Source organism: Flavobacterium sp. Root420, from assembly GCF_001427905.1.
In the GTDB taxonomy this organism is placed as follows: Bacteria; Bacteroidota; Bacteroidia; order Flavobacteriales; family Flavobacteriaceae; genus Flavobacterium.
This window is the reverse complement of record NZ_LMEF01000023.1, coordinates 441,408-556,750: the sequence shown is the minus strand read 5'-3', so window position 1 is coordinate 556,750 and position 115,343 is coordinate 441,408. Positions and strand designations below refer to the sequence as shown.

93 protein-coding genes and 2 pseudogenes (2 of these 95 cut by a window edge) are annotated in these 115,343 nt (G+C 34.2%); 62 read left to right on the top strand and 33 right to left on the bottom strand.

The window, feature by feature from the left end:
- From ASC72_RS14415 to ASC72_RS14380, 8 genes are all read left to right on the top strand, one after another.
- Positions 1-3,451: the 3' portion of a hypothetical protein gene (locus ASC72_RS14415; RefSeq protein WP_056191886.1), read on the top strand. 206 nt of this gene lie to the left of the window's left edge; only the last 3,451 of its 3,657 coding nucleotides appear in the window; its start codon lies beyond the left edge, outside the window; the stop codon is at positions 3,449-3,451.
- Positions 3,452-3,758: 307 nt separating this feature from the next.
- Positions 3,759-4,631 carry an inositol oxygenase family protein gene (locus ASC72_RS14410; protein ID WP_056191883.1) on the top strand — a complete coding sequence of 291 codons (873 nt, stop codon included), beginning with the start codon at positions 3,759-3,761 and terminating at the stop codon, positions 4,629-4,631.
- A 61-nt stretch (positions 4,632-4,692) separates the two neighbouring features.
- The gene (locus ASC72_RS14405; protein ID WP_056191881.1) at positions 4,693-7,830 is read left to right on the top strand and encodes a glycoside hydrolase family 2 TIM barrel-domain containing protein; all 3,138 of its coding nucleotides are present in this window, start codon (positions 4,693-4,695) and stop codon (positions 7,828-7,830) included.
- Between the two features lie 132 nt (positions 7,831-7,962).
- Positions 7,963-9,105 carry an acyltransferase family protein gene (locus ASC72_RS14400; RefSeq protein ID WP_056191878.1) on the top strand — a complete coding sequence of 381 codons (1,143 nt, stop codon included), beginning with the start codon at positions 7,963-7,965 and terminating at the stop codon, positions 9,103-9,105.
- A gap of 154 nt (positions 9,106-9,259) precedes the next feature.
- Positions 9,260-10,897 (top strand): sodium/sugar symporter, encoded by a 1,638-nt coding sequence (locus ASC72_RS14395; protein ID WP_056191876.1) that lies wholly within the window; start codon positions 9,260-9,262, stop codon positions 10,895-10,897.
- A 58-nt stretch (positions 10,898-10,955) separates the two neighbouring features.
- Entirely contained in the window at positions 10,956-12,395 is a 1,440-nt protein-coding gene (locus ASC72_RS14390; protein ID WP_056191874.1) for a glycoside hydrolase family 28 protein, read from the top strand.
- A gap of 9 nt (positions 12,396-12,404) precedes the next feature.
- Positions 12,405-14,384, top strand: a complete 1,980-nt coding sequence (locus tag ASC72_RS14385; RefSeq protein ID WP_056191872.1) for an alpha-L-arabinofuranosidase C-terminal domain-containing protein — start codon at positions 12,405-12,407, stop codon at positions 14,382-14,384.
- 56 nt (positions 14,385-14,440) lie between these two features.
- On the top strand, positions 14,441-16,897 hold the full coding sequence (locus tag ASC72_RS14380) for a glycoside hydrolase N-terminal domain-containing protein (RefSeq protein WP_056191990.1): 2,457 nt from the start codon (positions 14,441-14,443) through the stop codon (positions 16,895-16,897).
- Between the two features lie 61 nt (positions 16,898-16,958).
- On the opposite strand, the gene ASC72_RS14375 is transcribed toward ASC72_RS14380, so the two are convergent.
- Positions 16,959-17,654, bottom strand: a complete 696-nt coding sequence (locus ASC72_RS14375) for a LytTR family DNA-binding domain-containing protein (RefSeq protein WP_056191869.1) — start codon at positions 17,652-17,654, stop codon at positions 16,959-16,961.
- Positions 17,651-19,297 (bottom strand): histidine kinase, encoded by a 1,647-nt coding sequence (locus ASC72_RS14370; protein ID WP_241775707.1) that lies wholly within the window; start codon positions 19,295-19,297, stop codon positions 17,651-17,653. Before ASC72_RS14370 ends, ASC72_RS14375 begins: the two co-directional genes overlap by 4 nt.
- Before the next feature lie 124 nt (positions 19,298-19,421).
- On the opposite strand from ASC72_RS14370, the gene ASC72_RS14365 reads away from it, so the two are divergent.
- On the top strand, positions 19,422-21,794 hold the full coding sequence (locus ASC72_RS14365) for an outer membrane beta-barrel family protein (RefSeq protein ID WP_056191867.1): 2,373 nt from the start codon (positions 19,422-19,424) through the stop codon (positions 21,792-21,794).
- A gap of 10 nt (positions 21,795-21,804) precedes the next feature.
- Here ASC72_RS14365 and ASC72_RS14360 read toward each other — a convergent pair whose 3' ends face one another.
- Entirely contained in the window at positions 21,805-22,287 is a 483-nt protein-coding gene (locus ASC72_RS14360; protein ID WP_131725819.1) for a hypothetical protein, read from the bottom strand.
- Positions 22,288-22,467: 180 nt separating this feature from the next.
- Here ASC72_RS14360 and ASC72_RS14355 point away from each other — a divergent pair, with 180 nt between their 5' ends.
- The 4 genes from ASC72_RS14355 (at position 22,468) to ASC72_RS14340 (ending at position 27,097) form a co-directional block, all read left to right on the top strand.
- Positions 22,468-22,815 carry a hypothetical protein gene (locus ASC72_RS14355; protein ID WP_056191862.1) on the top strand — a complete coding sequence of 116 codons (348 nt, stop codon included), beginning with the start codon at positions 22,468-22,470 and terminating at the stop codon, positions 22,813-22,815.
- 172 nt (positions 22,816-22,987) lie between these two features.
- Positions 22,988-23,479 carry a peptide-methionine (S)-S-oxide reductase MsrA gene (msrA, locus tag ASC72_RS14350; protein ID WP_056191860.1) on the top strand — a complete coding sequence of 164 codons (492 nt, stop codon included), beginning with the start codon at positions 22,988-22,990 and terminating at the stop codon, positions 23,477-23,479.
- A 185-nt stretch (positions 23,480-23,664) separates the two neighbouring features.
- Entirely contained in the window at positions 23,665-24,624 is a 960-nt protein-coding gene (locus ASC72_RS14345; protein ID WP_056191858.1) for a YheT family hydrolase, read from the top strand.
- Between the two features lie 274 nt (positions 24,625-24,898).
- Complete coding sequence (locus ASC72_RS14340; protein WP_056191857.1) at positions 24,899-27,097, top strand: DNA/RNA non-specific endonuclease; 2,199 nt, start codon at positions 24,899-24,901, stop codon at positions 27,095-27,097.
- Positions 27,098-27,117: 20 nt separating this feature from the next.
- Here the strand turns inward: ASC72_RS14340 and ASC72_RS24535 are convergent.
- A pseudogene (locus ASC72_RS24535) lies at positions 27,118-27,210 on the bottom strand (AraC family transcriptional regulator); the annotation flags it as partial.
- Positions 27,211-27,238: 28 nt separating this feature from the next.
- Between ASC72_RS24535 and ASC72_RS14335 the strand changes: the two are divergent.
- The 6 genes from ASC72_RS14335 (at position 27,239) to ASC72_RS14310 (ending at position 35,647) form a co-directional block, all read left to right on the top strand.
- A complete protein-coding gene (locus tag ASC72_RS14335; protein ID WP_056191854.1) occupies positions 27,239-28,219 on the top strand; it encodes an aldo/keto reductase in 981 nt (326 codons plus the stop codon).
- A gap of 279 nt (positions 28,220-28,498) precedes the next feature.
- Positions 28,499-29,116, top strand: coding sequence for a TetR/AcrR family transcriptional regulator (locus ASC72_RS14330; RefSeq protein ID WP_056191852.1), 618 nt, complete (start codon positions 28,499-28,501; stop codon positions 29,114-29,116).
- Positions 29,117-29,170: 54 nt separating this feature from the next.
- The gene (locus ASC72_RS14325; RefSeq protein WP_056191987.1) at positions 29,171-30,502 is read left to right on the top strand and encodes a TolC family protein; all 1,332 of its coding nucleotides are present in this window, start codon (positions 29,171-29,173) and stop codon (positions 30,500-30,502) included.
- 12 nt (positions 30,503-30,514) lie between these two features.
- Positions 30,515-31,606, top strand: coding sequence for an efflux RND transporter periplasmic adaptor subunit (locus ASC72_RS14320; RefSeq protein ID WP_056191850.1), 1,092 nt, complete (start codon positions 30,515-30,517; stop codon positions 31,604-31,606).
- 10 nt (positions 31,607-31,616) lie between these two features.
- The gene (locus ASC72_RS14315) at positions 31,617-34,676 is read left to right on the top strand and encodes an efflux RND transporter permease subunit (RefSeq protein ID WP_056191849.1); all 3,060 of its coding nucleotides are present in this window, start codon (positions 31,617-31,619) and stop codon (positions 34,674-34,676) included.
- A 224-nt stretch (positions 34,677-34,900) separates the two neighbouring features.
- Positions 34,901-35,647 (top strand): ThiF family adenylyltransferase, encoded by a 747-nt coding sequence (locus tag ASC72_RS14310; RefSeq protein WP_056191847.1) that lies wholly within the window; start codon positions 34,901-34,903, stop codon positions 35,645-35,647.
- Positions 35,648-35,830: 183 nt separating this feature from the next.
- On the opposite strand, the gene ASC72_RS14305 is transcribed toward ASC72_RS14310, so the two are convergent.
- Positions 35,831-36,595 (bottom strand): response regulator transcription factor, encoded by a 765-nt coding sequence (locus tag ASC72_RS14305; RefSeq protein WP_056191845.1) that lies wholly within the window; start codon positions 36,593-36,595, stop codon positions 35,831-35,833.
- 327 nt (positions 36,596-36,922) lie between these two features.
- Between ASC72_RS14305 and ASC72_RS14300 the strand changes: the two genes are divergently transcribed.
- The 3 genes from ASC72_RS14300 (at position 36,923) to ASC72_RS14290 (ending at position 39,417) form a co-directional block, all read left to right on the top strand.
- A complete protein-coding gene (locus ASC72_RS14300) occupies positions 36,923-37,588 on the top strand; it encodes a hypothetical protein (RefSeq protein ID WP_056191843.1) in 666 nt (221 codons plus the stop codon).
- Between the two features lie 202 nt (positions 37,589-37,790).
- A complete protein-coding gene (locus ASC72_RS14295) occupies positions 37,791-38,129 on the top strand; it encodes a hypothetical protein (RefSeq protein WP_056191841.1) in 339 nt (112 codons plus the stop codon).
- A gap of 151 nt (positions 38,130-38,280) precedes the next feature.
- Positions 38,281-39,417: a hypothetical protein gene (locus ASC72_RS14290; protein WP_056191839.1), complete on the top strand. Its 1,137-nt coding sequence runs from the start codon at positions 38,281-38,283 to the stop codon at positions 39,415-39,417.
- Positions 39,418-39,641: 224 nt separating this feature from the next.
- Here ASC72_RS14290 and ASC72_RS14285 read toward each other — a convergent pair whose 3' ends face one another.
- The 6 genes from ASC72_RS14285 to ASC72_RS24530 all read right to left on the bottom strand — a co-directional run bounded on the left by ASC72_RS14285 (position 39,642) and on the right by ASC72_RS24530 (position 44,397).
- Entirely contained in the window at positions 39,642-40,379 is a 738-nt protein-coding gene (locus ASC72_RS14285; RefSeq protein ID WP_056191838.1) for an SDR family oxidoreductase, read from the bottom strand.
- Between the two features lie 10 nt (positions 40,380-40,389).
- Positions 40,390-41,067 (bottom strand): type 1 glutamine amidotransferase domain-containing protein, encoded by a 678-nt coding sequence (locus tag ASC72_RS14280; RefSeq protein ID WP_056191836.1) that lies wholly within the window; start codon positions 41,065-41,067, stop codon positions 40,390-40,392.
- Between the two features lie 2 nt (positions 41,068-41,069).
- Positions 41,070-41,327: a hypothetical protein gene (locus ASC72_RS14275; protein ID WP_056191834.1), complete on the bottom strand. Its 258-nt coding sequence runs from the start codon at positions 41,325-41,327 to the stop codon at positions 41,070-41,072.
- Between the two features lie 143 nt (positions 41,328-41,470).
- Positions 41,471-42,496, bottom strand: coding sequence for an amidohydrolase family protein (locus ASC72_RS14270; protein ID WP_082564308.1), 1,026 nt, complete (start codon positions 42,494-42,496; stop codon positions 41,471-41,473).
- Between the two features lie 39 nt (positions 42,497-42,535).
- On the bottom strand, positions 42,536-43,375 hold the full coding sequence (locus ASC72_RS14265) for an AraC family transcriptional regulator (protein WP_056191832.1): 840 nt from the start codon (positions 43,373-43,375) through the stop codon (positions 42,536-42,538).
- Positions 43,376-43,395: 20 nt separating this feature from the next.
- Complete coding sequence (locus tag ASC72_RS24530) at positions 43,396-44,397, bottom strand: carboxymuconolactone decarboxylase family protein (protein ID WP_241775706.1); 1,002 nt, start codon at positions 44,395-44,397, stop codon at positions 43,396-43,398.
- A 269-nt stretch (positions 44,398-44,666) separates the two neighbouring features.
- On the opposite strand from ASC72_RS24530, the gene ASC72_RS14255 reads away from it, so the two are divergent.
- The 3 genes from ASC72_RS14255 (at position 44,667) to ASC72_RS14245 (ending at position 49,690) form a co-directional block, all read left to right on the top strand.
- Positions 44,667-45,563: an AraC family transcriptional regulator gene (locus ASC72_RS14255; protein WP_056191830.1), complete on the top strand. Its 897-nt coding sequence runs from the start codon at positions 44,667-44,669 to the stop codon at positions 45,561-45,563.
- A gap of 439 nt (positions 45,564-46,002) precedes the next feature.
- Positions 46,003-48,180, top strand: a complete 2,178-nt coding sequence (locus ASC72_RS14250) for an HAD-IIB family hydrolase (protein WP_056191827.1) — start codon at positions 46,003-46,005, stop codon at positions 48,178-48,180.
- A 1-nt stretch (position 48,181) separates the two neighbouring features.
- On the top strand, positions 48,182-49,690 hold the full coding sequence (locus ASC72_RS14245; RefSeq protein ID WP_056191825.1) for a glycosyl hydrolase family 32: 1,509 nt from the start codon (positions 48,182-48,184) through the stop codon (positions 49,688-49,690).
- Between the two features lie 90 nt (positions 49,691-49,780).
- On the opposite strand, the gene arsB is transcribed toward ASC72_RS14245, so the two are convergent.
- The 4 genes from arsB to ASC72_RS14225 all read right to left on the bottom strand — a co-directional run bounded on the left by arsB (position 49,781) and on the right by ASC72_RS14225 (position 52,476).
- Entirely contained in the window at positions 49,781-50,860 is a 1,080-nt protein-coding gene (gene arsB / locus ASC72_RS14240; protein ID WP_056191823.1) for an ACR3 family arsenite efflux transporter, read from the bottom strand.
- A gap of 2 nt (positions 50,861-50,862) precedes the next feature.
- On the bottom strand, positions 50,863-51,477 hold the full coding sequence (locus ASC72_RS14235) for a low molecular weight phosphatase family protein (protein ID WP_056191821.1): 615 nt from the start codon (positions 51,475-51,477) through the stop codon (positions 50,863-50,865).
- A gap of 47 nt (positions 51,478-51,524) precedes the next feature.
- Positions 51,525-51,998, bottom strand: a complete 474-nt coding sequence (locus ASC72_RS14230) for a DUF6428 family protein (RefSeq protein ID WP_056191819.1) — start codon at positions 51,996-51,998, stop codon at positions 51,525-51,527.
- 145 nt (positions 51,999-52,143) lie between these two features.
- Positions 52,144-52,476, bottom strand: coding sequence for a helix-turn-helix transcriptional regulator (locus ASC72_RS14225; protein ID WP_056191817.1), 333 nt, complete (start codon positions 52,474-52,476; stop codon positions 52,144-52,146).
- A 392-nt stretch (positions 52,477-52,868) separates the two neighbouring features.
- Here ASC72_RS14225 and ASC72_RS24255 point away from each other — a divergent pair, with 392 nt between their 5' ends.
- The 3 genes from ASC72_RS24255 to ASC72_RS14215 all read left to right on the top strand — a co-directional run bounded on the left by ASC72_RS24255 (position 52,869) and on the right by ASC72_RS14215 (position 55,111).
- Positions 52,869-53,024 carry a hypothetical protein gene (locus tag ASC72_RS24255; RefSeq protein ID WP_198528500.1) on the top strand — a complete coding sequence of 52 codons (156 nt, stop codon included), beginning with the start codon at positions 52,869-52,871 and terminating at the stop codon, positions 53,022-53,024.
- Between the two features lie 129 nt (positions 53,025-53,153).
- A complete protein-coding gene (locus ASC72_RS14220; protein WP_056191815.1) occupies positions 53,154-53,663 on the top strand; it encodes a PRC-barrel domain-containing protein in 510 nt (169 codons plus the stop codon).
- A gap of 500 nt (positions 53,664-54,163) precedes the next feature.
- Positions 54,164-55,111, top strand: a complete 948-nt coding sequence (locus tag ASC72_RS14215) for a hypothetical protein (RefSeq protein WP_056191813.1) — start codon at positions 54,164-54,166, stop codon at positions 55,109-55,111.
- A gap of 158 nt (positions 55,112-55,269) precedes the next feature.
- Here ASC72_RS14215 and ASC72_RS14210 read toward each other — a convergent pair whose 3' ends face one another.
- Together ASC72_RS14210 and ASC72_RS14205 are read right to left on the bottom strand one after the other, a co-directional pair.
- A complete protein-coding gene (locus ASC72_RS14210) occupies positions 55,270-56,139 on the bottom strand; it encodes an SDR family oxidoreductase (protein WP_056191811.1) in 870 nt (289 codons plus the stop codon).
- A 59-nt stretch (positions 56,140-56,198) separates the two neighbouring features.
- Positions 56,199-56,627 carry a MarR family winged helix-turn-helix transcriptional regulator gene (locus tag ASC72_RS14205; RefSeq protein ID WP_056191808.1) on the bottom strand — a complete coding sequence of 143 codons (429 nt, stop codon included), beginning with the start codon at positions 56,625-56,627 and terminating at the stop codon, positions 56,199-56,201.
- A 327-nt stretch (positions 56,628-56,954) separates the two neighbouring features.
- Here ASC72_RS14205 and ASC72_RS14200 point away from each other — a divergent pair, with 327 nt between their 5' ends.
- Together ASC72_RS14200 and ASC72_RS14195 are read left to right on the top strand one after the other, a co-directional pair.
- The gene (locus ASC72_RS14200) at positions 56,955-57,977 is read left to right on the top strand and encodes an LLM class flavin-dependent oxidoreductase (RefSeq protein ID WP_056191805.1); all 1,023 of its coding nucleotides are present in this window, start codon (positions 56,955-56,957) and stop codon (positions 57,975-57,977) included.
- 400 nt (positions 57,978-58,377) lie between these two features.
- Positions 58,378-59,076, top strand: coding sequence for a hypothetical protein (locus tag ASC72_RS14195; RefSeq protein WP_056191803.1), 699 nt, complete (start codon positions 58,378-58,380; stop codon positions 59,074-59,076).
- Between the two features lie 273 nt (positions 59,077-59,349).
- Here ASC72_RS14195 and ASC72_RS14190 read toward each other — a convergent pair whose 3' ends face one another.
- Complete coding sequence (locus ASC72_RS14190) at positions 59,350-60,261, bottom strand: SDR family oxidoreductase (protein WP_056191801.1); 912 nt, start codon at positions 60,259-60,261, stop codon at positions 59,350-59,352.
- A 400-nt stretch (positions 60,262-60,661) separates the two neighbouring features.
- On the opposite strand from ASC72_RS14190, the gene ASC72_RS14185 reads away from it, so the two are divergent.
- The 5 genes from ASC72_RS14185 (at position 60,662) to ASC72_RS14165 (ending at position 64,530) form a co-directional block, all read left to right on the top strand.
- Positions 60,662-61,450 (top strand): SDR family oxidoreductase, encoded by a 789-nt coding sequence (locus tag ASC72_RS14185; RefSeq protein ID WP_056191799.1) that lies wholly within the window; start codon positions 60,662-60,664, stop codon positions 61,448-61,450.
- Between the two features lie 227 nt (positions 61,451-61,677).
- Positions 61,678-62,484, top strand: coding sequence for a phytanoyl-CoA dioxygenase family protein (locus ASC72_RS14180; protein WP_056191797.1), 807 nt, complete (start codon positions 61,678-61,680; stop codon positions 62,482-62,484).
- Between the two features lie 153 nt (positions 62,485-62,637).
- Positions 62,638-63,324 (top strand): CDP-alcohol phosphatidyltransferase family protein, encoded by a 687-nt coding sequence (locus tag ASC72_RS14175; RefSeq protein WP_056191794.1) that lies wholly within the window; start codon positions 62,638-62,640, stop codon positions 63,322-63,324.
- A gap of 1 nt (position 63,325) precedes the next feature.
- Complete coding sequence (locus tag ASC72_RS14170; protein WP_056191792.1) at positions 63,326-63,757, top strand: GtrA family protein; 432 nt, start codon at positions 63,326-63,328, stop codon at positions 63,755-63,757.
- 194 nt (positions 63,758-63,951) lie between these two features.
- Entirely contained in the window at positions 63,952-64,530 is a 579-nt protein-coding gene (locus ASC72_RS14165; RefSeq protein WP_056191790.1) for a DUF4833 domain-containing protein, read from the top strand.
- Positions 64,531-64,559: 29 nt separating this feature from the next.
- Here ASC72_RS14165 and ASC72_RS14160 read toward each other — a convergent pair whose 3' ends face one another.
- Positions 64,560-65,114 (bottom strand): hypothetical protein, encoded by a 555-nt coding sequence (locus ASC72_RS14160; protein WP_056191788.1) that lies wholly within the window; start codon positions 65,112-65,114, stop codon positions 64,560-64,562.
- A gap of 72 nt (positions 65,115-65,186) precedes the next feature.
- Between ASC72_RS14160 and ASC72_RS23675 the strand changes: the two are divergent.
- Positions 65,187-65,333: pseudogene (locus ASC72_RS23675) on the top strand (DUF4833 domain-containing protein); the annotation flags it as partial.
- Between the two features lie 25 nt (positions 65,334-65,358).
- Here ASC72_RS23675 and ASC72_RS14155 read toward each other — a convergent pair.
- Positions 65,359-65,838, bottom strand: coding sequence for a hypothetical protein (locus ASC72_RS14155; protein WP_056191785.1), 480 nt, complete (start codon positions 65,836-65,838; stop codon positions 65,359-65,361).
- Between the two features lie 399 nt (positions 65,839-66,237).
- Here ASC72_RS14155 and ASC72_RS14150 point away from each other — a divergent pair, with 399 nt between their 5' ends.
- From ASC72_RS14150 to avs2, 5 genes are all read left to right on the top strand, one after another.
- Entirely contained in the window at positions 66,238-67,662 is a 1,425-nt protein-coding gene (locus ASC72_RS14150) for a hypothetical protein (protein WP_056191783.1), read from the top strand.
- An 8-nt stretch (positions 67,663-67,670) separates the two neighbouring features.
- Positions 67,671-67,913: a hypothetical protein gene (locus ASC72_RS14145; protein WP_056191781.1), complete on the top strand. Its 243-nt coding sequence runs from the start codon at positions 67,671-67,673 to the stop codon at positions 67,911-67,913.
- A gap of 364 nt (positions 67,914-68,277) precedes the next feature.
- Positions 68,278-68,724: a hypothetical protein gene (locus tag ASC72_RS14140; protein WP_056191779.1), complete on the top strand. Its 447-nt coding sequence runs from the start codon at positions 68,278-68,280 to the stop codon at positions 68,722-68,724.
- Positions 68,725-69,044: 320 nt separating this feature from the next.
- Entirely contained in the window at positions 69,045-70,097 is a 1,053-nt protein-coding gene (locus tag ASC72_RS14130; protein WP_056191775.1) for a TlpA disulfide reductase family protein, read from the top strand.
- A gap of 540 nt (positions 70,098-70,637) precedes the next feature.
- Positions 70,638-74,885, top strand: coding sequence for an AVAST type 2 anti-phage system protein Avs2 (gene avs2 / locus ASC72_RS14125; protein ID WP_056191773.1), 4,248 nt, complete (start codon positions 70,638-70,640; stop codon positions 74,883-74,885).
- Positions 74,886-75,142: 257 nt separating this feature from the next.
- Here the strand turns inward: avs2 and ASC72_RS14120 are convergent, their stop codons facing one another.
- Entirely contained in the window at positions 75,143-75,499 is a 357-nt protein-coding gene (locus ASC72_RS14120) for a helix-turn-helix domain-containing protein (RefSeq protein WP_056191771.1), read from the bottom strand.
- 319 nt (positions 75,500-75,818) lie between these two features.
- On the opposite strand from ASC72_RS14120, the gene ASC72_RS14115 reads away from it, so the two are divergent.
- The 3 genes from ASC72_RS14115 (at position 75,819) to ASC72_RS14105 (ending at position 77,773) form a co-directional block, all read left to right on the top strand.
- Positions 75,819-76,289: an RNA polymerase sigma factor gene (locus ASC72_RS14115; RefSeq protein ID WP_056191769.1), complete on the top strand. Its 471-nt coding sequence runs from the start codon at positions 75,819-75,821 to the stop codon at positions 76,287-76,289.
- Between the two features lie 2 nt (positions 76,290-76,291).
- Positions 76,292-76,837, top strand: a complete 546-nt coding sequence (locus tag ASC72_RS14110) for a hypothetical protein (RefSeq protein WP_056191767.1) — start codon at positions 76,292-76,294, stop codon at positions 76,835-76,837.
- A 336-nt stretch (positions 76,838-77,173) separates the two neighbouring features.
- Positions 77,174-77,773: a murein L,D-transpeptidase catalytic domain-containing protein gene (locus ASC72_RS14105; protein WP_056191765.1), complete on the top strand. Its 600-nt coding sequence runs from the start codon at positions 77,174-77,176 to the stop codon at positions 77,771-77,773.
- A gap of 160 nt (positions 77,774-77,933) precedes the next feature.
- Here the strand turns inward: ASC72_RS14105 and ASC72_RS14100 are convergent, their stop codons facing one another.
- Positions 77,934-78,122: a hypothetical protein gene (locus ASC72_RS14100; RefSeq protein WP_056191762.1), complete on the bottom strand. Its 189-nt coding sequence runs from the start codon at positions 78,120-78,122 to the stop codon at positions 77,934-77,936.
- Between the two features lie 418 nt (positions 78,123-78,540).
- Between ASC72_RS14100 and ASC72_RS14095 the strand changes: the two genes are divergently transcribed.
- The 5 genes from ASC72_RS14095 to ASC72_RS14075 all read left to right on the top strand — a co-directional run bounded on the left by ASC72_RS14095 (position 78,541) and on the right by ASC72_RS14075 (position 84,253).
- On the top strand, positions 78,541-80,403 hold the full coding sequence (locus ASC72_RS14095; RefSeq protein WP_056191759.1) for a hypothetical protein: 1,863 nt from the start codon (positions 78,541-78,543) through the stop codon (positions 80,401-80,403).
- A gap of 516 nt (positions 80,404-80,919) precedes the next feature.
- The gene (locus ASC72_RS14090) at positions 80,920-81,780 is read left to right on the top strand and encodes an AraC family transcriptional regulator (RefSeq protein ID WP_056191758.1); all 861 of its coding nucleotides are present in this window, start codon (positions 80,920-80,922) and stop codon (positions 81,778-81,780) included.
- Positions 81,781-82,093: 313 nt separating this feature from the next.
- A complete protein-coding gene (locus ASC72_RS14085; RefSeq protein WP_056191755.1) occupies positions 82,094-82,642 on the top strand; it encodes a nuclear transport factor 2 family protein in 549 nt (182 codons plus the stop codon).
- 5 nt (positions 82,643-82,647) lie between these two features.
- A complete protein-coding gene (locus ASC72_RS14080; RefSeq protein ID WP_056191753.1) occupies positions 82,648-83,034 on the top strand; it encodes a nuclear transport factor 2 family protein in 387 nt (128 codons plus the stop codon).
- 82 nt (positions 83,035-83,116) lie between these two features.
- A complete protein-coding gene (locus ASC72_RS14075) occupies positions 83,117-84,253 on the top strand; it encodes an NADH-dependent flavin oxidoreductase (RefSeq protein WP_056191751.1) in 1,137 nt (378 codons plus the stop codon).
- 421 nt (positions 84,254-84,674) lie between these two features.
- Here the strand turns inward: ASC72_RS14075 and ASC72_RS14065 are convergent, their stop codons facing one another.
- From ASC72_RS14065 to ASC72_RS14055, 3 genes are all read right to left on the bottom strand, one after another.
- On the bottom strand, positions 84,675-85,067 hold the full coding sequence (locus ASC72_RS14065) for a VOC family protein (protein WP_056191747.1): 393 nt from the start codon (positions 85,065-85,067) through the stop codon (positions 84,675-84,677).
- Positions 85,068-85,099: 32 nt separating this feature from the next.
- Positions 85,100-85,849 (bottom strand): DUF6597 domain-containing transcriptional factor, encoded by a 750-nt coding sequence (locus ASC72_RS14060; RefSeq protein ID WP_056191745.1) that lies wholly within the window; start codon positions 85,847-85,849, stop codon positions 85,100-85,102.
- A gap of 358 nt (positions 85,850-86,207) precedes the next feature.
- Positions 86,208-87,716, bottom strand: a complete 1,509-nt coding sequence (locus ASC72_RS14055) for an ATP-binding protein (RefSeq protein ID WP_082564306.1) — start codon at positions 87,714-87,716, stop codon at positions 86,208-86,210.
- 239 nt (positions 87,717-87,955) lie between these two features.
- On the opposite strand from ASC72_RS14055, the gene ASC72_RS14050 reads away from it, so the two are divergent.
- Entirely contained in the window at positions 87,956-88,441 is a 486-nt protein-coding gene (locus ASC72_RS14050) for a response regulator (RefSeq protein WP_157849280.1), read from the top strand.
- Between the two features lie 222 nt (positions 88,442-88,663).
- Complete coding sequence (locus ASC72_RS14045; RefSeq protein ID WP_056191739.1) at positions 88,664-88,855, top strand: cold-shock protein; 192 nt, start codon at positions 88,664-88,666, stop codon at positions 88,853-88,855.
- Positions 88,856-89,342: 487 nt separating this feature from the next.
- Here the strand turns inward: ASC72_RS14045 and ASC72_RS14040 are convergent, their stop codons facing one another.
- Positions 89,343-89,525 carry a hypothetical protein gene (locus ASC72_RS14040; RefSeq protein ID WP_056191737.1) on the bottom strand — a complete coding sequence of 61 codons (183 nt, stop codon included), beginning with the start codon at positions 89,523-89,525 and terminating at the stop codon, positions 89,343-89,345.
- A gap of 362 nt (positions 89,526-89,887) precedes the next feature.
- Complete coding sequence (locus ASC72_RS24705; RefSeq protein ID WP_256380477.1) at positions 89,888-90,013, bottom strand: hypothetical protein; 126 nt, start codon at positions 90,011-90,013, stop codon at positions 89,888-89,890.
- A 469-nt stretch (positions 90,014-90,482) separates the two neighbouring features.
- On the opposite strand from ASC72_RS24705, the gene ASC72_RS14035 reads away from it, so the two are divergent.
- The 3 genes from ASC72_RS14035 (at position 90,483) to ASC72_RS14020 (ending at position 96,147) form a co-directional block, all read left to right on the top strand.
- Entirely contained in the window at positions 90,483-93,599 is a 3,117-nt protein-coding gene (locus ASC72_RS14035; protein WP_082564305.1) for a TonB-dependent receptor, read from the top strand.
- A gap of 624 nt (positions 93,600-94,223) precedes the next feature.
- A complete protein-coding gene (locus ASC72_RS14030; RefSeq protein WP_056191735.1) occupies positions 94,224-94,970 on the top strand; it encodes a YoaK family protein in 747 nt (248 codons plus the stop codon).
- Between the two features lie 841 nt (positions 94,971-95,811).
- On the top strand, positions 95,812-96,147 hold the full coding sequence (locus ASC72_RS14020; protein WP_056191732.1) for an SMI1/KNR4 family protein: 336 nt from the start codon (positions 95,812-95,814) through the stop codon (positions 96,145-96,147).
- 942 nt (positions 96,148-97,089) lie between these two features.
- Here ASC72_RS14020 and ASC72_RS14015 read toward each other — a convergent pair.
- From ASC72_RS14015 to ASC72_RS13985, 6 genes are all read right to left on the bottom strand, one after another.
- Positions 97,090-98,700 (bottom strand): serine hydrolase, encoded by a 1,611-nt coding sequence (locus tag ASC72_RS14015; RefSeq protein WP_056191729.1) that lies wholly within the window; start codon positions 98,698-98,700, stop codon positions 97,090-97,092.
- A gap of 1,082 nt (positions 98,701-99,782) precedes the next feature.
- Positions 99,783-100,322, bottom strand: a complete 540-nt coding sequence (locus tag ASC72_RS14005) for a hypothetical protein (protein WP_131725818.1) — start codon at positions 100,320-100,322, stop codon at positions 99,783-99,785.
- 122 nt (positions 100,323-100,444) lie between these two features.
- Positions 100,445-101,206 (bottom strand): hypothetical protein, encoded by a 762-nt coding sequence (locus ASC72_RS14000; RefSeq protein WP_056191723.1) that lies wholly within the window; start codon positions 101,204-101,206, stop codon positions 100,445-100,447.
- Positions 101,207-101,274: 68 nt separating this feature from the next.
- Positions 101,275-101,607 carry an import component protein gene (locus ASC72_RS13995; protein WP_056191721.1) on the bottom strand — a complete coding sequence of 111 codons (333 nt, stop codon included), beginning with the start codon at positions 101,605-101,607 and terminating at the stop codon, positions 101,275-101,277.
- 136 nt (positions 101,608-101,743) lie between these two features.
- Positions 101,744-103,663, bottom strand: a complete 1,920-nt coding sequence (locus tag ASC72_RS13990) for a hypothetical protein (protein ID WP_056191719.1) — start codon at positions 103,661-103,663, stop codon at positions 101,744-101,746.
- Between the two features lie 776 nt (positions 103,664-104,439).
- Positions 104,440-104,790: a helix-turn-helix domain-containing protein gene (locus ASC72_RS13985; RefSeq protein WP_056191717.1), complete on the bottom strand. Its 351-nt coding sequence runs from the start codon at positions 104,788-104,790 to the stop codon at positions 104,440-104,442.
- A gap of 97 nt (positions 104,791-104,887) precedes the next feature.
- On the opposite strand from ASC72_RS13985, the gene ASC72_RS13980 reads away from it, so the two are divergent.
- The 8 genes from ASC72_RS13980 to ASC72_RS13945 all read left to right on the top strand — a co-directional run.
- Complete coding sequence (locus ASC72_RS13980; protein WP_056191715.1) at positions 104,888-106,216, top strand: NtaA/DmoA family FMN-dependent monooxygenase; 1,329 nt, start codon at positions 104,888-104,890, stop codon at positions 106,214-106,216.
- Between the two features lie 33 nt (positions 106,217-106,249).
- On the top strand, positions 106,250-107,002 hold the full coding sequence (locus ASC72_RS13975; protein WP_056191713.1) for an NADPH-dependent F420 reductase: 753 nt from the start codon (positions 106,250-106,252) through the stop codon (positions 107,000-107,002).
- A gap of 167 nt (positions 107,003-107,169) precedes the next feature.
- Positions 107,170-107,988: an SDR family NAD(P)-dependent oxidoreductase gene (locus ASC72_RS13970; protein WP_056191711.1), complete on the top strand. Its 819-nt coding sequence runs from the start codon at positions 107,170-107,172 to the stop codon at positions 107,986-107,988.
- 59 nt (positions 107,989-108,047) lie between these two features.
- Entirely contained in the window at positions 108,048-108,944 is an 897-nt protein-coding gene (locus ASC72_RS13965) for an AraC family transcriptional regulator (RefSeq protein WP_056191709.1), read from the top strand.
- A 126-nt stretch (positions 108,945-109,070) separates the two neighbouring features.
- Positions 109,071-109,715 (top strand): NADPH-dependent F420 reductase, encoded by a 645-nt coding sequence (locus ASC72_RS13960; RefSeq protein WP_056191707.1) that lies wholly within the window; start codon positions 109,071-109,073, stop codon positions 109,713-109,715.
- A gap of 242 nt (positions 109,716-109,957) precedes the next feature.
- Positions 109,958-110,752, top strand: coding sequence for an NADPH-dependent F420 reductase (locus ASC72_RS13955; RefSeq protein ID WP_371258460.1), 795 nt, complete (start codon positions 109,958-109,960; stop codon positions 110,750-110,752).
- Between the two features lie 807 nt (positions 110,753-111,559).
- A complete protein-coding gene (locus tag ASC72_RS13950) occupies positions 111,560-113,089 on the top strand; it encodes a glycoside hydrolase family 43 protein (RefSeq protein WP_056191703.1) in 1,530 nt (509 codons plus the stop codon).
- A gap of 100 nt (positions 113,090-113,189) precedes the next feature.
- A protein-coding gene (locus tag ASC72_RS13945) for an alpha-L-arabinofuranosidase C-terminal domain-containing protein (RefSeq protein ID WP_241775704.1) crosses the window boundary here: on the top strand, positions 113,190-115,343 show its 5' portion. The gene runs 378 nt beyond the window's last position; the window shows 2,154 of its 2,532 coding nt (coding positions 1-2,154); its start codon is at positions 113,190-113,192; its stop codon lies off the right edge, out of view.

Sequence of the window (115,343 nt, the reverse complement as noted above, 5' to 3'; positions counted from 1 at the left end):
TGATGCCATTGAAATAGTTCCGGAACAAAAGCAAGATGTTTCTCCTGCAATCATTCCTGTTGTCCCGAATAGTATTGAAGATTCTTCTCAAAGTGAAACAAATACAATTAGTGAAGAGTCTCTTGAAAAAATTGCTTTGAGTTTCGACAAACCTGCTATTGCTGTAACTGATAAAAAAGAAAGCATTATAGCAATAAAAACACCTGAGCCCTTAGAAAACCTTGAAATAAAACAAACGAGTGAAGTAGAAGCACAGCCGGAACCTCAAACTCACGAAGAAGAAATTTATGTAGAAAGTACTTTTTCTATTCTAATAAAAAAACTGGAACAGCAATTTGCCGAAAACTGGACGGGGATTTTGGGAACGGCCATTATGGTATTGGGAATTGGTTATTTAAGCATTTATACCGCAATGAAAGTTTCGCCAATGTTCCGAATTTTAATTCTTTGGCTTTATGCCGGAATTTTAGCCGGTTCCTATTTTTTCCTGAGGAAAAAAGAAAAATGGCTTAAAACGGGGCTTTGGCTTCGTAGTGCCGGAGCAAGTTTGTTTTTGTTTGGCTGTTTTGGTGCTTCACAAATTCCAGCGCTCACTTTTATACATAATATTCCCCTCGCTTATTCCCTCATCGGAATTGGAATTGCAATCAATTTGTATATTGGTTATATAATAAAACAGCAGACTTTTTTATCGTTGCATGTAATATTGAGTATCCTGATTTTATGTGTAATTCCTGAAAAACTCTTGATTACTTTTTTATTGGCGTCGTTAACGGCAACAGCAGGAATCGTTTTATCCTATAAAGAAAAATGGGAATATCATCTATTGATTGTTATTTCGGCTTTTATAGTATTTGATATTTGGTTTATGCAGGGAACAAACATTTTAACTCCGTCTCAAAATATCTTTGCTATAATTGGTATTGTTTTGGTTTCGGTAAGTTGCATGTATATGCAATACCGCAGCATTTATGCAAATACTCGTTTTGACAGAATTGCTTTTGCAACCCATTTAATCAATTGGATTTTATTTGCTTTAGGATTAATTTTACATTCAACAGGAAGTAAAATCAAAATCTTCGTTTTATTTACCGCGGCAATTCTTTGCCTTTTTGCAGCTATTTTTGCCAGAAAGAAAAAGATTTTTTGGCTGTATCATCTGGACGGGATGGTATCATTTATACTCTTTGCTTTAAGCATCATTATACTCAATGATTGGAAAGTAGGTTTTGATAGCATTGCATGCGGATTGTACCTTTTAGTGATCACTTGTTTGTTTGTCGTTTATAAAAACAAAGAAATTCTCCTGCATAAAATATTTTTAGGTATCAATCATGTTTTGTGTTTACTTGTTTTCCTCTTTTTTGTTGTAAACATAAATCCGTCTTACGATCAAATCTACATTACCAACACTTTTGCGACATTGATTGTTATGCTATTAATGACATTATTAGTTCCGGTTTTTTGTGTTGTAAAAAAAGAATTTTTAGAAATTGATTCTTTTATAATAAAAAAAGATTTGAGTTTAAACGGAGTTTTCTCCATACTGTTTTCAATATTGTTTTTTGTAAGTTGGTATCATACCATCGTTATTTCATTTTATTTTCCGCTTTTATTTATCGCTTTATTGTGGTGTTCTTTACGATTTAAATTCAAAACAAACACTTTTGATTTCGGAAGATTCACATTTTTCATCATCACCACTGCTACAGGATTACTGTTAATTCTCACAGATCCAAAATCTAACTTAGATCTTGCTTTAGCTTTAGGAATCATAACTGTAATAACCTTTAACTGGTTTGTGAAATTATTTTATAATGATGATTCCATAATCAAAACCTTTGGAATCATCGGTATAAACGCTTTATTGATTTCGCTTACTTATAAATACTTAGCTCCTTATGATATTGTCCAAATTTTCGCATGGTTTGGTATTGCTTTACTAAATCATGAATTTTTATGGATTCAATTTAAACGGAAAACACTTACTACCGAAAATCAAATCTTGCTTTACGGTTTTTGCCTTGCTTTTTCTTTATTTGGAAGCGGCTTATTTGCATACAATACCCGATTTTTGAATACTGCCGAAATTGGATTAATCGCCATTGGACTTTCTATAATCGAAACTTATATTTTATTTGCAGATAAAATCAGAAATAAATCAAATGATGTTATTTCCGGTTGGGGAAAATTCAACATATTAAATTCTGAATTCATTCTTTTTAACGCGCTTGTTTTTGGTTTTTCTTGTATCCAAATAAACTATATTCCTGTTTATTTAGGAAGTTTAGCATTAATTACTTTTTTCATTTTCCAAAAAATAGAAAAAATCAAACGCTACAATTTGTACTCTTTCGCAATATTAATGGGGTCTATACTTCTAAGTATTTATTTAGCTATTTACGAAGCAGATACAGCAAATCAATATGTACTTTATGGCACACAAGCTGTATGTGTTTTATTATCTGTTGCGTATAGTTATTTGCAAATGAAAAGTACAAAAGAAGCGGGTAAAATGTTTATTTCAGTTTTGCCTGTTAATCAAAACTTATGGATAATCGCTTTATTGTTTATCCAGGTAAAATTGGTTTACTTAGCCCCGCTGTTTATGCTTTTGGCAATCCTGAATTTTGCTCTTATTTTATGCAAAAAAATACAACTAGCTCCGGAATCGATATTAGTTATTGGACTTTTATCTATTCTGACATCTGTTTTTTACAGTATCAAAGAGCTTAATAGTTTTACTTTGTCAGCCTGGGTTTTACAACTTTTCAGTATTGTTTTATTGATTGTTTTAGCCCTTCTGATAAACAAAAAAGAATTCATAAAAGCATTAAAAATAGATTATCAAATTTTCATAAATATTTGGCTTTCTATCATTATGTTTTCTCAATTAGAACACAAATGGCTTCCCGTATTCTGGGCTGTAACAGCGATCGTAAACCTATGTCTTTATTATAAAAAGATTGGGAATAAAAAGGAAATCAGTATTGTGTATTATTTACTGGCTAATTTTCATTTAGCTTTTATTAGTTTCACCTATTACGAATCTAAATTTGAATTTGTTTATCTCATCATATTTGCATTATTGGCATTGTATATTTTTATTATTTATAAATATATTGAAGATTTCAAATCCAGAAACAGTATCATTATTTACCCTGCCACTTTTAGCATCGGATTGTTTTTGTATCTCTCGTTCGATAAAGGAATCTTAACATTCTTCTGGATTTTAGAGTCTCTGGGATTGCTAATACTCGGAATTATCCTGAAAGAAAAATACTTCCGTTACGTTTCGCTTTCTTTAGTGGGTATTTGCGTAATCCGACTCATGTTTTTCGATTTATCAAATGCAGATTTCCTCATTAGAGCGCTGGTTCTATTGGGCGTTGGAGTAGTACTTTTAGTAATGAATACGTTATTCAAAAAATACAAAGAGCGATTCGATTAAAAAAGAATATTGGGGTTTGCATATTGAAATTCGTTATGGAATTTATTTTTTATGATTTCCTTCACGGTGCATCGTAGAGGCGCACAGCAGTGCGTCTCCGTAAAGTGAGATCAATCAAATTTAAAAATTCCAAATTCCAATTGCATACCACATTGGAATTTGGAATTTTTTTATTGGAATTTTTTTTGACAATTATTTATTGTAAAAATCACATTAATTTAAAATCTATCCATGTTTTTGATGTATTAGTCCATTCTGTTTCCTGAAGGTAATTTTATTTTTGTATGAAACAATAAAATTAAATCTTATGAAAAAGCCAATTGACACTGACAATCCGCTGAACAATCTGGATGAATGGGAAGACGATTTGTTAATACGATATCCGGACCCGTCTGAGCCTGTAAAAGAAAAAGATGAGTTTAGAAATTATGTCGATTCAGAAAGAGTAGAAACTGTTAAGGAGTTTTATAGAATAAATCATACCTATCAAACGTATGATTTTGTTTGCAGTAAAGAAGATGAATTTTTACAGTTCAATAAAAAAGAAATGTCAATTTGGGAAGCCGTTGATTTCTTAAATACGCTTGTAGACGATAGTGATCCGGATATTGATTTGGACCAGACCCAACATCTTTTACAAACTTCAGAAGCAATAAGGGCAGACGGTCACCCGGACTGGTTTGTATTAACGGGTTTTATACATGATCTGGGTAAAATTTTATGCTTGTTTGGCGAACCGCAATGGGCCGTTGTTGGAGACACTTTTCCGGTAGGATGTGCCTATTCTGATAAGATTGTTTATCCTGATTTCTTCAAAGAAAATCCGGATTATACAGATGAAAGATTCAATACGAAATTAGGCGTTTATACTCAAAACTGTGGACTGGATAAAGTAAAAATGAGCTGGGGACATGATGAATATTTATATCAGATCATGAAAGATTATCTTCCGGATCCTGCTTTGTATATGATTCGATACCATTCTTTCTATTCGCAGCATAAGGAAAATGCTTATGCGCATTTGATGAATGAAAAAGATATAGAAATGTTTGACTGGGTACGAAAATTTAATCCGTATGACTTATATACAAAAGCACCGGTTAAACCAGATGTAAAAGCCTTGTTACCTTATTACAAGGAATTAGTTGCTAAGTATTTGCCGGAGAAAATGAAGTTTTAAGCAAACTTCATTATTTCAACTTTTTCTTCTTCAGAATTTGAAGATTTAAACTACTAACTAAATGCAGAAAATCAAAACCACAATACTTTTACTAACTCTTTTTGTAATTACAACTGTTTTAGGGCAGGAAAATAAAGACAGAAACGATTGGGAAAATCCCGAAGTATTTCAAATTAACAGAGAGCCGGCACGAGCAGCCTTTCTTCCATATGCAGATGAAACTTCTGCCATAAGAGATAAATATGAAAGCTCGCCCTGGTATTTTTCTTTAAATGGTAAATGGAAATTTTCCTGGTCACCAACGCCGGATCAACGTCCGAAAGATTTTTACAAACAGGATTTCAGTACTTTGCATTGGAAAGAATTACAAGTGCCTTCTAACTGGGAATTAAATGGTTACGGTATTCCAATTTATACCAATATTACGTATCCTTTTGAGAGAAATCCCCCCTTTATTAACCATTGGGATAATCCGGTTGGTTCTTATAAAAAAGATTTTGTTCTGCCCGAAAACTGGGATAATCGCCATGTATTTCTTCATTTTGAAGCAGGAACATCGGCTATGTACATTTGGGTAAATGGAGAAAAAGTAGGATATACAGAAAACACAAAAAGTCCGGCGGAATTTGATATTACGAAATATTTAAAAGCCGGAAATAATACTTTAGCAGTTGAAGTATACCGATGGAGTGATGGCTCATATCTTGAAGATCAGGATATGTGGAGACTTTCAGGAATTGACAGAAATGTTTATTTGTATAGTATTAATGACATTCGTATTGCCGATTTTTTTGCAAAACCTGATTTGGATTCCAATTACAAAAACGGAAGTTTAAATGTAGATATTACTTTAAAAAATCTGAGTTCAGCAGCAATAAACAATCAAAAAGTAGAAGCTAAATTGGTTGATGCTTCGGGAAAAAATATTTTCACAAAAATAATCCGGGTAAATTCTGAAGCCAATAAAACCCAGACGGTCAGTTTTTCTCAAAATGTATCCAATCCAAAATTATGGAGCAGCGAAACGCCCAATTTGTATTCACTGGTACTTTCGTTAAAAAATGAAAAAGGCAGTATAATTGAAACAGTAGCGACACAAATCGGATTCAGAAAAGTAGAACTCAAAGGAGGACAGCTACTGGTAAACGGAGTCAGATTAATGGTTCACGGCGTTAACATTCATGAGCATAATCCGGTAACGGGACATTTTCAGGATGAAGCCACCATGATGAAAGATATTAAGATGATGAAACAGCTGAATATAAATTCAGTTCGCTGCAGTCATTATCCCAACAATATTTTATGGGTAAAACTTTGCAATAAATACGGTTTGTTTTTAGTGGATGAAGCGAATATCGAAAGTCACGGAATGGGAGTAGAGGGACAGCCTCTAATTTGGATGAATCCAAAAACTAATCCGGGCCATCTTCCGGAATGGAGAGAAGCACATTTAGACCGAATTTACAGCTTGGTAGAAAGAGATAAAAATATGCCATCGGTAATTCTTTGGTCATTAGGTAATGAAAGTGCCAACGGACCTGTTTTTCACGAAGCTTATAAATGGATTAAAAAGAGAGATAATACCCGATTAGTCCAATTTGAGCAGGCTAAAGAAAACGAAAACACAGATATTGTCTGCCCCATGTATCCTACAATTGCTTATATGAAAGAATATGCGGCACGTAAAGAAGTTGCCCGCCCGTATATTATGTGTGAGTATTCGCATGCCATGGGAAACAGCAGCGGTAATTTTCAGGAATATTGGGACATCATTCGCGGAAGCAAAAATATGCAGGGTGGTTTTATTTGGGACTGGGTAGATCAGGGTTTTGAAGCGAAAGATGAAGCTGGACGCAAATATTGGGCTTACGGAGGAGATTTGGGAAGTCAGAATTATCTAAATGATGAAAACTTTTGTCACAATGGATTAGTTTATGCCGACAGAACACCACATCCGGGTGCTTTTGAAGTGAAAAAAGTATATCAGGATATTTTATTTGAAGCGGTTGATGTAAAAAATGGAGTTATTGAAATTATAAACGATTTTGGGTTTACCAATTTAAGTCAGTACAATTTCAAATATCAAGTTTTAGAAAATGGAAAAATTATAAAAGAAGGAATAATAGATGTTGCTTTAAATCCAAAATCAAAAAAACAGTTTAAACTTGATTTGCCAAAATTACAATCAAAAGAAGGGACAGAATATTTGTTGAATGTTTTTGCTTACACAAAAACAGGATCAGAGTTATTGCCTCAGAATTTTGAAATTGCAAAAGAACAGTTTGTAATTAATGATGGAGCTTATTTTACACAATCAAAAAAAGCAAATGCGGCTAAAATTCAGGATGAAAAAGAGCAGTTTGTATTGACTTCGGACAATGTTGTTGTGAAAATAAGTAAGTCAACAGGGTTAATTTCCTATTACAGTTCAAAAGGCGAGGAGTACTTTAAACAATATCCGGAACTCAATTTTTGGAGAGCACCTACAGATAATGATATTGGGAATAAAATGCAGATCAGAACGAATGTATGGAGAACAGCAGGTAAGAATACCACTTTAGAAAGCATTCAGGAAACGGAGAAAGACGGAAAAAAATATGTGATTGTCAAATTAAAGCTGAATGATGTTGCTTCTGATTATACAATCCAATATTCGTTAGGAAATGATGATGCTTTAGAAATACAGGCTTCTTATAAAAAAGGGAATAATTCGGTACCGGAAATGCCTCGTTTCGGAATGATTTTCGTCTTAAAAGACAGCTATGAAAATCTGGATTATTACGGAAGAGGACCATTAGAAAATTATCCGGATAGAAATACAGCATCATTTAAGGGAATTTATGAAAGTAAAGTTGCAGATCAATATGTTCCATACACACGCCCGCAGGAAAACGGATATAAAACAGATGTTCGCTGGTTTAAACTTTCAAACAATAACGGAAATGGCTTGGAAATAAAAGGGTCACAGTCTTTAGGAATAAGTACTTTGAATAATTATCCGAGTGATTTTGATGGTGGAATTTCTAAAAAAAATATTCATTCCAGTGATATTACACCTCGAAATGAAGTTGTGGTTTGTGTTGATTTAACACAGCGCGGAGTAGGTGGAGACAACAGCTGGGGATTACCTCCGCACGAGCAATATATATTGAAACAAAGTGAATACAGCTACGGATTTGTCATTAAACCAATAAAATAGAGTTTACAGTATTCAGTCTCAGTCTCAGTGTTCAGTTTGAAGTAAATACTAAACACTATGACTGTAAACTGAAACTGAATACTGCGACTGGCACTAAAAAACAACTATCAACTAAAAAATAACCACAAAAAAATGAATAACACTACAAATGGAAGATTAGTTTCTTTGGATGTGCTTCGCGGATTTGTTATGTTTTGGATTATGAGCGGCGAACATATTATACATGCTCTGGCAAAGGCCGCGCCAATTCCTGTTTTTATCTGGATGTCGTCTCAATTGCATCATGCAGAGTGGAACGGTATTACGTTTTATGATATGATATTTCCTGTATTTCTGTTTGTTGCCGGAATTTCAATGCCGTTTTCTTTTGAAAAGAAAATGAGCCTTGCAGGTGTAAAAACACCAAGTGAATTACCATCAAAAGAAAAACAGAAAATATACTTATCAATGTTACGACGAACGTGCATTTTGGTGTTTCTGGGTTTTATTGTAAACGGATTATTAAGGTTTGATGGTTTCGATCAAACACGCTTTGCCAGTGTTCTTGGTCGCATTGGGCTTGCCTGGTTTTTTGCAGGTCTAATTTATTTAAATTTTAATTTAAAGCAGCAGCTTATTTGGTTTGCGGCTATTTTAGCAGGTTATTATTTAGCAATGAAATTAATTCCGGTTCCAAATTTTGGAGCAGGTGTTTTAACTAAAGCAGGGTCATTAGAAGCATACATAGATCGTACGTTTTTACCGGGAAGGTTACACAGCAAAGTTTATGATCCGGAAGGATTGTTTTCAACAATACCAGCCATTGCCACAGCTTTGCTCGGTGTGTTTTTAGGAACTTTTTTACGAGCAAAAAAACACTTTTCATCAGGCAAAAAACTGGCAGTATTAGTTCTTTCAGCACTTGTTTTAATTGGTATAGGGATTCTTTGGGATTATGATTTTCCTATTAACAAGCATTTGTGGACAAGCTCGTTTGTATGTTTTGTAGGCGGATTTAGCATTTTGTTTTTTACTTTCTTTTATCTGATTATTGATCTTTTAGGATTTCAAAATTGGGCCTTTCCATTACTATTAATCGGTTCAAATTCTATTTTGATTTATATGGCAGCTGAAGGGCTGGTAGATTTTAAACATACAGCCGAATATGTTTTTGGAGGAATTATAAAGTTCCTGCCGCTCATCTGGCAGCCTGTTTTCACCACTTTATCAGTAACGATAGTACAGCTTATGCTACTTTATTTTCTCTATAAGAAAAAATGGTTTTTGAAAGTCTAAAAAAACTTTGTAAAATATCCAATAATCAAAAACAAGCCCGTGAAAGAAAATAATCAATTTTAAGTTTTAAAAAACCTTAAAAACTTGTTTAGATAAAGATTACCATCAGTTCTAAACATTTTAAACTGACTAACTAAAAAATAACCACACCATTATGAATGTATTACAAACCGCAGATTATATTGTCTTTCTTATTTATTTTGTAATCGTTTCATCCTATGGAATGTATATTTACAGAAGTAAAAAAAATGCCTCTACCAGTTCCAACGAATATTTTTTAGCCGAAGGATCTCTCACCTGGTGGGCTATCGGAGCTTCATTGATCGCTTCTAATATTTCGGCAGAACATTTTATCGGGATGAGTGGTTCCGGTTTTGCCATTGGGTTGGCGATTGCTTCTTACGAATGGATGTCAGCCGCAACATTAATTGTAGTGGCGATGTTCATCTTACCAGTCTATCTTAAAAACAAGATATTTACAATGCCACAATTTTTGGCAAAAAGATATAATGGTACAGTAAGTACTATAATGGCAATAATCTGGCTATTGATTTATGTATTTGTAAATCTTACTTCTATTATTTATTTAGGAGCTTTGGCAATTTCATCAATAGCACCTGTTAGTTTTCAATTTTGCGTTATCGGATTGAGTTTGTTCTCTATTATCGTAACTTTAGGAGGAATGAAAGTAATAGGATATACTGATATGTTTCAGGTTATCGTATTGATTTTGGGAGGTTTGGTAACCACTTATTTGTCCCTAACATTATTATCAGAACAATTTGGATTCGGAAAAGATATTCTGAAAGGACTTTTGGTTTTAAAACAGGAAGCACCGGATCATTTGCATATGATATTGGATAAATCAAGTCCGCATTATGCTGAATTGCCTGGAATCTCAGTACTCGTAGGTGGTATGCTGATCAATAATCTGGCCTATTGGGGTTGTAATCAATATATTGTACAAAGAGCTTTAGGGGCCGATTTAAAAACAGCCCGAAAAGGAATTTTGTTTGCTGCATTTTTAAAATTATTAGTTCCAATTATTGCGGTTTTACCCGGTATTGCGATGTATGTAATGCACCAAAACGGAATGTTTCAAAAAGAAATGATTGATGCAGTCGGAGTTTTAAAACCAGATCAGGCATATCCAACCTTAATGAATTTATTGCCTGCGGGATTAAAAGGAGTAGCGCTGGCTGCTTTAACGGCAGCAATTGTAGCTTCTCTTGCTGGTAAAGCCAATAGTATCTCGACAATTTTTTCTTTAGATATTTATAAAAAATATTTTAATAAGGAAGCATCTGAAAGAAAACTGGTACTTACCGGAAGATGGGTTGTAGTAGCTGCCATGTTTATTGCTGCACTTGTTGCCCCGGCTTTAAAATCATTAGATCAGGCGTATCAGTTTATACAGGAATATGTTGGTTTCTTTTCACCGGGAGTTTTGGCTATTTTTTTATTGGGAATGTTCTGGAAGAAAACAACGGCTTCGGCCGGACTTGCAGGCGCATTGCTTACCGTACCTATTGCGGCAGTTTTAAAATTTTTACCGGTATGGACAAATGGTGCTTTTCCCGATTATCCTTTTTTAGACAGAATGACCATTGCTTTCTTTTTAATTGTAATCATGATGGTGCTAATTAGTCTTTTAAAACCTGAACCGAAACTGGAGCATGAGATGCATAAAATAGAAGTAGATACAGCAATGTTCAAAGTATCTTCAGAGTTTATTATTGGATCCTTTATAATCTGCGGAATCTTAGTAGCTTTATATACCGTATTTTGGTAAGCTTCCTCTATTAAATTTACAACTTAATAAGATTTAAGTATCTTTAAAAATAGAACTAATGATAAAGAAATCGATGACCTTTATAATTGCTTTTTGTTTTTCGCTGGCAATGACAGCACAAAAAGTATATGATGTTAAAAAATACGGCGCCAAAGGAGATGGTAAAACAAATGATGCAGCAGCGATTCAAAAAGCAATAGACGCCTGCAGCAAAACGGGTGGACGTGTTTTACTGCCTGCACCGTTTACCTTTTTGGCAGGACCGTTTGATGTAAAATCGGGAATTGATTTACATGTTGAGGCTGGAGCAAAACTATTGGCAAGTCCGGATGAAAAATTATATACTAAAAGTGCTTTTCGTACGAATCCCGGAGAAGGCACTATCTGGATTGGTGGTGAAAATGTAGAAAATTTCAGCATTAGTGGAAGCGGAAAAATAGATGGAAACGGCATTTCTTTTATGGGAGAAGAACTGGAAGACTCTTATGTTTTAAAACCGTTTAATGTACTTGATCCGCGGCCACATGTTCTGACTATTATTGGCGGAAAAAACATCAGAATAAGAGATATTCATATAGGAAACTCGGCTTATTGGACTATACATCTTGTAGGTTGTAATGATGTTGTAATTAGTGGTATAACATTGCTGAACAGCTTAAAAGTTCGTAACAGCGACGGCATTGATTTAGATCATTCAAAAAATGTACGCATTAGTGATTGCTATATAGAAAGCGGAGATGATTGTATTTGTTTAAAAAACAGAAGAGAATTTGAGGAATTTGGTGCCTGTGAAAACATAACGGTTACCAATTGTACCATGACGAGCAGCAGCTGCGCCATCAAAATTGGTTCAGAAAACATGGATGCTATCAGACAGGTAGTGTTCAATAATTGCATTATTAAAAATAGCAATCGCGCCCTTGGCATTCAAAATCGGGATGAAGGAACGGTAAGCGATGTTATCTTTTCTAACATTATTATTGAAGCCAAACTCACTACTGATACCTGGTGGGGAAAAGCAGAACCTATTTATGTAACGGCTTTCAGAAGAGCAAAAGGAAATCATAAGGATGCCAACTGGCGTTTTCCAAAAGGTGCAGTCGAAGGGAAAGTAGGCGCTATTAAAAACATCTATTTCAGCAATATTCAGTGTACAGGAGAAAATGGAGTTTACGTAAGTGCTGAATCAAAAGATAAAATAAATAATGTTGTTTTTGATAATGTTAGTATTTTTATAGATAAAACAACCTCGCATCAGGGTGGTATTTATGATCGTCGTCCTGCAGATATGGAAGGTTTTGTAAAAGGAAGTACATCAGGCTTTTATTTTGATTCGGCAGAAAAAATCAAAATACAAAACTGCTCAGTAGAATGGGGAAAAAACAGACCCGACTATTTTGCTTATGCAGTCGAAAGTAAAAATGTAGATTCGCTTATTATTAATAATTTAGAAGGCGAATCGGCTTTTCCGGATAAATTAAAAGCGGTCAAAAAATAATTAATTAGAATGAAAAAGAACAGAAGTACAAAATTTATCATTTGCAGTCTTTTGCTTGCGAGTTTTTTAGCAAATTCCCAAAGTATCAATTTAGATGTGGATGCTTCCAAAGCTATCACGAAAATTCAGCCAACCATGTTCGGACTCTTTTTTGAGGACATTAATTTTGCGGCTGATGGAGGATTGTATGCCGAAATGATTAAAAACAGATCTTTTGAATTTGATAAACCTTTAATGGGATGGGAGCAACCTAATACAAAAAGGTCTTCCTTGAACAAAGAATCGGGTAGTGCCACGCCAATCGAAATAGCAGCAAATAATACTAATTTTTGCAGGGTTGAAATCAATAATGCTGCAGGCTATGCCTTAATAAATGAAGGATTCAGAGGAATGGGCGTTAAAAAAGACGCCAGATATAACCTTTCGCTAAAAGCATTAAATCAAGAGGGAAACATCAAAAAAATAATCATTCAGCTGATTGATAAAGATCAAAAAGTTATTGGAGAAACGGTTATCGCGCCAACCTCTAAAGAATGGAAAACGTATACGTCACAATTTACAGCGACTCAAACCGACGCAAAAGCAAAATTAAAAATAACTTTTGAAGGAACCGGAACGATAGATTTAGATATGATTTCGCTTTTTCCGGAAGATACCTGGAAGAACAGAAAAAACGGCTTGCGCAAAGATCTTGTACAGCTTTTGTATGATATGAAACCGGGATTTTTACGCTTTCCGGGCGGCTGTATTGTGGAAGGAAGAACTTTGGCAGATCGTTACCAATGGAAAAAATCAGTTGGAAATGTGGAAGACAGAAAAACGATGATGAACCGTTGGAATGTAGAATTTGGCCACAAACAAACTCCCGATTATTTTCAAAGTTTTGGACTGGGATTTTATGAATACTTTCAGCTTTCAGAAGATATTGGAGCTACTCCGTTACCTATTTTAAGCTGTGGAATGGCGTGCCAATACAATACAGGGCAATTGGCTCCGCTTGAAGAATTAGATCCTTATGTGCAGGATGCTTTGGACTTAATTGAATTTGCCAATGGTTCAGAAGATACGCCATGGGGCAAACTCCGTTCCGATATGGGACATCCAAAACCTTTTGGACTACAATATATTGGCGTTGGAAATGAGCAATGGGGACCGGATTATATCGACAGGTACAAGGTTTTTGAAAAAGCAATCAAAGCAAAATATCCAAATATCATTATAGTTTCCGGAAGTGGCCCATCGCCAGATGGTGAACATTTTGATTATGCCATGCAGGAACTGAAAAAATTAGATGCTCAGGTTATAGACGAGCATTATTATAAAAGTCCGCAATGGTTTAGAGAAAATGCGGCTCGTTATGATAAATATGACAGAAAAGGCCCAAAAATATTTGCGGGAGAATATGCCGCCCAAAGTGTTTCAGGAGCAAATCCGAATAACAGAAACAATTGGGAATGTGCTTTTTCTGAAGCCGCTTTCATGACAGGATTAGAACGTAATGCCGATGTCGTAAATTTAACTTCTTATGCACCGCTAATGGCACATGAGGATGCGTGGCAATGGACACCGGATATGATTTGGTTCAATAATTTAGAAGCTTATGGTTCTGCCAATTATTATGTGCAAAAATTATTTTCGACGAATAAAGGAACCGATTTGTTGACAATTAGTAAAAACGGAGAACCACTTACCGGACAAAATAATTTGTTTGCATCTGCAGTTAAAGATGTTAATACTAAAGAAATAATTATAAAATTGGTTAATACATCTTCTGCAACACAGGATGTTTCGATTAATTTTAAAGGAACAAAATTAATACCGGATGGAACTATAATAACGCTTACCAGCCCTGAATTAAAAGATGAAAATACTTTTGCTGATCCTAAAAAAATAAGTCCGAAGGAAACAAAATTTAAATACGAAAAAGAGAAAGCTAAATTGAAATTAGGGGCCTATTCGGTTAATGTTTTAAAATTAAAAATGAAATAGTTTTAAAATACAGCTTTTGCATTCATCATTTTATGCTCAAATTAAATATCAAAAACATGATCAAAATTCGCTTGTTTTTTTTGCTGTCATTATTTGTTTCTATAGCCTATTCGCAAGAGGATTTAAAGATTCATTATGACAAACCTGCAACTTTTTGGACTGAAGCGCTTCCGATAGGCAATGGTAGACTTGGAGCAATGGTCTTCGGAAAAGTTAATGAAGAACTCATACAACTTAACGAGGCAACGCTTTGGAGTGGCGGACCCGTATCTAAAAACGTAAATCCAACTGCATTTGAGAATTTAGCTCCTGTAAGACAAGCTTTAATCGCTGGCGATTATGAAAAAGGATATGAACTTACAAAAAAGATGCAGGGCGTTTACAGCCAGAGTTATATGCCTCTGGGAGATTTAGTGTTGAAACAAAATTTAAGTGATAATCCAGTATCAGCTTATTATCGCGATCTTAATATGGAAGATGCGATTGCAACTACAATTTTTACTGTTGATGGGGTAACTTACAAAAGAGAAATTTTTGCCTCAGCTCCCGGTCAATGCATTATTTTAAAACTGACGGCCAGTGAACCTAAAAAACTTTCTATTAATTTAAGTGCTAAAAGTCAGCTCCATTTCAAAACAGCGATAAAAGAAACTTCTTTGTTTTTAAACGGAAAAGCGCCTTCAAATGTTGATCCCAATTATATAGATTATAATAAAGAGCCAGTAGTTTATGATGAAAACGGTTGTAAAGGGATGCGTTTTGAATTAATTGTAAAGCCAATAATTAAAGACGGAACAATTAGTGAAAAGGATAATAATCTGGAGATTAAGGATGCTACAGAAATTGTGATTCTAGTATCGGCGGCAACAAGTTTTAATGGTTTTGACAAATGCCCTGATAGTGAAGGCAAAGATGAAAAAAAACTGGCAGAGGGCTATCTGGCTAATGCGGTTTCAAAAAACTATGATCGTTTACTTAAAGATCATCTCGAAAATTTTCATTACTTTTTTAATCGTGTTTCTTTAAATCTGAACGAAAGTGAAACAAAGAAAACAGCAATAGCGACAGATAAGCGATTGGAAGATTATTTTAAGGGAGCCAAAGATTCGAATCTTGAAATGTTATTTTTTCAGTACGGAAGATATTTATTGATATCATCCTCTCGCACGAAAGAGGTTCCGGCCAATTTACAAGGAATATGGAATAAGGAATTACGACCACCATGGAGCAGTAATTATACGACGAATATTAATCTACAAATGAATTATTGGCCGGTAGAAACAGCCAATTTATCAGAGTTATTTTATCCGCTTGACGGCTTTATAAAAAATCTGACAGTGACAGGAGCTGAGACTGCAAAAGATTATTATCACGCCAGAGGCTGGGTGGTACATCATAATTCAGATATATGGGCGCTAACCAATCCTGTGGGCGATTTGGGCAAAGGGGATCCCATGTGGGCGAACTGGTATATGGGTGCCAATTGGTTAAGCAGGCATTTATGGGAACATTACCAGTTTACCGGTGATAAAAAATACTTAAAAGAAGTTTACCCTATTTTAAAAGGAGCAGCTGAATTTACATTAGACTGGCTGCAGGAAGATAAGGATGGTTATCTGGTAACAATGCCTTCAACTTCGCCTGAAAACCGGTATTATTATGATGGAAAAAAGAAAGGCTCCGTAACAGTTGCTACTACCATGGATATGGGGATTATTAAAGATCTATTTGGTAATATTACAGAGGCTTCGGATATTCTAAATACAGACCAGGATTTTATAAATACGATAAAAAAAGCCGATCAGAAATTATTTCCGTTCAGAATTGGCAGTAAAAAACAATTATTAGAATGGTATAAGGATTTTGAGGAAGAAGACCCTCACCACAGGCATACTTCGCATCTATATGCGTTGCATCCTGCAAACTTAATATCGCCTTTATCTACCCCAGAATTAGCGAATGCGGCCAAAACAACTTTAGAATTGCGTGGCGATGATGGAACCGGATGGAGTCTTGGGTGGAAAGTAAATATGTGGGCGAGACTTTTAGACGGAAACCATGCTTATAAATTATTTAGGAATCAGCTTCGACTTACTAAAGAAGGAGACCGTAATTTTAATAAGGGCGGGGGAGTGTATGCTAATCTTTTTGATGCTCATCCTCCATTTCAAATCGATGGTAACTTTGCTGCTACTGCGGGAGTAATAGAAATGCTTATGCAAAGCCAAAATCACGAGATACATTTATTACCTGCCTTACCAGACGCATGGGAGGAAGGAGCAATAAAAGGCATCGTTGCAAGAGGCAACTTTATAGTAGATATCAGCTGGAAAAAAGGTAAGCTTAGTTCATCAAAAATTACGGTTAAAGAAGGAGGAAACTGTGTTATACGATATATGGAACCTTTTAAAGTGGAGACCCTTAATCTTAAAAGTGAAAAAACAACGATGGGATATATAATTAAGTTTAAAGCAAAAAAAGGAAAGTCGTACGTAATAAAACCAGCTTTATAGCTATTGTCGCATCTAAATGAATAAGATTTTTAAAAAGTAATATCCTTTTGTTTGTTAAAGGTTAAATCAGTTTATGCCTGATTTCTTTATATTTTGAACGGCCGACTGGCAATAATTCACCATTTTTAAGTAACATATTGTATCTGCCGCCGGCTTCTACAACAAGTTTATCAGCCTCGTTCCAGCAAAGGATATAGGATTTATGTATTCGCTCAAATTGGGGCGGAAGCAATTTTTCTAATGATTCTAAAGATTTATCATGCAGTTCCATACGCCCATCTGACAAATGCAGTTCCGTATAAATTCCGGCACCTTTAATATATTTGATATCCTTAATCGTTATAAGTTTAATGCTTTTCCCTTTTTTTACTGCCAAAAACTGAATATTTCCGTTTGATTGTTTTTCTGGTGTTGTAAAGCGCGTAAAAGCTTGTCTCAACCTGCTTTCATCAAATGGTTTAGGTACGAAATCCAGTACTCCATAGTTAAATGCACTAATTGCTTTATCAGTATAAGCTGAAATAATAATGGTTTGAAAAGATTTAACCACAACACTTTGAAGAATTTCAAAACCATCTTCTCCGTTTAAATTCAAATCCAGCAATAATAAATCGATCGGGTGCTGTTCAATAGCATGCAGCCCATTTTCAAGTGAATCACAAAGTAAAATCTGTACCTCTTTGTCAAAGAAATTTCTTGTCATTCTTTCTATACGTTTGGCAATTCGGGCCTCGTCTTCAATAATCAGAATCTTCATTTTTTATCAAAAATTTTAATAGTTGTCAGCCAGCCTTTTTCCACTTGATGGGAATCAAAAAGCCAATTGTCACCGAAACTTTCATTCAATCTCGCTTTGATGTATTTAAAACCGGTACCGTTACTGCCTTCTTTCTTTCTGTTTCGGTTTTGTGCGATAGTTAAGAGCGAATATTCCTTATGGTTTTTCTCTTTGGTAAAACTCAGGCAGAAAGTAATACAACCTTCTTCTGGCGGTAAACTGTGCGTAATTCCGTTTTCTATAATAGTATGAAAAATAGCGGGTGGAATTTCTTCATTCTCATCAATGTTTTTTTCTTGCCATTCATAACAAACTTCTTTACGAAAAGCCATTACCTGCAAATGCTTTTGACATAATTCTATCTCTTGTCGGATAGGAATGAGTGTATCTTCGGCAATAGAATTCATGATATCAAACTCGTCTGCCAATGCACGAATAAACACAACTCCTTGTTGTGGTGATTCTTCGACCCAATCTATCAATGAAGTAAGTGTATTGCGAAGAAAATGGGGTTGTATGTTTTTCTTTATCAGCTCCAGTTGTAATCTTGATGATAACAGCAAAGATGCGTTATGAGCCTCTTCTATAGATTTGGTTCGAATGGCATGTAAATAAAGCATGGAAAGGACAATAATAGTAAAGGTGATAAATAATCCAAAATCATACACCAGAAAATAATTAACTATTGCACTGATAAGTAAACCTACCATTACAATAAGTCCTCCTTTAACTTTTCGAAATACTGCGTTGATTGCTATCAGCATAGAGGCAAGCCACATGATATAACTAACACGCATAGCGGTAATATCATAATGTCGGTAATTTAAAATATAGATCGCGATGAGAGTTAGAAGTAAAAGCACTAAAAACAGCCGTTTTTTTTCAAAACCAAATTGCAGCATAAAATACCATGGAACCAATAGCGCAATTGCAAAGGTAAGCCAGCCAATAATCTCGAGCCGGAGATAAAAACTGGTATATGGAATAGGGATATAAAACTTCACATATTCTATAATCAGAAGGCTGAAGAAAAACAGGCAGATTATGCCAAAAAGTAAAACCGTTATTTGTTTATGGCTGTTATTGATGTACAGAAAAAAATAATAAATAGCTGCAGTGAGAAAAGCTCCCGCCATAAGATTCATAAAAGACATAATGATAAGAGGTGCACGAAGAAGCTGCAGATAGCTTTCTAATTTCACATCAATACCGCGCTGTTCATCCCCAAGATGAGATTGTGTTCCTTTTATGGTGACAATATGCTTGCCTGTATTGGACCATTTTTCGGGTATTTGATAGTAGGTTGTTTCTGTTCCCAGTACTTCAGCACGACCTGATTTCGCCATTACTCCATTACTACCCAGTAAAATGCCATCCCAATAAACATCGAAAGCGCCAAAAGCATTAACTTGTAAACCTAGTGGCTCAGACTTGTTTTCGCGTTTCAGCAATGCTACTTTTATTTGAACTTTAAAAATTGAATCTCCGGATTCTCCCCGAAAATTTTGTGGCGGTCCATTACCTATCCAATAAATTGGATCTGATTCCACGTAATCAACATCCTGTTTACAAGATGTAAATAAAAGCAGCAAAAAAACGATAAAAAAGGTTAGGCGATACATAAGATAAAGGTATAATAAATATCAAATAAAGAAATGCATTTCAAAAGGTCTTAGAGCCATTGGAATGTTTTAAAGAGCGTGATTTTGTTTTATGAGGTAATCTTGTACTATAAAACCATATAATATGAAAGCCTTAACAACCAGTATTTTAATTTTATTTATTTCTCTTTTTGCTAACGCACAGCAAACTACTGTTTCCGGTAAAGTGCAGGATAAAACTAGCAAAGAAAAATTGCCTTATGTAACCGTAACGGTAAAGGACAATGCCTTAAAAACAATATTGGTTGGCGTTACTGATGATCTTGGGGTTTTTAATTTAGAAGCACTACCTTCTGGTAAAATGACGATTTCTTTTAGTTTTATTGGATATCAAAATTATAGTCAGCCATTAGAAATTATTTCCGGTAAACCAAAAATAGAATTGGGCATTATTAATTTATCTACAGATGCCGTACAATTAAACGCCGTGGAGATTACGGGTCAAAAACCAAGCATTAGCTTAAAACTCGACAAAAAGGTTTTTGAGGTTGGTAAAGATGTACTTTCGCAGAATGGTTCTGCTCATGATGTTCTAAATGGCGTTCCTTCTGTAGCGGTAAGCCCAACTGGAGCAATAAGTCTTCGTGGCAATAGCAGTGTTTTGGTTCTTATCAACGGACGTCAATCGGGTTTAACCCAAAGCAATGCGCTAGATCAAATTGCCGCCGACCAAATTGAACGTATCGAAGTAATTACAAATCCTTCATCGCGATATGACGCTTCGGGTTCGGCGGGAATCATCAATATCATCTTAAAGAAAAACAAAAAAAGTGGTTTTAGCGGTCAGGTACGATTGGTAGCGGGTTCACCAAATGATAGCCGCCTTAATCCAAGCATCAATTTTAAATCAGATAAAATTAACATCTTTTCAAATTTTAGTATCCGTTCTTCTGATTATGTTGGCTTATACACCACGAATCAGTCAACAGTTAATAATGGTACACCAACTTTTCTGAATCATGTTCAGAACGAAGACCGCCACGACGATGGTAAATTGATTTACCTTGGCGCTGATTATTTTATTGATGAACATCGCACGGTTACTACCGCTTTTTTAAAGAATGCAACACGTGATGATGACAAAACCCGTTTGTTGTACGATTATAGTTCCAACAATTCAAAAGACAGCACTCTAACAAGAAAAGGAAAATCATTAGAAAAACGAGATTACAATCAATTTGAATTTAATTATACACAAACCTTTAAAAACCCAACAAAAAAATGGACCATTGATGTTCAGTATGATTGGTGGAACAGCGATAAAAACTGGAATCTTTCAACACAGCGTTTATATCCGGATCAGTCGGTTTATCCCGGTATTAGAACAAGCTCAATTGGCAATAGCAGGGATTTGCTTTTACAAACTGATTTTATTCAGCCCATTGATACTGTTTCGGTATTTGAATTCGGAGTTAAAACGGAAATTCGTAAAGTCTCCAGTGCATTTTTGGCAGAACAGGAACAAGATAATATCTGGACTATTTACCAAAATATCGACAACGACTTAAATTATAAAGAAACCATTGCGAGCGCCTACGTACAATACAGCAACAAAGCGGGAAAATTTAATTATATGATGGGACTTCGTACAGAGTTTACCCGAATTTCTATTGAAGACATTCAAAACACGTACAACGACGAGAAAAAATATGACAAACTATTTCCGACCGTTAATCTGAGTTATAAGTTTGAAGCTTCGACTTTACAGTTAAATTATAGTAAACGTATTAATCGTCCTTCGTTATATGCTTTATATCCTTTTAATGAATTGACAGATTTGAATTCGCAATACATTGGCAATCCAGATCTTAATCCTTCCTATACAGATGTTTTTGAACTGGGTTTTCTTAAAACATGGAAAAAACTTACCTTAAATCCTTCTGTTTATTATCAATGGGAAAGTGGTTACATTCAGGATTTTACTTACCGTGGAAATGATATATTTTATACAACACCAATTAATATTCAGCATGAAATACGAAGTGGTGTTGAACTTTCGACTCTATACAATTCGCTAAAATGGCTACAGGTAAATATGGAAATGAATTTTTATCATTTTTCGCAAAAAGGAAATTATCAGGACGAAAACCTTGATTACGAAGGGAAAACTTTTACAGGACGTTTAAGCACACAAATTAAACTGCCGGCAAAATTTAGTTTTCAGGGGCGTTATAACTTTCGTGGCTCACAGCAAAATGCACAAACGAGAAACAATGCCTTGCAATCATTGGATTTTGGCCTGAGTAAGATCTTATTAAAAGAAAAGGCTACAATTGTATTTGATGTTACTAATGCTTTCAACTTACGCCAAAATAAAAGTACTACAACCGGTACAGATTATTATTTTGCTGAAAACAGTATTCCCAACGCTGCCCGCTACAGATTAAGTTTCGTTTATCGTTTTAACCTCACGGATCCGAAAGGAATCAGACAAGCCAATAGTGCTAATCGTAAGTAATATCTGGGAATTATTCTGTTTTATTCTCAAGTTCTACGGTAAATTTACCAAAATAAGGCTCGTCGGCCATTAGCGAATGTCCAATTACTATAATATGATTTCCTTTTTGTTTGAGGTCGATATTTAAGTCCGTTCCAAATGGACCATCTGAGGATTTATCGGGAAAAATAATTTGGTTAAAACGGATGTTTCCTTTGCCAGTGGTCGGAACAATCTTTCCTTTTAACTCGCCTAAATTTTCATTTTTGAATTTGAGATACACTTTCGAATGAATAGAATCTAAAGAACCTTCAGCTATAAATAAACCTTTTTCATTCTTGAAATTCATAAGGATAGTGTCGCCAATTTGTTTGTTCTCTTCCTTCTGTTTTATCTCTACTTTATTTTCCTTTGTAAGAATTGGATCTGGAGATTGAACAGGAGTTGTGTGATTTTCTTTTTGTTGACATGAAAAAAAGAAGATTGATAGCAAAAGCATTAAAGAATTTTTCATAATGATATTTTTTGTAAACAGATCAAATTTAGTTGTTTTATGAACATGCTTTGTTATATAATAACATTGAGATTTTGCAGGATCCAAATCCGGAGATTTATAAAACATAATGAGAATTGTATAAAATTTTACACCATCATAATTTTAAATTTGAAGCATTAGGAACTAAAAAATATTATTATGAAAGCGTTATTTAAATTAAAAATTGTCCTGATTATTATAATAGCAGGATTTTTATTTTCATGTAAGAATAATAAAGATGGGTATAGTGATGAAATTGATACCAGTAAAACTCCTGTCGACACAGTTTCAGCAGATACCACAAATATAAATAATGGTCCAAATACAACGGGTACATCAGCCCCGGGAAAACCTAACGCTTCGGGTACTAGCACCACGGGCACAGGAACAGGTCCCGGACCAAGTGCAAAAGACGGTTCAGCTTATGATATTTCATCACAAACTAAAAAAGATACCACTAAATTAGGAGCTAAGGCTTTAAAAAAAGAAAAAAGAAGCAAAGAATAGTTTTCGATGCTTCTTTTTGTTATTTGGTTTTTATATTCTGTTATAAGTGTTAATTAACTGCTGCTCCCATTAAAAAAAACAAATAATAAACTAGTATCTTTGATAGTAAACTAGTAATAAATTACAATTGCGCACAAGGACAGGCAAGTCCGTATTTTTTAAATAATAAATTATGGAAAATTTGAAGAAAGCTTATATCGCCGGAGGATGTTTTTGGGGTATGGAAGATCTTTTTCGTGTACGCCTGGGAGTAAGGGACACAGAAGTTGGCTACATTGGAGGTCAAAATGATAATCCAACTTACGAGAATCATCCGGGACATGCTGAAGGCATCGAAATTACATATGACAGTAATGAAACTTCTTATAAAGAATTATTGGATTATTTTTTCAGAATGCATGACCCGACAACTGTAGACAAGCAGGGAAATGATAGAGGATCAAGTTACAGATCAGCTATATTTATTCAAAATGAAGAGGAAAAACAAATTGCTGATGAAGTGATTAACATCGTCGACCAGTCAGGCAAATGGCCGGGTAAAATTGTTACTACTCTGGAGCCTTTTACTAAATTTTGGACAGCAGAAGAATATCATCAGGACTATCTTATTAAACATCCAAATGGATACACCTGCCATTTTGAAAGGTTTGGCACTTTCTTATAAATTTTCATATTGAATGAATGTTTTGCCAAAGCACCCACAATTAAAATCCTCAATCAATAATTTGATGGAGGATTTTTAGTTTAGGAAAAAAATGGTTTTGGAGTTGAAATAAAAAAAGACAGTTTTAAATTACATATTGATTGATTTCTTAGCTTTGTATAACGCCACCAAAAACTTTTCGGATCATGCCAGTAATTGAACAATCAGAATATAATTTTCCTTCGATTATGCATCGCAACAGGCATATTTCTACTATTTATGCTGCTTTGTTTAAAAAGTTTGACGTTCCGGGATATACAAGAGAAAAGCATGAGTTGAGTGACGGAGATTTCATCAATATTGATTTTATTATAGATGATCCTAAAAAAGCAGTGATTTTATGTCATGGTTTAGAAGGAGATTCCCGCAGAACTTACAATAATAGCTGTGCGGCTTATTTTCAGCAGAAAGGTTTTTCGGTTTTCGCATGGAACAATCGTACCTGCGGAGGAGAAATGAACCGTCTTCCAAGACTTTATCATCATGGTGCAGTTGATGATCTGGATGAAGTGGTTCAGTTTGTTTTGAAAAAAGGATTCGAAGATGTCTATTTAATCGGATATTCAATGGGCGGTGTGCAGCTCCTGAATTATTTTGGCTGGACAAAAATAGATGAGCGCATAAAAGCAGGAGTTTCCATTTCGGTTCCAACTCATATTGCAACAAGTGCTGCCATACTTAAACAAGGCTTTAACAGAGTCTATTTAAAGAATTTTACAATTGATATTAAAAAAAAGCTGAAATACAAAGCGGCGCAATTTCCTGATTTTATAAACCGTGATCAAATTGACAAAATTTCTTCTTTTGATGAAGTTGATCATTATTTTACAGCGCCATTGCATGGTTTTGCCAGCCGGGATGATTATTATCAGCGTGTTTCTCCGGAATTTTCCCTTAAAAATATTACCACTCCGGTTTTAATCATTAATTCTCTGGATGATCCTTTTTTAGGTGAAAGATGTTACCCCAGAGCTATAGCTCACGACAGTGCATACGTTTACCTTGAAACTCCTAAATACGGGGGACATTGTGCTTTTCCTTTGCGTAATTCAATGTATTCCTATGTAGAGAAAAGGGCGTACGAGTTTTTCAAATCCTACATATAGCCTTTAATAAGCTTTTCTTCACCATTTCCAGGCTCATAAGTTTTTAAGTTTAATTAAATAAATTAGGTATAACTACTTGATTATTATTTAATTAAACTAATTATATTTGGTGGGATAATAAAATTAAAATAGATGAAGACATCATTACGTAGAGTTTTTAAGCTTTAATATTATAAGTAAAGACTGAGAATTCTTTATTACTTATGAGCTTAAGAAAGACTCAATGACAGTATAAAATTTAAGCGTGCATACTTACCTAAAAACAATCTCTGTTATGCTAAAAGTATCTAAAAATCAATTACAAAAAGAAACCAATCAGGATGTTACGGACACGTTGGGCTTGTCTACAGCACCTGATGAAAGTTTAGAAATTGCTACAGCAACCGGTAGTAGTGAAAACTCTGGTATAAGCAACTCAATACCTTCAGTTACTCCTGAGGAAAATCAAAAAAGAAAAGAAAACAGGAAGGATATGATTGCTTCTAAAGCAGCTGAACCTGTAGATTTTGCTTATGAAAGAGCCATAGGAAATAATGATTCTTTGTATAGTAATTTTATTGAACTAATTGCACTTACTAAAAGAAAGGTAGCCCGGATAGTGATTAAGGAAAACGATAAAAAAGTAGGTTTTGCTACTGGTTTTATGGTGTCTAAAGAACTTATGCTTACCAATTGGCATGTTTTTCAAAAGAAGGATATGGCAACAAGCAGCGAGGCACATTTTTTTTATGAATATGATAATTTAGGACATCCTATTGATCCGGTTATATTTAAAATGGATGATTCTAAATTTTATAATAACAAAGAACTCGATTATTGTTTTGTAGGATTAGCTCCTAAGGATGCAAACAATGAATATTCCTTAGAAGATATTGGTTATTTATATCTGGACAGGCTTATAGGTAAAATTGGAGAAGTGGGTGTTGAGAAACTTAATATTATCCACCATCCTTTGGGAGATTACAAGCAGTTGTCTATCAGAGAAAATTTGTTTGTAGGTATTGATGATATCAAAATTTACTATGAAACAGATACAGCGCAAGGGAGTAGTGGAAGTCCCGTATTTAATGACCAATGGCAAGTAGTAGGGCTGCACCATAAAAGTATAGCCAAAATGACTGAAGATGGTAAGTATTATCTGGATAGGGACGGTAATATAATCCCCGAATATGATGGCAAAATTGACATTACTAAAGTGGTTTGGCTTAAAAATGAAGGGATAAGAATAAGTACGATTTTAAAGCATGTGAAAGAAGAAAATCCAAATGACCCTATAATTACAGCGATTGAACAATTACCCCAAAAGGAAACTCTAACATTCTCAACAAATGGTAAATTGTTAAATGACACACCATTAAAAAATCTGGAAAAACAAAACATCATGGAAACCAATACGAGCAAGAATATAATAATAAGCGTCCCTGTTGATGCTCTAAACAGCGAAAATAGTATAGATATCAGTCTGTCAACTAAAAAAATAGCTACTACTGTAGCTATAGAACCACAAAAAGGAAATAGTTCCAGTAATGAATTACTTTTGGAAGCAGCTAAAATAAGTAAAGAAGATGCTATTGATTTTAGTTCCTGCCGTGGTTATGTTTCTGATTTTCTGGGAAAAGACAAAGATGTTCCCTTGCCAATGCCACAATCTGGAAGTGATATTGAGAAAGAAATAGCCTTGCTTAAAGATAAATCAATGGTACTAAAGTATTTTAATTACAGTCTTATTTTTAATGCTGTGAGAAGAATGCCTTTGATCAGCGCAGTGAATGTTTCGGGGGATCCGGCGCTGCGTATAGATGATAGCGACCGCAGCGATGACTGGTTGCGTGATGCGAGAATTGATAAAATGTGTCAGCTGGATGATAAATTTTATGTTCATTCTAATTTTGACAGAGGACATATGAGTCGCTATCAGGATGCCAAGTGGAATATCCCTGCCTCAAAAGATAATGAGTTACGCAACGGTATCTATACCTGTTTTTATTCCAATGCCTGTCCACAGGTGCCAGGACTAAATCGTGCACCCGGAATTTGGGGAAAACTCGAAAAAGCCGTGTTGGAAAAAGGAGTTAAAAAACAAACGGATAGTGACGAAATTAAAATGAGTGTTTTTAACGGACCAATTTTTAATAAAAAAACCGACAGAATATTTAGAGGAGTAAGAACGCCTATGGAATTTTTTAAAATAATTGTATGGTTGGATGATGATGATAATTTAAAAGCAACAGCCTTTAAATTATCACAAAAACTACTGCTTGGAGATATCGATTTTGATGAAAGTTTACTATTGGATATAGAAGCACTCGACATAGACAAGGTAGTAGAATTTAAAAATTACCAATGTAGTGTTAAAAGTATAAGTGAAGCCACCGAGATTGATTTTAAAGGACTTGAAAAGTATGATACTTTTGTATCTGAAGACGGTTTAGATCATCTGCTATTAAGCGATAAAGAATCTATAGTTGTTTAAAATTTCAATTGAATGTGTTACTGTGCTGTTTTGCCAGTTTCTTTTTTAATTAAATCACCAAAATAATTTGGAGAAAGATGTAAATGATCCGCAAAATACCCAACAGATGGAAGATAGAAATTTAAATAAAAAATTGAAATCATGGAAAAGAGAATATTAGGAGCACAAGGATTAGAAGTTTCTGCATTAGGATTAGGCTGCATGGGACTAAGCTACGCTTATGGTACTGTGATTGAGAAGCAGCAAGCGATAAAGATAATCAGAGAAGCGTATGAACAAGGAATCACCTTTTTTGATACTGCCGAAGCATATGGAATTGAGAATGAAGAGTTGGTAGGAGAGGCTTTAAGTCCATTTAGAAAAGAAGTTGTTATTGCTACAAAATTTGGTTTTAAAGGAGGAAACGCTTTTAACGGACAAGATAGCAGACCAGAAAATATCAGGGCAGTTGCCGAGGAATCTTTAAGAAGATTAAAAACAGATGTTATTGATTTATTCTATCAACACAGAGCAGATGAAAATGTACCTATGGAAGATGTGGCAGGAACGGTTAAGGATCTTATACAGGAGGGAAAAGTAAAATATTTTGGACTTTCAGAAGCGGGTGTTGAATCTATTCGCAAAGCACATTCGGTTCAGCCTGTAACAGCTTTGCAAAGTGAATATTCAATTTGGTGGAGAGAACCTGAATTAGAAATTTTACCAACACTCGAAGAATTAGGAATTGGTTTTGTACCTTTTAGTCCATTAGGGAGAGGTTTTTTAACGGGAGCAATTACTGAAAATACAAGTTTTGAAAGTACTGATTTCAGAAATAATTTACCTCGTTTTAGTGAAGATAACAGAAAGGCAAATCAAAAATTAATTGACTTGCTATCCGCAATTGCTACTCAAAAAAATGCCACTCCCGCACAAATTGCATTAGGTTGGCTTTTAGCGCAAAAACCATGGATAGCACCAATTCCGGGAACTACAAAATCAAACCGATTAACAGAAAATATTGAAGCAGCATCAATTCACCTAACTGTGGATGATGTTAAAAAAATTGACGATGCTTTTTCTCAAACCACAATACAAGGAGATCGTTATCCCGCTCATCTTCAAAAAGCGGTAGGGAAATAAAAATAAAATCAGGAGCAACAAATAAGTTATTATAGTTATTGTAGTTATTGTTGATGCCGGATCTATTGGTCCGGCAATTGCTTGAAGAGTTGATTCCGGAAAATAGATTTTTCCGGCTGATCTTCATAAGGAAAAATTAGTGATGCAGCTGTAAAAGTTCTATTTAATGCAGGTTCTGAAGTGAGTACTGAAGGCTTATTTTGTCTAAATTTATATTATTGTATAAAAAATGAACGTTGTTCAATAAAATGTTGTATGTTTGCAAAATAAATTTAAGATATGAGTACAGGAGAAAGAAAGGCACGTGAAAAAGAAGCTTTGAAAGCGCTGATTTTAAAAGGAGCCAAAAAGCTATTTCTTGAAAAAGGTATAGAACAAACTACTATTCGAAACATAGCTGATGAAATTGATTATAGTGTAGGTACTGTATATGTTTATTTTAAAGATAAAAACGCCATTTTGCATGATCTGCATTCTATTGGTTTTGATGAATTAGGAGGGTATTTTAAAGACTTGTTCACCTTAGAAGATCCAATGGAAAGAATCCGAAAAATGGGATTTATGTACATAAAATTTGCTTTGGAAAATCCGGAGATGTACGATTTGATGTTTAATGTAAAAGCACCAATGGAATTTTTGGAAAAATCTGAAAATGAAAATTGGGATGAAGGTGCCAATACTTTTAATTACCTTAAAAAAACAATTGAAGAATGTATCAATAAAGGGCATTTTAAAGGGCATAATGTTGAACCACTTTCGTTTATGATTTGGAGTTTAGTACACGGTATGTGCTGTCTGGAAATTCGTCAGAGAACCAAGGGAGTGAAATTTACTAATCCTGATACTATTTTGTTTGACGGATATAATGAATATTTAAAAATAATAGAAAAACTTTAATTTTTTTGGCTAAAAAAATGAACAACGTTCAATTTAAAAACAATGTATAATAAAATGAAAATAATAGTAAATTTTGCAATAATCTGTTTTGGATATCTGGGATATTCACAAAGCAGGCTGGACAGTTACATACAAACTGGACTAAAAAATAACGAAGTAATTAAGCAACATAACTTTGATATTAATAAAAGTATGTATGCCTTAAAAGAAGCGAGATCCTTGTTTTATCCAACGGTTTCCTTAAACGGAAGTTATACTAAGGCAGAAGGCGGAAGGACGATTGATATTCCGATAGGTGATATGCTGAATCCGGTGTACAATACCCTGAATCAAATCACAAATTCTAATGCATTTCCAGCTTTAGAGAATCAGTCTGTTTTAATTAATCCGGATAACTTTTATGATGCTAAAATTCATACCACAATGCCACTGCTGAATTATGAAATTATCTACAACAAAAGAATTAAAAATCAGCAGACTTCATTACAAAAAATAGAACTGGAAATTTATCAGAGGGAGTTAGTCAAGGAAATAAAAATAGCCTACTACAAATACCTCCAGTCGGTTGAAGGTATTAAAATTTATCAGGATGCTTTGGCATTGGTCAAGGAAAACCAAAGGGTTAATCAAGCGTTATTTAAAAATGATAAAATAAACCGTACCGCTGTTTTAAGAAGTGATAATGAGGTAATACGAATACAGGCAAACTTAGAAACGGCAAAACAAACCAGCAATAATGCCAAATCTTATTTTAATTTTTTATTGAATGAAAAATTGGATACAGCAATAGAAACAGATCAAAGTGAAGCCTTGCCAATTGAAGCTCTTTCAGAAAACACCCAAAACAGAGAAGAACTCCAAAAACTTACTCAGGTAAAAGAAATAAACGATAATGTGAGCAAACTTACGCAGTCGTATTGGTTTCCTAAAGTGAACGGTTTTGCAGATTTTGGAATTCAGGATTTTGATTTTGAAGTAAACAAACAGTCCCGTTATTATTTTGCCGGAGTGGGTTTAGAATGGAATATTTTTTCAGGAAACAAGAATAAATTCAAACTCAAACAAGTAGAAGAAGACAATAAAAAAATCAGTTCGCAGATCGATAATGTAAAACAGCAGTTACTTCTTCAGTTTCAGGTTTCCCAAAATAATTTAAAATCAACATTGGAACAATTCTATGCAGATAGAAACCAAAAAGAGTCAGCCAAAAAATACAACGACGATATAACAAAATTATACAAAGAAGGTCAGGCCATATACATAGAACTTCTGGATGCGCAAAACCAGTGGGTAAATGCTCAGTTAAATACCAATATAGCCTTGTATAATTCCTGGATTGCCTTTGCAGAATTAGAAAGGGCCAATGCAACTTTTACTTTTAACTAAATAGAAAAAATCATGAAATTAAAGATTAACGAATACCTAAAAAATAATTTTACACTTGTGAGTAAAAAAACAATACTAATAAGTTTTTTTGTACTTCCTCTTTTTTACGCGTGTAAAGAAGAAAAAAAAGAGCATACACCATTCGAAACTGCTGATATTATTCCGGTTAAAACAGCAACAGTCCAATCTTTGGCACTCACAAATAATATAAGTGCATCTGGTTTAATAACTACAGAAAATCAGGCCAATTATGGTTTTAAAATAGGCGGTGTTGTAAAGCGTATTTATGTAGAAGAAGGGCAGTTTTTCAAGAAAGGTCAGCTATTGGCGTCTTTAGATGAAACCGAAATTAATGCGGGTTTAAACCAAACAGATTTGAACGTAAAAAAGTACGAACGCGATTACAACCGCGCCAATAATCTGTATAAAGACAGCGTATACACTTTGGAACAACTTCAAAATACGAAAACAGGGCTTGATATTGCTAAAAAGCAGAAAGATGCCGTTGCCTTTAATGCTCGTTATGCTAAGATTTATGCGGTTGCCGATGGTTTTGTAACTACTAAAATAGCGAACGAAGGCGAAGTAGTGGGAGCAGGATCTCCAATTTTAGCTATCAATGAAACCATCCAAAACAATAATTATTTATTAAAAATTGGTTTAACAGACAAAGAATGGGCATCAACTAAAATAGGTCAGAAAGCAGTTGTTACCCTCGATGGTTATCCAGACGAACGTTTTGATGCTTCTATTTTTAGAAAGTCTCAGGCGTCAGATGCTGCATTAGGCTCTTTTCAGGTAGAATTGAAACTGAATATGAAAAAAAGTAAACCAGCAGTAGGTATGTTTGGCAAAGCAGAAATTAAAGCCGAAACGGCCGAAGATTTTATTATCATTCCATATAACTCGCTTATTGAAGCCGATGGAGATAAAGCCTTTGTGTTTTTAGTAGAAAATAATAAAGTAAAACGTCAGCCTGTTACGATCAGTAAATTTGAAAATAACAAAGTATTTATAAAAGATGGTCTTCAGAAAACGGATCAGATTGTGGTATCTAACAGCGCTTATCTAAACGAACAATCAACGATCAAGATCATTAAATAATCGAAACATCATGAAGATTACAAACTTTGCCGTTAAAAATTATCAGTTTACACTGATCATATTTCTGCTAGTGTCAGTAGTAGGATATCTTACCCTATTTTCGATGCCCCGCGCAGAAGATCCTTCGACTCATCCGCCGCAATATTTAATTACGGTTATTTATCCCGGAACGAGTCCAAAAGATATGGAGGAACAAGTCGTAAAACCAATCGAGAATAAAATTTACGGACTTGAAAACATAGATAAAATATTAACTACTGTAGAGGATGGAGTAGCCGCTTTTCAGGTTAAATTTAAATATGGAGTAGATGTTGATAATAAATATCAGGAGATTTCTACTGAAATGAATGCGCTTAAAAGCAGTGAACTCCCAAAAGACATTTATCAGATTAAAACAGAGAAAATAGCCTCTTCGGATGTGAAAATTCTTCAGGTTGCCTTAGTGTCAGAAAATGCTTCTGACAAAAAACTGCGTGATGAAGCAGATAAACTTAAGACAAAATTAGAAAAAATTACCAATCTTAAAGATGTAAAATATTCGGGGATCCCAGAGCAGGAAATTCGTATTGATCTGCAATTGGATAAATTGGCACAATTAAAAATTCCTTTAAATGTTGTAATGGGGAGTTTGCAAAGTGAGGCTGCTGACATTCCCGGGGGAAGTATTGACCTGGACAGCAAAGTCTTTAATGTAAAAACAAGCGGTAAATTTAAAAACGCCGAAGATGTTGCCAATACGGTTATTTATAATGCAAACGGAAAAATTGTCTACATGAAAGATGTTGCCGACGTTGGCTATAAATCTCAGGTTGTAGATCATATTACCCGTGTAAACGGACATCGATGTGTACTGGTGACTGCCGGAATGAAAGATAATGTAAACATTACTGATGTTCAGAAAGAGTTTTTACCAATAGTAGAAGAATTCTCAAAAGACCTGCCTCAAAATATCAAGCTGGTTAAAAATTTCGACCAGGCAAATATGGTATCACAACGTTTAGGGCATTTAGGTTTTGATTTTGCACTTGCCATCGTTTTGGTAATCATTACTTTATTGCCATTAGGATTTAGAGCCTCCGGAATCGTGATGATATCGATACCATTGTCTCTGGCACTGGGTCTTATTGCCATGAATGCATTTGGCTTTTCTTTAAATCAGTTAAGTATTGTAGGTCTAGTAGTTGCTTTGGGGCTTCTGGTCGATGATAGTATTGTGGTGGTAGAAAACATCGAGCGATGGCTTAGGGAAGGACATTCTAAAATGGATGCCGTTTTAAAAGGAACAAAACAAATAGGACTTGCTGTTGTAGGATGTACTGCGACACTTGTGATTGCTTTTTTACCACTGGTTTTTCTTCCTGATGTTTCGGGTGAATTTATCAGAAGTCTGCCAATGGCAGTTATTACAAGTGTATTGGCTTCTATGATTGTAGCCTTGACATTAGTACCATTTTTAGGAAGCCGATTTTTAAAAACACATGAGCATGCTGGTGGTAACATTTTTCTTCAATATCTGCAAAAATTTCTAACCAGATCGTATAGAGATATAATGCCAAAAGCATTAAAATATCCAAGAACAACTATTGCCATCTCTATAGTATTAAGTATTACTGCTTTTGGATTGTTTAAAGCCACTGGTTTTAAGTTATTCCCAACTTCAGAAAAACCAATGTTTTTAATTAATATAAAACTGCCTCTTCAGGCTAATATATCAGAGAGTGACAGGGTTACAAAAATTATCGAAGCAGAGTTGAAAAATCATAAAGAAATTGTGTTTTATACCGCCAATGTTGGTAAAGGAAATCCGCAGATTTATTACAATGTGCATCCTCAGGATAGAAAATCTGATTTTGCCCAGATATTTGTTCAATTGGAGGATGAAGCGAAACCTTCGGATAAAACAGCTTTGATTGAAAAATTGAGAGATAAATTTAAAACAATGCCTTACGCCAAAGTAGAGGTAAAAGACTTTGAACAAGGAACGCCTTTGGAAGCAAATATTGTAGTGCGTTTATTTGGCGAAGACCAAAAAGTTTTGCGTCAGCTTTCGTCTGAGGTAGAAAATATTTTGCGAAACCAGGAAGGAACTGTCTATATCAATAATGAACTAAATACCTATAAAACTGATGTCAAAGTAAAAATTAATAAAGAAAAAGCAAGAACACTCGGTGTGTTGACAAGCGAAGCTGACAAAGTAATTCGCCTTGCTGTTGCCGGATTAACTGTTGGTGATTATATAGACGATCGTGGCGATGCAAGAAATGTAACACTCACATTGCCAAGAAATAAATTCTCAAATCTTGATGCACTGAAAAATTTATATGTAAATAATATTCAGGGCACCCCCGTATCACTTAATCAGATTGCAACAATTTCTTTTGAAACTTCGCCCACAGCGATTAATCATTTTAATAAATCACGTTTTTCAAAAGTAACGGCGTTGTCAGCAAAAGGATATTATGCTAATGACCTTTTGGTTGAAATTATCCCTAAACTGGATCAATTAAAAATGCCAAAAGGATATTATTACAAGCTTTCAGGAGAAAAAGAATCTGAAGGAGATGCTCTTGGAGGCAATTTTCTGGCAGTTATTATTTTGAGTACATTCCTTTTCATTGGTGTATTGCTACTACAGTTCAAAACTTTCAAAGGAATTATAATTGTACTTTCCATTATTCCGTTAGGGATTTTAGGAGGTGTAGTATTATTGCTTATTAACGGAAGTCCTATGTCACTTGTAGCGATAATTGGTTTTATTGGTCTCTCGGGAATTCAGGTAAAAAATTCACTGCTTTTGGTAGATTTTACCAATCAATTGCGTCAAGAAGGACATTCAATTGATGAAGCAATTGCTATTGCAGGAGAAACTCGTTTTCTGCCCGTAGTACTAACTTCTATAACAGCAATCTGCGGACTTATTCCTCTTGCGCTGAACTCTAATCCACTAATTGCACCATTGGCAATTGTATTAATTGGAGGCCTTATAAGTTCTACCATTCTTTCCAGAATTGTAACACCAGTAATGTATAAATTAATGCCTCCAAGCATCGAAAATGAGAATGCAAATTAAATAACTAATCATTATCTTATATAAAAACAAATTAAGTTCATATTGTTATTAGAAATGCAAACCTCCAAAGTCATTGATTTTGGAGGTTTCTCATATTTGATGAGGTTTTTGCTATTTTTGTACGTGTCTAAATGTACGTATGCAGGCTACGTGAACAAGAGCAGATCGTAAGAAAGTTTTGATTTCAACAGTTATTAAAATAGAATTAGTATAAAAATAGAAATATGGATCAAAGGAATATTAGAAATAGAATTTATATTACCCCTCAACAACAAGAAATAATCAAAAACACACCCATACTATTAGGCGGAGCAGGTATCGGGAGTGTAATTGCAGAATGTTTACTGAGATTGGGTTTTGAAACCCTTACCATAATTGATGGCGATGTTGTCGAATTATCCAATTTAAACAGACAAAACTATACTGAAAAAGATATCTCTAAACCTAAAGTAGAAGCACTTAAGGAAAGATTGCTTTCTATTAATAATGAGGCAAAAATCACGACTTATAATTGTTTTTTAACTCCGGAAAATGTTGAAGAATACATAAAAGATCATAAAATTGCGATCAACGCTTTGGACTTTACTTCAGATGTGCCGCTTTTGTTCGATTCTATATGTCAAAGTAGAAAGATTCCGGTACTACATCCGTATAATTTAGGATGGGGCGCATTGGTACTGGTAATTTCAGAAGAAGAAGGATTAGATGCCCTAAAGAAATCAGGTGAAAAATTTACCGAAATCAATGTTGTCAATTATGTTTTAGAATATATGCAATATTGGGAAAATCCTCAGGAATGGCTGGAAAAAGTCTTGGACGAATATATAAAAGAAGACAAAAATCTTTCTCCTCCGCAGCTTTCTATTGCATCTTGGCTAGTTGCTGGTTTGTGTACCAATATTGCATTTGATATCGCGGTTAATAACCGTATAAAAGTATTTCCGGAATTTTATTTGACTAGTATCAAATAGACCATTTGAGAGATCTGCCTATTTAGATTTGTGATTCTTTATAAAATAATTTCTTTAAAAGCTGCATTCAAAATTTGATTTTGAATGCAGCTTTTTTGTTATAGCAGAAAAAATGAAGGAATATACACCTTTACAAAAGATACAATTGCCTTAAAATTTTTTACAAAAAAATGCCAGACAGCATTAAATCAGTTTATTACTAGTAGCAAAAGCAATGGCTTCTGAAATATTGGTTACGTCTAATTTCTCAAAAAGTTTTCGCCTGTGAAATTTTACAGTATCTGGCGAAATAAATATTTCTTCGGCAATTTCATTTATAGTAAAACCGCGTGTTGAAAGCTGTAAAATTTCTTTTTCTCTTTTAGACAAAGCTATTTTCTTGGAGTCTTCCCATCGGTCAAGCTTGAGATTATAATTATGAACCATATTTTCTCCGTTTTTATGTATTTTAATATTACCGGCTTTGCGTTCAGACGATAATGAAATAATACATATTGCTTTCCATATTTTTCCGGTACTGGTTAAAAAAACAGGAGTAAGTTTTTGATTGATTAAAATCAATTTTCCTTCCTGGTTTTTTAAATGAAAATCATACGAGATGGTGTACAGAATTCGATCCTCTATTGGTGTTTTATCGTAAAAATCAAACCCCACTGAATTAATTTTAAGCAATAATTCTATATCAGATTGAGGAACATGCTTAAAATAAAAAGCATAACCCATTTCTAAAACTTGCTGAGGCGTATTACCACACAGAAATAAAGGGTTATCTGAAACATATTCAAATCCCTGTTCCAAATAATTTATAACATATAAGCTGGTATAAGTTGCTCTTGCAAATGCCTTAATTGGCTCTATATAATCGAATTTATATATTCTTTCTTCATCTGTCAAGCTAAAAATCGTATTCCTTGAATCAAAAAATGAATTCAAATCCTGGTCTTTCATCTGCTTAATTTTTATCAAATTTACCCATTTTTTTTTATGTATGAAAAAAGTACATCAATCTTGTATAATAACAGTAATACTTATTGATTATCAAATCCTTATAAATGGTTTTTAATTTAAAAACAATGTAAGATTTTCTCGGGCTATTAAATTCAGGTTTTTTTTCATCGGATTTATTTCTCTTAATCTATTTTTTTATTGTCAAAAAGCAGTTCCTGTTTTTTTAGTGTAGTTTATTGAATTTTAGGTAAATACTACTATTTAGTGTAGTAAAATAAAGTAATATGAAAATTAGATTTGTTACGAACCAAAATGAAATAAACCCCAATGACAATTACTCAAAATTACTTAGAAAGATTAGAATTAAACCAACTTACAGAATTAGCCAAATTTGTAGTAGAGGAAAACTTCAATCATCATTGTGAAAATGTAAGTGCAAAAGAAATCATTTCAGACACTCAGGAAGTGTATGATGAAGAATTAAATTATTTCAAAGATTCTGAAATTTTTGTAGCCAAAGATTTTTCAGGAAACATTCAGGGATCAATCAGGGTGATTAAATGGGATTATAAAACAAAATTACCACTTCAGAAAATTTTTAATATCGATCCATTAAGTTATAATTATTCACAAAAGGCTTCGCCTGTATGGCATATTGGCCGATTTGCTACCAAAAAAGATGTAAAAGATAAAACACTTTTTAGAAAATTAATGGTGTGCGCAATTGCTCCCATATGCGAACAAAAAGATGGTGTCGTATTTGCAGAATGCGACAGCAAGCTTTTAAGAATAATGAACCTCCTTGGTATAAAAGCAGAAGTCATAGGAGCTTCTATAAATTACCTGGGTTCTGAGACCATACCGATAGCCATGAATTACGCTGGCTTAGAGGAGTTTTATTATAACAATAAGTCACTGGTGACATCTCAGTCTATCAATAAAATGTCCAATCAAACATTTCAAAACAAACAGTATGAATATCATGTATGTTAATACCGGCTTTAGTATAACAGGTAATTTCTAAAACAAGGTTGTGTGGAGTACTAAATTTAACCATTAATTCCACTACAAATGATAAATGAGATGATAAGAAGTACTACACTAGATTGGTCTTCTCCTGATATTTTAATCAGATAGCGATATAGACAGCATGATTTTAGCACAGATCAAAATAAAAATTTAAATCGTAAAAAAGATGATTTTAACAGAAGAACAAAAAAAAGGGCAAAATGTGTTTTTTAGCATAATTGCAGAGGCTTGGGAAAATGATGATTTTAAAAAATCATTGATAAAAAATCCCGAAAAAACATTAGAGATTTTTTTTGGAAGAAGCCTGCCAACAAGGAAAAAGATAAAGGTTACAGACCAGTCTGATCCGGAGTTTCTGTATATCAATATTCCTATAAAAATGGAGCCAGAAGATCAGGAGCCGGAGGAAAAAAAAATAGACAATTTTAGCTGTGGCACCTCAACAGGATCTGCGGTTACAGACTTTGAAAGTTTGTATGATTCGTTGCGGGGTATTTATAGGTAATATTTTTAAAATATTGAAAACAAGAAGTTTATCGTGCTGAAACATTTTCGGGTGGACAAAAAAGAAATTGTTGAATTAGGTACTTATTAAGAATTAATGCAGCAGGAGGGCTTATTTACACAACTGGCTAAACGCCAAATTTCGTAAAATCATGAACAATTTAATTACTTTAGAACTAGTCGATCACGAGGTGTCGATTGGTTTATCCCCTGAACTTAAGGCCTATCTTTTTAATAAGTTTATTTTAGATGATGTTTATGCAGTTTCGACTACTGATGATACTGGCATTCAATTCTGGGAAGATTTACTGAATGCTTCTGAAAAAAAAGACATTTTTACGCTGTTAAAAGAATGCTATCCACAATTGAATTTTCTAATCGAAAAAGAAATAGATAAAATTGAATTGTACAAAAATGTTGTTTTAAAAGGAAAAACCGATACTATCAAATTAACAGCTTATCTAAAATTAGAAGATGCAAAAAACATTAGTTTAGAACTTCACCAAAGTGTTGCAGGTAGAATTCCGGTATTAATCGTTCCCAATAAAGAAGATTTTTTAAAAATTCTACAGTCTTTACTACATAAAAATAATCCGGTATCCATTCCGCCTTCAATAGGGGCGGTGTTGTTAACAGACCTTAATAACCGGAAAAGATTAAATAATATCAAAAAAAACTGGTTGCAAAATAATCCTTTGGGCGATTGGAATACTAAGTTTTCAGATAATATTATGTCTAATAGATCTTTATACAAAGACAAATTCATCATTTTAAGCACAAAACCGTACAGTAACGTTACAGCAAGTCAATTGGGACTGACAGAAGATGTCTGGACTTATTATTCCGTTTCGATTCGGAAAGAACATGAGTTTACCCATTTATATACGCTCAAAAAATACGGACACGCTGCTAATAATCTGCATGATGATTTAATAGCCGATTATATAGGAATTACTAAAACAATCTGGAGCTATAATAAAGCCTGGATGCTGACCTTTATGGGATTAGAAAATTATCCTCATTATAGAGAAGGCGCGAGGTTAGAAAACTATGCAAAAGAAAGCAAGTTGTCTGAAGCTGATTTTAGACAATTAATTATAATTGTAAAAAATGCTATAGAAAACATTGCCATTTTTGATAAAAATCTGGGTAAACTAAAATCAATTAAGGATCAAACGTGTAGAATCGATGCACTTTGTGAAATAGGATTAATCGATTTGTCATCATCTAATGGAGCCGACTTATTGATTGAAATTTATTATGAAAATTTTTATCAGACACTATTCTAATATTTACAAGAAGAATTATGGGGTTAAGCACTGATATAACAAAAGCTCATTCCGCTAGAAATGAGCTTTTGTTATATTTTAAAAGCAGCAAACTTTTATAGTTGGAAATTGATCCATTTAACGATAAGATTATGAAAGAATATTTGCCAACCAATTCTGCAAATTTTCTTGTGTTGCCTGGACCTGAAAAATAAATAAGGGTTGTTTTTTTCCTTTTCGGTTATTTAATATTCCTGACGGGTAGGTCTAAATAGAATTTCATTAATATCAACTTCCTCAGGTTGACTGATAGCAAATTCCACTACGCGCGCGAAAGAATCTGCCGGAATAGCCACTGCTTGATAAAATTGTTTGGTTAATTCATCCGGAACACCACTTGCGTTTGGCAATTCAGTGTCTATAACTCCCGGGGAAATAATAGTAGTTCTGATATTGTAATCTTTGGCTTCCATTCTCAAACCTTCTGAAATTGCTCTTACAGCGGTTTTAGCAGCAGAATAAATTCCTGATCCTTTGCCAATTTTGTGCGCGGCAACCGAAGACACATTAATAATATGTCCTGATTTTTGTTCCTTAAAATAGGGTAGTACCGCGGCAATACCATTCAAAACGCCATTAATGTTCACATTAATAACCTGATTCCATGCTGGGACATCACAATCCATCATTGGAGTAGAAGGCATAATTCCGGCATTATTAAGAAGCACATCTATTTTCCCAAATTTATTTACGGCTTCTTCCATCAACGTTTTCAACTGCGTAAAATCGGTCACATCGGTTTGTACCGCAAGTGCTTTTTTTCCGTTTTTAGAAAACTCTTCTACAAGTGCATCAATGCGCTCTAAACGTCTTGCCGCTAATACAAGAATTGCTCCTTTTGCAGATAGTGCTTTTGCAGAAGCTTCACCTAATCCGCTGCTTGCGCCTGTAATTACGATTACTTTACCTTCGATATTATTCATTTTAAACGGTTTATTTGTTCAATAATAATTTAGACAATGCTTTACCAACACTCGCAGCAGACTGCGGGTTTTGACCTGTAATTAAACGTCCGTCTACAATAGTATTATCGCTCCAGTTTGGTGCCGGCTGATGAAACGCTCCATTGATTTTTAAGGCATCGGCTAATAAAAAAGGAACTACATGCGTAGATTGTACTTCTTCCTCTTCGTCGTTTGTAAATGCAGCCACTTTTTTTCCGCCAATTAAATACGAACCATCGCTTAATGTAGCATTTACAAGTGCTGCCGGACCGTGACATACTGCTGATACAATCTTGCCATCTTCATATATTTCGCGAATCGCGTTTATAACAGCTGGTGTATCTGGAAAATCCCACATTGTTCCGTGCCCGCCCGCAAAAAATATCGCATCGTATTGTTTTACATTTACGCCTTCTAATTTCAGGGTGTTTTCAATTTTGTTTCTAAAATTAGTATCGGCCCAATATTTTGCAATAACCGGATCATTGAAGTCTTCTAATCCGTCAAGCGGTGCTGCTCCTCCTTTTATGGAGGCAATATCTACATGAATACCGTCATTTTCCAAAACCTCTAACGGATGTGTAACTTCGGCTAAATTAAATCCGGTTGGAAGCTTTGTTTCACCTTTCTCGTCACAACTTGTAACTACAAATAATACTTTTTTCATGATTAAAATTGTTGGTTTAACAGTGTGTATTCTATTTTTTTAAAATGTTTGTAAAGCGGTAATTGGGTCAGCAGTTTTTGTACTTTGTCCTGATTAGTTTCATTAAAAACGAGAACAGCACCTCCCATAGCTTCTTTTATAAAAATGTGTGCTAAAACTCCTTCTTCTTTCCAAGTTGCAACAACAGCAAATTCTTGAGGTAAAATCTCTTCAATGTTTTCGACTTTGCCTAAAACAGTGTTTACTAATATTCTATTCATTTTCTTTTATTATTTAGTTATATAGCAAAATTATAATGTACTACAGGTAATTTGTTAAGAATATTTATACCGATATTTATGAATTTCAAACCATTTTTGTTCTCAAAATAGAAGTATTTCAAACTAGAATAGTTAATGTAGTATTAGAGATGAAAAAGGCTTTCTGCGTTTTTGTAGCCAATTTTTTCTTTATCTTCATTTGATATAGAGGCATTTTCAAGAAAGCTTCTTGTATTTTTATCTATCAAAAATGGATAATCGCCAGAATAAAGAATCCGGTCGGATCCGAGTTCTGAAATGGCAAATTGTAACTGTGCTTCAGAAAAAAGCCCGCTTGGGGTGATGTAAATACTGTTTTTATAATATTCAGAAATTTTTCGATCTAATTTTAAAGTTTTACCAAGCTGATCATCTAAGCGATTTAAGTAAAACGGAACCATCTCACCCCAATGGCCAGATATAAGCTTAAGCGCAGGGAGCTTGTCGAAGATGCCTGAAATAATTAGTCTTATAATTCCAATACCGGAATCTAAATGCCATCCATAACCTGCACCGGCAAACATTGCCCCAGCAATAGCCGGCCACTGATCACTTTGATAATAGGAACTTGCAATATTTTCTGATATGGGGGCAGGATGCATGTAAAGAGGTATATTAAGCTCTTGTGCTTTATAAAAAACAGGTAGAAATTCAGGATGATCAAAAAAACGTCCATTATACGTTCCGGAGAGCATAGCACCTTTTAGACCTAATAAGTTTACTGACCTTTCCAGTTCTTCGCTTGCTGCTATAGGATCTGCCATGGGTAAGACTGCTAATCCGGAAAATCTGGTTGGGTATATTTTGATCAATCGTGCTAATTCATTGTTGGCCTGCTTACACAAATCTAAAGCTAAAATTTTATCTGTAATATTCTGCGGACTCCCTGGCCCATATGAAAGTATCTGCATGTCTATACCGCTGTCATCCATAAATTTAATTCGGAGTGCTGCTACATCTTCTATTATATCGGTAGTAGGCAGGGCAATTGACATTAGTTCTTTTTGTACCTGGCTAGATGATGCGTTAAAAGTACTTTTTGAGGTATTAAACTTCATTACTTGTTGTGAAATTTCCTTAAGAGCAAAATGCTCTTCTGTAGTTATAATTTTAAAAGTTGAGTGAGACATTTGTTTAGGTATAAATTGTTTTTAATTCAGTATTAAATATTAGTTTGTTTTGCGAAATGATTTTGGACTCAAACCAGTTGTTCTTTTAAAAACATTATCAAAATAAGAGGTATATTCAAAACCCAAAGTGCAGGCTATTTCTGTAATGCTCCAATCCGTATGAAGCAATAAAATTTTAGCCTCTGTTACAATTCTTTCATTTATAATTTTTAAAATTGTTTTTCCGGTTTCTTTCTTTACCAAACGGTTTAGGTAATTGGGATGAATACTCAATTGGCGCGCAAAATCGGTAGCTGTTTTGTAGGACAGAATGCGATTTTTATCCTCTATGGGAAATTGTTCATTCAGCAGATTTAAGAATTTGGAAGAGATTCTTTCTGAGGCTTTTTTGCTGTTGAAATTTCCAGGGTTGTTTTCGTCAATATTTAGCTTTAGTGCTTCATGAATTAATATGCTTATAAAATTGCGAACCATATCTTTTCTTTTTATATACTGCCCGTTGCTTTCTTCCAGGATTCTTTCGAAAATAAACTGAATATTAGCTTTTTCCTTATCTTCAATGACTTCATATACAGGAACTTTTTCTATGTTAAAAACAGAAAGCAGTTCTGTGTTATCAAAATATCCGGCGACCTTCAGGAAATTTTCAGTAAAAAGACAGCTGTAGCCATTTTGTTCTGATTCTGCCTCCCATGAATATGGAGTGTTTATATTACCAAAAAACAGATACATCCCGTTAATGGTAATACTTTTATCTCTAAAATGTACCGTACTTTTCCCATCGACTAAACATATCCGATAAAGATCTTTTCTGCCAAAAGAGGGAGTGTAAGTATCCAGATTTTCAATCTTAAATGCTTTAAAATCATTTGAATCCATTGGCTTGCTTCTTATTAGAATTACTTTCCTGTTTTTTCAAAAATAAGTTGCATCATTTCAGGATCTAAGGCAGTCATATCTACTAGTTTTAATGATTTTACCATTTTTAAAGTTGTGGTTTTATAATGCTGAAAATGGGGTGTTTGCAAATGAGATTTATAGGCTTTTTGATTAGTGTATATCTCTATTATCCTAATCTGCGCAGGGTTTTCTTTTTGTGACATAGGATAAATCGCAATGACTCCTGCTTCAAGTTTTACTGATTCTGAAGATTCTTTTTGAAGTATCGTTTTGTATTCTTCTAAATATTCCGGAATAATTTCGATTTCAGAAATTCTCACGAGCATATCAGGTTCAATAATTGGTGTAACAGGCTGACCAATGGCATTTCTTAAAACATTGGCTTGTGTTTTTCCTGCTGTCTTTTCGATAATAGCAGTAAGTTCCAAAAGTTGGGCATCTGTTATTCCGGTATTTTTACCCATAAACAGATGTGCTTGCAGCTGGGGCTCGACTCCTGGCATTGCAGCTAGTGCTGAGATGGTAACAAACTCTCTTTTACGGAAATTCAGCACATCACGATTAAAAATATCTGCAAACAAATGTTCTTTTAAAAAAGTATCTATTACAGGAGCAAAAGCGGCGGCACCTGTTTTTGGACCAGTTTCTTCTTTAGTTGTTAATTTTTGAAGATTCTCTTTTCCTGATTTGTATTTGTCAGTCACTGGTGTTTCAGAAGCATCTTTGCCTACAGTATCTTTTATACCCTGAGATTTTCTTTCTTCCAGAACCGCCATTAGTGTGTTGATAGCATTCAAGCTCCGTGGAAATCCGCAATAGGCATAAAGCTGTATCAGAGCTTCTTTTATTTCATTTATGGTAAGTCCAGCGTCAAGACCAGTATTTATGGATGGTTTCAATTGTTCTAAATTGCCCGTAGCCGTAAGTGCGGCAATGGCAGACATACTTTGCTGATGTGTATTTAAGGTTTGATCTTTTTTATCGTTGTTTTGTGCAGTCATTGTATTGAAAATTAAGCAGAAAGTGAATATATGTAGAGAGAGTCGAAATTTCTTTTTTATCATAGCAATGTTGATTTAAAAATTAAACAGTTTGAGAACTTTACTTAAAGAACCATTATCAATCCTCTATTTTTAACTATTACAAATTTCGGGATTGTAAAGGACCTGATTTTATACAAAATACAGATGTATTTACCATTTTTACTGATTTTGAATACGGATTGTTAATTGCACTAGTCTGTTTACTAAATTTGTATAAACATTTGGTTATGGAACGAATTGATAGAATTGAAACCATTAAGCAATACAATGATTCAGTAGGAGCAGAGACTTTGCATCCTCTTGTTAGTGTTGTCAATTTTGATGAAATACCGACGTACCAGTATTTTAAAAGATATATGGGCGTTTATTGTGTTTTTTTGAAATATATAAAATGTGGCGATATGCGTTATGGATGCCAGTCTTATGATTATGAGGATGGTACGCTGGTTTTTATTTCACCGGGTCAGATTTATGGAATTGATGGCAGGAATGAAATTATTAAGCCGTGGGGCAAAGCGCTTGTTTTTCACCCTGATTTGCTTGCCGGAACAAGTCTTGCGAAACAAATCAAGGACTATTCTTTTTTCTCTTATGAAGTAAATGAAGCATTGCATTTATCTAAAAAAGAAAGAAAAGCTATCAATGATTGTTTTGAAAAAATCCTGACTGAAATTGACCAAAATATTGACAAGCATAGTAAAACACTTATTGTTTCTAATATAGAGCTTTTATTAAATTATTGTATGCGCTATTATGACAGGCAGTTTATAACCAGAAATCATGTAAATAAAGATATACTGATTCGTTTTGAAAATCTGCTGAAGGATTATTTTACTTCGGGTAAGTCTAAGACTTTAGGGCTTCCTTCAGTAACCTATTGTGCTGAGCAATTGTTTCTCTCCGCTAATTATTTCGGAGACCTTATAAAAAAAGAAACCGGAAGTACAGCTTTAGATTACATTCAGTCAAAATTAATTGAAGAAGCAAAAGCAATATTATTTGATCACGAAAAATCTGTGAGCGATATTGCTTATGAATTAGGTTTTAAATATCAGCAGCATTTTACAAGATTATTTAAACAAAAGACAGGACTTACTCCGTTGCAATATCGCGTCAATGCATAGTTAAAAATGGTAGTTTTCACTAAATGTTTGTTGAATCTACTACAATAGCTATAAATTAAAAACAACCTTACCAATTGCACCTTCCTTTATAAATTTTTCATATGCCTCTTTATATTCAAAATACTGATTTAACTTTCTTTAAATGTAAAAATAGATCTTTGTTTATAGTTTTCTTAAAAATCCAGTAAGCTCCTCTTTCCGTAAAGTCCTGTTAAAAGTATCACTTTATATATTCGAACCTAAACCCTGTAACCCTTACAAATACTGAGTTAAAAATTTTTAAAGAGCTCTTGCATCATGATTTTGTTACAAAACTTAAAGTAGTAACTTTTTCGCATTTTTTCATTTTTGGGCAGCTTGTAAATACGTTTTTTTTATTTTTAGGCTGATTTGCTTTATTTTTTTGTACCTTAAAAATTATAATGAATAAAGAAAAAAGATGACAAAATTACGAATTTCATTAATCAACATTCATGGACTTTTGAAAGGTTCAGGACTTGAGATTGGTCGGGATGCGGATAATGGAGGACAGACTAAATATGTTTTTGAACTTGCTGAATTTTTATCTCAGCATGATGCGGTAGAACACGTTGATTTATTTACAAGACTAATTGATGATCCCAATCTTTCTCCAGAATATGCAGTGCCGGTTGAAGCTGTCAATGAAAAATTAGATATAAGAAGAATCCCTTTTTTAGGTAGAAAATACAAACCTAAAGAACAATTATGGGAAGGTCTGGACACTTTTGTAACAGGAGTAGTGCAGCACATTAAGTTTCATGATATATTTCCCAATTGGATTCATTCTCACTACGGTGATGCAGGATATGTGGCCAGTGAATTATCGACCATTTTAAATATTCCGTTTGCCCATACCGGACATTCCTTAGGGTTTCATAAAAGGAAAAAACTGCTGGAAAGCGGTATTCCGGAAGAAGAGCTGGAGAAGAAATTTAAGTTTACAGCCAGAATTGCCGCTGAAGAAAAAACACTTGAATTATCAGAGTTTATTATTACTTCGACAGAGCAGGAAATTGAAACTTATAAACCGTATAAAAATTTTGGTTTAGGGAAATACCACGCCATTTCGCCTGGTATTGACACCCGAAAATTTGTTCCTTACTATCATCTTGAACAGGACCCAGTGAAACAGATGGAAGAGGAACAAAGGAAATATTGGGTAGCCGAAACTATTTCTAAATTTTTAACCAATCCGCATAAGCCTTTTATATTGGCGCTTTCGAGGCCTGACCGTCATAAAAATCTGCATACGCTTATTGATGTTTATGGGAAAGACAAAGAGCTGCAAAGCATGGCTAATCTGGTTATTTTTGCAGGCATCCGAAAAGACATTACAAGAATGCCGGAATCTGAAAAAGAGGTACTGACAGATTTGCTTTTGTCTATGGATAAGTATGATTTGTACGGAAAAATGGCAATTCCCAAAAAGCACGACGTCGAAAATGAGGTTTCGATTATTTATCGTTACGCAGCTGAGAAAAGAGGTGTTTTTGTGAATTTAACCCTGCATGAAAATTTCGGTTTAACCGTTATAGAATCTGCCAGTTCAGGTTTACCGGTTGTGGTAACCAAAAATGGGGGACCATCAGAGATTATTCCAACCTGCCAGAACGGAATTTTAGTTGATCCACTGGATGTCAATGAAATCAAAAAGGCTTTACGAACTATATTAACTGATGAAAATCAGTGGAAATATTTTTCGAATAATGGCGCTATCAATATTCAAAAACATTACAGTTGGTTAAGTCATGTCAACCAGTATGTCGATCTGATTAACGAGAATTTGTCGCTTTCTTCCGGAGCAGGAATCAAAAACCAGCATTATCCCAACATTAATATTTCGCGATTAAAAAGAAAAGTTGAAAATTTACTGGTTTCAGATATTGACGGAACCTTGATAGAACCTAAATTAAACAATCCGGGATTAAAAGAGTTAAAAACACATTTAATCAATCGTACCGAAAAAATGGCTTTTGCCATGGCATCAGGAAGAAATCTGAGACTGGTAAAGAAGGTTATTGACGAAGAGCAGTTTCCTGTGCCTGATTTTATTATTTGCTCGGTCGGAACCGAAATTTATTACACAAACGGCAAAGATTATATTTTAGACAAAGGATGGTCTGTATTTTTGTCAGGACGATGGAAAAGAGAGGATGTAGAAAGCCGCTTAAAAGCGATTCCGTGGATAAGATTACAGGAAGACGAAGCTCAAAATCCTTTTAAAATCTCGTATTATTATGATCAGGAAAAATATAATTATGATGAGTTGGTTGCCGTTTTAGGCAAAGGATGGTATAAAATCAATATTATTCCAAGTCACGGACAATTTCTGGATTTTATTCCCAAAAGGGCTTCAAAAGGAAATGCTATTAAATTTTTATGCCGCAAATGGTCGATTCCATTATCCAATGTAATTGCAGCGGGCGATTCAGGCAATGATATTGATATGTTCAGAGGTGCTATTAAGGGCATTATCGTAGGAAACCGAAGCGTAGAATTAAATCATTATCAAACAGGTAAAAGTATTTTTGTGGCAAAAAGCGCCGCTTCTTCGGGTATTTTAGAAGGATTAAAACATTATAAAATAATTAAATAATATGTATTCAGGATCAGGTTTTAGCAGTTGGGAAATAGGCGATGTTGATGTTTTTATTGATGAAAACGGAGTACATCATTTATTTCATTTAATTATTCCCAATCACGATTATATTGCACACGCAGTCTCACGGGACGGTCTTTCCTGGAGAAGAGTAAAAAATGCTTTGTTTGTAGGAGATCCCGGCCAATGGGATGATGATATGTTATGGACCATGCATGTTAGTAAAAACTCTGAAGGAGAAGGGTACGAGATGTATTATACCGGCCTCAAACGCAGGGACAAAGGAATAATGCAAAAAGTAGGAAGGGCGGTTTCGCCAGACCTGATTCATTGGACAAAAGAAAATGATTACGGCCTTCCTTTAAAAAGTCAGGCGCCCTATTATGAAAGTTCTGCCAATAACCCCCGTGAATGGATTAGTTTCAGGGACCCGTATAAATACCATTTTGAAGGAGAAGATTATTTATTGATTTGTGCCCGAAGCGCCGTTGGTCCCATTTATAGAAGAGGCTGTATTGGAGTTGCCAAAAGAGGTGAAAATGGTTTTGTACTTCAAAAACCTTTGCACGTGCCTTACGTATATGACGATGTTGAATGTCCGTGTGTGGTCGAAATAAAAGGAATGCATTATTTGCTGGGTTCCATTAGGGAAGATATCAAAGTGAGATATTGGTTTTCTCCTGATTTTAAGGGCGAATACCACGCTTTTCATAATAATGTTTTGATGCCTCAGGGAAATTATGCTGCCAGAATAGTAAAAGAGGGTGATTATTACCTGATTTACAATTTTTATTTTGTGGGCGGAAATGTGAATACACATCGTGTTATTCCGCCTCCAAAACAGCTTGATGTCGATACTAGTGGCAGGCTTTTATTAAAGACCTATCATCGTTGGGAAAGCATTTATCAGCGAACTATTCTTCAGAAAAATTTACCAATTCCGTTACCTATTTTATGTAATCCTTCGGCAAATTTTGTTTTAGAGCATGAAAGTAAATGGCGCTTTGGATGCAGAAGTGGTTATGAAGTTTTTTGTTTTGAAAAACCTTCTAATGATTTTGTCTGGGAAGGAACTCTGGCTGTTGAAGGAATGGGAAAAACAGGATTTGTAATTGAATGTGATGAGGAAGGAACGGCCTATTATATATCAATTGATTTTGTGAATGGATATGTTCAATTCCGGGCTTGGGGATTTAATGAAAAAGATGTCAAGAACAATTTCATTTTTGAAAATATTCAAGCCAATCAGTTTGAAATTGTAGACACTAAGGAGATCTATTTTAAAATAATTCGTCATGGCAATTATTATGAGCTTTCTATAAACGAAGTGGTAAAATTAACCTTATTGGATTTCAAATACAGTGACGGAAAAATTGGCGTATATGTGTGTTCTGCCATTGTATCTTTACAGGATTCAAAAATTCACGTAATTCCGGAACCAGAAAATGAATATGCAACATCAGATCCTGATAAAGCATTTGATGAATATCTTAGAAAAGCACACTAAACAGGGATTTTGATAAATTGATTATATTTCAATATTTGATTGCTGAAGTTAAATTTTTTTAAGTATGCACATTATAAAATATCGAAAGTTTTATTCTTGCACAGTTTGAGAACCGTAATATTTTTTTCGAAACCAAAAAGCAACATTAACTAATGCAATAAGCGCTGGCACTTCTACCAAAGGGCCTATAACTCCTGCAAATGCCTGACCACTGTTTATGCCAAAGACACTAATCGCTACAGCAATTGCAAGTTCGAAATTGTTTCCTGTAGCCGTAAAAGCTATTGCTGTTGTTTTTGAATAGTCAGCTCCGAAGTATTTTCCAACAAAAAAGCTGATGATAAACATTATAGTAAAGTAAATTACAAGTGGTATTGCTATGCGTACAACATCCATAGGAATTTGAACAATCAGTTTTCCCTTAAGACTAAACATCACAATGATGGTAAAAAGCAATGATATTAGTGTAATAGGAGAAATAAAAGGTACATATTTAGTTTCAAACCATTCTGAGCCTTTCAATGCAATAAGAGCATAACGGCTTATGATTCCAAGTGCGAAAGGAATTCCTAAATATATCCCGACACTCTCGGCAATCTGACCAATACTGATATTTACTTCAAAACCATTATAGCCAAAATAGGGTGGAAGAATAGTAATAAAAATATAAGCATATACGCTGTAAAGTAATACCTGAAAAATACTATTAAGGGCAATAAGACCAGCAGCATATTCCCTGTTTCCATCTGCCAAATCATTCCAAACTACAACCATGGCGATACAGCGCGCTAAACCTATTAGGATCACGCCGATCATATATTCAGGATAGCCATTTAAAAAAAGCAAAGCCAGAGAAAACATTAATATAGGACCGACAATCCAATTTAGAAATAGTGAAGCTCCTAGAATTTTAGTGTTTCTAAAAACTTGCGCCATCTGTTCGTATTTCACTTTTGCCAAAGGTGGGTACATCATAAGTATCAGTCCTATAGCCAAAGGGATATTGGTTGTTCCACTTGAAAAGGAGTTAATAAAATTACCGCTGGAGGGTATGAAATAACCAATTGCTACACCAAGAGCCATAGCCAGGAAGATCCAAAGCGTTAAAAATTGATCCGGGAATCCTAGTTTCTTGCGTCCTATGGCAGGCGCACAGTTATTTGCTGACATTTTTATTGTTTGATTTGTGAGAATACATAAAACATTTCAGTTCCAATTTGAAGACTTCGCTCCAGATATACGTTTTTTTGCTCTGATGTACCATCTGAAACTTTTGGATCTTCAAAGGTTATTGGAATACGTTTTTCCGCACCTGCAATAAAAGGACAGCCAACGTCAGCCTGTGAGCAGGTCATTATAGCAGCAAATTCACTCTCAGGATTAAAATCATCATCATAGGCTTTAGAAAAGCCGATAACCGGGAGTTCATTTGATGCAAATTTTATAGAATAAACCGGGTTTTGGCCTTCTGAAATAGCTTTAACTTTAAATCCGGAATGCTGCAGCGTTTTGGCTACCATCGGAAATAGGGCAGTAGCCTCTGTGCCTCCTGAATAGCAGGAAACATTTTGTATGTTATAATTGGCAGCGGCAGTCTGTGCCCAAACCTGTGACAAGTGACTTCTTCTGGAATTGTGTGTGCAGATTAAATTTAGTCTTATGCTCTGTTTATTATCAACTTTGTTTTGAATATAATCAACCAATGGCTGTAGTATAGTTTTGCGTTCTTGCGAGACCTGATTATAATCAAATGAATTAATGGTGTTTTTAATGTCAGTAAATAACATAGTTTTTGTCTGGTATTTATAATAGATTTTTAATGGTCATTTAGAAATTAGCAACAGCCTGAGCCAGGTGCGCATGAATTTGAGCTATCAGCATTTAACTGTGATAATTTTACCTTAGATTTATCTGACGGTATTCCGCATTGTTTCTGAGCAAGACAAGCAGTCTGTTTATTAAGCAGAATGAAGTTTTTACCGTTAAACCCTAAGTCATATTTACCAATTGTAGTATCTTGATATTCAACTTCAATTTCATAATCTTCAATACCCAGAACCTTTTCTGAAAGTTCAATAATATGAATCAGTTTTTGTGGCTTAAGTCTATGCTCATAATCATTAGCATCCCAAAGCTGAAAGTTAACAACGGTTTCTTTTCTTACAGTTCCTCCGCAGTCAATAAAGTTTTTTGTGATTAAACCAACTTCTGTTACATGGAAATATTCTGGAACAAAATTTCCGTTTGGCAATTCAAAATTTACAGCTTCTACTGTTTTTAGTACTTCTTTAATTTCTGAAAGTTTCATAATGTATGTGTTTTAAAAGTTTTTACAATACAGTAATAAATATTTATTGAGTTATTTTTACCATAATCTTTTGTAATTAATTAATACTTAATTGATAAGTGATCAATCTGTATCTAATAGTTTTCTGATTTCTATATTGATTAATTTAACAGCATTCGTTTCTCTTTTTTTGTAAATGAGCAGTGATATGTTCGAAAAAGCCTTTTATTTTTTCTAATCCCGGTTCATTAATACAATAACAAATAGAGTTACCATCAATACTTCCTTTTATTAAACCGGCATTTTTAAGTTCCTTAAGATGCTGTGATACTGTCGGCTGCGATAGCGGTAATTCATTGACTATATCTCCGCAGATACAGGTATCTACTTTTAGCAGGTGTTCCATAATAGCGATTCGGGCCGGATGGCCTAAAGCCTTAGCTAAAACCGCAAGCTCGTTTTGACTGCCTGTAAAGTGATCTGTTTTTGTAGCTCCCATTGTTTTATTTTTATATTGCAATATTACGATATAGTTTTGAGATATAAAACTATTTTGATAAAAAATACTTAGGTGGTTAAAATGTTAAAAAGTACTACTTCAAATAAATAGCCTTCAAAAAACTTGATTGTAGATGCTTTCGCTTTTTCAAAATTATGGCAATTTTAGCTAGTCACTTTGTGGAAAATTTTCTTCTTGTGATTTAACCCCCAATCTTTCATAGCATAGATAATTGGTGTTAAGATATCTGCATAGGGTTCCACGCAATCTTCTATACCTATCTACTGGGAATTGTGTAACATCCTGCCGAAATTAAATACTTCTTAGTCTCTTCTCATTTGTATCTTTAATAGTGTTTTAAAACTATTTTATAATCAAAAAAAAAAATAATTATGGCAGAAATTAAAATTGAGAAAAAGAAACCTATATGGCCATGGATTGTAGCAGTACTAATAATCGGAGCACTTGTATACTACATCTTTGTAAAAGATCATGAAGCTAACAGTGAAAACAGCGTAGAAATCGAAAACACTACAAGTGCACAATAGAAAATAACCGAAAAATAGTGGGACAATATTGTTCTTTCACGTATTAAGGAAAATTTAGTTTCCTGAAGTACCCGAAAGAAAAACAGTATATAATATTATTTATAAAAATTATGGAAAACTATAAAAATTATGGAAAACAAAGACAAAAACTTATACAGACTGGACGAATTATCTGATTATAAAATTGCTTCAAATTATTCTGATGTAAGAGGATGGAAGATCGTAGACGCTGATAACCATACAATTGGCAAAATTGATAATCTCTGGGTTAATAAAGATATGAAGCGTGTGGTCTACCTGGATGTGAAATTAGATAAAGGATTACTAGATGACCGCAATGAAGTGCATGATGTTATAGCAAACGACAATGGAAAGGAGTTTGTCTATAAAGAAGGAGACAGCCATATTATCATACCAATTGGATCTGTAAACATAAATAAGGATACGAAAATTGTTATGGCTAACAGTATTGGATATGATACATTTAGAAACACAAGCCGATATAACAGGCAGCATAATTTTGACAGGGATTATGAAAGAAGAGTAATGAAGTCCTATTATCCTGAAAATGATCCTGGCTCTGGCTTTGATAGTGATGATGACGCTTTTTACAACCGCAGGGAATTTGACGGTCACTAAGTATTTACAGATAGCAACTATTATAGATAAAAGCTGGTTAAATAGTAAAAACCCAAATAAAAAGCTCTAAATTATTGATTTGGAGCTTTTTATTTGTGACCCTTACGGGATATTTACAAATCATTTTATGCAGAATCTAAAGAAATTGACCTATTTTCAAGTTGCGGTTTGTATTTCCGGTGACGTTAAAAATGCAGAACATCCTTATTATAATTGTTTACTTTTCAATTTGTATCTTAATTGTACCTTATGCATTTTGATTTAGTTAAAAATGGAAATTTAATTCTCTTTATTTTATTAGCACCTAAAAGAAGTCTCATAAAAAAATAATGCTAATGATCATAATTACAGTATTTTAACGAATTAATTGTCACTTAAACGGGTTTGTTTTTTTTAGTAGAAATTACACTATAGCTTTGGATTGAAACCCCATTTTTGCTATTTACTCTTCTACAATTTTTATGGTATTTTTTAATTAATTCAATTAAATATATATCAAAATGAAAAAAGTAATTTTACTAGTAGCGATTGTGGTTTTTTCCACATTTGGTTGCAGCGATGAGCTTATAACTGTGAATCCGGATGCTTCGATGTCTTCTGCATCTAGTGCCAAATCTCCTGCTTCTACAAGCCAGTGGGGCGATTATAACATTTCTGTTACTGTTAGTCCAGATGGAACAGTTTGGACGTATACAATAACACGCGTTAAAGCAAATGCAAAGGATTTAAGCCATTTTATCATCGACCTAAATAACTGTGGCGATCAAAGTGCAACTTTTGGAGATATTATTTGGGCAACTGTAAATGGAAGCCCAGCCAATTTAACACCGACAGAAGGATCAGGTACAACTTGCGACCCACAATCTATTACAACTAATTTTGTTAAGTTTGATGATCTTCAGGCTGCAACTTCCTGGGTATTGGTTTTGAAATTTGATAAGGGTTACAGTATTGATGAAACTACCATCGCATGGATTAAGGCAGGTACTTCATGTAATCAGGGAACTATTTCAGGACCTGGATGCCCTAATGAAGCATACTGTTCATTCTCACAAGGATTTTTCTTTGCTAATGGAGCAGTAAATAATGGGGCAAGCCAGTTTTGGGTAAACGGTCTTACTATTGGAGGAGTAACTTATACACAAGCACAGGGTAATAATGCATGGTTTATTGATCGGGGTCCTGGCGGAGATCAGACGATGAATGGTTTCTTCCAACTTGGAGCAGTACGTTTAAGTGGTGTTGAAAGTGAAGTTGCTGCAGATGCTGCAATTATAGAAGCCTATTTTACAGGTATAAATATCTTTACAACGCTTGTCACAACCACCGGAAAACATCCTTACACTTATTTTAATCTCCCTGCTACATCTAATGGTATTACTAAAAGTCAGGTCATTGCAGCCGGAGGCAGAATAGGTACATTTATTGATGCCAATCATTGTCCATAAAACTAATTCCTTCCACTATTCTTAAAGCTTTTTCCAATACTTTGGAAAAAGCTTTTTAATTAAATAAAAATCTTAACACGTTGGTATTAAAGCTGGAATAACTTCCAGTAAACCCATAAAAACATTGCTAGGAGGAATTTGTATTTGTGGTTCGTATTTTACTTAAACATTTGTTTATAGTCCAGCGCAAATTGTTCGACTGTTATAGGTTTTTTATTCAGTATTTCTTCCACAACAGTATTTACAAAATCTGCTTTTCCATTGCGTTGTCCTTCCGCAATGGCAAGAAAAGTTTGAATCATCATTGTCGGCATTCCTTTTTCTGTCATTCGTTGTCTGGCTTCCTCGCTTGTCATTTGTATATAGTCAACTTTTTCTCCGATTACTTTACTGATGGCTTCTGCAACCTTACCATAGCTTATTGCAACACCACCGGTTAGTAAATAGGTTTTGTTTAGATGTTCAATTGGATTTGTTAAAAGTGTATAAGCAACTTCGGCAATATCTCTAGTGTCAATAAATGGCTTTTTCCCATCACCTGTTGCTTCAAATATTTTCCTTTCTTTTTGAATAGTTTCTGAAAAATGACCAAACCAATTTTGCATAAAAGAGTTCGGTTGAATGATTGTAAAACCAATACCAGACAATTTCAGAAGGTCTTCTACTTCGCCATTAGGCTTTGCGATAAAGTTTTGAGAATCTTTGTCAGCTCCGGGTGATGACACTTTTACAATATGTTTTACATTACACTTCTTTGCAACTTCAATTGCATTATTTTGTTCTTGCACAAATTTTTGATTAACATTTGTTGCCAGAAATACAGCTTTGCTATCAATCATTGTCTGGGTGAGTGTTTCTGGATTATTCATATCTGCTTCCATCCATTCTATATTTGGAAGAACTTTAATCTTGCTTTTGTCTCTTGTTACAGCAATGGTTGGAATATTTGCTTTTGAAAGAAAAGCCAATAATTCTTTACCAATTTTGCCCGTTGCACCAAATACGGTAATTTTATTTTTAGTTTCCATTTTATTTTTATTTAATAGTTTATATTGTTTAGTCGACTAACTATTTAGTCAAAAAAAAGTTAACTCAAATTCTTAAGAACAATTTGCAAAAGCCCATTTAAAGTCTTTTGTTGATTTGTGTCTAATCCTTTAATTACTGTGGTTTCCATTATCTTCCATATTTCGGCAATTTGCTTGTATGCTTGCTGACCTTGTTCTGTAATAAATACTCTTGAAGTTCGCTTATCAATATTATCTTTTACTTTTTTTATCATACCACTTGCCTGCATACGATCTATCATAGTTGAAATTGTGGCATGTTGAATGCACATTTTTTCTACAAGTGCCGAAACAGTCTGACCATCTTCAATACTTAAATAATAAAGAAGAATATCCTGTCCGCCATGAATACCTGCATCTGACAATAAAATATTGCTTTTGTTTCTTCGCAGTTTACAGATTTGTACAAGTAAATTACTGATTGAATTTTGTCCTTTTTTTGATTTCATACCAACAAAGATAATGAAATTTAGTTAGTCAGCTAACTAAATAAGAATATTTTATATAACAGAATTTTTTATGTCATTCCGCATTTTTCTTTTTGTCTCTCTAGTTTAAAATGGCTAATATAAATATGAGGCTTTAGATTTTATTCCTCAGAACTCAACACTAATTTGGAGGCTCTTTCATTCGTCAAGAAAATTAAGCTTCGTCGGTGATCGACATAAAACTAAGAAGCCTTCATGGCAAATGATAAATACTTTCTACACAAAGGTTATAGACTCGCTCGATAATGATGCGTATATTTGGAATTGTAAATAATAATAATGCTATCTATGAAGAAAATAGGATTTTTATCGTTTGGGCATTGGGCCAATCATCCTTCCTATCAAACTCGCACAGCATCCGATACACTGCTTCAGTCCATTGATTTGGCCGTTGCTGCAGAGGAAATAGGTTTGGATGGTGCTTATTTCCGAGTCCATCATTTTGCAACGCAGTTGGCATCGCCTTTTCCTTTACTTTCAGCTATCGGTGCTAAAACGAGCCGAATAGAGATTGGGACAGGAGTGATCGATATGCGGTATGAGAACCCACTGTATATGGTAGAAGATGCCGGTGCTGCGGACTTAATTTCAGGGGGACGTTTACAATTAGGAATCAGCAGAGGATCACCGGAACAGGTCATTGACGGCTGGCGCTCTTTTGGTTATGAACCTACGGAGGGTGAAACAGATGCCGATATGGGACGCAGAAAAGCTTTGGAATTTTTGGATAGGCTTAACGGTGTGGGATTTGCGGAGCCAAACCCATATCCCATGTTCCCAAATCCACCAGGCTTATTGCGTCTGGAACCACATTCAGAAGGTTTGAGAGACAGGATCTGGTGGGGAGCTGCCTCTAATGCTACTGCTGTTTGGGCGGCCGAAAACGGGATGTACTTGCAAAGTTCTACTTTGAAGTATGACGAAAATGGCAAACCTTTCCATATTCAACAGGCGGAACAGATCAGGTTGTATAAAGAAGCATGGAAAAAAGCAGGTCATCAGCGCGAACCACGGGTTTCAGTAAGCCGTTCAATTTTTGCACTGGTTAATGATCAGGACAGATACTATTTTGGAAATCAGGGCAAAGGGTCAGATAGTTTTGGTAATATAGAAAGTGATAAACGGGCAATTTTCGGAAAGAGTTATGCAGCTGAACCAGATAAACTCATCTCAGAGTTGGCCCAGGATGAAGCTATTCAGGAAGCCGATACACTGCTGCTGACTATACCCAACACATTGGGCGTTGACTACAATGTACATATACTGTCGGCTATACTAAAATATATTGCCCCAGAATTGGGCTGGCGTTAGATATTGTCTTAAAATAGTAAAAAAAGACACAAAAAAAATCCCATTTCGTTAGGAATGGGATTTTAGTTTTGTGACCTCTACGGGACAAATTTCTAAAAAATTTATGAAAGATTTGAAGATATTGGTGTACTATATGTAGCCCCCCTGTCTTTGAATAGCTTCAACAATTTGGTTTGGATGTCCTGTTGGGGATTGATGTGAAAAAAATATTTAGTTTTAAAATGATTTTGCAAATAAAATATGATTAGATAATTTTTACTTAAAGTAAAATAAACAGCCTTAACTTTTTGGGGTGAAAAAAGGTATAAGTCCAAAAGTTTATAGCAATAAAAATGCCGCAACTGACTACTATTACATAATTTTGTAATGTATGAAGTAACTAGCTTCTTACTCTTATACTATGAGCAATACATTTTTTGACAGCAGCCAAATTGGAATGGTAGCTACTTTCCCTGAACTTATACATACCGATTTCAAGGGAGAAGTGAATGCGCTATGCTGGTACAGAAATTTGGATGGCGATTTTAACGATATTGTAGCCCAGTTATCCTTAAAAGAAAATATAACGGAAGTTTATCCTGAAGATCTAATCGCACTCCAACTATCAGAAAAGGGGAATATAGCAAGAGAAATAATCTTAAATGATTTACAATTATTAGCTGATTTTGGAGCTTCGCCTTCTCTTAATTTACTGAAGTGTTATGAACGTGATGATGAATTTGATTTCATATCGACTGATGTGTATTCGTTTCATGTTGATCGTTCGCCCATTGCAATAGATACTTTTTTATGTACCTATCACGGCGCGGCAAGTGATATTATTTCTAATTCACAGGCAGCCCAAAAAATTCTGATTCCGGAAATCCGAACAAAGCTGGAAGAGCTGTATGATGGACCAGAGGAAGAATTCGAAAATTTTTTGAAAGAGAATTATTTTGATTTGCATTATCAGGCACATGCAGATGTGCAGCCTACAAATTTAGGAGTAGGGCATCTTTGGCGACTGGCCGTCGATCATCCAAAACAACAAGTGCTGCCTTGTATTCATAGAGCACCAATAGAAAATGAAGGGGAATATCGGTTGTTGTTGATTTGTTAAGGAAATTGTTGGAGTAATTACTTCCAACTTTTTAATTGGCTATGATAAGGAAAGGCTTGGGCAAAGCAAAGTCGGGTTGTCATTCCACGCTTGTTTAAGCTGTAGATGTAGTATTGAAATAATAAAGAACGAAATCACTTAAACTATTATGCGGCGCGTCCCTTACCTGAATATAGTAAGGACAAGGGCTTCGCTGTTCGCGCTATGCGGTAGTCAGTTTCGATTCCTCGCGCAGATCATCCTCGATTAGGAAAATTTTCTCAGAGATGGTATTTAATCGTTAGCTGTTCCATATAAGGATACAACCCACCTCCGTGGAAGTATTCGAATAAAAAATGAACTGATCTTCGCAAGAGTTCCGGGAATGATCATCATTTTTCCCCGCAGCGTACCACGAACTGCAATTTCACCAACTCTTTCCGGCGGCACGGCCATCTTCATACCAAACCAGCCAAGTTGTTCCTTTGTATATTGAACAATCTCTGGTTTGGTAAACACTGGACCAGGACTCAGACAACTCACACTAATATCTTTTTTTCTTAATTGTTGACGCAAAGCGTAACTGAAAAAGATGACCGCTGATTTAGTTGCAGAATACATGTTTTTGGTAGGAATAGGAGCAAGTCCGGCCATACTTGCAACATTCAGTATATAAGACGGTTTATTTTTCTCTAGAAGTGGCAACAAGGTAAGAGTCAAGGCCATGCACGACTCCACATTTAGACGCACCATATACCGCAATGAATCAAGAGGTAGGGATAAATAATCCTTCGGCCCTCCCAACCCGGCCACATTGCAAAGCATTTTTAAGCGGATATTTTTGCTTGTACACCATCTGGCGATTGAATCGGCAGTTGATTCATGCTCTAAATCTAGTTTTAATAATTCAACATGAACTTGGTAATCCTTTTCTAATCTTTCTTTTGCCTTATCTAGCGCATCCTGATGGCGAGCAATCAGGATTAAGTTAAATTTCCTTTTTGCCAGAGCCTCGGCAATGCCATAACCAATTCCCTTGCTACCACCGGCAACCAGAGCATAATCTGAATGTTCAATACTTACGTTGGACGGCTTCACATAAGACATAGAATCAATATTTGCCTGTGGGAGGCGCAACTCATCTTTCTGTGCACTGACAGGTAAAGCGGTTAAGAAAAGCAGGATGAATAAAATAATAGTTTTCATTTATTTGTTTCTATATAAGCAATTTAAGTATTATTTTGGCAAGTTTTAACAAAAGGCTAAGAAATTTATTTAAGGGGATAAATCGTGATTATTATTTGCTCTATTTCTCTCAGATTACTGCGAAGGATAATAAGTGATTGCATTTAACGAACTCATTTTTACTTTTTCTGTCTTTCATTGGCTTTATGAATTTGGTTTGGATGTCCTGCTGGGGATTGATAGGATATATAAAATAAATAATTAGAGTTGGATAATCACCTTAGGCGAACAACCTGCCTGCTTAAAGGATGCGGAGTACAATAATTCCCAGAGGATAGGGAGGGAGAGGGTAACCATTATGCAGGTTGCACACCCAACGGTTTACAATTAATCTTTATATTTGGATGATTAAATTAATAAAATGAGCGAAAAAACTAAACCGTATGCCTTAATAACCGGCGCCAGCAAAGGCATTGGAAAAGCTATTGCTTATGAATTGGCTAAACAGGGTTATCCGCTATTGCTTGTTGCAAGAAGTGAAGCGGAATTAAAAGCATTATCTGATGATCTACAGGTTAAATTCGGTATTGATGCTCCTTTTTTATCGATTGATCTTTCTTCAAATGGTGCATCGCTAAAAGTAACCGATTGGATAAAAAGGAATAACTATCCCGTTGGCATTTTAGTCAACAATGCCGGTTATGGAGTGTGGGGCGATTTTAGTCAGTCTTCTTTAACCGATCAGCTTGGCATGATGCAGCTTAACATGAATGTAGTGGTAGAACTTTCGCATTTATTAATACCTATACTTTCACAAGAAAAACAAGCGTACATTTTAAATATATCAAGTACAGCTGCCTACCAGGCTGTGCCTACGCTGGCTGTTTATTCCGCTACAAAGGCTTTTGTTTTATCGTTTACCCGTGCCTTGCGTTTCGAACTTGCCCAAACTTCAATTTCAGTAACCTGTTTTAGTCCGGGCCCGGTTGATACTGGTTTTGCTGCGAGAGCTGGTTTAAACCCTTTTAGCAAAATGGCTGAAAAGTTTAATATGCAGCCTGATGAAGTTGCAAAAATGGCATTAAAAGCCATGTTCAGCAAAAAATCAGAAGTTATTCCGGGTTTTACAAATATCATTTCGGTTTATGCGACCCGTATACTGCCAAAGGCATTTATCGAAAAAACGGCAGCTGGGGTCTATAAAATTTAATTTTTTCAAAAAAAAATAAAAAAAAATCTTTGCAAAAGAGAAATTATATTACATTTGCTTAAATATCTACTAATTCTATAGAGCATGTCTAATAAAAGAAATATGTTTAATTTTACTAAAGATCGAATGCACGCCAACAATATGCGAATGTGTTGCTGTTGTTGCTGTTGCAAATCACTTAGATAAAATTACAAACACTATTTTTTCATTTATTAAATATATTTATCATGGTATCTTCTTATAAAACCTTTATGCTTACTGAGCAATTAACTGCTGAGCAAATTGACTTTTTTAACGAACATGGCTTTATCCATTTCAAAAAATTTATAAATCCGGAAACGGTTTCATCCATCATTGATGCGTCAAAACAAGTGGAGCAAAAATGGATTGACAATGACCTTCAAAAAGTAAATGGTGTTCCAATTAAATATGGAAAAGATTTAGATGGTTCTCCTATTGTACAACGTTTTGCTTTTATCAATCAACATCATCAAACCTTAAGCGGCCTTTTGCTTGATCCGAGATTTAATAGTTTATTACCATTGGCAGGCGAGGGTGCAAGATTAGGTACTGAAGAAAAAGACGGAATGGTTTTTAATCATTATATCAATGGCCCAGAAAGTAAGTTTACTAAAATGGGCTGGCATACAGATGGTTTGAGAGACATTTTTTATGGAGGAAAATTAAACCCTATGCTAAATGTGGGTATCCACTTAAGTACTTTAAAACCCGAAAACGGCGGTCTTAAAATCATTCCGGGTACGCACAAGCAAAGTATTTATCAAATGCTTTTTCGTAAAAAGTACTTTTTAGATAATAAACCAGATCCACAGGAGGTTGCTATCAATCCGGAAGCCGGAGATTTAACCATTCACGATGGCCGTTTGTGGCACAGGGTTGCAGAATCATCTATCCGTGGCGAAGACAGTAGGAGAAGAGTTATTTATGTTCCCATTATAGCCGGAAAATATGCTCCTAAAGATGAGAACAGCCCGACGGTTTTTTATCAACGTTTTGCAGGTATTGTTAAATAATTATGCTGATTGTCCTCGCATTTAGTTATCTGGTTAGATCAGGTAAGCTAAAAAGAACCACCGATTTCTTTAAAAATACGCAAAGAAAAATAAAGTTAAAAATTATAAAACTAGAATTGGCTTACTCTCAGGCTTAGTAATATTGTTTTATTAATGGGAAAAGAAACACAGATTGAAGGTTTTAATACAATTGCGCAAAGAACATTTTCAGACCGTAAGCGAACTAATATTTTAAAAAAAGCAGAACAGTTAACAATTGTATTTTTGCTTCCAAAGGTGCCTAAGTTCATTTCGCCAAACGTACTCACTTTAATGGGGACATTGGGTTCGGGATTACTTTTTTTAGCTTTTGTTTTAGGTACTTATGTAGCAAATTGGTATTTGCTTTTGGGTATTATTGGTTTGGCTATAAATTGGTTAGGCGATTCTTTAGACGGAAGACTGGCTTATTATAGAAATATTCCACGCCGTTGGTATGGTTTTGCACTCGATATTATTGCCGATTGGATTGGTATTGTACTTATAGGCTTTGGCTTCTACATTTATGCTGAAAATGGCACACAAATAGTAGCCTTTGCTTTTGTTGCATTGTATGGCTGGTCTATCATCATCAGCCAGTTACGCTACAAAATTACAAATGAATACAGTATAGATTCCGGCTTTGTTGGCCCAACAGAACTTCGATTTATTATTGCTTTCATTTTAATTGCAGAAATTTTATTTCAGGGATCAATTACCTATTTGGCTGGCTTAATCACTATGATATTACTTGTAATCAACATCATAGATACCCTAAAGCTTTTAAAGTTGGGCGATTTAAAAGATAAAAACCCAGATTGATATGTTCAGGAAAAAATCCATTTTGATCTTTCTACAAGCACAAGTTGCGGCATTTTTAGGCGGCATTACCGATTATGGATTAATGATTTTATTAACAGAAGTATTTAAACTGCATTTTACCTTTTCTATTTTAATCTCCGGAACCGTTGGTGCCGTTATCAATTTCAGCATCAATAGATTTTGGGTATTCAAAAATCAATCTGGTTATAGCAGCCACATCAATAGTCAGCTTTTTAAATTTGCGTTAGTTGTCTTGGGAAGCATTTCCTTAAAATCATTTGGTACGCTTATTTTGCAAAAAGTATTTCAAATCGATTACAGAATCGGAAGATTAATCACGGATAGTTTTGTTTCTTATGGATTTAATTATCCACTGATTAAATATTGGGTTTTTAGGGCAAACGAAAAACAGAAGGTAATGGAATCAAATTAATTCGTGTAGTTTAAAAAAAAGTAATTCAACACATAGAAACATAGATTTTTTATGTAAAAAAAGAAAACAAAAAGAAACTTAGTTTCTAACACATAGCCAACTATGTTTTTTTAAACAAGTGAAACGCCTTTTTTAATCGTCCTAAATCTATGTTTCTATGTGTTTAAATAAACGGTTTATATAAAAATTTCGTTATGAATAAATTACCCTTTAACTATTTTACAAAAGCACTAATCGTTATAACGATCTTATTAAATATAGTTTCTCAAGATCTATTGGCACAATCCAAAAATCCATCGCCATTACATTTTCCAACGCCTAAAAACGTAGATAATATGCTGTTTTACATTCAGCGGGACCCCAATACAAACACTGCTATTTATGCCATAAACTATCAGGAAAATGGAAAAATAAACAAAAGTAATCCCATAAAAGCGTATTGGATTCGGTATGCTGAGAAAGGAGAAAAAGAAGATTTTAATTATATACAACGCAAATTTGCCTACGGAATAGAAAGTAAATCCTTAAATAATGAGGAGTTTGAGCTTCAATTTGTATCGTATAAAAAGTTACCCTTAACCTTGAAAAAGATAGATTCAGATCAAAAATATCATGTTTTCGTAAATATAAATCAGAAAAAAATACAGGTAGAAAAAATATTTGTACGTATTGAAGGAGGTTCTTTTTGGTTACCCAATGTAAAGTATGCCGAAGTTACCGGAATTGATGCTTCTTCCAATAAAACAATTACGGAAAGAATGTTATTGAAATAGGGTATCCTATATATTTGGATAATGTTTTCTTATCTGCCAGAGATTCTAGTGCTGGTAAAAGACTTGTACTTTAAATGTTGTTCCTTAAAAATTAATGTTTTTATAGAAGTATTGTCTGTAAAGTACGTGATGCTTATAAAATCTCCAATCTCAATTTTATCATATTCCTTTTTTTTAATTGAAATGTTCCTATATTTCTCTTCAATCTGCGAATAAATTGCTATTTCATAAGAGAGCGTGTCCGATTCATAGCCTTCATTGGTTACAATCTCTTTTTCTACGACTTTCACATTTCCTTCTATCTTTTTTTGCAATAACAATCCCTGTTTTTCTTCTCTGGTTTTTATCATTGCTTTGATGGCAGTATAAGTCCAAAAGCCAAAAATTACTAACACCATCAGGAATGCAAATCCTTTATCATTGTTATCTGGCTTGTTAGTAATTAGGTAAATAATATAAATTGGCAGTACAATAGAAAAAAGTGATAAAAAAAATAAAAACAGATATGTTTTTTTCAATTCTCTCTTAAGAAATTTTATATCATCAGTATTTAATTCTTTAATTTCTAAAATTTCGTGCATCATAAAGGATATCAGACAGCTAATAATTTTAATGCTAATATAAATGAAATCCTTTAAAATTATGTTTTCGTAAATGTAAATCAGAAAAAAATACAGGTAGAAAAAATATTTGTGCGCATTGAAGGAGGTTCTTTTTGGTTACCAAATGTAAAGTATGCCGAAGTTACCGGAATTGAAACTTCCTCAAATAAAACAATTACGGAAAGAATGTTGTTGAAATAAGATAGACGTCATCAAAAATTATAATTTACGCAGTTTTACAGCCAATCAAACTATCTTCTTCGGCAGCCATCTTTAGTATATCACGTAATTCATTTAAATTTTCTATTTCACCATATTTTTGCAATTCATCTAAATCCTCTTGCTCGAAATATTTTATTATCTGCAATAAAGTATCGATTCCTTTAATCACTCGAGAAGGATCAAACAACAAACTTTCGATTTTTCCATTCACTTCTGTTGCACTTTCACCATAATCTCCATTAGCAAGTACATAAAACATAAATAGGTTAAGATAGTCCTCATAAATTTCGTAGGTATATCCCAGATCAACATTTTTGAGTTTATCTAGTGACCTAATACCTCCGTAAAATGATTTTGAATTATCGCTTATTCTAAATTTTTCTTTGGCCTCAAAATCTACTTGAAATATTCCTAAAATGGAGTTTACACTTTTAATATAACTCATATCTTTTTTATAAACCTCTATATATGTGTAAACACCCATTATTTAAAATTTAATATAATACTTAAAACTATTCGTAGTAATAAGCTAATATAAATAAATTATAGCTGTATGATGTGAAATTGCACGTAATAATAAAAGCAAAGTAAAGAAGAATTTCAAATATTCTACATCTTAAGTTTTAACCCGATCGCCCGGATAACTATGTTTAAATCATTCTGTAAATTAACAGCTTAACTTTTAAAATTACTTAAATACTTGTATTTAATATACTGACAGATGCGACAGGACCAGATAAAAACATTTGTAAAAAAATACGTATAAATACCTAATCTCAGGAGAAAAAACTTTCTTAATTTAGAAGAAAATATTCTGATTAAAATGAGATCTATTTTTTTAACCTGACATACCTTTTTTAGTTAATATTAAAATTTGAATCTTATGAAAAAACTTCTACTATTTTTTTTTATTTTAAGTAATACTGCTATTTATTCACAATCGGTAAAAGAAAAGCCATTAAAGAATAAGGATAGTATTGTATTGCAAAAAAAGACAAACACAACTTTATCCAATAAAGATTTTAATGCAATAATTCAAACCAGTTTTTCAAAACTAATTACCGGGCAAACCGCTAATAACGTTGGTAGTTATGCAGGTGTGGATATTGAGAAAACTGAAGTGACTTTCAGTCCTACATTTATTCTTGAAAATGGTAATATCATTACAGGCAAAATGATGGGAGGAATATCGGATGGAACCTATGCCATTTTTAACAACTCAAAGTTAAATACCAATATAAGTTTAGAAGTTCAGTATCATTTTTTATATAAAAAGACTCCAAGAACAATATATTATTATCAAAGTGACTATGATAAACACCTGGAAGATAGCACTAAAATCGTAAAAGACCACGCTGCGGCCAAAGCTAAAATCTTAAAGTCCTTCGATAACAATGAACGTATAATTGAAAACGATAAATTAAATACGGAAAATAAAACACTTGATACCGATATTACAGCCCTCAATCAAAAGTTGAATACTCCAATCACAGCCTATGAAAAAGAATTACTTACTGCCCAAGTTGATAATAAAACTTTCAAAAAGAATCAAAATACAGCTAAAATTGCTGAGAATAAATTGCTGAATAATGATTACAATAAATTAAAAGAACTACTCAAAATTAATAATATCAGAGCTGACAAACTAAATGAAAATGATATTTCAAAGTTAAAAGTAGCAGGTTATCAATTCTCTTGGTTTTCTTTGGCGTATAAACTTAAAAATGATGAATTTAGATTATTAGATTCAAAGGAAGTTTATGAGAATCAAATCACCAAAGACAATTATATAAGCCATGAGTTTAAAACACAATATTCTTATGTCAATTTAAATCCAACAAATTACAAAACAACCTACTTTACATCCTCTTTAACAATGAAGTATAAAAGTAATTTTAATGATTTAAAGAAAGTGGAAGTAACCCAAACCAGTACTATTGGAACAAGTTCAAATCAAATAAGGGAAACCTCTGATAAATTCTTTGCTTATTCAGGAACCTATAAAACCGGTGTAACTGAATTAAATGTCGATGTTGATTTTTATCATTTTCCATTTAGCAAAAGTGCCATAGGATTTCATATTTTTCCAAAAAGTAAATATACCCAAAACATAAAACCAGTGTACAACGCCGGATTTGGTGTGGTATTTCCATTTATTGATAAAAAGAAAGAAAAATCAAATATCAATGCTGAACTGTATTATAATTTCACTAATATTTTTAATTCTAACGACGTAGATTATACATTAATTGAAAGAAACAACATTGGTATACGTTTGGTTTTCCCAATAAATTTTAACCCTAACTAATTAACATCATGGCAAAAAATAACATTTTAAAAAGTGATTCCTTTACATTAGTGCGTAAATTCAAAGCAGTTTGTAAGGAAAAAGATCTCAATAAGGAATGGAGAAACACTGAAGATGAGGCAATTCTGGATGCTTTGGAGCATCAAGATGTCAATATTTCCCATAGAGTAGATATAATGGTACAGGAAAAGCAACAGTATATACTAACTATTGGACAAGATAAAATTGATAAAGCACTTAATTTAAAGTAGTTTGAAATATTTGTTTTTTATCTGGCAATTGTTTTCTAGTTTAATTTCCCCCGCTCTCCGAAGTGTTCTCATGAAAAGCTGCGCAATCCCGAAAGCCTTCGGGGACTAGTCAGCGCCCAAAAGTTTAGACGAATTTATAATTAAATTTGATAAAAGTCTCCTGACTTTTTAAGGTTACTTCTTATTATTGTCGTGGATTTTTTACATTCAGGAGGAATATTCTATTAATTTTAAAGTCAGAGACTTATGAGGTCTCTGTTTTTCATTTATATTTGTTTAAAATGGTGCAAAGTCGGTCCGGAAGGCTTTCGGGATTGCCAGCTTAAAGAAGAACACTTCGGGGAGCGGGGGAAAAATATTCAATATGAGAAAAACAATTCAAATAATAATAGCATTATCTATTTTAGTATTTGCATCTTGTCAAAATAAAAACAGCAATGTATTAGATGGGAAAAAATTTATTGGGTTTGAGGAAGATGTATATTTTGATTCTCCAGGGCATACTTTTCAAACAATATTAACTTTCGAAGATGATAGCGTATTAGTGGTAAAAAATTTAATTTCTATCGTTGACAAAGACACTTTGAATTTTAAAAAAAAGCAGTCTAGCTATCAATACAAAGGATTTGTTAAAAAGGAAAAAAACAATTTAGAGTTTGTTGCATATGCATATAACTGTAAAGGTTGTAGTGTTTTTTATTCAGTAGATAAAAAAGGAAAGCCAAAAAAGTCATTAGACAAAAAAACTTACAAAGGGTTTGTTACTAAAAATGGAATTAATTTAAATGGAATTAATTTTAAACCAGAATAAGCACTACAGTTAACAGCCGTTTGGCGAGATTGGGGTTTTAGGATGAATTTAAAGATGGTTTTGTATTTGGAAAATTTGTGTTTAACCGAAAAATCCCGCATCTTTATTCCCCAGCTCTTCGAGTGTTCTCATGAAAAGCTGTGCAATCCCGAAAGCCTTCAGGACTGACTTTTCGCAATTTTTTTGTTCCTTAGAAATTGGGATTGCACCGCGTAAAGAAGAACACTTCGTAGAGCACGGATTACAAATCCGCGCGATCGGGTTTTATAAACGTTTTTATTTAAATCTCAATAATTATTCTAATTACAAGAAGATTACCCATGAAAAAGCAAACCTATATTATTATCATATTTTTTTTTATTAATCTAATTCAAGCACAAAAGAACAGTCAAGATTATTTTACATTAAAGGGTGTTTTAAAAAATAATTACAAAGGGTATTTATACGTTTCTTATGCTGATAAAAAAGATAGTTGTTTACTAGAAAATAATAAATTTTCTTTCAAAGGGCATATATCAGGTAACATGACAAATGTATTTTTCTGGTTGAAAGGAAAAACTTGTGTAATGAAAAAAGAATTTTTTCTCGAAAATAAAAACATTAAAATCAACTTAGCTTTTTATGATGAAATCCAAGACAGAGATACGACAGTTTTTTTTCATGCAACTTCAATTGTAGGTACAAAAACAGCTCTAATACAGGACGATTATGAAAGATTTGCTGCTAGTAATTTATATGCTAAAGATCGACATCAAAAGTTATACAGAAAGCTAAACACAATGGCAGTTAAAAACCCAAAAAATTATTATGTGGGTACTTTAATAGAGGAAATGTGTTGGGATAGCACCTTGGATAAAAATCAATTAAAAAAAATATATAGTAAATTAGATAAAAAAAATCAACGAGAAAGCACTATTTATATTATAGAAAAAAAACTATATCCTAAAAACGACATAAATGTAAACGATATGGTTTATGATTTTGAATTGCCGGATGAAAACAATATTGTATTTAAAACTGTATATTTAAAAGGGAAATGGTATCTTATAGATTTTTGGGCAACTTATTGTAGTATCTGTATCGCTGCATTTCCTAAATTACAAAAGATTCATGATTTATATAAAGACAGGAATTTTGAAATTTTAGCAGTTTCCGTTGATAAAGATTTGCAACAATGGCAAAATTTCTTGAATATGCATGATCTAAAATGGAAAAATTTGATTGAAAAAAGAGGTATTGACAATAGCGAAGCTGTAAAAAAATACATTTCTTTTACCCCATCAAATTTTTTAATTAACCCCGAAGGTAAAATAGTTGCAAGCAATATTAGCCCCGAAGATTTAGAAAAATTCCTCAAAAAAAATTTAAAATAATCCTAAACAATGACCGAGAATTACAATTACATTTTCCAGTATTTGGAAAAGGAAGGCATCTTTATTGATAAAAATGAATTTTTGTTTCAAATACAATCACATCTCGATTATCCGATCGCTCGGATATGCGTAACAATAGCGCGGAAATTCTTTCTGTCCCCGTTGCTATATTAATAAAAACCGGATTTTCTTTTTTTAAATCTGTTAGGATATACTTTGCGGGCACGGATTACAAATCCGTGCGATCGGAGTTTTTTATGCCGTACTACTAAAAGAAGCTCCAAAAATTCACGTAGATTAAACTATTTTTTTATTTAATTTTTAATTAATTTTAAAAATGTATCATTTTTTTTACGTTTTTAAGAGATAATTTTAACTTAGCATGTGATTTAAGAAAATGAAATGAAAATAAGAGAATATAATAGAAGCTTATTATCAAAATTAATTTCAAAAAAGGTGTTTTTTTAGTAAACCTTAATGTTAAAGTATTTTATAAAAGGAAATATAATAACACTTAAATAAAGATAAAAGCTAACATACATGGAACCAATTACTTTAATTACGATTGCAGGTTACGTCAGTTTAAAATTTCTTGATCAATTCACAAAAGAAGAAGGCTACGGTAGAATTAAAAACTTATTTTTCCCGAAAAAGAAATATAAAAATCAATTAATAGAAATTATTCTTGAAACGATAGCAGAATTTCGCCAGCATTATTTAGAAAGAGAAGACCACTCTAAGTTTTATTTTTTTCAATCTCAGATAATATTTGAGGAATTGAATAAATATGTTTTGTTTGCAAAACAGACTATTAATTATGATGATTTGCTTCATAGATTTCAAGAAAACCCTAACATTATAGTTCCTAGTAGTGAAGAATTGGAATTTTTCTACGAGAGGTTTACTTCCAAAATAAAAGAAGACAAAAAACTGAAGTCTTTGTTTTTTGATGAAAACTATAAACCCAAAATATTTGAAATTGTTGAAAAATTAAATGATATTGAAGTTAAAGTTGATGATATTCGCGAAAAGGTTACAGCTATAAATTCTTCATTGAATTTTGTTCCTGATGAAGTGTGGTTTAAGAATCAATGCGAAAAATCAATCCTTGTTCTAGGAAAACGATATACTCCCGAACTTAATTTCGTTCTTGAAGTGTCAAAAATTTTTGATGCTCTTGGACGTACTTCTGATTTTAAAAAAACTATATCTGCTAACGTTGATGAACTGTTAATTAAAGGAAGAAAAGTATTAAAAAAGAAAGAGGAAGTAAAAGAAGATGTTGAATTATTAGAGCAGAAGTTTGATGAAATTTATCAGCTCTACTCTGCAATAGATTTTGAAAATAATGAAGAAATAGGATTTAGCAATTTTATAACCATTTTGGATTCAATTGAAGAAATTGCGAATAAATTAAAACAGTATTATAGTCAGGAAGAATATAAACTACAAAAGGAAAAAAATGAATTTTCGTATTATCATAAATATGGAACGGAACTAAGAAATCTTAGAGATTTTGAAAGTAATATTTATAAATTTAGAGATTTCATTGAAGATGGCTTATGTGAAACAGCTAATAATCCTTATTTAATTTTGGAAGGTGAGGCAGGGATTGGGAAATCTCATATGCTGGGAGATATTGTAACGAAACGAATTGAAAATGGGTACGAAAGCATTTTTCTTTTAGGGCAGCAATTTACTACAGAAGATAATACTTGGACTCAAATATTTAACTGGCTACAGATAAAAAACACAACTTCAGAAGAATTTTTAACTATTATTAATGAGAGAGCAAAAAAGACAAAAAAGAGAGTTGTAATTTTTGTTGATGCTTTAAATGAAGGAAGAGGAAAGTATATTTGGCCGGAGAACATAAAAAGTTTTATTTCGGAAGTAAAAAAATATGAATATTTAGGTTTGGTTCTAAGTGTTCGATCTTCTTATAAGGACTTAATATTTCCAAAAGAAGACATTCAAGAATTAGAACTCATCGAGAATAAGCTTTATGGATTTAGAAATAATGCATACGATGCCTGTAAATTATTTTTTTCCAATTATAAAATCCAACTGCCGAATATACCTCTTTTGCATCCGGAGTTTCATAATCCATTATTCCTAAAACTTTTTTGTGAAGGCATATCTAAATCTGGCCAAAATAAAATACCAGATGGTGTTCAAGGAATCAGCTCAATCATTAATTTTTTCATCAAGAATGTGAATGCTGTATTGGCAAGTTTTAAAAGGTTTGATTACTCATCCAGTATTAATTTAGTTGATAGATGCGTAGATGCTATTATACGTTACAAGTTAGATAATGAACTAAAGTATATAAATTACGAAAAAGCAATAGAGATTGTTGAAGAAATTGTTTCAAAATTTGTTAGTAAAAGAGGAACTTTTTTGGATGAACTTGTTTCGGAAGGAGTTTTTGCTAAGAATCTATTTTGGATTGAGAAAGATAGTTATGAAGAAGGGATTTATTTGGTTTATGAAAGGTTTGAAGATCATCTTACATGTAAATATTTATTGAATACAGATTTAGATTTGGAAACTGAATTTAAAGACGGAGGAAGTTTTTATAAGTATATTGAGGATGAAAATGCTTTATATTTTAATAAAGGTTTAATTGATGCTTTTTCTATTCAGATACCTGAAAAAATTAATAAAGAATTTTATGAATTAATTCCTCATTTAAAAGATGAATACACAATAGCGGACTCATTTGTTGAAAGTCTTCTTTGGCGAAAACATGAAACTATAAATGAAAGTTCAACGGAGTATATCAATAAAGTTGTGTTTTCTTACGATGAGACTGATCATTTATTTTGGGAAACAATTATCTCCATAACTTCGGTTCCAGAACATTTTTATAACGCATATTCACTAAATAATCATTTATCTGGTCTCAGCATGGCAGATCGAGATGCATCATGGACTACGATATTAAAAGATAAATTTGAGGATGATTCTTCTTTTAAAAGGCTTGTTGACTGGGCGTGGAATCAAGAGGATAAACTTCATATCTCCGATGAATCGATTAAATTAACAAGTATTACGTTAGCTTGGTTTCATACATCTACAAACAGAGAATTAAGGGATAGTTCTACAAAGGCATTAGTAAATTTGCTTCAAAATAGAATTGATGTATTAATTGAGGTTTTGATTTTTTTTGAGAACGTTAACGATCCATCAGTTTATGAAAGACTTTTTGCTGTGGCTTATGGATGCAGTTTAAGAACTAAGCAGATAGAAAAACTTACTAGCTTAAGTGAATATATATATCAAACAATATTCAAGGAAAAAGAGGAAGTTTATCCACATATTTTATTGCGTGATTATGCGAGAGGAGTTATTGAATATAGTTATTATTTAAAGATGAATTTATCTTTCGATATTGTGGATGTAAGACCTCCTTATAGAAGTAATTTTCCAGAAACGGTCTTGTCAAATGAAGAACTAGACAAATTATATAAAATTGATTATGATGATCCCAATTTCAAAAAAATATATTGGTCACAGGATGCGATTTTAAGTTCGATGACAACTGAATATGGAAGAGGTACTGGTGGATATGGTGATTTTGGACGTTATACTTTTCAGAGCGCATTAAGAACGTGGGATGTAAACCCAAATGACCTAAGTAATATTGCGGTTGAATGGATTTTTAATAAGTACGGTTACGATGTTGAAAAACATGGTGAATATGATAACAATCTAGAATACATTGGAAGAAAAGCGGCCACTATTGAAAGAATAGGTAAAAAATATCAATGGCTTGCATTATACGAACTAGCAGCGAGAGTATCTGATAATTTTAGGAAATTTGAAAGGTGGGCTAATGACGAAAAAGAAGAGCTATACCAAGGACCTTGGAATCCTTACGTAAGAGATATAGATCCTACAATTTTAATAAAAGCAACGACAACTTATCAAGAAGATGAAAAAAAAGAATATTGGTGGACCTATAAAGATACATTTAATTGGGATTGTTCTTTTGAAGATTGGGTAAAGAAAACCGACAATCTGCCAGTTATTGAAAATTTAATCAGTTTAAATGATACTGATGGTAATGAGTGGCTTGTTTTAGAAGGACATCCCGAATGGGCAGAAGAAAAAAAAATCGGCGAAGAAAAATGGGATAAACAGCACAAAAGGATGTGGTGTCAAATCAGAGCTTATATTTTAGAAGAAAAGGATTTTGATACTTTTACAAGTTGGTCAGCGAATCAAGAATTTATGGGAAGATGGATGCCCGAGAACAGAGAAAAGTATGAAGTTTTTAATAGAGAATATTATTGGTCGCAAGCTTATAAAGACATTTGTTATGAAAATTATGTTAATGATAAGTGGGATGTACATGACAGAAAAACGGGTAAATTAGTTTCTTCAGTATTTATACCTGTAGAAACATACATGTGGGAAGAAGAATTTGATAAATCTAAAGAAGAAACAATCACTTTTATGAAGCCAGGTTTAGGGATTTTTACAGGTATGAAACTCCAGTACTCAAATAAAGAAGGTGAATTTCTAAATTCGAATGATGATCTAATTTGTTTTGATACAAGTGCTAACAACAACTCTACAGCTAACTTTTTAATTAGAAAAGAGCCGTTTTTAAAGTATCTTGAGGAAAATAACTTAAAAATTGCCTGGACAATTCTAGGTGAAAAAGAAGTTATTGGAGGTAGTACTTTTAGAAAAAAATATCTAGGCATGTTGGAGTTCAGCGGTGCCTATTACATAAAGGATAATTTGATAATTGGAGCTTTAAATACAAAACAAGGTTAAAAAATATAATTTAAAACTCCAGTTAATTAAAGATGGCCTTATTTTTCAGGTCACTAATAAGGATTGATTTTTTTTTTGTGTTTTCGCAAACAATTGTAAAAACTAATTATTATAATCTAAAAAACTAAATCCGCTCTCCGAAGAGTTCTTATGAAAATCTGTGTGAATGTCTCCTGACTTCGCACCCGTAAATAATGGTCTAAAACAAAAAAGAGACTCGAAAGTCTCTTTATAGAATAATATATCTTTATAAATAATTATTTATTGATTAATTTCCCAAGCCTCGCCATCATTTCATCTTTCTCCTTCAACATACGCTCATATAAAGCAATTTTCTCTTCATGTAGTTTAATCAATTGATCAATTTGATTAATGGTAGAATTGTAAAATACAGATGCAGGTTGCTGACAATTGTCAAATGTATTCGAAATAATATTCACCGCTTGTTCCTCATCAAAATTCTGAAAAGCTTCAACAGGAATTTTTAATACTGCTGAAATTTGTTTCAGCAGGCTGTCTTCAATTACATCTTTCTGCTCCAGCATAGAAATTTTCTTTTGGTTCCAGTCTTCTCCCAGATCAAAAGCTAATGCTTCCTGTTTTATGTTAAGCATTTCTCTGAAACGTTTTACGTTTTCTGTTCCATAATCTAACCTATATTCATTTAATCAAAATGTTCGATGCAGTAGAACTGATCAGAGAGAGGGGCGTTGAGAAGATAAAAAAACGCCTCAGATTGATTCTGTAACGGAATAAAATATCCCTTCGTTATGAAAGGGCATTTAATTTTGTGACCTCTAACCTGAATAAAGGATGTATTATTGTTTGTTTTAAAATAGTAATTTAGAAAAAAAATACCGCAACTGTAAGTTTTTCAAGTTTTTATCAACCAATGCATAAAATAGAAATTATGAAGAAAGTAAACAATCAATTATGAAAGATCAATTTACAGATGTAATATTTCCGCATCAGGCATTGATTCATAAGATTTGCCGAATGTATAGGGACACGCCCGAAGATCAGGAAGATCTTTTTCAGGAGATAATCTATCAACTTTGGAAATCCTATCCCAAATTTCAGGGAAAGTCTAAAATATCAACATGGATGTATCGTATAGGATTAAACACTGCCATGGCATCATTTAGAAAAAACAAAGTCAAATTATTGTATTCTGATACTGTTCCGGATAAAAATATCGTCCCGGAAATCGCAGAACACTGGCGAGAGGAACTCCTGTTTTCGGCGATTCGCCAACTGAGTGATGATGAACGGGCACTTATCGGACTTTATCTGGACGATTTCAGTTATGTAGAAATTGCAGAAATCATTGGGATTTCAGAAAACAACATAGGAGTTCGCTTGAACAGAATTAAGAAAAAATTAAAGGTAATTTTAAATACATAATTATGGAATTAGAAAACTTAAAATCAGAGTATCAAAATGCAGGAAAAGCAGCATTGAGTAAAACAGACATTCAAAAAATAATTTTAGAAAACAATAATCCGGTATTAAAAGGCATAAAAATACAACTGCTAATAGAAACGATTCTTTGGGCTATTTTCCTGGCGGTATATTATAATATTTTTGACGGACACTTAAAATCCTCTCTTTGGAACTTCCTGCTTGTCGTTTCAGTTATTTTTATACTGGTACATAATGTATTGGGATTTCAAATCGTAGGCAATCCCATAAATGGAGAAACTATTCTGGAATCATTAAAAAATTACTTAATCAAAATTAAAAACTATGCTGTTATTTCTATTGCTACACGAGTATTTGCAATTGTAATGCTTTTGGGCTATTTTATCTCAACTATATCGTTAACCAATGAAAAATTGGTTTCCTTAAGTTTTATTTCTCTTGTTATTCCTGTTCAAATTTACGTATTGCACCGAGTTTGGGCTATAAGAAAAAGGAGAATAAATAAGATGTTTGAAAGTCTGAAAGAATAAACTAATAGATATAGTCGATTAGATCAAATAATTATCTTAACCCATCCTGATAAGACTTCAGGAGATAACTTAGCAAACCCACGATGCAGTAGAACTAATTAGAGAAGGGGGGATGAGAAAATCAGGAAACGGATAGATTGTGAGAAGAAAAGCTTAAAAAAAGCTTTTGTATTAGAAAGTATATTTATCAGTAAATCAGTTATTTATAAAATATTTAACAAGGGCAACATGGGAATTATATAAAATATATGCATAATTTTGCAACATCAAAAAATGAAAGTTTAAGTTTTACAGTTTCCCAAATCTCAATTTACTTAACCCAATTTTATAGTGCGTATGAAAATATTTTTTATGGTATTGTTTGTTTCTTTGAGTTCCTTTACCACCTACAATGCAACTGATAAAAAAGAAGCATTATCGGAGCTCGAGTTTTTAAGGCTTGCTGATCACGTTAGCGAGATCAAATCGGTACTAGGCAATAATGGTCGTTATAATACTAAGATTGCCTTTTTGGTTGACATGAAAATTAAATCGGGCAAGAACCGTTTTTTTGTCTACGACCTTCAAAATAACAAGATACTTGATCAGGGTCTTGTAGCCCATGGAAGCGGATCGGAAACCGGAATAAGAGGAGAATTGAAATTCAGCAATACTCCCAATTCAAATTGCACTTCCCTTGGCCGATACTCGGTCGAGAAATCCTATACTGGTATTTTCGGAAAAGCCTACAGGCTTAACGGACTGGATGATTCCAACAGCAATGCCTTAAAAAGAGCTGTTGTGCTGCACCAGTATTCGGCTGTACCCTACGAGGAGCAGGATTATTATATCAGCAATAGTCACGGCTGCCCAATGGTAAACGAAATGTTTTTTAAAAGGCTGGAGAAAATTATCGACAGTTCTAATTCAAAAATTATGCTTTATGTTTATTATTAATTATAAAGCAAGTGCACGAAGTACGCATAAAGTATAGTTGTCAGAATTGCAATCTTTGAAATCTGTCATCAAAAACAAGACAATAAAAAAGCTTATTTTATTATAAAATAGGCTTTTTTATTTTTTATAAGTGAACAGGAAGTTCTGAATTTCACGAAGTTTAATTCAGAACCATTTCAGTATCCTCTGTGTTTATATTAGGCAGTAAATCTTCAGTAGGTTCATCCCAATGACCCCAGTCTCCTTTATATGGAGTGCGGTAGGCCACATCACAATTATTGTCACCGTAAGCCATAACCTGATACGGACATTTTTGAATTTTCTGAGTTTGAATATTTAAGTTTTCCATGGCAGGTTTTATTTTTCGTAAAGATAGTATCAACTTAAGTCTATTTGTTATACTTAAAGGGTTGGTAGTTATGTAATTCCCATTAGTATATTGTAAATAGCAGTGACCTCGACGGAACAAATGTCAAACTTTTTTATGGAAGATTTGGAACGTTTACTGCATATTCCTAAGCTAAAATTATGAAAGAGCGTGTTCTAATTTTTCTTTCCATTTTTCCCAATTAGGAGATAATGTATTTTGTAAATCATAGAATTCCTTGTTATGATTGTGATGTCTAAAAAGGGGAAATTTACCCTTTGGAATTGGGTGTATATCCTGCTGTTTTTCAGTTGAATAGTTGATAAGTTTGTCTCGTAATTTTAATATTAAACCGTATGCCGAAAAGGGAATAGAGTAGGTAAACAACAAGTTAATTATTATGAGAAATTTTATTAAAGGAAGACTTTTAGGACGTTTATGCGAAGACTGTGAAGAAAATGTCAGTCAGGTTAAAGTACGTTTGTACCTGCCTGAAAAGAGAACAAATGTTGAAGGTGCGCTAGCTGCTTCCGAAAAAGAAACATTTAGATTATTAACTCCACAGGAAGTTAAGGAGAAAGAAGGCAGATTAGTAGGTGAGGGTATGACTGAGGATTCGGGTGAATTCCTGATTGAATTAAAAAGAGATTATGCTGATTCAGCCTTAGAATTTGATTTTGAATGTGGTACAGTGCCTAAAGGGGCCCTGCCACCGAAAAAATTTCCAATAAGACAATTCCACGTTACTACATTTTATCCGAAATGGGATGCTGAAGGCCAGGCTACAGCAGATACCAGAATCGGACAATATTCTTATACGATTCCGAACAGATGGTGGTGCGAAATTAAAGGACGGTATTTTGATGTGTGGACTATCTGCGGAAAATTAGTAGACTGCAAAACCGGTAAGCCATTAATTGGAATTAACGTGATTGCCATGGATGCCGATTTTGTTACGGATGATGAGCTTGGTAGGGGATTAACCGATAATAATGGGCATTTTATCATTTATTACGATTCTCTCAAATTCAAAAAAACGTTTCTTTCACCAGCTTTCAATATTGAGACAGATATTACATTTCCTTTTGCCAGCGGTCCGGATGTGTATTTTCAACTCGAATATAACGGGCAGAGATTTGCCTTGGAAACTGCGGCTAATCGAAGAAACAATGTGGGATATTGCTTATGCGTGAAATTATGTTCTGATAAACTTATACCTGTTGATCCTCCGATCCCGCCTTCCTTTACCCATTTTGGACTGATACAGCATATTCCTATCCAGGCAGGAATCACAGATGGTAAAGCCAGTGGATTTGCATTCTTTTCATCCGTTAATATGGTGGGTTCTATCAGCAAAAAAATTAATGGAAACCCGATGCAATATCTATTTGAATATCAGGAGGTAGCAACTCCTGCAACAGCGCTTAATCCGGCAGGTTGGCATCCGGTTGTACCTAATATGATTGCTAAAACAAATATTGGATACTTGTGGACTCCTTCAGGAGATCCGGCAAATCCGTTTGATCAGGAGCCATACTATATTAATGGTACAGGAACAGAAAAAACAGTTACTTTTAACGGTAATTGGATTGAAGTACCTCAGGAATCCAATTTTGCACCGCATACAGATGCCCAAATATTATATTTGGACACCGAAACACTTACCGGTGTAACAAATATTGATATGGCAATGCCAACGTCAGGTATTGGGAATTCAACAGTTTCTGCTGCACGTCCTCATACTCTGAATCGTTATTTTGCGATTCGCATGAGACAAAGAGAAGGCAATAACAGTGCGACAGAACTTGTAGCCGGTACTTCTAAAGCCATTAGTATATACAATGTTATTTATAACAATGTAAACAAACACGGAAGTTGGGCTCCAGCAACTGTCAATGGCCAGCGTATAGCATTATCTCTGGATATACAGGAAATAATATCAGGCATGAGCGGATGCAGTAAAATAACAACGGCGTTGCATATAAAATATGGCGCTCGAAATGAAAATCTGGGTAGCGTTGGCCTTTCTATTATAGGTCCTCACAAACCAGGTCAAAGTTTTGATTTTAATCCTATTGCTCTTATGGCAGCTCCGGAAACTTTTGGGACAACAGAATTGGTGTTTACGCCTCCAACACAGACTGTCAATGATTTATTGCCTTGTGCTTATACAATCAAAGCAACAGCAACAGCAAATCTTACAAATGGTGAAGGCGGCGTAGGAACTTATGAAGATTTAGTTTCGTTCTGTAAAGTTGATTAGTTAAAGATGCCTTAACGGAATTATTACCAAAAAAAGTCCCAATCCGGAAATTTCGAGATTGGGACTTTTTTTGCCTAATCCCCAACTTTTGCACCTGATCCCTAATATATTGATTAATGATTTTTTAAATAAAAAAAGGCGCCAATTGAAGACAATTGGCGCCTTTTGGCTGTGGTGACCTCGACAGGACAAATTTCTATAAATTTTATGGAGGATTTAAAGAGGTTGGCTTACTGGAAGTAGAGACTGTCTTTATATGTCTTCAGTATTTTGGTTTGGATGTACTGTTGGGGATTGGTATCTTTTTTCTGAGGGTTAACTTATTTTATTTTTGCCTAATATTTTAAACATCAATTGTCTTTGGGACTAAAAGGGCAGAATATTTGGACTAAATAGAAAAATATATTTTTTACAATGCTTGTATCTTTGCAGTTGAGTCTATGCTATTTTAGGATAAATTTCAAAAGATTTTCTAGAACAAAATTATAACCGCTTTAGAGCTTGAACAGTTGTGGTATGAAAAAAATGATTAAAGTTCCAACTTCTTTAATTGGGTGCGATGCGCCGCAAAACTTTTTGATGTTAGATGGTTGTTCAGTAATTGAGCAGTGTATACACAGTACAGAAGTTAAAGGAATCATGTACCTAGAACAGCATTTGCTCCTTATTGTACTGGAAGGGTCCGTTGATCTTACTTATGGAAAGCAGGAATATAAGCTTGGAAAGAATGATATGATTTTGCTAAAAAAAGCAACTGCTGTAAAGTATCACAAATTCGGAAATAGTGAAAATGATAATATTTACGATAGTTTCATGTTCAGTATCAAAGATGATGTTCTAAAATCTTTTTTATCAACTTCAGAAATTAAGTTCTCAAAACCTGAAGGAGAAATTAAGACAGGAGTTTACCCAATGAATGAATGTTTGGTTGCATTTGCCCATTCTCTAAAGCCTTACTTTTTTGATCACTCTGTAGTTCATCCCGGACAGCTTCGCCTGAAGATTATGGAATTACTTTATGATGTTGCAGAATGCAACCGAAATATGTTTTTACAAATTCTCCAGTTGCACGAGCCTGTAAGAACTGATATCCGTAATGTAGTGGAACAGCATTATGCTTCACCAGTCTCTGTTGCTGAACTGGCTTATCTTTCCGGAAGAAGTCTGTCAAGTTTTAAAAGAGATTTTCAAAATATATACAATGTTGCACCAGCAACCTGGATCAGAGAAAAGAGATTGGAAAAGGCAAAAAATATGCTGGAAACTACTGCTTTGTCGGTTTCAGACATCTGTTATTCCCTAGGATTTGAAAACGTCTCTCACTTTTCAAGAATTTACAAAGAATTTCACGGGCAGGCACCAAGTATCTCTCGTTAGTGATTGCTGAAGCATAAATCAACTTCGATAAAATTTCAGTATTCAATTATTTGAATTAAAGTCCCATCTTATTCTCAATTTCTCACTAAAAAAGTTTTTATAACAAATCTTATTTAATTGAGAAACTTCCACATTGCATAATTTCCAATTCTATAAAAGGACTAATTAGTCAAAATCTTTGAGCTAATTAGAAAAAACTTCATGATTTGGTCATTGTACCTTTGTTTTAGAAATAGAGCACAACTATTCTGTCAGGCAGTAAAGTTCGTTATGCTCAAAGAATTAACAATATTCAACTAAAACAAAACGATTTATGAAAAACATTCCAGAACGAAAAAACGCAGTTCCAAGTTCCACAGATCTTAATACTAATGGCTTTAGGCAAGGCACTGGGAAAATTTCGAAAAAAATATTCTCCGTAGCTACTATCTCAGCATTAACAATTGGCGGTTTATTAGTTTCCTGTCAAGACAAAAATAATCAAAACAATAAAACAGAAGTTATGCAAAACAATCAAGAACAAAAAGAAGGTATCCTGAAAGCAATAGATTTATATGTAGAAGCAGGAAAAAAAGGTGATGGCAATATTGCAAAACCAGCATTTGCATTAACTGCAACAATGTCGTGGTCTGAAAATGGAGCATTAAAAAGTGTTCCTATCCAAGCACTATTTGATGGGTTTTCTGCCGCGAAGCCAATGGAAGCGAAGTACAAATTGACCACTCTGGATGTAGAAGGTAATGCAGCAATAGTGAGAATCGAATCTCAGTTTGGATCGGACAAATATGCAGATATGTTTACCCTGGTAAAAGACGGCAGCGATTGGAAAATCATTAGTAAAATTTATCAAATTAAAAAATAAGAATAATGGCAGTAAATCAAAATATAAATACCGTTCAGGATTATGAAGATGTCTTGGCGGCAATGGAAGGTTATGTTCATGGATTAAAAACAGGAAGCGTAGCAGAATTAAAGAAGACTTTTCATCAGGATGCGGTTATGTATGGTTATTTAGGTAATGACTTTTCACAAGGTAGTATAGATAATCTGTATACTTACGTGAAGAAATTTGGTGCAGCACCCAACATCGAAACCAATCTGACGGTTTTACACAAAACACCTACCACAGCAATTGTTCGCATTGAAATGGAACATGATGCAGCAGGTGAAGATTTCACCGATTATCATTCATTAATCAAAATTAATGGTGAATGGAAAGTTGTTTCAAAGCTTTTTCATCTATATACTAAATAATTAAAAATCATTTCGTTAAAGTTTTTACTGGGAGTATCGTTTTGCTTTCAGTGGAGCTCTGCGTTTAAAAATAAAATAACTAATGAATAAATATAATAAGTTGTTTGCTCCCTTGTTATTTGGGAACGGAATTAATTTGAGAAATAGAATTGTGATGTCGCCTATGACTACCTGGTCATCTAATGAAGACTTTACTATATCTGATCAAGAAATAGAATATTACAAAAAAAGAGTAAATGGTGTTGGTTTAGTAATCACAGGATGTACCCATGTTACAGCAAATGGCATTGGTTTTACCCACGAATTTGCAGGATATGACGATACTTTCCTTCCAAGTCTGAAGAAGTTGGCGGATGCTGCTAAAAATGGTGGAGCACCGGCAATTTTACAGATGTTTCATGCAGGCAATAAAGCAATTCCTGAACTTATCCCAGATGGAGAAGTGGTAAGTGCAAGCGCTGTCTCAAGTGGACCAATAGTACTTTTTGAAAAAGAAAATCTTTCAAAAGAATTGAGTGAAAATGAAATTCTGGAAATTATAAAGGCATTTGGAGAGACCACCAGAAGGGCAATTGAAGCCGGTTTTGATGGCGTAGAAATTCACGGAGCACACGGATTTTTGCTTCAAAATTTTATATCGCCTTTTTTCAATAATAGAAATGATCAATGGGGAGGTTCTCTGGAAAATCGTTTGCGACTTAGCCTTGAAATTTTAAGAGAAGTAAAAAATGTAGTTTCAAAATATGCTGATCGCCCTTTTCTGATAGGATACAGAATATCACCTGAAGAATTTCCACAACAAACTTATGGGCTTCCAGATACGTTCATTCTAATGGATAAGCTGATTGAAGAAAAGATTGATTATTTACATTTTTCGTTGCTGGATGCTGTCAATCAAAAAACAATTGATTCAGAGTTTTCTAAAGAACCTATATCAGTTGTACTAAACAATTATGTTAACAGCAGAGTTCCTGTTCTGGTTGCCGGAGGTATTACAACACCAGCAATGGCTGATCAGGTTGTAGATTATGGTGTTTCTATGGTGGCAATCGGAAGAACTTTGATTGTTAATCCTGATTGGGTAGAATTAACCCAAAATGGAGAAGAAGATAAAATCACTTCAATTCTTAAACTTAATACAGTGGAAGAGAAAAAAATCCCATCAAAATTAATTACAATATTCGAAAAACTAGAAGGATGGGTACAAGTTGAAGCTTAATGTAATCAATAGCGAAAATAAAGATTTATAAAATAAAAATCAGTTGGTTGATGGTTTTGAGATTACTTTATATAAATTATATAAAAAAGGCGCCAATTGTCTTCAATTGGCGCCTTTTGGCTGTGGTGACCTCGACAGGACAAATTTCTATAAATTTTATGGAAGATTTAAAGAGGTTGGCTTACTACATGTAGGACATGTCTTTGTATGGCATCAACAATTTGGTTTGGATGTTCTGTTGGGGATTGGTATCTTGATTGGTCATATGAGAATGAGTGATTGATTTTTTTTCTATTTAAAATTTATTGATCTATTTTTTCAAATATCCAATTATAAAAACTCAAAATATAGATCATTTAAAGTATTCTTAACATGTCTTGTATAGAGACTTTGGCTTCCAAAATTACCTAGTTGTCCGTTTTTATAGTAGGTCTGAATACAATTCGAATAAATTGTTCTCCGGGTCTCTAAAATGTGCAACTCTAATTCCCCAAGCGGTCATATCTTTTGGCTCTGTCAGGAATATTACACCTTTATCTTGCAGGGAAGTATATGTTTCATCGACATTGTCCACTTGAATTATGATTGCGATTTTGTCTTGCAGAATTTCGTTTTCCCTGACCTCGCCCTTGTTTATGGCGCTACTCATTAATTCTGCCTTAAACAACGCAAGTACTGATGTACCCCCAACGGTGAAACTAGCATAATTTTCTCCAAGTTTGCCCCAATTACATTCTAAACCAAGGATGTCATTATAAAAAGTGAAGCACTTGTCAAAGTTGTTTACTAAAAGTCTAATGTTACTGAATTTCATTTTGTTGCTTTTTAAATTATTTAGATGCAAAACTACTTTTCGTTCATCGTCGTTAATTGTAAAAATCGGTCGTTTTTGTTTTCAAACAATTCTGTTGGTTTGTTTCCTGTATATTTTTTTAAGTCCTTGATAAAATGTGACTGGTCAAAATAATTTTGTTCAGGATAAAACTGTCCTTTCTTTATATGTTTAAATGCATCATAACATTTTAGAATCTTGCAGTATGATTTTAGTGGAACACCAAATCTGTCTTTGAAATATCGATTAATTTGTCGGGTGCTCCAAAAAACCTGTTGAGAATACCATTCTACAGTCTGTTGCCCTTGGGTTTGATACAATAAGTTAAATAAATTCTGTTTTTTTCTGTCGATGCTTTTTTTCGCACTCAGAATTGAAATCATAATTTTATTTAATTCTTCAGTAACGCTTTCTAAATCTGTAAATGATAATTGGTCTATTTGCCAAAAATCCGGATCGCGTGTTTGCTCGCTATTACAAAAAGGCGAAATTTTATGTTGCAAAATATAATCGACCGCTAATAATTTAAACCGTATTCCGAAAAGTTGCTGATTTGGTTCAATGGAAACTTCAACTTGTTTAGTCCAAAGTCCTGTTAGCGAAATCCCTTCCTGTTTGTAATTGTTAAGCGACACAATAAGGTCAAAACATCCATCGGGCAAAATTGTAAAGTCAAGTTGTTGAGTTGTTGAATTATCAAACCACCAATACTCCTTAACGAAATTGGTTAGTAATTTGTCAGGCTGAAACTCTTTATATATCATTCCGCTTTTTTGGGTTAAGTTTGTTTCGGATGCCTTTTACAAGTAGGGACATATCTTTACATCTTGCCGTTTTTGAAAATTTTGTAGCAGAGTATTTACGGGGCATCAAAAATAAGATTAAAATCACAAATTCTGCTGCATTCATAAATAGCTAAAACTCTATTATCACCTTTATAGGTAAAAGCATATTTATATTTCTCTATTACTGCCCTTCAAGTTAGCCTACATAACAATACAGGCAAAATTGTTTTTGCTAAATTATGTAAAATAATTTGGCTTAGTATGTGGTACTAGTATGAAATCATATATTATATTAACACTATAATGCAATTCTAGCCGTAAGTAACAATAGTTATTTCTAGATTTTTTCAGTAGCTTGTTTTAGGGGGAGGGTAACTATGAATTCAGCACCGTTTTCTTTTTCTCCTTTAGCCATTATAGTTCCACTATGCCTGTTAATTATCTTTTGGCAAAGTGCCAGGCCAATCCCATTGCCCTCGTATTCATTCTTGGAATGAAGTCTTTCAAAAGCATTAAATATTTTGTCTGCATAAATAGGATCCAGTCCAATACCATTGTCTTTGAAGGAAATTTCAATAGATTCAACCGAATTGATAGTCTTTAGTGTCGATGTAATAATAACTCTGGGAGGCTGGTTGGCTTTTGTGAATTTGAGTGCATTTTGGATAAGATTATAAAATAGCTGATGAATGAGAATAGATGCTCCCTCCATTTCAGGAAGATCGCTTATGATTAAAATGGCATCTTTTTCTTTTATTATAAGCTCAAGATCTGTTTTGATGTTCTCCAATAGATCGTTTAGGAAAATCTTTTCAACTGGTTGAGTGCTTTTGTCCATAGTAGAGTAGGCAAGGAGTCCTTCAATAATGCATTGCATACGAGTTGCAGAATGGGCAATTTTGTTTAAGTGCATAACAGAACGGTCAGGTAACTGGCCGGCAATCTCCTTTTTTAAGAAGGCATTGAAGATTTTAATTTTCCTGACCGGTTCCTGAAGATCATGGCTCACCACATTGGCAAAATGAAGTAGATCATCATTAGATCGTCTGAGCTCCGAGGTGCTTTCTTCGATCTTTCTTTTGAGTTCAACTTCAAATTCTTTTTGGTCATGTATATCCTGTACAACTCCTAAAATTGTTGATGGATCACCCTTTTCATCTTTTATGATTTTTCCAAAAACCTTAATCCATTTCTCGGAGTTGTCTTTCTGTATAATTCTGGCTTCGTAGCAGACTATTCCGTTTTCCAGGGCATCTTTATGAGCTTTTTCCCGAAGGTGGCGATCGTCAGGGTGCAGTTTTGCTACCAGTGCTTCTATAGTAATTTCAGAGTCGATGGACCAGAGCTTTTTAAAATTATCAGAAGTTTTAATCTTGTTTGTTGTAAGGTCGACTTCATATGTTCCCATACCACAAGCTTCTATTGCCATGCTCAGCATTTCATCAGAATTTACTATTTGACTTTTTGCTTCATGTAATTTAGTTACTTCTATGCAGGTATGTACTACGCCATAAACAACTCCCTTTTCATTGCGAAGAGGGGTAAAATTATAATTAAAAAAATGTGGTTCGCATACTCCCTTTATAAGGATGTCAAGTTTTCGGTCGTTGGCCTGAAAAGGTATTCCCGTTTTCATTACCCTGAGAATTTCTTCGCTAATCGAATCTTTATGAAAATCAGCAATGATATCGGCGATTTTTTTACCAATAACCTGCTCGCCGGTATTCCATAAATTACGCATGGCGGGATTAGCAAAGGAAATTACTAAATCGTCAGTACAATAAACTGCAGTGGGCAGTGGAGTATGTACTAATATATCTTGTAGAAAAATTAAATTATTATGCACATCTATTAGCTTTATGGTTTATGCTAAAGTAGTGTGCTGCCTAAAAAGTCATGTTATATGATTTAATACTAATGATTGCACAACTTCAATATAATTAATTCCCTAACGGTTATGTTCTGTGAATGTTAAAAATGTATATATTTTAATATTATTGCTTTGTTGAAATTTTATTAAACATTTATAGTACTTTTGGCAATTATAAAAACCGCTTCAATATGATAAGTTCTAAAAATTCAGCCATGACTTCTAATGAACTAGAAGGAAAAGAACCAGTAAAAATTATATTGGCTGAGGATGATCAGGATGATCAGGAATTATTTATGGAAGCGCTTAATGCAACAAAAGTCCCTTCTGAAGTTATTACGGTAGAAAACGGGGAGGAATTGGTTAACACCTTGAAAGATCCGGCTGAACCAAAACCTGATATCGTTTTTATAGATATAAATATGCCCGTTAAAGGAGGCAAGGAGGCACTCGAAGAAATAAAGAGCGATCAGGAACTTAAGGATATCCCTGCAGTTATGCTTTCTACTTCCAATCACCCCAATGATATTGAAGAGACTTTTAACAAGGGAGCAAACCTATATATACAAAAACCAAGTTCTTTTACCGGCTTTATTCTCATTCTGAAAAAAGTATTCATTCTCCATTGGACAAAGGCTTTAATAAATCCGGTTAAAAATATATTTTTTGTTTCTGAAAAGAATATTTCTCATAAGGATTAAATAATAATCTTTCTTTTTGCGTATCATGATTAGATGCGCTTTCATCCTTATTGTTGCGCCGATATCATTCTCTTTTCCAATAGAAGTCCTCTTTAAACCTCTATTTTTTTCTACAATGAGGTTGTCTTTGAGATGTAGAATTATATGAATGTAAAATAAAAATCTCAATTTCAGTAACTTCTCATTTTAAAGCGGTACATTTGAGCAATTAAATACATTAAAATGCAAGAAGGTACAGTAAAATTTTTCAATGAAGAAAAAGGATTCGGATTCATAACTCCAAGTAATGGAGGAAACGAAGTTTTTGTTCATGTTTCAGGTCTATCAGAAAACATTCGTGAAAACGATGAAGTACGCTATGACATTGAAGAAGGCCGCCGAGGTCCAAACGCAGTAAACGTAGTGATAGCATAATATACTATAACGGTTAACTTATAAAAGGCATCTGTATTCAGATGCCTTTTATTGTTTATGTACTTTTCGCCATTATATTAACATGACCAATAACTTGCTGCTTTAGCAATTTTTTGATCTAAAACTTTTACAGAAACATCAAGCGACACATAGGGAAATAAAATTGACTTTTTAAAGTTTCGAATCTAAACTCGTCAATGCTTGATTTTACTGAGCTTCTAGTTTTTCAAAATAGATCGTGTCACGATTCTGCCACAAAACTTAAAGTATCTTTTCTGCCCTTAGTAATGATCTTTGAATTTGTATCTTATAGGTACTTTAAAAGCATTTTATATTATTTAATAGTGCAAAACTAATTTCTGTAAGTGTAATTAGCAAAATATTTTAAAGCATTGTTTTTGTTTTAAGTTTTCTTCTTTTAACACCAAAGCTCTTGTGTTCTGTGTCCACTTTTAGGTATGAAATCTAGAACACTGTGGTACTTTACTTATGGCTGATCTTCTATTAGAGCTAAAATTTCCGCAATAGTATTGGTTGTATAAATTTCTTGGCCAGATTTGAACTTAATTGTATTTGTTCCCTGTTCGTCATCTTTTGGTACCACGTAAAGTATTTCTTCAACTAGTACCAAAAGAGTTGGACTTCCATAGTTTAATGTGATAAATTTCATATTTTATTTTTAAGTTATTAAGTAATAAAATCTCACAAAAAAATACAAAAATTATATTTTTGTGTGAGATTTTATTTATTGTTTAACATATAGATTTACTCTTTGAAGCTACGGGTAAATTGGAATCAGATAATGGCCTCACTGCGATACAGGTCCTTTTTGCGAGGGCAGGTCGATATTATTCTGCGGAAAGGACTTTCAAAGCTTTTTCAGCTGCCTTATATGTTCATCAGCCTGTTACCTACACATTCGAACTCTAAATTGGCAAAGGTTTATTTTGCTGGATTTCTAATTTTTCAGATCGTTTGTGCCACGATTTTGCCAGAAAACTTATTCTGTTGACAATTTAGATAATAAGCAGTTTAACAGGCATTGCTTTTAATGGTAAAAAAGGTATCCACTCCAAAACCAATGTGCCACGATTTTGCCACAAAACTTAAAGTACTTAAAATTTTAAATTTTTCTTTTATAAAATTCTTTTGACTCATTGGAACTGACTTTTATGTGGTGTGGAATCACCGTTCTGAAAAAGACATGGTAGCAGCTATGCTTAAAAATTTGATAAAAGAAGATTTTGATTAGATCGCCGAAATTAATCCAAAGCAGTTCTAAAAAAAAACATAATCAAGTGATTGCTTTTAAATTATTGAAAATAATGTAGTTTTTTAACAAAAAGTAAGGATTTTGTCATACTTTTATAATTCGAAACTGTATTGTTTTTGGTGTAGTCTTAATACAATGGCATGAATAACGTACAAACAATTGCTAAGAAAACCGATCCTAAAATATTGAAAAAAGAAAACTATTTTACGTCGCCCTTAATTTTTGTTCTTTTAAAATAGATTTCAAGAATAAATATAATCCTCATTTTTTATAATTATAAAGTTTTCAGAAATACTTTATACACCTTTTTTGCTTTTCCATTCAAGATTAAAATAAGTAACAAATATAAAAATTATGAAAAACGATTTATTGACAAACAGAATGTTCTTTCGACTCAAAAAAGCAACCTTTCCCTTATTTATTGTAGTTGTTATTTTGACTGATGTTAGTGTAAAGGCTGCAGAGAATTCAGACAGCAAAAAAAACAGAAACTCAACTTTTAAAAACAAAGAAATTGATCTTGTAAAAGGAAAAGTTACCGACGAGACTGGCGCTTCCTTACCTGGTGTTAGCGTTTTGGTAGTTGGTACCAAAAAAGGAGCCGTAACCGATATTGACGGAAATTATGTTATTGAAGCCAAAATTGGTGATGTTCTGCAATTTTCGTATGTAGGTTTAGAAACAAAAACCATAACTGTCAATGGAACTGTTGTAAATATTACATTATCGGGAGGAAGTGGTGAAACGCTGCAAGACGTCGTTGTTATTGGCTCGCGTAATCCTACCAGAACAGTAACAGAATCAGCCGTTCCTATCGATGTAATTGCAATGAAAGATATTGCCACGCAAGGCGCACAAACCAATTTAAATCAGATTTTGAATATGGTGGCGCCCTCGTTTACTTCCAATACCCAAACGGTAGCTGATGGAACTGACCATCTTGACCCTGCGCAATTAAGAGGTTTAGGCCCTGATCAGGTATTGGTTTTATTAAATGGAAAAAGAAGACATACCTCATCATTGGTAAACATTAACGGGACGCCGGGAAGAGGATCTGTAGGGACAGATCTGAATGCTATTCCGTCTTTTGCCCTTGATAAAATTGAAGTTTTAAGAGATGGAGCTTCTGCTCAATATGGATCAGATGCGATTGCGGGCGTGATCAATCTTAATATAAAAAAAGACACTAAAAAACTCGATATCAATCTCTTTTCAGGAAGTAATTTTTCGAGAAATGCGAACGATCACAGAGGCGGTAATGACGGTAACCATTATCAATTGGATCTAAACTATGGTACAAATTTAGGTAAAGAAAAAAGCTTTATTAACTTAACAGGAAGCTTACAATTACGCGATGCAACAAGCAGGGCTAATGATGCAACAGGTACAATTTACAATGCTTATAACGCTATTGAACAAAGAGCTTCGGAAGACGGAATTAATATCAATTCTCTTTTTGGAAATATTTCTAACACACCCAATTCTACTCAAATCATCAATACAATAAAAGGATATGCGCCGCAAGTAAGCTACTTTACAGGGGCACAACAAACTGCGATCAGCAATGCGACCACTATTGCGCAATTGCAAACCGCTTTAAACTTTGATGCCACCGATGGAGAACTGGCGTATAGAAATCTTGAAAGAAAGAATTTTAATATGAGAATCGGTCAGTCTTCGTTTGAAAGTGTTCAGTTCTTTTTGAATGCTGCTTATCCTATAAATGACAAATTGGAAGTTTATGTATTTGGAGGAACCAGTTACAGAGAAGGTGAATCTGCCGGCTTTTACAGAAGACCTAATCAATCCAGATCGTACACAGGCTTGTATTTAGATGGTTTTTTACCTGAAATTCATTCGACAATAAATGATCTTTCTGCTGCGACAGGGCTAAGAGGAACTATTTTCAAAGATTGGAATTTTGATTTGAGTAATACGTATGGTCGAAATGCCTTTGATTATAATATAGAAAACACCGTAAATGCAACCTTAAGAGAGGGCTCTCCCAATGAATTTGATGCTGGAGGTTTGCGTTTTACCCAAAACACTACGAATTTTGATATGAGTAAAAAATTCGGTACACTAAACGTTGCTTTTGGTGCTGAATACCGTTATGAAACATACGGAATTAATGCCGGGGTTCCTGATTCTTACAGTCAATATGATATAAATGGAAATGTCGTTACAGGAACAACTCCAGCCAATATTCGGGTTACTGACTTCTTTGGCGCTGCAAGGCCTGGAGGAGCTCAGGTTTTTCCGGGATACAGAGCAGAAAATGCAAAAGAAGAAAACAGAAACAGTTATGCTTTTTACACAGATTTAGAATGGGATATTACCGATAAGTGGTTATTGAATGGCGCTGTTCGTTTTGAAAATTATTCTGATTTTGGAAATACAACCAATTATAAAATAGCAACTCGTTATAAATTAACAGACAATATCAATTTACGTGGTGCTATTTCAACTGGATTTAGAGCGCCGTCTTTACACCAAATTTATTACGAATCAACAGCTACGCAATTTACAGGAGGCATTCCTTTTGAAGTAGGAACTTTCAGTAATGATTCTAAAATTGCCGAACTTCTGGGAATTCCTAAACTGAAACAGGAAGAATCTACAAGTTACAGCGCCGGATTTACGGCTAAAATTCCTTCTGCCAATATTACCATAACTGCCGATGCTTATTACATAAAAATAGACGACAGGGTTGTACTTACAGATCAATTTACTCCAACACCAGTAACGCAGCCTTTATATGATCAGGCGGGTGCAAATGCGGCAACTTTCTTTGCCAATGCCATCGATACCGAATCAAAAGGAATTGATGTTGTGATTACCAACAAGCTTAACTTAAATGAAAATATGACTCTGAAAAATGATTTATCAGGAACTTTTTCCAAGACCCGTCAGGTAGGACAAATTCATGCCTCACCAGTCCTTGAAGCTGCAGGTCAGGTAAATACTTATTTTTCTGAATCATCCAGAATTTATTTGGAAGAAGCCATACCAAGAGTAAAAGTAAACCTGACCAACAATCTTACTTATAAAAAATTAGATTTCTTTTTGAGAAATGTTTATTTTGGAGAAGTTACAGATCCAAACGTCGCGGATGTAAATGGTGATGGTTTTGTAGGCGCAACTATTGTAAATGGTAAAGCCGTAGAAAATGAGCATCCTGTTTGGGGAGGTAAAATTATTACTGATTTTTCTGTTGGTTTTAAAATTTCTGCTATTACCAAAGTCGTAATTGGTGCCAATAATATTCTTGACATTTATCCGGACAAAAATTTAGGGCCACAAACGGCAAGAAGAGCTAATGGTGTTGATGCAGGTGGAAATGTCACGTATGCCCCGGCCGCAACTGCTATCGACTTATCCAATCAAAATCAATTTGTATATTCCAGAAATGTATCTCAATTTGGTCAAAACGGACGCTTTGTTTTTGCGAGATTGAGTTTTAGTTTCTAAATTTTTATAATTTATTTGCCAAGAGAGACCGTCAGCATTCAATTGCTGACGTTTTTTTTATACAGTTTCGTCAAAAAATCAAACTTATATCTTTGTAATCAGAACTGTTATTCAACTTGGAAGTGAAGGTTGAGATAGATGGTGAATTGTTTTTACATTGAAACGCCTTCAGTTCCAAATTATAAAATGGTTTGGAGCTAATTGAGAATTATATTTTGAGTGTTTTCAGATACAATGTCTCTCGACGTAGAACCAGCACTACATGGGAATAAACGATTTTCTGAAGGAACTGGATACTAGGCAACAAACTCAACTATAATTAAATTAAAGTTTAACTTTTAAGGATATATTCAAAATTGTACGTATTTTGGATCAGGATGGTAATATTTCAATTTTTTGAAATACCATTTAAAACTATTGGTGAATTACAAGAGTTTATTGCAGTATTTAGTAATAAAGAAAAATCTAACAGATGCGATTACTTTTTTAGCTAATAGTTAAGATCAATAGATCGTTTATGTACGACACCATTTTTTTGCTGACGGTTTATGTCTTACTTAGTTTAGTGGAATCTTACCGTTCAGTGATAATTATAATTTAAGAATTATAAAATAGTAAAATACAATGTTCAAACATCATGGAAACAAAAGAAATCTAAGACATAATCTTAAAATTGCCTCTTTATTATCGTTTGTGGCAGGATTGGTAAATGTAGCGGGTTTTTTGGCAGTTCAAAAATTAACAACCAATGTTACAGGACACTTTGCTTTTTTTGTAGATGAGATTTTTAAACTTAATTTCAAACAGGGATTTATTTACTTTTTATATATTTTCTTCTTTTTCTTGGGATCTTTTTTTTCAAGTTTACTGGTTGAGTTTCTCTTGCGAAGAAATGAAAAATACACTTATGTAATTCCAACAGCAATTGAAAGCATAATTTTGTTAGGGACTGCTGTCTTTGGAGAGCATTTAATTATACGGAATCCTGACTTTATAGCCTATACCTTATTATTTGCAATGGGTTTACAGAATTCTTTGGTAACAAAAATATCTAATGCTACTGTAAGAACAACACACCTGACAGGTCTTTTTACAGATTTGGGAATCGAATTGTCCCAACTGTTTTTTTATCATGAAGATTCCTTTAGAAAAAAGCTGTTTGTATCGATAAATCTACGAATGACCATTATCAGTTTTTTCTTTATAGGGGGAATAACAGGTGGAATTTTTTATTCCAATATGGGATTACATGTTTTATTAATAGGAGTTATGGCTTTGCTTTTAGGACTCTTATATGACAGGATTAGGTTTAATGCTGTTTTATTGGAAAGGAAGTACAGAAGGCGTATAATGCAGTTTAAAAGCAAATAGCTTTAAAATATGGTAGCAGGTTTAATGTTACTGATTAAAAAATCAGTCTATTTTTTTGACTTGCTCAACGGTAGCGGAAGATTTAAGTAATAATGAAATGATAAACTATTTTCTAAATGAGATATCATTATTTGCCTTTGAATAGCAGTTGAAAATAATCTAGAAGAACATAAAACTTAATTTCTGTTCCTCATTATTGGTGTTCTAATACTGTTAAGTTATCGAACGCTAAATTTGAATTTGTCTTATTTTAGTGTAAACACTTATTTGTTACAGTTTTTTCTTTATTATAATATGATTGTAAAAAAGAAAAATACAGCAAAAAACAATTCAAACTCATTTGTTAATAGGTATAAAAAAAATGGCGCCAATTGGCGCCATTTTGCTGTGGTGACCTTAATGACAATTTACAAATCATTTATGAATGATTTGAAGAAATTGGCTTATTTTCAACTTAATCATAAGATAATTGCTTTTGTTTTTTGTTAAGAAGCGCTTTGTATGTATCGTAGAAGTTAAATGTTAAAAAATGTAAAACAATAAGAATGTTCTAGTTTAGTAAATAAATTATACTACAATTAAATCAGAACATATAATTTAGTATTTAATTGAAGAATCCAAATAAATTTTTAATAAAATTAAATAATAATTCTGAGAATATTCAGATCACAATTAGATGATCATATTAGCTAATTTGAGTTACAGATAAAAATATTTAAGCTCACTCATTGATTGTTGTTTCACTGGAGCTAAAAATGATTTATTTCCCTATATTTGATTTTATTGGCAACTGCCGTGGGAGAATAATGCATTTAAATGAAAAAGTACAAGCAAAAAAACTATGAGGAAGTTAACTTTAAATGATCGCTTTTTACCGCATCAATACAGTAGAATTGAAAATGAAGCCGGTATAAAAATTCCTGATAATATTAAAGATTTTATTTCAGAATATGCAGATTTGTCAGTAAAGGAAAATAAGTATATAAATAGTGATGGGAAGTTGTTTGAAATTTCACAATTTAGAACTTATAAGATGATGTACGATTTTGTTAAAGAATTCAAAGAACAAGGTTTGGGAAAAAAACTACCTTTTGCAATAGATAATGGAGGCTGGGTTTTTTGTATATCATTTGATGATGAATCAATTGATAAATATTATTATACCAAATGGAAATAGAGTGGAAAACAAAAAAAGATACTTTTGAATTAGTCGCTAATAGCTTTGAAGATTTTATAAATAACTTGCAAGAAGAAACAAAAAGCAGTCTCTAAAAACTGAAATGATACATCGATAGATGAGAAGGAAGCTAAAATTATTTTGGAATTACTATATTTAGTATCAATAAATTACGATAAACCAAGAGAGAAAAAAATCCTATATCCTTAACAGGATTTCGAACCATCGTTCAGCTTCTATTAAATCTCAGATAAAGTCACTTTTAGGCTGTTTATTTCAAACAGACTAAGGATTCCTTTTGAAAAATTAGAACCATAAAATATTTGATCGTAAAGGCTCAAAAAATCTACAAATTAATGTATAAAAAAAGAGACAACTATTTACTAGTTGTCTCCTTAAGTGACTTACTGAACAATTTACAAACCATTTTTTGAACGATTTAAAGAAATTAGCCTATTTTCAAGTGAATTTGTAAGATAATTATTTTGAATTTTTATTCAAGAGAGGTTTGTATGTATTGTAGGGGTTAAATGTTAAAAAAGTTAAAATTAAAATTTTTGATTAAATAAAGTCAAGTAAAAAACATCTACTTGAGGAAAAGTAATGCTTCATAGAATTATACCTTGATCAAGTAAAATTAAACTATTATCATTAAATTATTCAAGTCAAAATTTGATGACAATTTTATTTTTTTCACCCATGGCTAAGGTTTAGAGTGGAGAGGATGATTCGAAACCTAAGCATTTGCCCCATGACTAAGTTGCATTTATAAATATTTATTAAGTTGTGTGCCATGATTTAGTCAAGAAAGTTAAAAACGTATAGAATTGCAACATATTAGTCTTTAATTCGCCTTAGCTTTTTGTGGCAGAAATAGTATCAAGTCCATCATTGTTCGTGCTACGCACGGCAACGAATCCCTTAGCTGTTGTAGGCTGTTTTTTAACTTTTCTTGAAAATTTTGTATTTTGGTTTTTCGTAATCAGTTATGTCCAAAATAATATCATAAACGCCTGTTAAAATTTCTATACTATTTCCTTTTGGCATTATTCCGTCGCTCATATCTTTTCCAAAATTTAAAGTCCAATCGTCATTAAAACGAAATTTAAGCTCTCCTGTTGTTAAAGTCACATTTTTAATTGTCCAAATTCCTTTTGTTTCAGTTTCAAAAAGTTTTGCATCAGGACCTTCCCAGCCTTTTTCTGTGGCACTTCCTACAATTCCCCAAGAAGGAAATATTTTTTTTGCTTTTTTTAGTTGATTTCCTATATGAAAATTTAATGACTCTATTTGTGAAGTCTTGTTTCTTTCAAAAATTACATCACCCATTAATTCTTCAGCGTAAAATAAATTTTCTTTTACAGGATATAGAATAGTTGTGGGCCCGTTTCCACTTTGCAATTTTAATTTATTGTTTTCAATTGTAAGGTAAATTACAAAATTGTTTTCTACTTGATAAGTTCCCACATATTGCTTTAAAGTTTCTGAGCTTATGTTGGCTACAATTGGAATTTTATAATCTTTATTATACAAATTATACAAAGTTTTCATAATAGCATAAGTGGCAGTGTTTAAACCTCTTTCTGTATTTGTAAGCAGTATAATGCAGATATCATCTTCGGGAATTTGAACAAAATTGCTACAAAAACCAGCTCCATAACCACTATGACCAACTGTCATTTTTCCAAACATTGGCATTATAATCCAACCATAACCATAATTTTTTTTGAAAGGTGTATATGCTTTTTCTAAATTTTTTTTAGAGATAATTTTGTAATTTTTTAGTCCATTATAATATTTGTTTAAATCTTCAACAGTTGAGTATATTCCACCAGCTGCAAAAGGCATAGGTGGATCATAAACAATCGATGGTTTTTGTTCTTTTTCAGAAAAAATCTCATAGCCAATGACTTTATTTTCACTTTTTAGATTTTTAAAAGCAAAACCACTTTGCTTCATTTTCAATGGTTTAAATATGTATTTTTCAACTGCTTTTTCGTAACTTATTCCAGTAACTTTTTGAATTATATAGCCTAGAAAATAATATCCCGAGTTAGAATAACTCCAATCAGTTCCAACTGGAAAATCCAAAGGTTTTGTTTTTTGAAATTCAATAAATGATTTTTCCGTTTGGTCTTTCATATCATTTCCTCTGGTATAGTCATAAACTCCAGAGGTATGGGTTAACAAACTTTCAATTGAAATAGCACTTGCATCGGGATAATCTGGATAGAACTTTGAAAGTTTATCCTGTAATGAAAGTTTTTTTTCTTCTACTAATTTTAAAATTACCGTTGCTGTAAAAGTTTTTGTTATGGAATATATTTGAAAAATGCTGTTAGCGTTATTTTCCTTTTTTAAATCTACATTTGATAATCCATAACCTTTATTTAGTAAAGTTTCTCCTTTTTCAGAAATAAAAACAGAACCGTTAAATAGATTTTGTTGATTGTAAAATTCAAAAAGTTGTTCTAATTTTTCTTTCTTACTTTGTGCAAAAACCAATTGTGTTATAAATAATAAAATAAAAGTGATTGATTGAATTGATTTCATTTTTTTTTGATTTTTTATTGAATTCTAACTAACGGTTTGCCCTTTGCGACAGTTGCGTAAATTTATAATAAAAGATTACAAATAAAAATTCCTAACTGAATTTTTAAGCAAAATTCAGAGCACAAGCCAAGCCAACACATCCAATAATATCCTGCTTTATTTTATATAGAGTAAATAACTTTACTGAAGCAAGTTTTATATTTGAACATGTCTATAACAGTTTTTGCATTACAGTCCTTTTAATTCTAAAAAAAAATAGACCATTCAGCTACGTAAATTATTATGTGATTCATGTTTACAAATCTTTGTCTTTTTCATTAAAAAAAATTATTACTACAGCATTTGCCATTTTTTTTTAAGAAACTCAAAATTTCTACAGCTTATTCCAAAGTAATATTGATTCCTTCATCATTAAGCATTTTTTTGAGTCTTCTGAGGGTGTAATTTTCCTTTGACCTTTTCTTCTTGAGATTCCATAAACGTAAATTATTGTTAATATAAAGATAAGGAATTTCTACAAGTATCATATTTACAGGCTTTGGAAGCGGTTTGAATCCAATAAGGACAACTCTATAGGACACCCAAACCATTATTTTTAGAGGTATTAACTGGTTAAATAGATAGGAAAAGGCCAAAAAAAAAGCTAAAACTTTCGTTTTAACTTTTTTTTAAGAGTGACCTCGACCAGACAAATTTCTATAAATTTTATGGAAGATTTGAAAAGATTGGCCTACTACTGGTAAAAAGATGTCATTGTAGGGCTTGAACAATTTGGTTTGGATGTCCTGTTGGGGATTGATTTAAAATTGTATAACTTTTAATTTCTTTATTTCTTTATTTCTTTATGATGGAATATATTAGCGTCGAACCTAACTTTTTTAACCTGATATTGCTGGAATTATATTTTCTAAATAACCATGTGACACGATTTTTCAAAAAACTTAAAGTGTTGAATATTGTTAAAATTACCTTGACTTTTGTGGCAAAAATGTTACCTATTCCAAAATTTTCATAATACTAAGCTGCATGCGTTTTTTTACTGTAAACAAGCTCTGATATTCTAAATGGGGTAGTAGGATAGTTTAAAAATTTTTCACTTGGATTCCGTGTTTTGCAGCATATGGAAGTGCCAGATCCCGTAATTTTTTATACCTGCGGGCAAATTCACGTGCATTATCGGTATCTATTTTTAAAATAGCTTTGTCAATTTCTTCCTTTGACACTTTCTGGTCCAGCAGGCGCGCTGTTTCAAGATAGTCGGTTTGGTATTTCTTTTTTACGAAATTAAAGAGATCCAGCGAGGCGTTAATCATAGGAGCCGTTTCATCTGTGGGTTTTAAATCTTTAATTTTCTCTATTGCTTGTTGCAGATATGGAATTTTAAATCGAAGAATATGATCCTCATATGATTTGGCAACAAAAGTGTTTTTATCATCAAAAGCCATGAGTTGGCCTCCATTTTTATCCTGCTGCATTCTTTTAAAATCCCCGGAGCCAAACTCAAAGAAAATGTTCGTGTTCAGTGTGGTAATATCGAAATACTCCTCGGGCGTATTTTCCATTTTACAGGATTGAAAGATAAGAAACACCAAAGCGACAAGAAGGAGTGTCTTTGTTTTCATTTGGATGGTATTTGTATAGTGAATTTGTAAGCAGCTGTAATCAACTATTTAGTATAATAGGTTATAGACAAACTGACTCATAAACAGCATGATGCTTAGTATAAATTGTACCATGCTTATTTTTATTGACCTATTTCTAGTTGAAACAAGGCCATTGCCGATTTCTGGCTACCCTTATCTGCTCCTGTATTCCACAGTTCTTCTGCCTTTTTTTGGTCTCCCAGAATGTAATAATAAGAACCCAATACAGTGTAGCCTTCCGGTTCACCTTGTGCAATAATTTTATTTCCCAAAGCAATGAGCTGTTTATTAGCAGGTTTTACTTTTTTATTTTTTTCAGGTTTCAAGAGAGATCCCAATCCCTGATCCTGAATTAAAAGTATTCCGAAATAATCCAGACAGGCTTTTCCAAGTCCTTTATTGCACAGCACGCTGATTTTTTCGGTATAAGAGTCCTTAATTTTCTCAGCCAGCATAAAATCAAGTGCTTTGGAAGTGCCGGTAAGCTTATAATATTCATATAATAAAGCTGCTTTATTTTGAGACACGGCGGCATCTTTTCTATTATCTGTGGTTAGAGTATCTTTTCTGACCCAGGTTTTATTTTCAACCCAGCTCGAAACTCCTAACAGCGTCTTCCCTTTTATTTTAAATTTAAAAATGCTTTTATCCGGATAGATAATAAGGGAGTCTGCCTTGGTAAAATAATCACCGGTCCCCAAGCCGGCGATATTTACTTTACCATCGCCATCAAACTCAAAAAATGAATACATATTAGAATCAGACCCTGCTTGATAGTACCCCTGTATTTTATTATCTATAACCTGACTGTTTATCAGATTAGAGAAGAGAAGCAAGATTCCAAGTAAGTAACTGGTTTTCATAAGTAACGGTTTATGGTTAAATGACAGAAAGCCAGTATGAACTATTCGATCATACTGGCTAAATAATTTTATTTAATGAAGTCAAATTTGTCAGTAAATAATTTTCCTACTACAGGTACAGGAACTTCCTGCTCATTGTTAGCATTAATGATTCCCATAATCCATAACACCAAAATACCAAGCTGTAATAAACTTAAAATACTTGCAAGAGTGGGTACAATAACAGCAATAATAGTTAGAGCAACTGCAAATAGTATACCTAAGATTGCAATTCCTAATCCCTGTTTAAGATGGAATCGGGTTAAAGAATCTTTTACAGTTAATTTGTTGTAATTTACATAAGCGATAATCCATCCGATTATTGTAATATACGAAAGGATCGATAATGTTTTCTTGTTCATTGATTTAGTTTTAAATTCAATTCAAAACTACATCTATTGAGTTGTCAAATAACAATAAGGGCATATACAAACTATCTACATAACGTTTTTTGGGCATATATTTTCTATCTACAAGAACGCTAAATATAGCCTGCCATTATTCTAAAGATGTAATATAAGAATCCAAATCTGTTTCACGGTCCAGATTTAATTTCTGTTTGATGCGATATCGGGCCATTCGCATACTTTGTGGCTCAATATTCATTAGATTGGCAATCTCTTTAGTACTTAGTCCTAATTTGATATAACCGCAATATTTATAATCAAGTTTGGTAAGTGTGCCGGATGCTTTTTCTTTTAACGTTGAGAAAAAGACCGGATTTGTATTCTCGAGGCTTGTTTTTAATAATTCAAATTCCTCGTCTACTTCCATGCTTCTATCTATTGTTTTGGCAAGCGTATTAATATCAGCATATTTTTCTGCTTTCATTTCAGATAATTTAGTTTTAATGTCTTTTAAAACTTCATTTTTCTTGTCCAGCTGAAGATTATTGGTCATTAATTTCTGTTGCAGCTTATTATTTTGCTCTTCATTCCATTTTTTCTCCTGAAGGGCAATGCGAAGTTCTTTCTCCATAAGCTCCGATTCCAATACGGCAATAACTGTTTCTTCCTCTTTAATTTTAGATAAAAGTATTGCCTCTTCATTTGCTTTCTGAAGCAGCAGGTTATTTTTTATATAGGATTTCTGGCGGTAATGGTAGGAGCGCAGCATAAATAAAAAGGTAAAAAATACAAAAATTAAAAGTGCAGTAAAAAGGTAGTTGATTTTTTGGCGTGATGAAAGGTTTTCCTGCAGCATTGCAATTTGCTGTGATTTTTTTTCAGTTTCAAATCGCACCGAAGCATTGTACTCTTTGGCTCGGTTTTCCTTTTCGGTCATAACCCTGACTGCTTTGTCATACTGTTCGAAATACTTTCTATAGGCGCTAAAATCATTTTTAAGCTCGGCGAGATCCATGTAGTTTTTATAGAGAAGGGCACGGTATCTGGAGTTAACAGTCGGATTTTTTGCAATGATCATCTCAATGTTCTGCAATACTTTTTCAATATTCGGTATGTCACTTAAATTGGTGTAGAACTGTGCCTGCTGTCCGTACATCACCATGAGCTGTACAGGAACATTGATCTTCATGCATACCTGTTTTGCTTTGTTCAGATAGAATAAAGTTTTGTCTGGTTGCGATTCAAAAAAGTGGTATAGATAAAGGTTTGACAAATTCAGGCAGGTCCTGCCGTATGAGGCGTTGATAGTGCCTTTTTTCTGCTCTTTTTCAAACAAGTAAATAGCTTTTAAATAATAAGACTCAGCGATTTTTAAAAGCTTCGGGTCTGCAGGGGACTTTTGCTCTGCGCTCCTTACAAGAAATAGTGCCCAACTGGTCGAAGCATTGGCAATATTAATCGCATTGTGGCTTTCATAACTTAATTCCAATGCTTTTTTATTGTATTTCCGGCTGAATTTCAAATCATTATTGTCGCTGAAACTGGCCCCCAGATTTTCATATCCATTTACCAGTTTGTCGTATCTTATTTTCTGTTTTTCAAAATAAGCGAGCGATTTAAGCATATGGTAGATATATTTATCTGTAATGCCAACGGCCTCGTGTCTGTAGGCAATGGCATAACCTGCGTATGCAATAGCCTTAGGATCCCGCGAACGAACGGCCAGCAGATAGCTGGAATCTGCATATTTTACCTGCAAAGGTACATTGTCCTGATACCTCGCAACATCCGCCAGGGCTTCATACGCAATGGCCTGCTGATCCAGAGCTTCTTCATTTCGTGCTGCTGTAAGTGCTGACTGCGCATACTGATATGCTTTGATTGTATCAGTTCTTCTAAAATGACAGCTCAGTTCGCACAGATACTCCACCTTTTGTTCTAAAGTCAGATCCTTTTTACTAGTTAAAGTGAGCAGTTCCTCTTTGGAATGCTGCGCCGTGCAATGCAATGAGAGAATGAAAAGCAATAAGGCAGGAAGTACTTTGGAAAGCTTTAGAGTAATAAAATTCATGTAGTGGTTTTGGTTGGATAACAGATAAAAAAAAAGTACGGATTGCTGGTGTAAATATACATTTTAATTATCGCACCGAAATAATATCCATGACGGGTTTTATGCTTGCAGCTAAAGGGGGTCCTGTTGCATCAATAACTTTTATCTTTAGAATTTTAAACCCATCGAAAAATGAATACGAAAGGTCATTGCTATCCAATTCTATCATTCTGCAGGCAGTATATTTTAAGCTTAGGTTTACTTTAGGTTATCAGGATGTTGGATAAATAATGAGGGTTAGGGCTGTGATTGTGATTGTGCCAGAATCCAACGCTGGGTTTATAAGTTTACATCTTTCATTGAATCAGAGATGAAGAAGAGAAAGGTCAAAGTGGGGGCAAGCTGGAGATTGGATGAAACCTATATCAAAGTAAAAGGTATTTAATATTAGTTTTTTAGGTTTGATATTGTTTTTTGGAGCTCTTCCCACTATTCGTTACAATCTTTTGTGCCGAACTCCGGCACAAAAGGATTTCCACTGCTATCGGGGCTAGGGCTGCTGGAGGAGCCCTGTTTTTTGACTAATAAAAATAAGAAGGTTATATAAAAAATGGCGTCAATTGTCTTCAATTGGCGCCATTTGGCTTGTTTGTGACCTCGACGGGACAAATTTCTATAAATTTTATGGAAGATTTGAAGAGATTGGCTTACTATGTTTAGTGTTTGTCTTTTAATGGCTTTATAAATTTGGTTTTGATGTCCTGTTGGGGATTGATGCAATTTAAACTTTTGACGAATTAACTTTCCTGAAAAATTTTCTTCTTGTGGTTTAATCCCCAATCTTTCATAGCATAAATAATTGGTGTTAAAGTATCGGCATAGGGTTCCAGGCTATACGTTACTTTGACCGGATAATCGTTTGTTATGACTCTTTTGATCAATTGGTGCTGCTCAAGTTCCTTAAGTTCTTTAGAAAGAACTTTTGGTGTTAGTCCAGGAATACTTTCCTGAATTTCTGTAAATCGGCTATTGCCTACACCTACTGAAATAATAATGGATAATTTCCACTTCCCATTAATTACTTCTAGCGTGTCCCTTACAGGTTTTACGGTATTGAGGCACTCGCAGTATGGTTTCTTTTTTGACATTGCAAATTGTTTATTTCGCTTTCCTTTGGGAAAGCACTATACAAAGGAAAGTAATTTTGGTTAATTTTGCAATAGAATTAATCAAAATTTTTAAATTATGAATGTTGCCGGAAAAATGCTTATTGGGCTTCATCTAGGAAATGGATATGGATCTCAATCGGGAGCCTGGCGTATGCCAGGTGTTGATCCCGAAAGCTATACGAGTTTTGATGCCCGTGTAAAACAAGCTCAGGCTGCAGAGCGTGGAAAATTTCAATTTTTATTCTTGCCGGATGGTCCCGGCACAGTGATGACGGATATAGCAACCGAATCTCCCGTTTTTAATCTTGATGTCATGATGACCCTCGCAGCCGTGGCAAGAGAAACGCAATATATTGGATTGGTTGCCACTGGATCAACCACATTTAATGAACCTTTTAATTTGGCCAGACAATTTAAGGCTTTGGACATTATGAGCCACGGCAGGGCTGGCTGGAATGCGATTACATCAAGCGGCGAAGATGTTGCTGCCAACTACGGAAAAAGAATTCCGTCGAGCGAAGATCGTTATGGCCGTGCACACGAGACTATTCAACTCATTCAGTCACTCTGGGGCAGCTGGGGAAAAGATGCTTGGATACACGATCAACAGAGTGGACAGTTTGCAAAAAAAGATCAAATTCTTCCAATTAACTTACAAGGCAAATATGTCGGTTCAAGAGGTCCTCTTTACATTCCTCCTTCGGAGCAAGGGCAGCCTATTATCTTTCACGCCGGCGGCAGTCCTAATGCACACGAATTGGCAGGGCGTTTTGCCAATGTGGTTATAGGAGCTGTATTTACCATTGAAGATGCAAGAGCTCAGCGTAATTTATTTAGAGCTGCGGCAAAAAGATACGGACGTGATCCTGATGAAATCAAATACATTGCCGGACTAATGACCACCATTGCCAAAGACAGACGCACGGCACTTGACCGGAGAATACAATTAGGAGGGCAATCGCTTACGCAAAGAGTTGACTACCTTCAGCAGATGTTGGGTGTTCCAATTGATCCTTCCCGAATGAACGAGCCACTCTTAAAAGCGCAACTGAACACAGCACGTCCATCCCGTTATGATCCTCGTTCTCCTAATGCTTTAAAAATTGCTAAGGAAGGCTGGAGTCTTCGTGATATTCTTGCCCACGGTGTCATAGATTATCATCCTGTAATTATAGGTCCTGGTGTGGAAGCGGCAGACCACATGCAGGCTTGGTTTGAAGCAGGAGCAGCAGCAGATGGATTCTGGATTTCACCAGATGTAAATGCAGACGGAATTGATGCCTTTGTGGATAAGGTAGTTCCGATTTTGCAAGAGCGTGGTCCTTTCCATAAAGAATACGAAGGCAAAACGTTACGTGAACATGTTGGAGCTCCGGATCAGTACGGAATTGATCCACGAGTGTAAATTTAAATTATTAACAAATAAAATATACATAAAATGAATATAGGAATAATTGGTACCGGCGCAATAGGCGGTACAATCGCAAAAAAAATGGTGGCCGCCGGTCACAGAGTAAAGGTCAATAATTCAGGTGATGCTGATAAGCTAAATGCTCGCGCTGAAGAATTAGGTGCGTCACCAGCAACAATAGAAAATGTCGTAAAAGATGTAGATGTCATCATTTTGTCAGTACCGACAATAGCAATCCCAACTTTGCCCAAAGATTTATTTGCTAACGTTCCGGAAAATGTAATTGTGGTTGATACATCAAACTATTATCCTTTTCGTGATGCCGATATCGAAGAGATCAAAAAGGGAAAAGTAGAAAGTGTCTGGGTGTCTGAGCAACTAGGAAGACGAGTAATCAAAGCCTTCAACAATTTATTGGCAGAAACATTAGCAAACGGAGGAAAAGAACCTGGTGCTAAAGACAGAATAGCAATGGCTGTTGCAGGTTATAATACAGAGGCAAAAAAAACAATTGAAGGATTAATTAATGATGCCGGTTTTGATGCAGTTGACTCTGGAAATCTTTCTGAATCCTGGAGACATCAGCCAGGAACGCCAGCTTATTGTACTGAACTTACTGCAGAAGAATTAAAACAGGCACTTTTTGATGCTGTAAAAGAAGAAGCACCTTTGTTAAGAGATAAGACTATTATTGATCTTTCGCTGCCATCTTATCCTTCTCATCAGGATGTAGTAAAATATAATAGAGGCTTGTTTAAAAAAAATCCTAAATCTTTTTAAAGAAAACCGATTGTTTAAGATAGATCTTGCTTCTAATAAGATTTATCTTAGACAATCTTTAGGAATAGAGTCAAATCGTTAAAACGTTTCATTATTGCCTACTTTTGTATCACAATCGTTACTGCTAATAATCAGAACTTTGTCATTATAATTTTAAAATTAAAATAATGGCAAAAACAATTTTTATAACAGGTGCATCCCGCGGATTCGGGAGGATTTGGACAGAAGCATTTTTAAAACGTGGTGATAATGTCGTTGCAACGGTTCGTAATCCTGAAACATTAAAAGGACTGACCAAAGAGTTTTCCTCAAATCTGTTGGTGCTAAAACTTGATGTTACTGACAAAAGCGGAAGTTTTAAAGCAATTGCAGCTGCAAAAAAGCATTTTGGAAAGATCGACGTATTGATAAACAATGCCGGCTTTGGTCACATTGGAGCTGTAGAGGAACTAAAAGAGCAGGACATCAGAGCACAGTTTGAAACTAATGTTTTGGGTTCATTATGGACTATTCAGGCAGTTCTGCCTATTATGCGTCAGCAAAATTCAGGACAAATTATTCAGCTTTCAAGTGCTTTGGGTTTGAATACCGTTTCATTAATGGGATTATACAGTGCATCCAAGTTTGCAGTTGAAGGCCTTATCGAAACTTTGGCCGGCGAAGTAAGTGGATTTGGTATTAAAACCACGATATTAGAACCAGGTGGTTTCTCTACAGATTTTTTCGGTACTACTTCTCTCGCATTGAGCGAATCAATAACGGCTTACGATGACATTAGAAAAGATTTTTATGAGCACGCTAATGAGCAGGATTCCGGTAATCCAGCAGCTACAGTTACAGCAATATTAAGTTTGGTAGATGCTGAAAATCCTCCATTAAGATTGTTGTTAGGAAAAACTACATACCCTTGGGTAAAACATACCTATGAAGAACGCTTGAAAACATGGGAATCATGGCAGGATGTTTCTGTGGCAGCACACGGTTAATAGAAATTTAAAATTGTAAGAATCCGAATTTACTAATTCTGTTTTTAAAATTGAGAACAATGAAACATTTCAAAAAAATCAGCGATTTGCATGAAGCTCTTGGTATAAAACCTCCTGAAAGTCCTCTTTTTAGTGCGGCTTATGGTGAACGTGGAAAATGTGACGCTAATACTATTCTTGAATTTTCTTCAGACTTTTACATCATCGGATTTAAAAAATTAAAATCCGGCAGTATGCATTACGGAAAAACAAAATACGACCATGACCTTGGTTCAATGTCATTTGTAAAGCCCCTGCAGAAAGTGGTTTTTAAAAATGTTCAACTGGAAGAAAAGGGATTCCTGATTATTATTCATGAAGATTTTTTGCCAGGAACAGTCCTTTATAACGAAATCAGGAAATATGGTTATTTTGATTATGAGGTCAATGAGGCATTGCATCTTTCACCTGCGGAAGAGGATATCATCTGGAATTTGTATTTCAGCATTGAAAAAGAATACCATAATAATACTGACGAACTAAGCAAAGCTATTATTGTAAGTCATCTGGATTCGATGCTTAAATATGCACAGCGTTTTTATAAAAGACAGTTTATTAACCGTAAAGAACTGACGGGCTCTACAGTCACTAAGTTTAATACGTTACTGGCTGCTAACTTCGAAGAAAGAAAAACTAAAAACGTGGGATTGCCAACAGTATCCCTAATGGCAGAGAAGCTACATATATCTTCCCGCTATTTAACCGATTTGCTAAAGCAGGAAACAGGAAAGACGGCTTTGGAGCTCATTCATCTTTTTTTAATCGCTGAGGCAAAAAATCTGTTGAAAGAAGGCGAATTCAACGTAACTGAAATTTCGCATTTGCTTGGCTTTGAAAATGTAACCTACTTTTCCCGCCTTTTCAAAAAGGAAGTAGGCAGCACGCCAAACGAATTCAAAGGCAGTAGCTTAAATTAACAGACACATCTTATAAAATACAAGGAAATACCCTTCTGTAATTTTATCCTAAACCTTGGACGAAATACAGAGTGCTCCCGTGTGATTAAAGAATAATAACAAACAACAGATAAATTTAAATATATTATGGAAATAGGAATAATCGGATCCGGCTACGTTGGAAGTACACTTGCCGGACATTTGACCGACTTGGGGTATAAAGTAATAATTGCAAATTCACGAGGACCGGAATCATTAGCAGAAGTCGCTGAAAAAACTGGTGCAACGCCTGTGACCGTAGAACAGGCGGCAGCAGCTAAAGACATCGTAATAGTTGCTGTACCTCCTACGGCAATGGAAAAGCTTCCGGTTGAAATCTTGTCCGCATCACAGGCTATTATCATAGATACTGGTAATTACTATCCTGCCCGTGACGGAGCAAATGTTAATCTCAAGAATGGATTGACAGACAGTGAATGGGCTGCAAAAGTGTTAGGCCACCCTGTTATCAAAGCTTTCAACAATATTCTTTCAACAAGTCTGGCTTCAAAATCAAAAACTGAAGGAAGCCCTGACCGAATAGCTTTATCTGTTGCAGGTGATAAGGAAGAACATAAACAGACCGTTCAGGCGCTTATTAACGAAATGGGCTTTGATGCTATTGATGGTGGATCGCTTTCCGGATCATGGAGACAGCAGCCCGGTACTCCCGCCTATTGTCACGATCTTGATAAGGAAGCCTTAACAGCCGCATTACAGGAAGCTGATGTAAGCAAGCGTGCTCAATCTTGAAATAGCTGACGAGGCAATTCGTCCGTTTTTATAGCATTTGGTTTAGAATATTTTAGCACTAATCAGGCTTGGTTATTGTTAAGATGTTTTCTATCAATATGTTGAAACAAGGTGATTTTGGAAGTATTGAGTATTCTTAAAGGTTATTAACTTCTAAATAAAGGCTGAAATCCTGAATGCAAAAACAAAGAGCCGATACTTAAGCACTTTATTTTGTATCGGGATGCAGGAAATTAAACAGTATACAACAAAAAATTAAAGATAAAAAAATGAGAATAGGAATTATTGGAACAGGTGCTATCGGTAGCGCACTGGCAGAAAAATTGTCTCATGCAGAACACCAGGTGAAAGTTACCAACACTCAGGATTTTGCTGAGCTTAGCAAAATTGCAGAACGTTTGGGAGCAAAGGCTGCAACACTTAAGGACGTTGTTAAAGATGTGGAAGCCATTATTTTGTCTATTCCTTTCAAAGCATATAAAGACCTGCCGAAAAGTTTATTGCAAGATGTGCCTCAAGATGTTATCATTATGGATACCTCTAATTATTCTCCTTTGCGTGATGGAGAGTTGCCGGGATTGGGAGGAAAAACTGAAAGTGAATATATTTCCGAAATTTTGGGAAGACCGGTTGTCAAAGTTTTTAATATTGTCCTGGGTCACACGCTCAAGCATAACGGTAAAGCTGCTGGGGAAGTAGGAAGGATAGCTATATCGGTAGCCGCTGATAATGATAAGCATAAGAAATTAGCCGCTGAAATAGTTGATCAAACAGGCTTTGATACTGTAGATGGTGGAACTCTTACCTTATCATGGAGGCAGGAACCGGGAACTCCGGCTTTTTGTACGGAACTAAATGCAGACGAACTCAAAGGAGCACTTGCCGAAGCTGAAAAAGGAGCAGCCCCTGCAAGAAGGGATTATATTATAGACAAATTAATGAAAGCTGAACGCCCGCCTTCTCATGAAGAAACAGTAGCCTTAATGCGCTTAGGATCATCAAAAAAATCTGGAAATAGGGAATATGTAAAGATATGAAATACTAAGGCTTGTCGTCACTTTCTAAAAAAAGAAACGAAATTTAAAAAATAGCTAAAATATTTATTAATACTTTTTTAAATAAAAAATGGCGTCAATTGTCTTCAATTGACGCCATTTGGCTTTAGTGACCTCGACGGGACAAATTTCTATAAATTTTATGGAAGATTTGAAGATATTGGCTTACTACTGGTAGTGCATGTCTTTGAATGGCTTCACCAATTTGGTTTGGATGTCCTGTTGGGGATTGATCTAAGAATTATCTAATTTCAAATTTAGGGGGAGAGTTTTGTTTTCTAATTTCGGAATATTTAAGTATTTATAAGCAACAGAAATAATGGTTGTTGGAGAGGAATTAAATGTCTAAAAAATTATGCAGGGCTAAATAACAAATACAAGTACAATTTTAGAGAGTAGTAAGCTTAGCTTACTACTTTTTTTTGATGCCACTTATATTTTTAATCTGCTCAATGAATTATTACTGTTTTAATCTTCAATTTATATATTTTCATAAAGGATGACTATAAATGTATTTGATAGTATAGGTTTTTCATTTAATACAATTAGTGCACTCTTGCGATACAAAAGGAAACGTTTCGTGGCATTGTTTTCTTATTACTTTGTTTACTTAAGAAACTATTAGTATTAGTGCCATTATAACATAAGGTAATTTTCCTTCCCTGAGATCTGATTAAGTGTTAGCCAGTTCTGAGGAATGATTATCTTTTTTACGGTGGCTTAAAGAATAATTAACCAATTGAAATTAACCTAAAAGAGTATCCATTTTTTAGGTAAAATAAAAAAAGCATGTTTAGAAAAAAAGTATTGTTAAGTACAGTTATTATGGCTTTTCTGGGAGGCAGAGAATCTGTAGAAGCTCAGACAAGTGCAGGTAAACCGATAGTGGTAAAAGAAAACCTGAAAGAAAAATTCGCAAATGTTTCGCCGAAACTTACCTCGGATAATGCGAATCCATTATTGGATTTTATGTTTACGGCGGATCCTACAGCTGTAGAATACAATGGAAGAATTTATGTGTATGCCACAAATGATCATCAACAGTATGAGCATGTAGGGAAGGATGGAAAAAATACATACGGAGATATCCGTACACTGGTCATGATGTCTACCGATGATATGGTCAACTGGACGTATCATGGTCTCATAGATACTGCAAAGCTCGCACCATGGAGCCAGAATTCATGGGCGCCTTCCATTACATCCAGACTGGAAGCAGATGATAAGACGCACTTCTATTTGTATTACTCCAATGGTGGTGGCGGATCAGCCGTGCTTACTTCCACTTCGCCTGTTGGCCCGTGGAGTGACCCATTAGGAAAGAACATAGTAGACCGCTCTGTCCCCGGTGTGGATGTCGGATCTCCATTCGATCCCGGAGTTTTGATTGACGACCAGGGTACAGGCTGGCTGAGTTTTGGAGCCGGAACACCTAAAACAAAATATATGCCGGATAATGCCAGAATCGTCAAATTAGGAACCGATATGATCAGTTTGGCCAGCAATATTGCTAAAATACCTGCTCCTTATTTTAATGAGGCCAGCGACCTTAACTTTATCAACGGAACCTGGGTTTATAGTTATTGCACAAGTTGGGATGAACGCACCGAATGGCCTTATACCAATATTGATAAACCAACCGCATGCAACATATCTTATATGACAAGCAAAACACCGTTAGTTCCGGATAGTTGGAAGTATCGTGATAATTACTTTAAGAATACAGGCGACGTTAATGTGGGACCTATGACAAACAATCATACTCACGTGTTCAAGTTTAAAGGGAAATATTATCTTGCTTACCATGCCATGTATTTACAGGATTATTTTGACACTAAGGGCGGGTTTCGTAATGCGGGTATCGAAGAAATGCAAGTGGATGAAAAGAACGTGAATTTCCCCATGGTCAAAGCAACTTTTAAAGGTCCTTCACAAATTAGCCCATTAAATCCATTCGCTGTTCAGCAGGCAGAAACTACTGCAGGTACTTCGGGGCAGGTTCAGTTCGAAGCCGTTGGAAATGCAGGTAATATGGTTGCCAAAGGAAAAGCAGACAAACAATGTCTGATGGTTCGAGGAGTTGATTTTAGCAAACAGCTTCCTGCCAAATTCGAAGCAAGGGTTAAAGGTAAAGGCAGAATCGATGTTTATCTAAATAATCTTAAAGATAAAGCTGTTGTTTCCATTATATCTGATGGAAAGGATTGGACTACGCTCTCAAAGAAAATAGGACAGAAAATAGATAAAGGAACAGCGAGTATCTATTTTGTATTTAATGGAGAAGATTTCTTATTTGATGAATGGAAATTTATTTATTAATCATGGTTGCTGCTTTAACTTAAGGTTCCGCCGCTGTCGGTCTTATAATCAGCAGTATTTATTAATTACTATAAAACTAATATAAACAGACTAAATGACAATGAAATTAAAAAGTAAATATGAAAAAGCACTTTATGTGGCGGGTTTATTGTTGTTGTTATATTGTTCGACAGGAGCAGTTGCGCAAACAGGCGAATTGGTTATCAATGTTAAAGGGAAAGGCGCAGATGTATCATCGTCGATGTACGGAATATTTTTTGAAGAAATTAACCACGCTGGAGACGGAGGATTGTATGGGGAATTGATAAAGAACAGAAGCTTTGAAGAACTTGAAATGCCTTCCGGATATACGGCAAAGGGCGATCGTTTAATTCCTGTTCAGGTAGAAAACCATATTACGGGAAAAATAGTTGACTATTATTCACAGTGGACAACGGAACCTGTGCCTGGCTGGTCTTTGAATGTCGATTCATCTGTAGCCGAGATGAAGCTTACCAAAGAAAATCCGAGGTATGAAACCGCTCCTAATAACCTGAAAATTTCTATTGCAGACGCTTCAAAATCCGTATTACTTATTAATGGGGGATATTGGGGTATGGGAATAAGGAGAGATGAAAAATACAACCTTCGGGTAATTATAAAAGCTTCAGCAAAATACAAAGTAGAAGTAACTGCAAAACTTTTATCGCAGGATGGAACAGAACTGGCAAGGGCGCCGCTGACAGGACTGAAAGCGAATAATAAATGGAATCAATACAATGCCACCTTGCTTGCAAAGGCACATAACCCTAAGGCAAAGCTGGCTTTGGAGTTCAAGGGAGAAGGGACTGTTTACCTGGATTACGTTTCTTTGTTTCCGGAAAAAACATTTCATAACAGGGAAAATGGATTCCGCAATGATGTAGCAAACATGCTAGCAGGCTTAAAACCTGGGTTTGTGCGTTGGCCCGGCGGTTGTGTGGTAGAAGGAGCGACCACGCATAACCGTTTTGAATGGAAAAAAACACTAGGGGATCCCGCCGCACGTTCCGGCGAATACAGTCTTTGGGGATATAGGAATACATATGGTTTTGGGTATTATGAGTTCCTGCAATTCTGCGAAGACACAGGCGCCGGAGCCATGTTTGTCACCAGTGTAGGTATCGGATGCCAGTTCAGAATGGGCGATGCGTGTAGTGTAGAAAAAATAGAGTATTACCTTGACGATTGCCTTGACGCAATTGAATACGCCTTAGGTGATAAAAACACCGAATGGGGTGCCAAACGCGCCGCTGCCGGCCATCCAAAACCTTTTCCACTTAAGTATATAGAAATAGGCAATGAAAACTGGGGCGATGAATACGACAAGCGATTCGACATGTTCTACGCGGCGATTAAAAAGAAATATCCGCAACTCATATTAATCTCAAATCATGGTACAGGGGGAACCGGTAAAATAGCAAAAACCGATATGATAGACCCACACTGGTACGTCAACCCTGATTTTTTCTTTGAGAATGCTAAACTTTTTGATAATTATTCCAGAGGGAATCATACTGTATATGTAGGGGAATATGCCAGCAATAACGGAGTAGGTACAGGCAACATGAATGCGGCTTTATCGGAAGCTGCCTTTTTAACAGGTATGGAGCGAAACAGCGACCTTGTAAAAATGGCTTCTTATGCACCCCTGATTGAAAACAGCAATAAGCGCGACTGGTCTGTAAATCTTATCTGGCTGAACAGCGATCAGGTGATGGGGAGGAGTTCTTATTATGTTCAGAAAATGTTTGCCGAAAATAAACCTTCTTACAACCTTAAAACCAATGTTACGGAAGGCGCCAGGTCTTCTCAGGATTTCGAGGCAGGAAGCGTTGGTCTTGGTACATATTCAACCCAGGCAGAATATAAGGATATTCGAATTATTCAGGGTGACAAATCAATCAGTTTAGATGTATCAGAATTCAAGGGTAAAAAAGGAAACTGGAATACTGAAAACGGAGTCTTAATTCAAACCTCATCGGAAGCTAACACACAAGGGATCTTTAACGGGTTCAAAGGAAAGGATTATACCCTCGAATTTAAAGCCCGTAAAACAGGCGGCAATGAAGGCTTTCTGGTTTACTTTGCGATCTCTGATGAGGGGAAAGGATTTGCGATTAATGTAGGAGGGTGGAATAATACTTCTACCGCTATACAAAAAGCATCGGGGGAATGGCTTAGTGATGTCATTTCTAAGAAAAATCATAGCATTGAGACAAACAAATGGTATGAT

Excerpts from the sequence above, each read along its gene's own strand:
- ASC72_RS14395 (WP_056191876.1), top strand. The coding sequence starts at position 9,260 with ATGAATGTATTACAAACCGCAGATTATATTGTCTTTCTTATTTATTTT.
- ASC72_RS14205 (WP_056191808.1), bottom strand. The coding sequence starts at position 56,627 with ATGAAATCAAAAAAAGGACAAAATTCAATCAGTAATTTACTTGTACAA.
- ASC72_RS14110 (WP_056191767.1), top strand. The coding sequence starts at position 76,292 with ATGGAATTAGAAAACTTAAAATCAGAGTATCAAAATGCAGGAAAAGCA.
- ASC72_RS14220 (WP_056191815.1), top strand. The coding sequence starts at position 53,154 with ATGGAAAACAAAGACAAAAACTTATACAGACTGGACGAATTATCTGAT.
- ASC72_RS14100 (WP_056191762.1), bottom strand. The coding sequence starts at position 78,122 with ATGGAAAACTTAAATATTCAAACTCAGAAAATTCAAAAATGTCCGTAT.
- ASC72_RS14170 (WP_056191792.1), top strand. The coding sequence starts at position 63,326 with ATGTTCAGGAAAAAATCCATTTTGATCTTTCTACAAGCACAAGTTGCG.
- ASC72_RS14270 (WP_082564308.1), bottom strand. The coding sequence starts at position 42,496 with ATGTCTCACTCAACTTTTAAAATTATAACTACAGAAGAGCATTTTGCT.
- ASC72_RS14095 (WP_056191759.1), top strand. The coding sequence starts at position 78,541 with ATGAGAAATTTTATTAAAGGAAGACTTTTAGGACGTTTATGCGAAGAC.
- ASC72_RS14285 (WP_056191838.1), bottom strand. The coding sequence starts at position 40,379 with ATGAATAATATCGAAGGTAAAGTAATCGTAATTACAGGCGCAAGCAGC.
- ASC72_RS14180 (WP_056191797.1), top strand. The coding sequence starts at position 61,678 with ATGGTATCTTCTTATAAAACCTTTATGCTTACTGAGCAATTAACTGCT.
- ASC72_RS14400 (WP_056191878.1), top strand. The coding sequence starts at position 7,963 with ATGAATAACACTACAAATGGAAGATTAGTTTCTTTGGATGTGCTTCGC.
- ASC72_RS14185 (WP_056191799.1), top strand. The coding sequence starts at position 60,662 with ATGAGCGAAAAAACTAAACCGTATGCCTTAATAACCGGCGCCAGCAAA.
- ASC72_RS14280 (WP_056191836.1), bottom strand. The coding sequence starts at position 41,067 with ATGAAAAAAGTATTATTTGTAGTTACAAGTTGTGACGAGAAAGGTGAA.
- ASC72_RS13995 (WP_056191721.1), bottom strand. The coding sequence starts at position 101,607 with ATGAACAAGAAAACATTATCGATCCTTTCGTATATTACAATAATCGGA.
- ASC72_RS24530 (WP_241775706.1), bottom strand. The coding sequence starts at position 44,397 with ATGACTGCACAAAACAACGATAAAAAAGATCAAACCTTAAATACACAT.
- ASC72_RS14130 (WP_056191775.1), top strand. The coding sequence starts at position 69,045 with ATGAAAAAGCAAACCTATATTATTATCATATTTTTTTTTATTAATCTA.
- ASC72_RS14355 (WP_056191862.1), top strand. The coding sequence starts at position 22,468 with ATGAAAGCGTTATTTAAATTAAAAATTGTCCTGATTATTATAATAGCA.
- ASC72_RS14335 (WP_056191854.1), top strand. The coding sequence starts at position 27,239 with ATGGAAAAGAGAATATTAGGAGCACAAGGATTAGAAGTTTCTGCATTA.
- ASC72_RS14115 (WP_056191769.1), top strand. The coding sequence starts at position 75,819 with ATGAAAGATCAATTTACAGATGTAATATTTCCGCATCAGGCATTGATT.
- ASC72_RS14105 (WP_056191765.1), top strand. The coding sequence starts at position 77,174 with ATGAAAATATTTTTTATGGTATTGTTTGTTTCTTTGAGTTCCTTTACC.
- ASC72_RS14020 (WP_056191732.1), top strand. The coding sequence starts at position 95,812 with ATGAGGAAGTTAACTTTAAATGATCGCTTTTTACCGCATCAATACAGT.
- ASC72_RS14155 (WP_056191785.1), bottom strand. The coding sequence starts at position 65,838 with ATGGGTGTTTACACATATATAGAGGTTTATAAAAAAGATATGAGTTAT.
- ASC72_RS14295 (WP_056191841.1), top strand. The coding sequence starts at position 37,791 with ATGATTTTAACAGAAGAACAAAAAAAAGGGCAAAATGTGTTTTTTAGC.
- msrA (WP_056191860.1), top strand. The coding sequence starts at position 22,988 with ATGGAAAATTTGAAGAAAGCTTATATCGCCGGAGGATGTTTTTGGGGT.
- ASC72_RS14255 (WP_056191830.1), top strand. The coding sequence starts at position 44,667 with ATGGAACGAATTGATAGAATTGAAACCATTAAGCAATACAATGATTCA.
- ASC72_RS14160 (WP_056191788.1), bottom strand. The coding sequence starts at position 65,114 with ATGATGCACGAAATTTTAGAAATTAAAGAATTAAATACTGATGATATA.
- ASC72_RS14300 (WP_056191843.1), top strand. The coding sequence starts at position 36,923 with ATGACAATTACTCAAAATTACTTAGAAAGATTAGAATTAAACCAACTT.
- ASC72_RS14210 (WP_056191811.1), bottom strand. The coding sequence starts at position 56,139 with ATGGAAACTAAAAATAAAATTACCGTATTTGGTGCAACGGGCAAAATT.
- ASC72_RS14275 (WP_056191834.1), bottom strand. The coding sequence starts at position 41,327 with ATGAATAGAATATTAGTAAACACTGTTTTAGGCAAAGTCGAAAACATT.
- ASC72_RS14060 (WP_056191745.1), bottom strand. The coding sequence starts at position 85,849 with ATGATATATAAAGAGTTTCAGCCTGACAAATTACTAACCAATTTCGTT.
- ASC72_RS14320 (WP_056191850.1), top strand. The coding sequence starts at position 30,515 with ATGAAATTAAAGATTAACGAATACCTAAAAAATAATTTTACACTTGTG.
- ASC72_RS14140 (WP_056191779.1), top strand. The coding sequence starts at position 68,278 with ATGAGAAAAACAATTCAAATAATAATAGCATTATCTATTTTAGTATTT.
- ASC72_RS14120 (WP_056191771.1), bottom strand. The coding sequence starts at position 75,499 with ATGCTTAACATAAAACAGGAAGCATTAGCTTTTGATCTGGGAGAAGAC.
- ASC72_RS14250 (WP_056191827.1), top strand. The coding sequence starts at position 46,003 with ATGACAAAATTACGAATTTCATTAATCAACATTCATGGACTTTTGAAA.
- ASC72_RS14040 (WP_056191737.1), bottom strand. The coding sequence starts at position 89,525 with ATGAAATTTATCACATTAAACTATGGAAGTCCAACTCTTTTGGTACTA.
- ASC72_RS14245 (WP_056191825.1), top strand. The coding sequence starts at position 48,182 with ATGTATTCAGGATCAGGTTTTAGCAGTTGGGAAATAGGCGATGTTGAT.
- ASC72_RS14345 (WP_056191858.1), top strand. The coding sequence starts at position 23,665 with ATGCCAGTAATTGAACAATCAGAATATAATTTTCCTTCGATTATGCAT.
- ASC72_RS13990 (WP_056191719.1), bottom strand. The coding sequence starts at position 103,663 with ATGAATTTTATTACTCTAAAGCTTTCCAAAGTACTTCCTGCCTTATTG.
- ASC72_RS14340 (WP_056191857.1), top strand. The coding sequence starts at position 24,899 with ATGCTAAAAGTATCTAAAAATCAATTACAAAAAGAAACCAATCAGGAT.
- ASC72_RS14030 (WP_056191735.1), top strand. The coding sequence starts at position 94,224 with ATGTTCAAACATCATGGAAACAAAAGAAATCTAAGACATAATCTTAAA.
- ASC72_RS14410 (WP_056191883.1), top strand. The coding sequence starts at position 3,759 with ATGAAAAAGCCAATTGACACTGACAATCCGCTGAACAATCTGGATGAA.
- avs2 (WP_056191773.1), top strand. The coding sequence starts at position 70,638 with ATGGAACCAATTACTTTAATTACGATTGCAGGTTACGTCAGTTTAAAA.
- ASC72_RS14290 (WP_056191839.1), top strand. The coding sequence starts at position 38,281 with ATGAACAATTTAATTACTTTAGAACTAGTCGATCACGAGGTGTCGATT.
- ASC72_RS14035 (WP_082564305.1), top strand. The coding sequence starts at position 90,483 with ATGAAAAACGATTTATTGACAAACAGAATGTTCTTTCGACTCAAAAAA.
- ASC72_RS14065 (WP_056191747.1), bottom strand. The coding sequence starts at position 85,067 with ATGAAATTCAGTAACATTAGACTTTTAGTAAACAACTTTGACAAGTGC.
- ASC72_RS14150 (WP_056191783.1), top strand. The coding sequence starts at position 66,238 with ATGAAAAAACTTCTACTATTTTTTTTTATTTTAAGTAATACTGCTATT.
- ASC72_RS14325 (WP_056191987.1), top strand. The coding sequence starts at position 29,171 with ATGAAAATAATAGTAAATTTTGCAATAATCTGTTTTGGATATCTGGGA.
- ASC72_RS14175 (WP_056191794.1), top strand. The coding sequence starts at position 62,638 with ATGGGAAAAGAAACACAGATTGAAGGTTTTAATACAATTGCGCAAAGA.
- ASC72_RS14015 (WP_056191729.1), bottom strand. The coding sequence starts at position 98,700 with ATGAAATCAATTCAATCAATCACTTTTATTTTATTATTTATAACACAA.
- ASC72_RS14000 (WP_056191723.1), bottom strand. The coding sequence starts at position 101,206 with ATGAAAACCAGTTACTTACTTGGAATCTTGCTTCTCTTCTCTAATCTG.
- ASC72_RS14145 (WP_056191781.1), top strand. The coding sequence starts at position 67,671 with ATGGCAAAAAATAACATTTTAAAAAGTGATTCCTTTACATTAGTGCGT.
- ASC72_RS14360 (WP_131725819.1), bottom strand. The coding sequence starts at position 22,287 with ATGAAAAATTCTTTAATGCTTTTGCTATCAATCTTCTTTTTTTCATGT.
- ASC72_RS14375 (WP_056191869.1), bottom strand. The coding sequence starts at position 17,654 with ATGAAGATTCTGATTATTGAAGACGAGGCCCGAATTGCCAAACGTATA.
- ASC72_RS14370 (WP_241775707.1), bottom strand. The coding sequence starts at position 19,297 with ATGTATCGCCTAACCTTTTTTATCGTTTTTTTGCTGCTTTTATTTACA.
- ASC72_RS14385 (WP_056191872.1), top strand. The coding sequence starts at position 12,405 with ATGAAAAAGAACAGAAGTACAAAATTTATCATTTGCAGTCTTTTGCTT.
- ASC72_RS24255 (WP_198528500.1), top strand. The coding sequence starts at position 52,869 with ATGGCAGAAATTAAAATTGAGAAAAAGAAACCTATATGGCCATGGATT.
- ASC72_RS14305 (WP_056191845.1), bottom strand. The coding sequence starts at position 36,595 with ATGAAAGACCAGGATTTGAATTCATTTTTTGATTCAAGGAATACGATT.
- ASC72_RS14075 (WP_056191751.1), top strand. The coding sequence starts at position 83,117 with ATGAATAAATATAATAAGTTGTTTGCTCCCTTGTTATTTGGGAACGGA.
- ASC72_RS14050 (WP_157849280.1), top strand. The coding sequence starts at position 87,956 with ATGACTTCTAATGAACTAGAAGGAAAAGAACCAGTAAAAATTATATTG.
- ASC72_RS14190 (WP_056191801.1), bottom strand. The coding sequence starts at position 60,261 with ATGAAAACTATTATTTTATTCATCCTGCTTTTCTTAACCGCTTTACCT.
- ASC72_RS24705 (WP_256380477.1), bottom strand. The coding sequence starts at position 90,013 with ATGAGTCAAAAGAATTTTATAAAAGAAAAATTTAAAATTTTAAGTACT.
- ASC72_RS14090 (WP_056191758.1), top strand. The coding sequence starts at position 80,920 with ATGAAAAAAATGATTAAAGTTCCAACTTCTTTAATTGGGTGCGATGCG.
- ASC72_RS13970 (WP_056191711.1), top strand. The coding sequence starts at position 107,170 with ATGGCAAAAACAATTTTTATAACAGGTGCATCCCGCGGATTCGGGAGG.
- ASC72_RS14195 (WP_056191803.1), top strand. The coding sequence starts at position 58,378 with ATGAGCAATACATTTTTTGACAGCAGCCAAATTGGAATGGTAGCTACT.
- ASC72_RS13980 (WP_056191715.1), top strand. The coding sequence starts at position 104,888 with ATGAATGTTGCCGGAAAAATGCTTATTGGGCTTCATCTAGGAAATGGA.
- ASC72_RS14330 (WP_056191852.1), top strand. The coding sequence starts at position 28,499 with ATGAGTACAGGAGAAAGAAAGGCACGTGAAAAAGAAGCTTTGAAAGCG.
- ASC72_RS13985 (WP_056191717.1), bottom strand. The coding sequence starts at position 104,790 with ATGTCAAAAAAGAAACCATACTGCGAGTGCCTCAATACCGTAAAACCT.
- ASC72_RS14315 (WP_056191849.1), top strand. The coding sequence starts at position 31,617 with ATGAAGATTACAAACTTTGCCGTTAAAAATTATCAGTTTACACTGATC.
- ASC72_RS14230 (WP_056191819.1), bottom strand. The coding sequence starts at position 51,998 with ATGAAACTTTCAGAAATTAAAGAAGTACTAAAAACAGTAGAAGCTGTA.
- ASC72_RS14045 (WP_056191739.1), top strand. The coding sequence starts at position 88,664 with ATGCAAGAAGGTACAGTAAAATTTTTCAATGAAGAAAAAGGATTCGGA.
- ASC72_RS13975 (WP_056191713.1), top strand. The coding sequence starts at position 106,250 with ATGAATATAGGAATAATTGGTACCGGCGCAATAGGCGGTACAATCGCA.
- ASC72_RS14080 (WP_056191753.1), top strand. The coding sequence starts at position 82,648 with ATGGCAGTAAATCAAAATATAAATACCGTTCAGGATTATGAAGATGTC.
- ASC72_RS13950 (WP_056191703.1), top strand. The coding sequence starts at position 111,560 with ATGTTTAGAAAAAAAGTATTGTTAAGTACAGTTATTATGGCTTTTCTG.
- arsB (WP_056191823.1), bottom strand. The coding sequence starts at position 50,860 with ATGTCAGCAAATAACTGTGCGCCTGCCATAGGACGCAAGAAACTAGGA.
- ASC72_RS13965 (WP_056191709.1), top strand. The coding sequence starts at position 108,048 with ATGAAACATTTCAAAAAAATCAGCGATTTGCATGAAGCTCTTGGTATA.
- ASC72_RS14405 (WP_056191881.1), top strand. The coding sequence starts at position 4,693 with ATGCAGAAAATCAAAACCACAATACTTTTACTAACTCTTTTTGTAATT.
- ASC72_RS14200 (WP_056191805.1), top strand. The coding sequence starts at position 56,955 with ATGAAGAAAATAGGATTTTTATCGTTTGGGCATTGGGCCAATCATCCT.
- ASC72_RS14365 (WP_056191867.1), top strand. The coding sequence starts at position 19,422 with ATGAAAGCCTTAACAACCAGTATTTTAATTTTATTTATTTCTCTTTTT.
- ASC72_RS14225 (WP_056191817.1), bottom strand. The coding sequence starts at position 52,476 with ATGGGAGCTACAAAAACAGATCACTTTACAGGCAGTCAAAACGAGCTT.
- ASC72_RS14265 (WP_056191832.1), bottom strand. The coding sequence starts at position 43,375 with ATGGATTCAAATGATTTTAAAGCATTTAAGATTGAAAATCTGGATACT.
- ASC72_RS14310 (WP_056191847.1), top strand. The coding sequence starts at position 34,901 with ATGGATCAAAGGAATATTAGAAATAGAATTTATATTACCCCTCAACAA.
- ASC72_RS14235 (WP_056191821.1), bottom strand. The coding sequence starts at position 51,477 with ATGTTATTTACTGACATTAAAAACACCATTAATTCATTTGATTATAAT.
- ASC72_RS14165 (WP_056191790.1), top strand. The coding sequence starts at position 63,952 with ATGAATAAATTACCCTTTAACTATTTTACAAAAGCACTAATCGTTATA.
- ASC72_RS14390 (WP_056191874.1), top strand. The coding sequence starts at position 10,956 with ATGATAAAGAAATCGATGACCTTTATAATTGCTTTTTGTTTTTCGCTG.
- ASC72_RS14005 (WP_131725818.1), bottom strand. The coding sequence starts at position 100,322 with ATGAAAACAAAGACACTCCTTCTTGTCGCTTTGGTGTTTCTTATCTTT.
- ASC72_RS14215 (WP_056191813.1), top strand. The coding sequence starts at position 54,164 with ATGAAAAAAGTAATTTTACTAGTAGCGATTGTGGTTTTTTCCACATTT.
- ASC72_RS14380 (WP_056191990.1), top strand. The coding sequence starts at position 14,441 with ATGATCAAAATTCGCTTGTTTTTTTTGCTGTCATTATTTGTTTCTATA.
- ASC72_RS13960 (WP_056191707.1), top strand. The coding sequence starts at position 109,071 with ATGGAAATAGGAATAATCGGATCCGGCTACGTTGGAAGTACACTTGCC.
- ASC72_RS14085 (WP_056191755.1), top strand. The coding sequence starts at position 82,094 with ATGAAAAACATTCCAGAACGAAAAAACGCAGTTCCAAGTTCCACAGAT.